The organism is Shewanella septentrionalis, assembly GCF_025370265.1.
In the GTDB taxonomy this organism is placed as follows: Bacteria; Pseudomonadota; Gammaproteobacteria; order Enterobacterales; family Shewanellaceae; genus Shewanella; species Shewanella hafniensis.
Map to the genome: position 1 here is coordinate 1 of NZ_JAMTCC010000010.1, position 115,343 is coordinate 115,343.

100 protein-coding genes (1 of these 100 running past the window's edge) are annotated in these 115,343 nt (G+C 46.5%); 43 read left to right on the top strand and 57 right to left on the bottom strand.

From position 1 onward, the window contains the following. Positions 1-366: 366 nt before the first annotated feature. The 6 genes from NE536_RS07290 (at position 367) to NE536_RS07315 (ending at position 5,544) form a co-directional block, all read left to right on the top strand. On the top strand, positions 367-1,902 hold the full coding sequence (locus NE536_RS07290; protein WP_261272284.1) for a phosphorylase family protein: 1,536 nt from the start codon (positions 367-369) through the stop codon (positions 1,900-1,902). A gap of 46 nt (positions 1,903-1,948) precedes the next feature. After that, positions 1,949-2,899 (top strand): CBASS oligonucleotide cyclase, encoded by a 951-nt coding sequence (locus NE536_RS07295; protein ID WP_261272285.1) that lies wholly within the window; start codon positions 1,949-1,951, stop codon positions 2,897-2,899. A gap of 2 nt (positions 2,900-2,901) precedes the next feature. Beyond that, complete coding sequence (locus tag NE536_RS07300) at positions 2,902-3,390, top strand: HORMA-1 domain-containing protein (RefSeq protein ID WP_261272286.1); 489 nt, start codon at positions 2,902-2,904, stop codon at positions 3,388-3,390. Beyond that, the gene (locus tag NE536_RS07305; RefSeq protein WP_261272287.1) at positions 3,387-4,283 is read left to right on the top strand and encodes an AAA family ATPase; all 897 of its coding nucleotides are present in this window, start codon (positions 3,387-3,389) and stop codon (positions 4,281-4,283) included. The genes NE536_RS07300 and NE536_RS07305 overlap by 4 nt, the downstream gene beginning before the upstream one ends. A gap of 27 nt (positions 4,284-4,310) precedes the next feature. Further along, a complete protein-coding gene (locus NE536_RS07310) occupies positions 4,311-4,871 on the top strand; it encodes a 3'-5' exonuclease (protein ID WP_261272288.1) in 561 nt (186 codons plus the stop codon). Between the two features lie 199 nt (positions 4,872-5,070). Continuing rightward, positions 5,071-5,544 (top strand): DUF4231 domain-containing protein, encoded by a 474-nt coding sequence (locus NE536_RS07315; protein WP_261272289.1) that lies wholly within the window; start codon positions 5,071-5,073, stop codon positions 5,542-5,544. A gap of 25 nt (positions 5,545-5,569) precedes the next feature. On the opposite strand, the gene NE536_RS07320 is transcribed toward NE536_RS07315, so the two are convergent. The 11 genes from NE536_RS07320 to NE536_RS07370 form a co-directional block, all read right to left on the bottom strand. Further along, positions 5,570-5,830, bottom strand: coding sequence for a hypothetical protein (locus NE536_RS07320; RefSeq protein WP_261272290.1), 261 nt, complete (start codon positions 5,828-5,830; stop codon positions 5,570-5,572). 114 nt (positions 5,831-5,944) lie between these two features. Beyond that, positions 5,945-6,385, bottom strand: coding sequence for a hypothetical protein (locus NE536_RS07325; protein ID WP_095470215.1), 441 nt, complete (start codon positions 6,383-6,385; stop codon positions 5,945-5,947). Then, positions 6,382-8,505 (bottom strand): hypothetical protein, encoded by a 2,124-nt coding sequence (locus tag NE536_RS07330; protein ID WP_261272291.1) that lies wholly within the window; start codon positions 8,503-8,505, stop codon positions 6,382-6,384. Before NE536_RS07330 ends, NE536_RS07325 begins: the two co-directional genes overlap by 4 nt. A gap of 7 nt (positions 8,506-8,512) precedes the next feature. Continuing rightward, complete coding sequence (locus tag NE536_RS07335; protein WP_142736675.1) at positions 8,513-10,252, bottom strand: hypothetical protein; 1,740 nt, start codon at positions 10,250-10,252, stop codon at positions 8,513-8,515. Then, a complete protein-coding gene (locus NE536_RS07340; protein ID WP_142736676.1) occupies positions 10,215-11,582 on the bottom strand; it encodes a site-specific integrase in 1,368 nt (455 codons plus the stop codon). Before NE536_RS07340 ends, NE536_RS07335 begins: the two co-directional genes overlap by 38 nt. A gap of 537 nt (positions 11,583-12,119) precedes the next feature. Beyond that, entirely contained in the window at positions 12,120-13,919 is a 1,800-nt protein-coding gene (locus NE536_RS07345; protein WP_261272292.1) for an SMC family protein, read from the bottom strand. A 17-nt stretch (positions 13,920-13,936) separates the two neighbouring features. Beyond that, on the bottom strand, positions 13,937-14,392 hold the full coding sequence (locus tag NE536_RS07350; RefSeq protein WP_014611803.1) for an ABC-three component system middle component 2: 456 nt from the start codon (positions 14,390-14,392) through the stop codon (positions 13,937-13,939). After that, positions 14,380-15,453: an ABC-three component system protein gene (locus tag NE536_RS07355; RefSeq protein WP_142736679.1), complete on the bottom strand. Its 1,074-nt coding sequence runs from the start codon at positions 15,451-15,453 to the stop codon at positions 14,380-14,382. Before NE536_RS07355 ends, NE536_RS07350 begins: the two co-directional genes overlap by 13 nt. 282 nt (positions 15,454-15,735) lie before the next feature. Next, positions 15,736-17,094 (bottom strand): glutathione-disulfide reductase, encoded by a 1,359-nt coding sequence (gene gorA / locus NE536_RS07360; protein ID WP_261272293.1) that lies wholly within the window; start codon positions 17,092-17,094, stop codon positions 15,736-15,738. Positions 17,095-17,273: 179 nt separating this feature from the next. After that, on the bottom strand, positions 17,274-17,837 hold the full coding sequence (locus tag NE536_RS07365) for a hypothetical protein (RefSeq protein ID WP_261272294.1): 564 nt from the start codon (positions 17,835-17,837) through the stop codon (positions 17,274-17,276). A 168-nt stretch (positions 17,838-18,005) separates the two neighbouring features. Further along, positions 18,006-18,797, bottom strand: coding sequence for a hypothetical protein (locus NE536_RS07370; RefSeq protein WP_261272295.1), 792 nt, complete (start codon positions 18,795-18,797; stop codon positions 18,006-18,008). Between the two features lie 268 nt (positions 18,798-19,065). Here NE536_RS07370 and prlC point away from each other — a divergent pair, with 268 nt between their 5' ends. Next, positions 19,066-21,105, top strand: a complete 2,040-nt coding sequence (gene prlC / locus NE536_RS07375; protein ID WP_261272296.1) for an oligopeptidase A — start codon at positions 19,066-19,068, stop codon at positions 21,103-21,105. A gap of 184 nt (positions 21,106-21,289) precedes the next feature. Then, positions 21,290-21,820 carry a thioesterase family protein gene (locus tag NE536_RS07380; protein WP_006079446.1) on the top strand — a complete coding sequence of 177 codons (531 nt, stop codon included), beginning with the start codon at positions 21,290-21,292 and terminating at the stop codon, positions 21,818-21,820. A gap of 25 nt (positions 21,821-21,845) precedes the next feature. On the opposite strand, the gene NE536_RS07385 is transcribed toward NE536_RS07380, so the two are convergent. Next, the gene (locus NE536_RS07385) at positions 21,846-22,493 is read right to left on the bottom strand and encodes a glutathione S-transferase family protein (RefSeq protein ID WP_261272297.1); all 648 of its coding nucleotides are present in this window, start codon (positions 22,491-22,493) and stop codon (positions 21,846-21,848) included. A 207-nt stretch (positions 22,494-22,700) separates the two neighbouring features. Between NE536_RS07385 and NE536_RS07390 the strand changes: the two genes are divergently transcribed. Beyond that, complete coding sequence (locus NE536_RS07390) at positions 22,701-23,390, top strand: DNA-3-methyladenine glycosylase I (RefSeq protein WP_006084667.1); 690 nt, start codon at positions 22,701-22,703, stop codon at positions 23,388-23,390. Positions 23,391-23,515: 125 nt separating this feature from the next. Here NE536_RS07390 and NE536_RS07395 read toward each other — a convergent pair whose 3' ends face one another. After that, on the bottom strand, positions 23,516-24,253 hold the full coding sequence (locus NE536_RS07395) for a TorF family putative porin (protein WP_261272298.1): 738 nt from the start codon (positions 24,251-24,253) through the stop codon (positions 23,516-23,518). Between the two features lie 914 nt (positions 24,254-25,167). Between NE536_RS07395 and NE536_RS07400 the strand changes: the two genes are divergently transcribed. From NE536_RS07400 to NE536_RS07415, 4 genes are all read left to right on the top strand, one after another. After that, complete coding sequence (locus NE536_RS07400) at positions 25,168-26,313, top strand: efflux RND transporter periplasmic adaptor subunit (protein WP_261272299.1); 1,146 nt, start codon at positions 25,168-25,170, stop codon at positions 26,311-26,313. Positions 26,314-26,322: 9 nt separating this feature from the next. Then, on the top strand, positions 26,323-29,457 hold the full coding sequence (locus NE536_RS07405) for an efflux RND transporter permease subunit (RefSeq protein ID WP_261272300.1): 3,135 nt from the start codon (positions 26,323-26,325) through the stop codon (positions 29,455-29,457). Between the two features lie 133 nt (positions 29,458-29,590). Next, positions 29,591-29,854 carry a hypothetical protein gene (locus tag NE536_RS07410; RefSeq protein WP_259505421.1) on the top strand — a complete coding sequence of 88 codons (264 nt, stop codon included), beginning with the start codon at positions 29,591-29,593 and terminating at the stop codon, positions 29,852-29,854. Positions 29,855-29,891: 37 nt separating this feature from the next. Further along, positions 29,892-30,215, top strand: a complete 324-nt coding sequence (locus tag NE536_RS07415) for a hypothetical protein (RefSeq protein ID WP_261272301.1) — start codon at positions 29,892-29,894, stop codon at positions 30,213-30,215. Positions 30,216-30,289: 74 nt separating this feature from the next. Here NE536_RS07415 and NE536_RS07420 read toward each other — a convergent pair whose 3' ends face one another. Beyond that, positions 30,290-31,912, bottom strand: coding sequence for an AbgT family transporter (locus NE536_RS07420; protein ID WP_106648966.1), 1,623 nt, complete (start codon positions 31,910-31,912; stop codon positions 30,290-30,292). Between the two features lie 563 nt (positions 31,913-32,475). Here NE536_RS07420 and NE536_RS07425 point away from each other — a divergent pair. Genes NE536_RS07425 through NE536_RS07435 form a run of 3 tightly spaced genes read left to right on the top strand, consistent with a single transcriptional unit; the run spans position 32,476 to position 34,884 of the window. Further along, positions 32,476-33,042, top strand: coding sequence for a LemA family protein (locus NE536_RS07425; protein ID WP_006084661.1), 567 nt, complete (start codon positions 32,476-32,478; stop codon positions 33,040-33,042). A gap of 49 nt (positions 33,043-33,091) precedes the next feature. Then, positions 33,092-34,129 carry a DUF3137 domain-containing protein gene (locus tag NE536_RS07430; RefSeq protein ID WP_261272302.1) on the top strand — a complete coding sequence of 346 codons (1,038 nt, stop codon included), beginning with the start codon at positions 33,092-33,094 and terminating at the stop codon, positions 34,127-34,129. Next, on the top strand, positions 34,129-34,884 hold the full coding sequence (locus NE536_RS07435; protein ID WP_261272303.1) for a lytic transglycosylase domain-containing protein: 756 nt from the start codon (positions 34,129-34,131) through the stop codon (positions 34,882-34,884). Before NE536_RS07430 ends, NE536_RS07435 begins: the two co-directional genes overlap by 1 nt. 68 nt (positions 34,885-34,952) lie before the next feature. Here the strand turns inward: NE536_RS07435 and NE536_RS07440 are convergent, their stop codons facing one another. After that, the gene (locus NE536_RS07440) at positions 34,953-35,798 is read right to left on the bottom strand and encodes a 23S rRNA (adenine(2030)-N(6))-methyltransferase RlmJ (protein WP_261272304.1); all 846 of its coding nucleotides are present in this window, start codon (positions 35,796-35,798) and stop codon (positions 34,953-34,955) included. Positions 35,799-35,890: 92 nt separating this feature from the next. Continuing rightward, positions 35,891-38,155: a bifunctional diguanylate cyclase/phosphodiesterase gene (locus NE536_RS07445; protein ID WP_261272305.1), complete on the bottom strand. Its 2,265-nt coding sequence runs from the start codon at positions 38,153-38,155 to the stop codon at positions 35,891-35,893. 266 nt (positions 38,156-38,421) lie between these two features. Here NE536_RS07445 and NE536_RS07450 point away from each other — a divergent pair, with 266 nt between their 5' ends. Next, positions 38,422-39,168, top strand: coding sequence for a class I SAM-dependent methyltransferase (locus NE536_RS07450; RefSeq protein ID WP_107949945.1), 747 nt, complete (start codon positions 38,422-38,424; stop codon positions 39,166-39,168). A 108-nt stretch (positions 39,169-39,276) separates the two neighbouring features. Here NE536_RS07450 and NE536_RS07455 read toward each other — a convergent pair whose 3' ends face one another. The 10 genes from NE536_RS07455 to NE536_RS07500 all read right to left on the bottom strand — a co-directional run bounded on the left by NE536_RS07455 (position 39,277) and on the right by NE536_RS07500 (position 48,302). Further along, positions 39,277-40,083, bottom strand: a complete 807-nt coding sequence (locus NE536_RS07455; protein WP_261272306.1) for an energy transducer TonB — start codon at positions 40,081-40,083, stop codon at positions 39,277-39,279. Beyond that, entirely contained in the window at positions 40,080-40,484 is a 405-nt protein-coding gene (locus tag NE536_RS07460) for an ExbD/TolR family protein (protein WP_012197834.1), read from the bottom strand. The genes NE536_RS07455 and NE536_RS07460 overlap by 4 nt, the downstream gene beginning before the upstream one ends. Next, a complete protein-coding gene (locus tag NE536_RS07465) occupies positions 40,484-40,954 on the bottom strand; it encodes an ExbD/TolR family protein (RefSeq protein WP_107949941.1) in 471 nt (156 codons plus the stop codon). Before NE536_RS07465 ends, NE536_RS07460 begins: the two co-directional genes overlap by 1 nt. Further along, entirely contained in the window at positions 40,938-41,864 is a 927-nt protein-coding gene (locus NE536_RS07470) for a MotA/TolQ/ExbB proton channel family protein (RefSeq protein ID WP_261272307.1), read from the bottom strand. Before NE536_RS07470 ends, NE536_RS07465 begins: the two co-directional genes overlap by 17 nt. Before the next feature lie 8 nt (positions 41,865-41,872). Beyond that, entirely contained in the window at positions 41,873-42,241 is a 369-nt protein-coding gene (locus NE536_RS07475) for a DUF3325 domain-containing protein (protein WP_107949937.1), read from the bottom strand. Positions 42,242-42,261: 20 nt separating this feature from the next. Then, complete coding sequence (locus NE536_RS07480; RefSeq protein ID WP_261272308.1) at positions 42,262-43,941, bottom strand: PepSY-associated TM helix domain-containing protein; 1,680 nt, start codon at positions 43,939-43,941, stop codon at positions 42,262-42,264. After that, entirely contained in the window at positions 43,938-44,300 is a 363-nt protein-coding gene (locus NE536_RS07485) for a hypothetical protein (RefSeq protein ID WP_234420979.1), read from the bottom strand. The genes NE536_RS07480 and NE536_RS07485 overlap by 4 nt, the downstream gene beginning before the upstream one ends. A 2-nt stretch (positions 44,301-44,302) precedes the next feature. Continuing rightward, the gene (locus tag NE536_RS07490) at positions 44,303-46,702 is read right to left on the bottom strand and encodes a TonB-dependent receptor (protein WP_261272309.1); all 2,400 of its coding nucleotides are present in this window, start codon (positions 46,700-46,702) and stop codon (positions 44,303-44,305) included. A gap of 101 nt (positions 46,703-46,803) precedes the next feature. Continuing rightward, positions 46,804-47,793 (bottom strand): FecR domain-containing protein, encoded by a 990-nt coding sequence (locus NE536_RS07495; protein WP_259582091.1) that lies wholly within the window; start codon positions 47,791-47,793, stop codon positions 46,804-46,806. 2 nt (positions 47,794-47,795) lie between these two features. Beyond that, positions 47,796-48,302 carry a sigma-70 family RNA polymerase sigma factor gene (locus tag NE536_RS07500; protein ID WP_012090589.1) on the bottom strand — a complete coding sequence of 169 codons (507 nt, stop codon included), beginning with the start codon at positions 48,300-48,302 and terminating at the stop codon, positions 47,796-47,798. A 358-nt stretch (positions 48,303-48,660) separates the two neighbouring features. Between NE536_RS07500 and NE536_RS07505 the strand changes: the two genes are divergently transcribed. Both NE536_RS07505 and NE536_RS07510 read left to right on the top strand, forming a co-directional pair. Further along, on the top strand, positions 48,661-49,404 hold the full coding sequence (locus NE536_RS07505; protein WP_261272310.1) for a substrate-binding periplasmic protein: 744 nt from the start codon (positions 48,661-48,663) through the stop codon (positions 49,402-49,404). Between the two features lie 323 nt (positions 49,405-49,727). Further along, positions 49,728-50,375 (top strand): CatB-related O-acetyltransferase, encoded by a 648-nt coding sequence (locus NE536_RS07510; RefSeq protein WP_261272311.1) that lies wholly within the window; start codon positions 49,728-49,730, stop codon positions 50,373-50,375. A 46-nt stretch (positions 50,376-50,421) separates the two neighbouring features. Here NE536_RS07510 and NE536_RS07515 read toward each other — a convergent pair whose 3' ends face one another. Further along, complete coding sequence (locus tag NE536_RS07515; protein ID WP_261272312.1) at positions 50,422-51,342, bottom strand: LysR family transcriptional regulator; 921 nt, start codon at positions 51,340-51,342, stop codon at positions 50,422-50,424. A gap of 184 nt (positions 51,343-51,526) precedes the next feature. Between NE536_RS07515 and NE536_RS07520 the strand changes: the two genes are divergently transcribed. The 5 genes from NE536_RS07520 (at position 51,527) to NE536_RS07540 (ending at position 56,860) form a co-directional block, all read left to right on the top strand. Next, complete coding sequence (locus NE536_RS07520; RefSeq protein ID WP_261272313.1) at positions 51,527-52,276, top strand: 3-oxoacyl-ACP reductase family protein; 750 nt, start codon at positions 51,527-51,529, stop codon at positions 52,274-52,276. Positions 52,277-52,472: 196 nt separating this feature from the next. Further along, entirely contained in the window at positions 52,473-52,901 is a 429-nt protein-coding gene (locus NE536_RS07525; RefSeq protein WP_311988177.1) for a hypothetical protein, read from the top strand. 277 nt (positions 52,902-53,178) lie between these two features. Continuing rightward, positions 53,179-55,290: a protein-disulfide reductase DsbD family protein gene (locus NE536_RS07530; protein WP_261272315.1), complete on the top strand. Its 2,112-nt coding sequence runs from the start codon at positions 53,179-53,181 to the stop codon at positions 55,288-55,290. Between the two features lie 135 nt (positions 55,291-55,425). Continuing rightward, the gene (locus NE536_RS07535; protein ID WP_261272316.1) at positions 55,426-56,310 is read left to right on the top strand and encodes a DsbA family protein; all 885 of its coding nucleotides are present in this window, start codon (positions 55,426-55,428) and stop codon (positions 56,308-56,310) included. Between the two features lie 25 nt (positions 56,311-56,335). Continuing rightward, positions 56,336-56,860, top strand: coding sequence for a protein disulfide oxidoreductase (locus tag NE536_RS07540; protein ID WP_261272317.1), 525 nt, complete (start codon positions 56,336-56,338; stop codon positions 56,858-56,860). Positions 56,861-56,972: 112 nt separating this feature from the next. On the opposite strand, the gene cyoE (NE536_RS07545) is transcribed toward NE536_RS07540, so the two are convergent. From cyoE (NE536_RS07545) to NE536_RS07570, 6 genes are all read right to left on the bottom strand, one after another. Further along, the gene (gene cyoE / locus NE536_RS07545; RefSeq protein ID WP_261272318.1) at positions 56,973-57,905 is read right to left on the bottom strand and encodes a heme o synthase; all 933 of its coding nucleotides are present in this window, start codon (positions 57,903-57,905) and stop codon (positions 56,973-56,975) included. 13 nt (positions 57,906-57,918) lie between these two features. After that, a complete protein-coding gene (gene cyoD / locus NE536_RS07550; protein WP_259566140.1) occupies positions 57,919-58,260 on the bottom strand; it encodes a cytochrome o ubiquinol oxidase subunit IV in 342 nt (113 codons plus the stop codon). Then, the gene (cyoC, locus tag NE536_RS07555) at positions 58,260-58,880 is read right to left on the bottom strand and encodes a cytochrome o ubiquinol oxidase subunit III (protein ID WP_006079490.1); all 621 of its coding nucleotides are present in this window, start codon (positions 58,878-58,880) and stop codon (positions 58,260-58,262) included. Before cyoC ends, cyoD begins: the two co-directional genes overlap by 1 nt. A gap of 1 nt (position 58,881) precedes the next feature. Next, positions 58,882-60,861 carry a cytochrome o ubiquinol oxidase subunit I gene (gene cyoB / locus NE536_RS07560; RefSeq protein WP_261272319.1) on the bottom strand — a complete coding sequence of 660 codons (1,980 nt, stop codon included), beginning with the start codon at positions 60,859-60,861 and terminating at the stop codon, positions 58,882-58,884. A gap of 2 nt (positions 60,862-60,863) precedes the next feature. Beyond that, positions 60,864-61,967 (bottom strand): ubiquinol oxidase subunit II, encoded by a 1,104-nt coding sequence (gene cyoA, locus NE536_RS07565; protein ID WP_261272320.1) that lies wholly within the window; start codon positions 61,965-61,967, stop codon positions 60,864-60,866. Positions 61,968-62,154: 187 nt separating this feature from the next. Continuing rightward, a complete protein-coding gene (locus NE536_RS07570) occupies positions 62,155-62,544 on the bottom strand; it encodes a hypothetical protein (RefSeq protein WP_006079495.1) in 390 nt (129 codons plus the stop codon). Between the two features lie 599 nt (positions 62,545-63,143). Here NE536_RS07570 and NE536_RS07575 point away from each other — a divergent pair. After that, on the top strand, positions 63,144-66,791 hold the full coding sequence (locus NE536_RS07575) for a bifunctional diguanylate cyclase/phosphodiesterase (protein WP_261272321.1): 3,648 nt from the start codon (positions 63,144-63,146) through the stop codon (positions 66,789-66,791). Between the two features lie 97 nt (positions 66,792-66,888). Further along, on the top strand, positions 66,889-67,365 hold the full coding sequence (locus NE536_RS07580) for a hypothetical protein (RefSeq protein ID WP_006084642.1): 477 nt from the start codon (positions 66,889-66,891) through the stop codon (positions 67,363-67,365). Positions 67,366-67,456: 91 nt separating this feature from the next. Here NE536_RS07580 and NE536_RS07585 read toward each other — a convergent pair whose 3' ends face one another. The 4 genes from NE536_RS07585 to NE536_RS07600 all read right to left on the bottom strand — a co-directional run bounded on the left by NE536_RS07585 (position 67,457) and on the right by NE536_RS07600 (position 71,453). Further along, the gene (locus NE536_RS07585; protein WP_261272322.1) at positions 67,457-68,959 is read right to left on the bottom strand and encodes a DUF3300 domain-containing protein; all 1,503 of its coding nucleotides are present in this window, start codon (positions 68,957-68,959) and stop codon (positions 67,457-67,459) included. A 148-nt stretch (positions 68,960-69,107) separates the two neighbouring features. After that, positions 69,108-70,472, bottom strand: a complete 1,365-nt coding sequence (locus tag NE536_RS07590; RefSeq protein ID WP_261272323.1) for an ATP-binding protein — start codon at positions 70,470-70,472, stop codon at positions 69,108-69,110. Then, positions 70,465-71,160 carry a response regulator transcription factor gene (locus NE536_RS07595; RefSeq protein ID WP_006079500.1) on the bottom strand — a complete coding sequence of 232 codons (696 nt, stop codon included), beginning with the start codon at positions 71,158-71,160 and terminating at the stop codon, positions 70,465-70,467. Before NE536_RS07595 ends, NE536_RS07590 begins: the two co-directional genes overlap by 8 nt. A gap of 2 nt (positions 71,161-71,162) precedes the next feature. Continuing rightward, positions 71,163-71,453 carry a PepSY domain-containing protein gene (locus tag NE536_RS07600; protein ID WP_012588852.1) on the bottom strand — a complete coding sequence of 97 codons (291 nt, stop codon included), beginning with the start codon at positions 71,451-71,453 and terminating at the stop codon, positions 71,163-71,165. A gap of 358 nt (positions 71,454-71,811) precedes the next feature. On the opposite strand from NE536_RS07600, the gene NE536_RS07605 reads away from it, so the two are divergent. Together NE536_RS07605 and NE536_RS07610 are read left to right on the top strand one after the other, a co-directional pair. After that, positions 71,812-72,768 carry a choice-of-anchor H family protein gene (locus NE536_RS07605; protein WP_261272324.1) on the top strand — a complete coding sequence of 319 codons (957 nt, stop codon included), beginning with the start codon at positions 71,812-71,814 and terminating at the stop codon, positions 72,766-72,768. 80 nt (positions 72,769-72,848) lie between these two features. After that, a complete protein-coding gene (locus tag NE536_RS07610) occupies positions 72,849-73,322 on the top strand; it encodes a peroxiredoxin (protein WP_006079504.1) in 474 nt (157 codons plus the stop codon). An 82-nt stretch (positions 73,323-73,404) separates the two neighbouring features. Here the strand turns inward: NE536_RS07610 and NE536_RS07615 are convergent, their stop codons facing one another. The 3 genes from NE536_RS07615 to ompR form a co-directional block, all read right to left on the bottom strand. Continuing rightward, positions 73,405-75,387 (bottom strand): methyl-accepting chemotaxis protein, encoded by a 1,983-nt coding sequence (locus tag NE536_RS07615; protein ID WP_261272325.1) that lies wholly within the window; start codon positions 75,385-75,387, stop codon positions 73,405-73,407. Between the two features lie 128 nt (positions 75,388-75,515). Further along, positions 75,516-76,832 (bottom strand): two-component system sensor histidine kinase EnvZ, encoded by a 1,317-nt coding sequence (envZ, locus tag NE536_RS07620; protein ID WP_261272326.1) that lies wholly within the window; start codon positions 76,830-76,832, stop codon positions 75,516-75,518. A 42-nt stretch (positions 76,833-76,874) separates the two neighbouring features. Beyond that, positions 76,875-77,600, bottom strand: coding sequence for an osmolarity response regulator transcription factor OmpR (ompR, locus tag NE536_RS07625; protein WP_006079507.1), 726 nt, complete (start codon positions 77,598-77,600; stop codon positions 76,875-76,877). 394 nt (positions 77,601-77,994) lie between these two features. On the opposite strand from ompR, the gene greB reads away from it, so the two are divergent. From greB to NE536_RS07640, 3 genes are all read left to right on the top strand, one after another. After that, a complete protein-coding gene (gene greB / locus NE536_RS07630; protein WP_006079584.1) occupies positions 77,995-78,498 on the top strand; it encodes a transcription elongation factor GreB in 504 nt (167 codons plus the stop codon). 163 nt (positions 78,499-78,661) lie between these two features. Continuing rightward, positions 78,662-81,025 carry a Tex family protein gene (locus NE536_RS07635; protein WP_261272327.1) on the top strand — a complete coding sequence of 788 codons (2,364 nt, stop codon included), beginning with the start codon at positions 78,662-78,664 and terminating at the stop codon, positions 81,023-81,025. Between the two features lie 217 nt (positions 81,026-81,242). Continuing rightward, positions 81,243-83,207 carry an LTA synthase family protein gene (locus NE536_RS07640; protein WP_261272328.1) on the top strand — a complete coding sequence of 655 codons (1,965 nt, stop codon included), beginning with the start codon at positions 81,243-81,245 and terminating at the stop codon, positions 83,205-83,207. Between the two features lie 99 nt (positions 83,208-83,306). Here the strand turns inward: NE536_RS07640 and NE536_RS07645 are convergent, their stop codons facing one another. Then, entirely contained in the window at positions 83,307-83,864 is a 558-nt protein-coding gene (locus NE536_RS07645; protein WP_011845432.1) for a hypothetical protein, read from the bottom strand. Between the two features lie 61 nt (positions 83,865-83,925). Further along, a complete protein-coding gene (gene bioH, locus NE536_RS07650; protein WP_261272329.1) occupies positions 83,926-84,720 on the bottom strand; it encodes a pimeloyl-ACP methyl ester esterase BioH in 795 nt (264 codons plus the stop codon). A gap of 32 nt (positions 84,721-84,752) precedes the next feature. Here bioH and NE536_RS07655 point away from each other — a divergent pair, with 32 nt between their 5' ends. The 7 genes from NE536_RS07655 to nfuA all read left to right on the top strand — a co-directional run bounded on the left by NE536_RS07655 (position 84,753) and on the right by nfuA (position 91,978). Next, positions 84,753-85,544, top strand: a complete 792-nt coding sequence (locus tag NE536_RS07655; protein ID WP_261272330.1) for a ComF family protein — start codon at positions 84,753-84,755, stop codon at positions 85,542-85,544. A 173-nt stretch (positions 85,545-85,717) separates the two neighbouring features. Beyond that, on the top strand, positions 85,718-86,464 hold the full coding sequence (locus NE536_RS07660) for a helix-turn-helix transcriptional regulator (RefSeq protein ID WP_006084629.1): 747 nt from the start codon (positions 85,718-85,720) through the stop codon (positions 86,462-86,464). 2 nt (positions 86,465-86,466) lie between these two features. Further along, on the top strand, positions 86,467-87,144 hold the full coding sequence (locus NE536_RS07665) for a response regulator transcription factor (RefSeq protein WP_006084628.1): 678 nt from the start codon (positions 86,467-86,469) through the stop codon (positions 87,142-87,144). Next, positions 87,131-88,381 carry a sensor histidine kinase gene (locus NE536_RS07670; RefSeq protein WP_261272331.1) on the top strand — a complete coding sequence of 417 codons (1,251 nt, stop codon included), beginning with the start codon at positions 87,131-87,133 and terminating at the stop codon, positions 88,379-88,381. The genes NE536_RS07665 and NE536_RS07670 overlap by 14 nt, the downstream gene beginning before the upstream one ends. A gap of 173 nt (positions 88,382-88,554) precedes the next feature. Then, a complete protein-coding gene (locus NE536_RS07675) occupies positions 88,555-89,319 on the top strand; it encodes a nucleoside-specific channel-forming Tsx family protein (RefSeq protein WP_261272332.1) in 765 nt (254 codons plus the stop codon). A 92-nt stretch (positions 89,320-89,411) separates the two neighbouring features. Then, on the top strand, positions 89,412-91,160 hold the full coding sequence (gene urdA, locus NE536_RS07680; protein WP_261272333.1) for a urocanate reductase: 1,749 nt from the start codon (positions 89,412-89,414) through the stop codon (positions 91,158-91,160). A gap of 239 nt (positions 91,161-91,399) precedes the next feature. Next, positions 91,400-91,978 (top strand): Fe-S biogenesis protein NfuA, encoded by a 579-nt coding sequence (gene nfuA, locus NE536_RS07685; RefSeq protein ID WP_006079591.1) that lies wholly within the window; start codon positions 91,400-91,402, stop codon positions 91,976-91,978. Between the two features lie 94 nt (positions 91,979-92,072). Here nfuA and NE536_RS07690 read toward each other — a convergent pair whose 3' ends face one another. Continuing rightward, entirely contained in the window at positions 92,073-93,443 is a 1,371-nt protein-coding gene (locus NE536_RS07690) for an MATE family efflux transporter (protein WP_261272334.1), read from the bottom strand. 22 nt (positions 93,444-93,465) lie between these two features. On the opposite strand from NE536_RS07690, the gene NE536_RS07695 reads away from it, so the two are divergent. Next, complete coding sequence (locus NE536_RS07695; RefSeq protein WP_261272335.1) at positions 93,466-94,512, top strand: polysaccharide deacetylase family protein; 1,047 nt, start codon at positions 93,466-93,468, stop codon at positions 94,510-94,512. Here NE536_RS07695 and NE536_RS07700 read toward each other — a convergent pair whose 3' ends face one another. The 5 genes from NE536_RS07700 to NE536_RS07720 form a co-directional block, all read right to left on the bottom strand. Further along, positions 94,513-95,145: an SCO family protein gene (locus tag NE536_RS07700; RefSeq protein ID WP_261272336.1), complete on the bottom strand. Its 633-nt coding sequence runs from the start codon at positions 95,143-95,145 to the stop codon at positions 94,513-94,515. 47 nt (positions 95,146-95,192) lie between these two features. Further along, the gene (gene cyoE, locus NE536_RS07705; protein WP_261272337.1) at positions 95,193-96,098 is read right to left on the bottom strand and encodes a heme o synthase; all 906 of its coding nucleotides are present in this window, start codon (positions 96,096-96,098) and stop codon (positions 95,193-95,195) included. A gap of 14 nt (positions 96,099-96,112) precedes the next feature. Beyond that, entirely contained in the window at positions 96,113-97,090 is a 978-nt protein-coding gene (locus NE536_RS07710; RefSeq protein ID WP_261272338.1) for a COX15/CtaA family protein, read from the bottom strand. Beyond that, on the bottom strand, positions 97,090-97,635 hold the full coding sequence (locus NE536_RS07715; RefSeq protein ID WP_261272339.1) for a hypothetical protein: 546 nt from the start codon (positions 97,633-97,635) through the stop codon (positions 97,090-97,092). Before NE536_RS07715 ends, NE536_RS07710 begins: the two co-directional genes overlap by 1 nt. A gap of 91 nt (positions 97,636-97,726) precedes the next feature. Next, complete coding sequence (locus NE536_RS07720) at positions 97,727-98,491, bottom strand: SURF1 family protein (RefSeq protein WP_261272367.1); 765 nt, start codon at positions 98,489-98,491, stop codon at positions 97,727-97,729. Here NE536_RS07720 and NE536_RS07725 point away from each other — a divergent pair. Further along, the gene (locus NE536_RS07725) at positions 98,490-98,708 is read left to right on the top strand and encodes a DUF2909 family protein (RefSeq protein WP_261272340.1); all 219 of its coding nucleotides are present in this window, start codon (positions 98,490-98,492) and stop codon (positions 98,706-98,708) included. The genes NE536_RS07720 and NE536_RS07725 overlap by 2 nt on opposite strands. Before the next feature lie 4 nt (positions 98,709-98,712). Here the strand turns inward: NE536_RS07725 and NE536_RS07730 are convergent, their stop codons facing one another. From NE536_RS07730 to lexA, 6 genes are all read right to left on the bottom strand, one after another. Then, positions 98,713-99,588 (bottom strand): cytochrome c oxidase subunit 3, encoded by an 876-nt coding sequence (locus NE536_RS07730; protein ID WP_261272341.1) that lies wholly within the window; start codon positions 99,586-99,588, stop codon positions 98,713-98,715. Beyond that, positions 99,585-100,166: a cytochrome c oxidase assembly protein gene (locus NE536_RS07735; RefSeq protein ID WP_261272342.1), complete on the bottom strand. Its 582-nt coding sequence runs from the start codon at positions 100,164-100,166 to the stop codon at positions 99,585-99,587. Before NE536_RS07735 ends, NE536_RS07730 begins: the two co-directional genes overlap by 4 nt. 1 nt (position 100,167) lies before the next feature. Then, entirely contained in the window at positions 100,168-101,760 is a 1,593-nt protein-coding gene (gene ctaD, locus NE536_RS07740) for a cytochrome c oxidase subunit I (protein WP_261272343.1), read from the bottom strand. Positions 101,761-101,769: 9 nt separating this feature from the next. Beyond that, complete coding sequence (coxB, locus tag NE536_RS07745) at positions 101,770-103,326, bottom strand: cytochrome c oxidase subunit II (protein WP_261272344.1); 1,557 nt, start codon at positions 103,324-103,326, stop codon at positions 101,770-101,772. Between the two features lie 402 nt (positions 103,327-103,728). Beyond that, the gene (locus NE536_RS07750) at positions 103,729-104,241 is read right to left on the bottom strand and encodes a cell division inhibitor SulA (RefSeq protein WP_261272345.1); all 513 of its coding nucleotides are present in this window, start codon (positions 104,239-104,241) and stop codon (positions 103,729-103,731) included. Further along, a complete protein-coding gene (gene lexA, locus NE536_RS07755) occupies positions 104,238-104,858 on the bottom strand; it encodes a transcriptional repressor LexA (RefSeq protein ID WP_006084613.1) in 621 nt (206 codons plus the stop codon). Before lexA ends, NE536_RS07750 begins: the two co-directional genes overlap by 4 nt. Before the next feature lie 160 nt (positions 104,859-105,018). Here lexA and plsB point away from each other — a divergent pair, with 160 nt between their 5' ends. From plsB to NE536_RS07770, 3 genes are all read left to right on the top strand, one after another. After that, on the top strand, positions 105,019-107,442 hold the full coding sequence (gene plsB, locus NE536_RS07760; RefSeq protein WP_006079610.1) for a glycerol-3-phosphate 1-O-acyltransferase PlsB: 2,424 nt from the start codon (positions 105,019-105,021) through the stop codon (positions 107,440-107,442). After that, positions 107,442-108,698, top strand: coding sequence for a tryptophan permease (gene mtr / locus NE536_RS07765; RefSeq protein WP_259506808.1), 1,257 nt, complete (start codon positions 107,442-107,444; stop codon positions 108,696-108,698). Before plsB ends, mtr begins: the two co-directional genes overlap by 1 nt. A gap of 149 nt (positions 108,699-108,847) precedes the next feature. Then, positions 108,848-109,621 carry a VOC family protein gene (locus NE536_RS07770; protein ID WP_261272368.1) on the top strand — a complete coding sequence of 258 codons (774 nt, stop codon included), beginning with the start codon at positions 108,848-108,850 and terminating at the stop codon, positions 109,619-109,621. A 219-nt stretch (positions 109,622-109,840) separates the two neighbouring features. Here NE536_RS07770 and NE536_RS07775 read toward each other — a convergent pair whose 3' ends face one another. The 3 genes from NE536_RS07775 to NE536_RS07785 form a co-directional block, all read right to left on the bottom strand. Further along, positions 109,841-111,802 carry a methyl-accepting chemotaxis protein gene (locus NE536_RS07775; RefSeq protein WP_261272346.1) on the bottom strand — a complete coding sequence of 654 codons (1,962 nt, stop codon included), beginning with the start codon at positions 111,800-111,802 and terminating at the stop codon, positions 109,841-109,843. Between the two features lie 353 nt (positions 111,803-112,155). Continuing rightward, on the bottom strand, positions 112,156-113,319 hold the full coding sequence (locus NE536_RS07780; RefSeq protein WP_261272347.1) for a ribonuclease T2: 1,164 nt from the start codon (positions 113,317-113,319) through the stop codon (positions 112,156-112,158). A gap of 208 nt (positions 113,320-113,527) precedes the next feature. Beyond that, positions 113,528-115,343 carry the 3' portion of an efflux RND transporter permease subunit gene (locus NE536_RS07785; RefSeq protein WP_261272348.1) on the bottom strand. It continues 1,334 nt past the right edge of the window, so 1,816 of the gene's 3,150 nt are visible here — the last part of the coding sequence; its start codon lies off the right edge, out of view — the gene reads right to left on this strand; its stop codon occupies positions 113,528-113,530.

Here is a 115,343-nt window from a genome sequence, read left to right on the forward strand (position 1 = left end):
GCATCGGCAACGCTATAACCTTGTTCTAGCACCATCAAGACGGCTTCATCTTTAAATGCCTGCGGATAACTCTTATGTGATTTCTTCAGACTCATATAGACCTCTTAATTTATTGACCATACTGTCTCAAAATTAAGTGTCCGATGGGATTAGACCAGAACATACTGTACTAACTAAGCAATACATCTGAGGTTATTCAATCATTTGTCACAAATACCATTATCTTGCTTGAAATATTGCGCTAGTGTTCCCATATAGCAGTACATGGCATGCTGGTTTATTGAACAACTTAGATGTTGAGATGATAGCGTTTGGAGCTCAAGTCGACGAAATGATGTGAGCACAAAATATCCAAGAGAGATAATCATGGAAAACGATTTGATGCTGGCATCGTGCCACATCCTACTTGCTGGTAGCGTATCAAACACTACTGAAAATGAGCTTATTGATCGAGCTCATACATTTGTTGAGGAGTTTGTTGGCGAAGTGATAAATGCTGGCGGCGGTTTTGTGATTTATGTGGCTGCTGAACCTGTCAATGCCGATAACAAACCACTTTTGTTTGATTGGACGGTGGCTAAAGCTATTGACAAGATGCTCCCTGGCGAGAGTTCTCTGGTTCGCTTAAAGATTGTAGCTTCACATGAGCGTCTCCAGTCCAAGGCTAATCCTGAGCAACGTAGGCTTTTAAACGGGATGATTGCGCGTGGTGTCGCCGAGCTCGTACCTCTTGAAGACGAAGTGCTGACTGGTGGCAATGTTGGCGATGAGCAAATAGAGCACGCCACTGCAATGGTGGCCTTGGGTGGAGGGAAGGGGGTTTTGGACCGCGCTCAAAAAATGGTCAAAAGGTCATTGCCTGTACTTCCACTTGATATACAACTAGGTGCAAATAGTGAAGACGGAGCTGGAGCACTAGGTGTTCTGAAACGTTTTCAATCCAATCCACTTACTTATATGCCGAATAGCGGTAATAAAGTCGTTAAAGTTTTACCTTCTCTGTCTTTGCAAGAGCCCGTGCTTTCGTTGCAAGAAATAAGTAAACGTATAGTCAAAGTCTTTTATGAGGAAGAAAAGGCTAGGATCGAGGCGTTACCCCCTGATGTACTTGTGCTCACCGCTTTAGACGTGGAGTTGGCTGCTGCTAAGCAAGCATTCGGTATCGCGGAAGATGCCGAGCACGTTACAACAAAGAAAGGTTTGCATGTCTGGAAGGCTCCCGTCTCCAAACGTGGCGGTAAGACGGCCAGTTGTGTGGTGGCATGCTTTGCGGGTGCAGGTAATGTGGACGCGGCTTCTGTGACCACTATGCTCTTGGGAGAATTGGAACCAGCTAACGTGATGATGATGGGTATAGCGGCTGGTCTTCGAGATAAATGTGCACTGGGAGAGGTCATCCTCGCAGAGCGAGTCGTCGCCTATGAAGGTGCCGCTTTTATTGAGGGAGGTAAGTCTGAAGCTAGACCAGAAATAACCAGGTTGAACATGCGTGTTCGTCAAGATGTCAGCGCCTATCTTTCTAACCGAACGACTCTCGAATCTCGCCTCTCGGATAGTTACAAGACGCTGGGTATTGAATTCCCCGACCAAGTCGAAGCTGGCCCAGTTGCTCAGGGAGTGATGCCAAAGACAGCTACCGTTGCTAGCGGAGAAAAACTCCTTCGCGACCCGGACAAGTTTCTTGGTATGCGTGAACTCCACGGCAAAATTGAGATCGCTGAAATGGAAGGCGCGGGTCTTTTTGCCGCATGTGAAAATTTCGGCAAGCCTGTACTAATGGTGCGTGGTATTAGCGATTTCGGCGATTCTAAGAAAGACAACAGATTCCACCTTTTGGCTGCGAAAGCGGCCGCAGCGGTAACTGTAGACTACATAACTTATGGTATGTCTCTGCAAGATTAACCTTTTAAATCGTTCGCTTTTTGATGTGTTCAAACATGGAGAAATAATGCCTTTATCAAATACAGAGCTTGAATATTTCGATCACAATGTGTTGCGCCTTAGCAGGAAGAAACGTTCGGAATATCACGCGCAGGTCGATAACCTTGTACTTGAACTGAAAAAGTGTATTACTGACAAAGCAAAGCTAAAAGTCACAAAGGTGGTGAAAGCTGGCTCATTCGCCAAATTTACGATTCTACGTAAAATAGATGGTTATCCAACAGATGTTGATGTTGTTTTCTACATTTCTGGCGTAGATGAGAACAGTAAGTCCTATGAGGAACTGTGCAATAAAATTTACGATTTTCTGATAGAGATCTACCCAACAAAAGAAGTCGAAGATTTCGAAATTCAGCGTCGCGCAGCAAAGGTTACATTTGTTAAAAGCGGCCTTGAAGTAGATGTAGTCCCTGTTTTACAACATAACTCAGCCCCTGAACATGGGTGGCAATTTGACATTCAGAGCGGAGAGAGAAACCTTACTTGTGCGCCTTGTCATATCAAGTTTATACAGGCTCGAAAAGATAAAGATAAACACTTCCGGACATTGGTACGCTTAGCGAAGCGTTGGAAGCACTTTCATGATATTCCAGGACTGAAGTCCTTTCATATTGAACTTATACTGGCTTACCTTGTTGACACCGATGGCCCAGCAGAATCTATAGAGAAGCGCTTCAGAGAGTTCTTGGTTTATATCGCTCGCACCAAGTTAAGTGAACGTATTGATTTCCCAGAAAATGCAGGCAAGCCTCAGACAAGTTTCAGTGATCCGGTTGTGATAATTGACCCTGTGAGCCCAGAAAATAATGTTGCATCTCGTATTTCTAAAGAAGAACAGGAATTGATCGCGAAAGCCGCTGAAGCGGCTTGGGAGAATGCCACCTATGCGTCTGTTGCAAATGATCTGGACGTATGGAAAGAGATTTTCGGCGGCCGTTTTAAGACCAAGGAAGAATAAGGATGAGTACGTATTCAAGTACTAGCACCTATACGGTAGCAGATGTTGAGAAGGTTATGCGTAGCGTCAAGGCAGATTTAATGATGATAGCTGGAGCTACAAAGGCCATGACGGAGGATGATGCTGAAAATTATGCCCATGACATTGAATTATTGGCGAAAAAGGATCATCTGAAATTTGTAGATGTGACTCTAATGAATGGTACCACCGAAGTAAGAGCCGTTCGGTATGAGTTCCAGTCAGAAAATGCCACTGGGACTGAAAGGCCCGGGGGAGTGTTGTGGCCGCTTATATCAAAAGACCATGGGGGATGGATCCGCTTCCATTTGCGTTACAAAGAAACGTCATCATCGGAAAAAAGAAAGGAACTTCCTTTGAGGATATCTTGGATACCCGCAACGACAGATATTAGTCATACTGCACTGACTTCTTCAACAGGTCGTGGTTATAGTAGCAATGGCTTTGGCACAAACAGAGAGGATTTTTCGTGAGCAATCCATCCGTATTCGAAATAAAAGCTAATCTTCCAGTTGCCCAGTTTGATACTCAAGAGAAAAAACTTTTGGGCTTCGAGGAACGCTATCTGCGTGTTAAGAAACGTCTTCAGCTTATTTTACAGGCGAATGAATTGGAACGTTGGAGCCTAATGCATCACAAAAAGAAAATCACGGTAATTGGGTTACTTAGTGATCAGTATCCCCTAGCGATTTTTCATGGAGATGTTGGCACAGGAAAAACGGCAAATGCTGAAGCAATCGCGAATCGCTTGGCACGTGATGCAAAAATTGAAGATGCCATTCTCTTCAAATTGAGCAATAAAGTCAGAGGAACTGGTAAAGTTGGAGAAATGGGAACCTTGATTACCCAAGCTTTCGAAGACATAACTAGATCTATCGGACCGGGTAAGGGACGCGCTTTTCTAATCATTGATGAGGGGGACTCTCTGGGAGCATCTCGAAGCCAGGACCATAGTCATCATGAAGACAAAGTAGGTGTAAACACTCTTATTCAATCCATAGATAGTATGCGTAAACATGGAGGGCGTATTTTTGCTATTCTCTGTACCAACCGCTTAGCTGCTCTTGATGCCGCAGTAATTCGCCGTGCTTCAATAGTTGAAGAATTCACACGCCCTTCCGATGACGAGAGAAATGAGCTTTTTTCAAGAGATTTGAGCGACATGGGTTTCTCTAGAGTCGAAATCAATAAATTGGTTGAAGCAACAGCAGCTACCGGGACTAAGCCAGCTTGGACATACTCTGATATTCGTACGCGTTTATATCCAGCAGCAGTATCTTTAGCTTTCCCTGATTCGCCACTAACTGTGGAGCATTTTTATCAGGCCGCTGCGGAATTAGAACCATCGCCGGTGATGATTGGATGACCCCACAATAAATACTGGAGCAATCAAATGGATAAAAGACGAGAAATTTTTATTTCTGTTGATGTTGAGACAACAGGCCCCATAGTAAGTGAACATAGCATGCTCACGTTAGGTGCTTGTTTTGTGTATCAACCAGAGATCTGTTTTTCTACGATGCTAAAACCAATTAGCGAGAAATCAATTGAAGAAGCTCTAGCTGTTACAGGTCTGACGTTAGAGAAGGCAGAAAAGGACGGACTAACTCCACCTGAAGCTATGAAGCAGTTTTATGATTGGATAGCCGATAACATACCTGAAGGTTGCACCCCTGTATTTGTAGGATTGAATGCCCCGTTTGACTGGGGGTTTGTCAATTACTACTTCTTGAAATACTTTGGGAGCAATCCATTCGGATTTTCAGCACTAGACATCAAAGCTCTCTTCATGGGGGCCACAGGATGTACATGGCATGATACCAAATCCAGTTCTATTGATAAGGTTGTAAATCCACGTCAAAAAGGGAACCACGATGCTCTTGACGATGCGAGATATCAAGCGGAACTATTCCGGTTAATTTACAGATTGTGCCAGAATTCGCAGAAGAACTAAGTCTATATATAGTTATTCTGATGAGGTGAGTTTACTAAGAAATTCTGCCTATCAGATGATGCTACACAGGCAATGAAGAGTGTTTCTTAAATGTTCTCTAAAGCGTTGAAGTTAAAAATTCTGATAATCTTTGAAGGCTAATCTTGCTAGTAAAAATGCTCTTTCTAAGACAATATAAATACAAATAAAGGAAGACGAAATGTCTGAAGATGAAAAGTCTCTAGCAGAAAAATATGCTATAGAACAGGTAAACCATTACAAAGAAAAAGCAAATCATAACAAGTTTGAAAGTATTTGGTGTTTTAAAAGTGCAATGGTGTGCTCGCTCTTATGCCCCCTATTTGTAAGCCTCGGAGAAGGTATCTGGCTATCAAAAGTTATTCCATCCTTATTGTCTGCGTTTGCAGCTTTTTCCACAGCATGGCTCCAATTAAGAAAACCACACGCACTCTGGGCAGTATATCGAACTGCACAACGAAAAATTGAGACTTCCTTAGCTCATTATCAATTTAGGGTGGGAAAATATTCTGGCATGTCGGATTCAATAAAGGAAGCAGATAAACTGCTTATTTCTGAAGTTACCAACTTTGCATCTGAAGCTCACAATACTTGGGCAAAGAATGTACCAGATGCATCAAGTCTCAATAAAACGGTTCTTACTGGTAAAGAGTAAGCTATTTTTAGCTCGGCAATTCTATTCACAACTTGAAACCGTGGCTTGAGTCATCTCGTAGGTCAATATGAAGACGGAGTTTTCCTCCGCTTGATTCAACAATTTGTTTCAACTGGTGTAGGCCATCGACCGTACAGCTATCAATTTGGAAACCTGCATCAGCACCGATACGCTTTAGTAGCTCCATCAGACGAAGCTGAATCAACTGCTTCGAGGCTATCTCTTCGGCGGTGTAAACGACCTCTTGAGACTGCTCTGCAATGATGTCTTCAAGTTTTCTACCCATCTTCTCTGCCTTTGAGGTTAAGCAGGAAAACTTTCACATGTGAAAGTTTTCCTGACCCTGTTTGTTTGGCTAGTTTAGCCAGCAAATGGCAGTAAAACTAGCTCAGGTATACAATCACTTGATTCTCACAATCTGGCTCTGTTTGAGCTCAACTATCTGAAGTTCAAGATCTTCAATACGTGAAAGAGCACTCCTTAGAGCATGACTTAGTTGATGATGTTCTGCGGCCATTGAAGTTAATCTTTGGGTCAATACAGCAACCTTTTCACGATACTGAATTTTTATCTTTCTTTCTTGGTTGCGCTTTTCTCTCAAAATCTCAACGTCGGATTGAACGGCGGCATCAAGCGTAAGGCACTTTAGTTTTTTTACTTCTGATTGAACTCTGAGCTTGAAATCTGGATAGTAATAACAACTGCCATTTCCTAATCCGGCTTCTTCCTCTACAGCTCGAACCGATAATTTACGGTGATCGGGTATTCGTTTGGTTTTTCGTTCGATGATTCGTTGCAAAGCGGCTTCAAGCTTGAGAAGTGTATTTTCTGACTTTTTCATAAATCGATAACCTGCAATGGGTGCTGATACTTTTCAAATTTCAGTCCAAAATCATTCAACACTTTCTCGGCAGCTCGAATCTGTGTAATACAGTGAGCATACTCTGCATGGCTGACATCGGATTGCTGCTTCAGATAGCTACTCAACGCTTGATGTTTCTTTTGCCACCACGACGCTTTTTTATCATCCACGACGCTACCTCCGCCACGGCAATCAACGCAGAATGCGGCATTTATTACCCCATCCATGTCACATTCATAGCCATTTTTACAATAGCTATGTAGGGTGCCATGTAAAGTTAATCGTTTTTCTTTAACCAATCGATACAAGCTATCCCAGTTGCTATAGATCACAGGTTTGTCGTCACGCATGGCGACAATAGCCTTACCAAAGCTTCCCGTTAGCTTCTCATCATTATTGAACCATTTATCAAAGTGCGCCGTTGTTTGTTCAAGTTTTACTTCGTTGAGCAAGTTAATTAGCTCACTGTCTACCTTTATATCCTGTAGGCGGGATTCGATTGCGCCATTCCCATACCATTCGCTCATGCGAACATGGATATGTTTGAATTGCTGCTTAATGGATATAGGGTGGCCCAGTCCATTGCGGATTGCAAAACAGGCAAAAGTGCGTCGAAATTGATGGGTGAGAAAAGGCCAAGGTTCTCCTAACTTAACTTTGTCCTCTATTGCTCCCCCATTTCTTGGATTAAGCTGACGACATTCAGATAATGCTTTTTCATCAACAATTGCACCAATACTTTTCGCGAAGTTTTTCAGCCGATCATTCCATTTAGCACGAGATATGAGAATTGGTAAGTTTTTCCTTTGCGCTTGGCTAAGCCACAAGTTACTGGATGTTTCCATTAGCTTATCTACTTGTCCAGGATCGTTACTATGTGCTGCTAGTTTTACCAATTGTTCACGGGCACATGCGCTCAATGAAATTGCGAGCGATATGGCTTTTTCTACTATAGGGCTGGTGAGCCACTCTTCTTTTTTTCTACCAGCTGCAAGCTTATGTGTTGCCGCTGATACAGAGTGAAATAATTGTCCGTTGATAGTGTAAGTGCGAAAGCTATCCTCATGGAGTTCAAACAGTTCGCTGACCCTCATTCCGCTGAATGCGCCGCAACATATAAAACAAGCGGCTTGAAGATTCGCTCGCCATGTAAATAACCAATTTCCGTCAACATTATGGTTGGGTAGTAAGCCTGTTCCTCTAAGATGTTGCGTGATGATCTCAGATTGAGAACGAGGAGTTGCTTTGTTGATTTCCTCAACGTATTTTTTGCTATTAAGCCTGCCTTCCACATCATAAAGCCACTTCCATCTACCGATGGCTAGCTTATAGTCTACGGCTGCACGGCCAATATCATAGTTTGATTGTAAATCACGTTCGAGTTGGGCGAGTTTTTCTCTATGTGGCCATGCTTTTTCCACGTAGCTGACAGCTTGCCCGTACAATACGTTAACCAATGCTTGTGGTATAGCAAGTGATTGCTTATGTTCTAATTTCTCTTGATCTGCAAGCTTTTTTGCCAACTGTCTATAGTTGATGCTCGGTAATGTTAATTGAAAAGGTAGCCACGGATTCAACCTTTCCACAGCTTGAAGAGCCGTGAAAGCGAGTTCAAGAGTGCGTTTGCTTAATGACTCATTTTGCAAATCTATTTCAAATTTTTGCCAGATATCATGGTTGTTTAATTCACTAAAACTATTGGCTCCGTTATTTTTTAAGCTGACTAACGCTCTTTTTAAACCAATATTAAATCTAGAGGTTAAAGTGGACAATTTGCATTTTTTCCCAAAGCAATGCCCTTGCTCGTATAGCCAGCCATAGGCTATAAGTTTTGCTTCAAGAAGCAAGTTAGGCGAGTCAACTAAATAAGAGAAATCAAATTCTCTTTGGTTTTTATCACTGCCTTTATCCGAGGCATATGGGCTACAATCCCAGCGATTTTGGCCGAAGTGTGCTCTTAATATTTGATGTTGATCTATGCATACAGGTACTTGGTTCAATTTGTCCCAGTTACGCTCTCTGACTAATTGTTCCACATCTTGGGTGTAAAGGTTGAGTGAACTAGGTGCTTCAATTGGCAAGTGTAATAGTGGTTTCATTTCGTCCTCAGCTCATACTCATACTATCTACATCTATCCATAAAGGATGACGACCTTCATCTGCTAATTTTCTTTTAGCTTGCTGTACAATTTTGGGGCTTAATTGTTTTAAGCGGAGGTCAATCTTTGCTAAGGCTTCGCCAAAATTTTTCTGATAATGAGCATTATCTATATGCAGGCATGCCGATTCTTCAATGCATTCGCGAAAACTAAGAGCACACCATAAATCAGTTACCGATTCGACAAGCACTTGATGTTCGCAGCTCCAACATTTGATTAAATCGGCACATGCTAGATTTTCACTTTCAGTTATGAGCCCATGTGCTCGTGCTCTTGATGTAAACTTCTCAGCCATTGCTCCCATCGGCTCTTTGCAATAACTGCCGTTAGCGCTACGAGTGGGAGGAGATGCTCGTCGGATGTATGCTTCATAGGCAAGTACTTCCACTTTTTGTGCTTCTCTAACCTTTTGTTTCGCTGACTCTACACTTTGTCTATCACGCACGATCTGTTCTAAAGTTTGGCTTGTATCTCGGTTCATCAAATCGTTTTCATACTTGTTTCCACTTGAGTATGCATGAGCAACCGTCTGGGGAGTGTTATCAAGAAGAATTGCAGCTTCCAGTGTACCTTTTAGTGCCAAAGTTAAATGACTGCCTGTGGCGCGGAAGCGTCTTGGTACAGGCCATAGTATTTCTCCTTGTTCATCGGTCATCGGAAAGTACCTAGCTAACCATTTAGCTTTGAAGTTATTAAGCAGACATCCGCTCATCATCTGAACTTTTCTTTTTCTGTAGCTGTAAGCTGGTAACAGCAAACCATCAGGTTTAGGATCGACTAGTTTTGAGACGGTCATTAATTGGTCAAAAAATTGGGTTGCATACTTAGGAATTTCTAGCTTGTTATGATCCCCTAGCTCTACAGTGATAGTTTTAAATGCTCTACGTTTAAATGCTGGCATTTGATACCAATTGCTTGATATGGCATGTGTGCTAGTTTGTGGGCGTCTTAAGCTATATAAGACGGTACTGTTACTCCACGTGTAATAACTTAGGAGAAATGTTGCGACATAAAAAATTTTTGATGCACCACCGGCTACTGGATAATCTTTCCCCTTCCAAGAAAAAACCATTGTATGAGCGTTAGAACTAGCTTGAATATGAAACTCAGGATCGATAATGAATTGCTGATACAACTGCTTAAAAATACTTCTTAGCAACGGAAGCAATTGCTTTAAGTCAGCGTCACTATAGCCGCGTGTTGGCTCTGTTTGCGTGCGTCCTGACCGGACCCCTTGTGGATAAATGTGTCGCACGGGAAGATCTAGCCACTGGTATAAAGATGATAAATCACCCCGTAGCTTGCTTTCTGTACTATCTTTGATCTCCCCAAGCCGCTGACGGATGGAGTTATGTTCTAATTCTTTAACAAATGCCATTTCAGATAGCGGTTGAAGCGGTGGAGTTTGCACATCACAAAACGCAAAATGTCTTCTAGCTGCGGTGAATGCATTACCTTTGGTTGCTGGTGAAGCATCTTCCCTGCTCGTAATTGTGATAAACAGTTTCTGTGCTATATCATCCCGGTCTAATAGCTGAACATTTCCCAGCTTTATTTCATGTGTTTTAGGAACCCCGCGATACCTGAATCGATTAAAGTCCAAGAGTGTGTGTGCGTTTGCTCCGTTTCGTATGGGAATACAAAGATGTTCAACCCAGGGAGCTATTAATTTCAATGTCTTGCTCATTAGCGTCCTCTAATGCTTGATGCATAATGCTGTCTAGTACAGATATCTTCTCTTTTAATGCTTCTTTTCTTTTGAGGTACTGCAAGTACTTCCATGTTGTGGATTCATTCTTATGTCCCATCCACCCCATCAGTAAGCTCAGTGCATTCGCAGGCTCAAAACCTGCTTCGAGTAGGCTATGTAGTCGGTAGGTTGCATAGCTACATCTAAGATCATGAAATTTATGCTCAAATTGTATTCCTGACTTAATTATTGAGCGGCGAACTTCTCCAAAGCGAGAGCCTATCGTGTTTGGGTCGTATGGATTACCTTGTTGGCTAATAAATAAGGGTTCGTATCGCTGGGCTGTGGTCAGGGCGTCGAGTTTTTCCTTTGAGACATGAACATCGTGGGATTTTTTTATGTCATGGATGCCTTTGTGGAACTCAATTTTGCTAAGAAGTTTGTCAAGTCGGCGCATTCGCCGCTCACTTATGGCATAAGTTTTCAAGTCTGATAAAAGGCGACTTGTTATCTCAATAGTTCGAGTTTTATTGTATTTTGTAGGTACACCATTACCTGGTCCTATTGTTAACTCGAAATGAGTTATAGAACCTGAGCGTTGAACCGATTGCTCTAGTGCGGCCAAAGTCAATCCTGACGCTTCTTGGATACGTAAGCCGGATTGAGCTGCGAGTAAACAGATCAGCCTAAATTCGCAAGGCACATTACGTAAATGTAGAGCCAAATGAGTGAGTGAAATTTGAGTTAAGGGCTTTAGCCCCCGAATATTCTTACTGGTTGCATCCCTCGGCGTTCTGATGCGCAAGTCTGTAGTTTGGACCAGAAATTTAGGCATCATATGAGCCAGCATGTCGCTTCTCTGTATTCTTACAAATTCGATTTCGAAAGGTTTGTGTTTCTCGCTGATGTGGTAATAACGTTCATGTGCTGCCCATAAATAAAACTGGACAACATGTGTCATATACGTGTTGGCAGTTGAGTATGCGAGCTCACCAGCTTTAACACTCTTGAGAAGTTTGTCATTCCTATATCGATATGTAGGCTTTAAACCCTTTGCTAAGGGGAAGGCGTCCCAGGTTAACTTTTCTGATTCAAGAAAATTCCAATAATGCAAAAGCGCTCGTGCGTAGGAACTTAGATTTTCAAGTCGTTTGCTCGCTTTAAGATGAATGAACCAGTGATTTACTGGTGCAACATATCCCCAGTTTTGGTCATAAATAGTAGGCAATGACCCTAGATTTCGGCCATACAGAAACTCTATAGGGTCCGTTTCAGTGATGATTTCACCACCAATATGCACGTCGTCTGATTTGATCAAGTAAGCCACGGGATGAACTTTGTAATAACTGTTGGTTCATCCAGTATCTGCTACTGCTATCGAGATCCTAAGGCCTGTAATGTACCAATTTGGGCAGTTTGAGTGCTTTCATTGAATGGTAAAAGTTGCTAGCACTTTCACATGTGAAAGTTTTTGGGGATATTCGTAGGAAAGAGATATAGGTTCACACTAGCAGTGGACATCCTATCTTAGCCTGGCCACAGCTGAGTACTAAAGTATCATTCTAGCCGTAGCTCAGGTTTGGACATAAATGAGTCGGCGGATTTGCTTGATTAGAGTTTGAATGATTACTTTCTATATAGCAAAACTCCTAACCTCGTGCCAAATTCACTCATCCTGTACATTATTGGCCTTAATAAACCCAGTCGGATCTGTGCCAGCCATCGGATTATTGGTATGAATACGGGTTAGCAGTCTAGCTGCTCTCGGGGAACAGCAAGAAGGGAGCGGCACTCAGGAAACGTCTAACGTTAAAATCGTAGTTCCGACCGTTCATATGGAAACAGCGGATTTACGATCCTTAAATTAAGCTACTGGAAAAAATCCATATCGACCAATATCCTTGTTCTTAGAAAAGTGGTAGTAAGTCATTTTTGGTTTCAAAGCCTCATCTGGCTCTTGGTTCTCAAATACGATTATTTGCTTATCATTGAACGAATCGCAAAGATCAATGTAGAAAGCAAAAATCATATCTTTTTTTAATTGAACCTCATCATCATTCTCATCATTGTCACCCGCTCGATAAGTGGTCAAAGGAGAATCCAGAATTACAAATTTTGGATGACGTTCAAACTTAGACAAGTATTCCATAAAGCCTAGTGAAAAAGCTGCATAAGAAATTGCTCGGTATCCTTTACCAAAATGGGATCTTGGCTTGCCACCAATTACCAAATCCCTAGTTTTCATATCAAAAGTAACGTCTTCATGTCCGGGAAATGACCAACGCTGTAAGATTGCGCTAATGTTCTTACACAAGGCGGTTAACTCAGCACTAAAATCAGGAAAAACATATTTTTCAGTTCTGTCTTCAAGCTGAACACGCAATTCTCCTATTTCTTTTAATAAGCTTTCACGAGAGTCTACTATGGCTCTTTGTTTCAAAAATTCATTCTTTTTACTATTTAATAGTCGAATAGCTACATTATAGTCCTTAAACTTCGAAGATATATTCCCTTCTATGATTTCCGATATCTCTTTAACTGCTATTTCTTTTTGAATTATCTCATTTTCAAGTGCTTGATACTCTTGCTTTAGATCCTCAATTGAATCAGTTAACCCTTTAACTCGATATCTATTTTTATTGATTTCCGCCTCGGTGCTTTGCACCAATTGCTTTAGCTCTTCTACATCTTTTTCTTGTTCAAACTCATGTCCGCAAGTAGGGCAATTAGCTAACTCGTATAGCTCAATAAAAGAAGCCGCTTCAGCTCCTGCCTCTAACCTTTCTAAATCTGAATTATATTTCTCAATTAAAAGGCTGAATCTCCCCTGTAGTAAAAGGTTCTCTTTTTCTGCTTCACGTAACTTACTTAGCTCACCCCTAAATTTATTTCTTTTAGAATCAAGTTCACTACTGGCTTCAACCAGAGCGGTTAGTTCGTTTTGAGCCTTAGATAGAGATTCCTCTAACTCATTCAATTCTGAGTCTAACTTTTCTGTTGTGGACTTTACTTCTTCATGGTTAGAAAATTTCTTGGCAACATACTCTTCCAAAGCTTTAACACGCGATTCTACAGCTCCTTCTGTATCTTGTTGTTGTTTCAAATCTTTAACCACTGAATCATCTGCACCAGTAAGCAAAGTTTTAAGTAATGACGTTTCTTGAGTATACTCTCGCTGGCCTTCACCCAGAGGTGATGATTCGGTAATCATCCGTCCTTCATCGACTAAGAATAATTTACTCAGTACGCGCAAAGTCAAAGAAGAGGTTTTTAAACTCTGTACACCGTTTACTAATACTTTTCCGTTTAAGCCCAGTTTTCCGAGAATATGTGCCGATAGGTTATTTTTTCCTTTGTGGCTTGGGTTTAAAACAATAGTTTCTGATTCTGTACCATCTGGCTCAAGTTCAATTAGAGTAACTTGAGGTCTGGTAGCTGATATCTCCCTTCGAAGAATAAAGCTTTCTTTTTCATCAACTTTAATTTCTGCTTCAACTGTATTGTAGCCTTTAGCTTCGTCAATATTTTTAGGAGGCTCTTCACCACCAAAAATATATTGAAAACATTTAATGACATATGACTTACCAGTATCAGATGCACCAGCGACAACATTGAGTCCTTTATCAAAGCAAAGTTCAGCCTTCGGCTTGCCTTTTCCTATCACGGATATTCTTTTAATAATCATGTCGAACTAGACACTCCTTTTCTTAATTCCATTATTGGTATCTGGATAATCCGATCGTAATTCTCAGACAACCAACTTAATCTTTCCCAAATCTTGATGAAATAACTTGAGTTTAAGCAACTAACGAAGCTATTTGTATTTTCATTCGCACAAAATGATTTTCCCTTTTCATCATAGCGAACATCAATTAGCCCTTTTTTAATAAAAAACAAAAGCGAATTAGGTAACAACTCTCTCCGTTGTGCAATTTCTGCTAAATGATTTGGGACTGCAGGATGAAGGTTTGATGGCCCATTGAATTCGCTCGAATACAATAGCGCGTAATCTAATAACACCAGTTCATCTATGTCGAATTTCTCACCTTCCATACTCGACAGTATTAGTGCGACTCTAGTTGCCAATTCGACATCACTATTAAATATCTGAGGGACTTTAAGTTTTACTTGTTCCATTTTAAAGATCCTTTATTCACCAATTGGTGGCAAGCGCCTTTCTTGTCTCGAATACTCATGTATAGATTTAATGGATGCGATGAAAATGAAACTTGTGTTACGTGGTTCGAGATAGCCAAATATTTATCCCAGCCATTGTTGTGAACCATCAGAACGAGGCTAGAAATTGCTTCATAACAATCTTCAAGCAAATTTTCATATGTATCAGGAGGCATTGAGTCTCTGGAAAATTTTTCTAAGCTTTCTGCTGAATAGAAGTTTTTACGCGCACTTTTTAATTCCGTCAAAAACTCAGGAAAGGCTTCTAAATCATCAGCAGAACTCACCTGAGATTCTATAGATTCTATTGCCTTTAGTAACTCTGAAATATATTTCAATTCATTGCTTTGAATATCATTTGGAGGTGTTGCAGGGGCTGGTCGATCAAACTCTAATGCTCCAAATCTTCTTATGTAATAAGGAGTATGATTTTTATGTAATTCGATAAGCTTCAACTGTGGGATTTGATCAAATATTGTAAAATCAACATCATGCTCAACGAACTTAAGAAAATCGCCTTCTAGGCTTACACTCTTTTTCTTGGTGATTTTGTCTTTGCACTTTTTATCCCAACCAGAAATGAGTTCTGCTTTCAGCTTATTAGAATCTTTAAGGGCGTTAAGGCTAACACCATTTAAGCCACTCTTTACAACAAAGTAATATTTTGTAGGCATAGAAAAATGCCCTTGATGTGAGTGGTAACAAAGCTTACCTATTTCTAATAGAACATCTGCCAAATTCAATGGTGAGCTGTAATATTTGCACTGAAAATTCTCCCAACTTCCATCAGGGGTGTAAGCAATAACGTCACGCCCCATATCACCTGCCCCCCCAACACGATTGACTCGTAAATACTGTGTTTTCCAATAAGTTGCAAGTTCACAAGTAAATTCTTCCCAATCGTCCGCGTCCATTTGCTGCAAACGCCTTAATGGCGATATGATTTCGCCAGTTAAAGCTGATACTGCCGACAAAGGAGCATGGGTGTTTTTGGGGGAGGGGATTTCCTTTTCTAGTTCCATCTATATAAGTCATCCAAATTTAAAATTATTATTCTGCTTATTATCTTCCTATATTTTACTTAAAAAATATACCGTGGCGAGCTCCCAGAACACTAGACTGATTAGAAAAAATATGTCAAGTACTTAGCTGATAATCTGACGGATAAGTGTGCTAGTTTGGAATGGGCATAAACGTGTTAGAAGAGGCCGTGAATCGATGAGTCGATAAATGAAGGCCAGAGAACGATGCTCTGGCCTCTCAGTATTTCTACAGTACGAACGTGTGTAGGTGGGTTTTCTACATTAACCCCTCATAGTAACGAACTCTTCAGCGCCCGTCGGGTGGATAGCAACGACCGCATCGAAATCGGCCTTAGTTGCGCCCATTTTCATAGCGACGCCGAAACCTTGAAGGATTTCGTCCATACCAAAACCAATACCATGAATACCGACGACTTTTTCGTCCTTGCCAGCGCAGACTAACTTCATCTTACAGGCTTGGCGATGGGCAGTTACGGCGGTGTACATTGAGGTAAACGTCGAGGTATACACTTTAACGTTATCATCGCCGTATTGAGTGCGCGCTTCTGGTTCGGTCAAACCCATAGTGCCGATTGGTGGATGGCTGAACACGACCGTTGGGATCAGGCTGTAATCCATTTTGGCATCTGTCATGCCGTTAAATAAACGCTCGGATAACAAACGGCCCGCTTTAACCGCAACTGGGGTGAGCTCTACACCGCCCGCCATAATGTCGCCGACACAGTAAATTCCTTTGTGAGTCGTATTTTGTTGCTCGTCAGTGATGACATAGCCTTTGCTATCTAATTGCACTTCGGTGTTTTCTAAGCCGATATTGCCCGTCGCAGGTGAACGGCCAATTGCCCAAATCAAGCAATCGACTGTGATGCTTTCACCGTTTTCTAAGCTCAGTGTTAGGCTGTCATCGGAATTTTTAACCACAGCCTTGGGTACGCTATGGGTGTGCAATGTTGGTCCTTCGGTCGCCATGGCTTCAACGAGGGCATCGACTAAGATGGGGTCAAAGTTACGCAGCGGCGCATGTTTACGCACTAATAAGTGAGTTTCACTGCCTAGAGCGTGTAACACGCCAGCGACTTCAACGGCGATATAGCCCGCGCCAACAACGGCAACGCGCTTTGGTTGCTCGCGTAGGGCGAAGAAACCATCGGAATCGATACCGTATTCGGCACCAGGAATGTTCGGAATAGTCGGCGCGCCGCCAGTGGCGATGAGGATGTTATCGGCAGTGTAATGTTCGCCGTCCACTTCAATAGTGTTGCCATCGACAAAACGGCCGTAGCCATTTAACAGGGTCACTTTGTTGTTGGCAAAACCACGGCCGTAGGCATCATGAATACGGCCAATGTAGGCTTCGCGGTTTTCGACCAAGGTATTCCAATCGAATTTATTAACAGTGACGTCGAAACCATAATCTTTGGCGTAAAGGTTCATCGCTTCGGCAACATGGGCGCCATACCACATGACTTTTTTCGGCACACAGCCTACGTTTACACAGGTGCCACCTACGTGTTTGGCTTCGATGAGTAGAACCTTAGCGCCACGCATTGCTGCTCGGTTTGCTGAGGCGATACCGCCGCTGCCTGCGCCTAGGCAGATATAGTCAAAATGTTGAGCCATGAGTTTCTCCGTCTTACTTCAAGGATGAGATGCTTTACAGCAGAAGGTCATTGTAGGGGTGTTTGCGATAACAGACCAGCCCATTGCATGACTAACGCATAAGACCGTACTTTGACTGAAAAAGATCCTGAACTTTACACTTACCCGAACTGGGCATCAGCTGTTCATCGGGTCGCCGTCTAGCGGCGATATTGGCAATTAGAGTGATCGTTTTGAGCGGGACCTTCTGCGCCACATTTCAAACATTGCCATTCCTTTTGGCGGGCGCTGAGTTCGTCGGCTTGATGCGTAGCGGCATTATCTTGTTTGCCGCCGAGTTGCGCTTCTAACTGATCCATACGTTTATCGAGCCAGCGGCAGTTGGGATCATTGGCTACGTGTTCACGGCTGGCAAGTTGTTGCTTGCGGCTGAGTTTTTTACTCTTAGTGGCTTTGGTCGATTGCGTGTCTTTAGTTGATTTAGTGGCTTTGGATGGCTCTGCTGGCGTGAGAGTGGGAGCCGAATACTCGAAACTGCTTTGCACTTGGTTAGGCAGATTAATCGGTTTGCCATCACTGTCGAGCAAGGTGCCTAGGGGCAAAGGTGCGGTTTGTGTCGATTGTGATAAGGACTCCAGACTCGGTTCAGATTCAGGCTCAAGTTCAAGTAATTGCTGTGCGTCAGCCGAGTGTATGACTGGGAGAAAAAACAGAAGTAAGGCAATAACGGCGGTGCGGATGAGATAAAAGTGCTGGGCTAACATTCCCTGTTCCTCGGCAAAATCGATATGAATGGTGAGTCGTTCCGTCGACGTTTTGAGTGTAGTTAGTGAGCGTTATTTTGCCAAATGGAGCGGGATAAATTGACAGAGGAAGGTTGTAATACGACGCTACAAAACACTGAGCTAAAAACCACGGCGCTAAGAATGGAGTTAAAACGTCATCGCAAAGTGGATGCCGGCATAGGTCTCATCTTGCGAACTCATATCGCCATTCGCAGTCGCTTCTTGCTCAATATCTCCTTGGGCAATGCTGTGGCTGATGTGACCATCGATACTCAGGTAGGATGACAGCTGATAACTGGCTTCGAGGCCAAATTGCAAGTTATTGCGGCCATCGTGTTCTTCTGTGCGGTATTTAAAATCAAACCCTTGAGTGATGTATGGCGTGAGGCTGAGCTGATCTGTGACATGCCAATAGCTGTGTAAACTCACTTCAACAAAGTAACCCGCAGCCTCGGTGGAATAGACATAACTTGCCGATGGTACTAGCCAAGGTTCAGCTGTGTAAGCGAGTTCGGCAAATAGCTCGTTATCGTGGCAACGGCTATTGCTGTAGCCTTCAATGCGTTGATATCCCACATTAGCCTCTAGGTTTTCGGCCACGTCGAATCCATATTCAAAGCCGATATTCCACTCAGTGTAGGCTTGGCTATCGCCGCGGCCAACTAAAGCGTAGGCGGTGATATTGTCTTGCTGGACTGCGGCATTCAGCCAATAGATGCCGCCATCTTGCAGATTATTACGACCCTGTGAGACGTATTGACTGTCCCAACCTAAATCCAGTGTTACTGCTAAGGCTTGGCTATTCTGGCTGGACAATCCGGCGCTTGAAATGCTCTCGATGCTTTCTAGGCTCTCATTGGCGAATGCGTTGTAGCTAAGGCCGTTGATGCCTAAAGTGCAGAGGATGCTCGCCATCAGTTTTACTGAGTGTGTTGCCATATTTTTGCTGATTTAGGTAGAAATGCGTTTGTTAGGGCGAGAATACCTTCCCCATAGATAAGTGTTAATGCGAATTGATTCGATTTGCGATCAAGCCGACAATAATGCTTAGGTACATTAAGCGTAAATGCTAAATGCGAACGAGTTCACTTTTTTTAAGTAGAAATAGCGTTAGCAAGGCGTTCGAAGGGGGCAATCGGTTTTCTCGCCTTGATAAATAGCCTGTTAGCCCTTATCTATAAGTGATACAGATTGTTGAGGAGTCAATATGAGCAACCCTTTGCTTAGCGGCGCAAAATTACCGCTTTTTTCACAGATTAAACCGGAACATATTCAAGTCGCCGTTGAGCATGCCATTGCTCAGTGCCGCACTAAGATTGATCAAGTGCTGCAGAATCAAGGTCCTTACACTTGGGACAACTTGGTCGCGCCACTAGAACAGGTTGACGATGAACTGAGCCAAATTTGGTCGCCCGTTTCTCACATGAATTCAGTGACCAGTACCGATGAATGGCGCGCTGCTCATGATGCTTGTTTGCCATTATTGTCGGAATACGGCACCTATGTTGGTCAACACCAAGGTTTGTATCAAGCCTATAAAGCCCTGCGTGCATCGAATGAATTTGCACAATTGAGCCAAGCCCAGCAGAGGGTGATTGAACACAGCCTGCGCGATTTTGAACTATCGGGTATTGGCTTAGATGACGCGCAAAAAGTGCGTTATGGCGAAATGGTCAAACGTCTTTCTGAACTCACCAGTGGCTTTTCGAATCAATTACTGGATGCGACTCAAGCTTGGACTAAGTTGATCACAGATGAGGCTGAGCTTGCTGGCTTGCCTGAGTCTGCCAAAGCCGCCGCTAAGGCAATGGCCGATGCGCGTGAGTTAGACGGTTGGTTATTCACCTTAGATTTCCCTTCTTATTTACCTGTCATGACTTACAGCGAAAACCGCAGTCTTCGCGAAGAGTGTTACCGCGCCTTCGTTACGCGCGCCTCGGATCAAGGTCCCAATGCTGGCGAGTTTGATAACAGCCCGCTGATGGACGAAATCCTTGCTTTGCGCCACGAACTCGCATTGTTACTCGGTTTTGACAGTTTTGCCGACAAATCCCTAGCGACGAAAATGGCTGAAACGCCGGCGCAGGTGATGGCATTTTTAAATGAGCTAGCGCTGCGCTCAAAGGATCAGGCTAAAGCTGAATTGGCCGAGCTGAGAGCGTTTGCCGAGACGGAATACGGCGTGAGCGAAATGGCATCTTGGGACTTAAGTTTCTATGCCGAGAAGTTGCAGCAGCATAAGTATGAGATTTCACAGGAAATCCTGCGTCCATACTTCCCCGAAGATAAAGTGCTCTCGGGTTTGTTCTACACAGTATCGCGTTTATTCGGTCTTAAGATTGTCGAGCAAAAAGACTTTGACCGTTGGCATAAGGACGTGCGTTTCTTCGATATTCATGACGAAACCGGCGAACACAGAGGCAGTTTTTACCTCGACTTATATGCCCGCACGGGTAAGCGTGGTGGCGCTTGGATGGATGACTGCCGCGTACGCCGTCAAACCGCCGATGGATTACAAAAGCCAGTGGCCTATTTGACCTGTAACTTTAATGGCCCGGTCGATGGCAAACCTGCGCTGTTCACCCACGATGAAGTGACAACCCTGTTCCACGAATTTGGCCATGGTATTCACCATATGCTGACCAAAATCGATGTTGCAGGCGTGTCGGGTATCAATGGTGTGCCTTGGGATGCGGTCGAGTTACCGAGCCAATTTATGGAAAACTGGTGCTGGCAGGAAGAAGCCTTGGCCGAAATTTCTGGTCACTTCGAAACGGGTGAGCCATTACCTAAAGCCTTGTTAGATAAGATGCTGGCGGCGAAAAACTTCCAATCTAGCATGATGATGCTGCGTCAACTTGAGTTCTCGTTGTTCGATTTTAGAATGCACCACGAATACGACCCCGCTAAAGGCGCGCGCATTCAAGAAACCTTAGACGAAGTGCGTCGTCAGGTAGCCGTATTAACGCCGCCAGACTTTAACCGTTTCCAACATGGTTTTGCCCACATTTTTGCGGGCGGCTATGCTGCGGGTTATTACAGCTATAAATGGGCAGAAGTGCTGTCGGCGGATGCGTTTTCCCGCTTCGAAGAGGAAGGGATTTTCAACCCTGAAACGGGTCGTCGCTTCCTGCACAATATCCTCGAAATGGGTGGCTCAGCCGAACCTATGGACTTGTTCAAACAGTTTATGGGACGTGAGCCGAATATCGATGCCCTGTTAAGACATTCAGGCATTGCTGCATAAGCTAGATAAGCAATTGTTCACCTTGATAAATCAGCCCATTATAACGGGCTGATTTTCTCTGAGCATTTAGTTTTGCTAAACGATAAAAAGGCGTCATCTGACGCCTTTTTTGTGACATAGATCCCGCTTGCCCTGTGGTATGACCTCTGTTAGCCTGTGGCTCTTATTCCAAGGGCGACTCGTTATGAATCTGTATTTTCGTTTGTTTTGGTTGTTATTTTGGCGCACGCGTCACTGCCGTAAGATCGATTTTTTAGGGACAAGCCGTATCACGTATCGTGCTTTACCGAGCGACTGCGATATCAATTTCCATCTGACTAATTCCCGCTATCCCGCGTTTATGGATCTGGCGCGGACTTATATGCTGGCCGAGATGGGTCTATTGAAACGTTTCTTAAAGTTGAAGTGGATGCCGATAGTTAACGCCGCCGAGTTTACCTATATTCGCGATATCAAGCCGCTAAAAACCTTTGAAATTGAAACTAAAGTTGTCGGTTGGGATGAGAAGTATTTCTATATTGAACAACGCTTTGTGAGCGAACGTGGCCTACATTGTATCGTCCATGTGCGCGGTGTATTTGTGTGCAAAGGTAAGCAAGTGCCGCTCGATGTGTTAGTGAAAGAGGCGGGTTATACTGATGCCGCACCTGAATTACCGCCAGAAGTCGTGAAGTGGAAAGCATTTTTGCAGTTGAAGAAAGAACGCAATATGTGATCTTGTTGAGGCATGACTTACCCCGCTAAGGTATGCCTCTTATTCCCGCCGTTTCCTCCATTTCAGCCAGCAACACCTCTTCTTGTACTAACATCCAAGCGCCGCGCAATTGTGCCTGTTGCCAATAGCGCACGATTTCATCCAAATCCAATAGATTTAAGTGTTGAAAGCTATAACTTAAACAAGGGATTAGGGCGCAGTCGGCTAAGGTAAAACTGTCGCCACAAACCCAATGGTGTTGCGTGAGTTGCGTGTCTAAGCGTTGAAACTGGGCCAGTAGTTGTTTCTCTAATTGTTTGATTTCGAACTCGTTGCTGTCCTCGGTATGCTTCAACTTTTCTAATTGAAATAATGGGTTATTAATATCATTGTCTATGATGCGATCGAACAAACGCACCTGTAAGTTGCGTTGCGGTTCTTGGGGGAGCAACTGGGTACTGTTATTAAAATGCCTATCTAGGTATTCGATAATAATGCTGGACTCGGGGATCAACTGATCATCCTGGGTTTTGAGTAGCGGAACTCTTGCCTGTGGATAGGTTTGGTGAAATTCCTTGCGAGACAAAGGGTCGCGTAGATCTATGATTCTGGGGTAGAAGTTGGCCTGCTTTTCATAAAGTGCGATGAGCACTTTCTGTGAATAGCGTGATAACGGGTGATAAAAAAGCTCCATAGGCACTAACTCCAAACCCTGAATTTTACTGACTTTACGCCTTAACTTTAGTCGTAATTAAGGTGCTTGCTGTAAGAGTTTTTCTAAAAAATGCAGGGGTAAACACAATTTTTAGCTGCACAGCCAAATGATCCATCAAGGATAAAAATCGGTATTATTAACGACATATCAAAAGTGTCGGGATTTAATCATTTTAAAGGTAATAATATGAGCCAGTTAGAGCGTTTTTCATCTATTTATGCCAGAGCCAGTGAGCGCAAAGGCGGGGCTGCGGGACTCGAAGCCTTGTTGTCTGGTTGCCTGTCCGATGATGAAATTCGCCAGTATCGTGATGCTGAATTATTGTCAGCGATGAGCCGTCAGGTGTTTCAAAGTGGTTTTGTATGGCGGGTGGTTGTTAATAAATGGCCTGAATATGAGAAGTCATTCTTCGGATTTGAACCGCATAAAGTGTTGATGTTATCCCCTGAACAAATTCAAGCGCGGGCGAGTGATGCGACGCTGATCCGCCATCTAAAAAAGACCCAAGCTATTTATGACAACGCCTTAATGATCCACGATGTTGCTCGCGAACATGGCAGCTTGGCGCAGCTGATCGCCGCTTGGCCGACGCAGGATATTATCGGTTTATGGGCACTGTTGAAGAAACGTGGTACTCGACTTGGCGGCAACACAGGTCCTTATTTTCTGCGCGGTATTGGTAAAGATACCTTTTTGTTAACCGATGATGTGCAAGGCTATTTTAAAGCGCACAAATTGGTCGATGCGGGTTTTACGTCGCAGACAGCGCTTAAACAAGTACAAGCTGTATTTAATCAGTGGCAACAGGAATCAGGGCGTTGTTTGGCCGACATCAGCCGTATTTTGGCCTGTAGTGTAGGGGATAATCGAATTTAGGATATTTAGATTTAGCACTTGTAAGCGCAACATAAAAAAGACCAGCCGCGGGGGCTGGTCAAGGCTCTATTTATCAAGCCACTGGAGTGCCGCAGGGAAGCAGCGGATAACGCGACTAACTAAACTTAAAAACTTTTGCTGATGCCAACCACAAATCTGTCATCGAAGATTTCAGTCTGAGTACCATAGACTTTATGGTCGGTATCGACTGTGCTGCCGTGGTAACGGACATCAAAATTAAGCCCGTAGAACATTTTGCTTAGACCTAAGTTCCAGTGTCCCCAACCTTCGGCACCTTCACCGCTCAAGTCTTGATAACCGACAGAGCCTGAGATTTTTACGCCATTATTGAAGTTGTAGCTTGGGTGCAAGGCGTAGTTCACGCCGTGCCAGCCATCGACACCAAACCAGTCATCGACTGTGGGCGTGACTTCTAATTGCAGGTTGGCACGGCCAAACTGTTTGCCCACTTTGAGCCAGAGTTCTGTGTAATTTGAATAGGATGCACCCGGGTAGAGGTATGAAAATAGCATTACATCATAGGTAAATCCTGAGTCGCCAAATTCACCAGCTTTGCCGATAAAAGGCGCGGTAACTATCTCTAAATTAGGATCGGCAAACTTGATGTTGGAGCTAAATACCCCTGCATACCAACCTTCATTATGATTCCAGCTTAAGGTGCCTTGCACTACGGGGATATCACCATCTAAGGTTTCAGATTCACCGCGGAATACATAATCGGAGGCAAAGTTAACATTGGCATTAATCGTACCGCCTAAGAGCTGGTTGTCATCGGCCGCTTGGACAGTCATAGCAAGGGAAAGTAACGCCCCGCTAAGCAAAAATGTAGTGCGAGTCTTCATAATCATTATCTCAAAATTATTTCAAAATATTGGGAGTTGTTAGCGCAACATTATCGTAAAAATAAGTTGTGAATAGCCGTGATGCTTGGAATGAACCAATCACGAAAATATGTGAATGAATATGAACAAATGCGTTTTAAAGCGAGGAGTTTTTAGCTTTGTAAGCAATATTCGTCATTAAAGAAGTGTTATTTGTGGGAGTCTGAGTTTCATTTAATGGGGTATTAAACTGGATTTCGGGTTTGCTCCGCCTATGGGGAATCACTAAAATAACCCGCTCAGTATGATTTGAGACGGTTAATTTTATTGTTGTGGGTTTGACTTAAACCATTGGCACCGCATTTCGACCATATTAAGCGGTTTGAGGTAACAAATTGCACATTAATCCGCTAAATGATGTTTTTTACGCGCTGGCAGTCTGAAGCCAATTCTTTGCTTACTCTCTTTCGGTATTATCAGTTTTAATAGGGTCGTTTTTAACGGCTAGATGCTGAGAGTGGCCTGAGTAAAAACAGCAGCGCTGTGTTTTCGTCTCTATGTACAAATTATTGCAACAAGTGGCGGTTAAGCTAACGCCGTTGAGCTGTGTGCCTTGGCCTGCGCTAAGTGTAGAATATGAACAGATTTGCAACATATTCAATATGGAGTAGGCTTATTGGGTGTTTTACGGCATATCCCTCTAACAATGTTGCTCAAAGTTAACGGGATTCTTAAATCGAATAACAATTCGATGAATATAGTAATGCCGAATGAGTGAAAATTTTCATTAGTTTACAATTTAGTTTCGTTATCTTCCTTGTTGATTCATATAGGCTATGAGATAAATAACGGATTTGATTTTAGTTACAATTACGGCTCGTGTCAGCGCAATAAGTGTACTGGTATGTGGGCAGTTAATATTTGAAGGAGTTCTCATGCGGCAGACAATTAAACTTGCCTCAGTTATAAGCGTGGCGTTATGGATGGCAGCTTGCAGCCCTCAAGAAGAGAAAGCTCAGGCGGGCGCTGGCCCACGTAGTATGGAAGTGGGAATCCTTAATGTTGTTGCCCAGCCACAAGTGATTCAGGTGGAATTACCTGGACGCAGTAAAGCTTTCCTCGAGGCTGAAGTTCGTCCACAGGTTAACGGTATTATCACTAAGCGTAGTTTTGTTGAAGGCGGCAATGTGAAACAGGGTGAATCCTTGTATCAGATTGACTCTTCAACTTACAAAGCTGCGTTAGTCAGTGCCAATGCCGATTTAGCCAGAGCCAATGCGGGTTTAGCCTCAGCAAAAGCTAAGGCGGCACGTTATCAGCAACTGGTGAAAACCAACGCCATCAGTAAGCAAGAATTTGATGAAGCTGAAGCGGCTTACAAAGAAGCATTAGCGAATGTCACAGTGGCAGAAGCTGCGATCAACACAGCTAAAATCAACCTGCAATACACTGAAGTATTAGCGCCTATTTCTGGTCGTATCGGTAAATCGAGTGTGACTGCGGGTGCATTAGTGACTGCCAACCAAAGCCAAACATTGGCGACGATTCAACAACTTGATCCTATCAATGTGGATATCGCGCAATCGAGTGCGCAGTTGTTACGTCTTAAGGCTAAGTTGAAGCAAGGTAAGCTACAAGCGTCAGAAAATGCAGACGTGCAATTGTTGCTCGAAGATGGCACACAATACAGCCATCCAGGTAAGTTACAGTTCGCCGAAGTGAGTGTGGACCCAAACACTGGTTCAGTCATTCTGCGCGCTGAATTCCCTAACCCTGAAGGTATCTTGTTACCTGGTATGTATGTTCGCGCTATGTTGAATGCGGGTACTGATCCACAGGCTATCTTAATTCCACAAAAAGCCATCACGCGTAACTCTAAAGGTGAAGCTGTGGCTATGGTGGTGAATGACCAAGGTTTAGTCGAAGCGAAAACTGTGACGACCGCTGAAGTGATTAACAACCAATGGCGAGTCACTTCTGGTTTAGCTGTGGGCGATAAGTTGATTGTGGAAGGATTACAGAAAGTTCGTCCCGGCGCTCCAGTAACCACCAAAGTTATTTCTGAAACGCAAGCACAATAGGGCATAGCTATGGCACGTTTTTTTATTGATCGCCCCATCTTTGCGTGGGTGATCGCCTTGATTATCATGCTGGCAGGGGTCCTCTCGCTCCGCTCGCTGCCAGTGTCTCAATATCCTAACATTGCACCACCGACCGTGGTGATCAGTGCTAACTATCCTGGCGCTTCCGCTAAGATTGTTGAAGATTCTGTGACTCAGGTGATTGAGCAACGTATGACGGGTATCGATCACCTCCGTTATATCTCCTCAACCAGTGACAGTTTTGGTAATGCGTCTATTACCTTAACCTTCAACGCCGAAGCCGATCCGGATATTGCACAGGTTCAAGTTCAGAACAAGTTACAGGGCGCTATGACCCTGTTACCGCAAGAAGTACAGTCGCAAGGGGTTAACGTTAACAAGTCGAGTTCAGGCTTCTTAATGGTATTAGGCTTCGTATCGACCGACGGTTCGTTAGATAAAGGCGATATTGCCGACTACGTGGGTGCGAACATTCAAGATCCTATGAGCCGTGTTCCGGGCGTAGGTGAAATTCAGCTGTTCGGTGCCCAATATGCGATGCGTATATGGCTAGATCCGTTGAAGCTGACTCAATACAGCTTAACCAGCTTAGATGTTGTTGCGGCGATTCGTTCTCAAAACGCTCAAGTCTCCGCTGGACAGTTAGGTGGCGCGCCATCTGTGGCTGGCCAAGAGCTGAACGCGACGGTATCGGCTCAAAGCCGCTTACAAACGGCGGAAGAGTTTCGCAAGATTATCCTTAAATCGGATATTTCAGGCGCAAATGTCTTCCTCGGTGATGTGGCGCGAGTTGAGTTAGGTTCTGAAAGTTATGCCGTGGTGTCACTGTATAATGGTCAACCTGCAACAGGGTTAGCAATTAAGCTGGCAACGGGTGCTAACGCTCTGGATACCGCATCAGCGGTTCGTGAAAAAATTGCTGAGATGAAGCCTTTCTTCCCGCAGGGGTTAGAAGTGGTTTATCCATACGATACAACACCTTTCGTAGAGCAATCTATCGAAGGTGTGGTGCATACCTTGCTTGAAGCTATCGTACTTGTGTTCGTCATCATGTACCTCTTCCTGCAAAACTTCCGTGCAACCTTGATCCCGACCATTGCGGTACCTGTGGTATTGCTGGGTACCTTTGCGATTCTATCGATGGCAGGGTTCTCGATTAATACCCTAACCATGTTCGCTATGGTGCTCGCCATCGGTTTGCTGGTGGACGATGCGATTGTGGTGGTGGAAAACGTCGAGCGGGTGATGTCCGAAGAGGGCTTAAGTCCACTCGAAGCGACGCGTAAGTCGATGGACCAAATTACCGGTGCCTTAGTCGGTATTGGTCTGACCCTATCTGCTGTGTTTGTACCTATGGCATTTATGTCAGGTTCAACGGGTGTGATCTACCGTCAGTTCTCGATCACTATCGTCTCTGCGATGGCGCTGTCTGTACTGGTGGCGTTGATTTTAACGCCAGCACTGTGTGCGACTATGCTCAAGCCGGTCAAGAAGGGCCATGGTCACATAGAAACAGGCTTCTTCGGTTGGTTTAACCGTACTTTCGATAAGCTGACTAATCGTTATGAATCGAGCGTAGCCGGTATCATCAAACGCAGCTTCAGAGTGATGACGATTTATGTTGTGCTGGTGATTGCAGTGGGTTGGATCTTCATCCGTATGCCTACCGCCTTCTTGCCAGACGAAGACCAAGGTATTTTGTTTACCCAAGCGATTTTGCCGACTAACTCAACCCAAGAAAGCACCCTAAAAGTATTGGAGAAAGTGTCTGATCACTTTATGGCTGAAGAAGGCGTGAGATCGGTATTTAGCGTGGCGGGCTTCAGTTTTGCGGGTCAAGGGCAAAACATGGGTATCGCTTTCGTTGGCTTGAAGGATTGGTCTGAGCGTGAAGCGCCAGGCATGGATGTTAAGTCTATTGCGGGTCGTGCCATGGGTGTGTTCGGCCAGATGAAAGATGCCTTAGTTTTCGCCTTCGTACCGCCTGCGGTTATCGAGTTGGGTACGGCGAACGGTTTCGACATGTACTTGCAGGATAAGAACGGCCAAGGTCACGAGAAGTTAGTGGCGGCACGTAACCAACTACTGGGCATGGCGGCACAGAATCCAAATCTGGTGGGCGTGCGTCCTAATGGCCAAGAAGATGCGCCGATTTATCAATTACATGTAGATCACGCTAAGTTAAGCGCGTTAGGCATTGAAATCACCAATGTGAACAGCGTGCTTGCGACGGCTTGGGGTGGTTCTTATGTGAACGACTTTATCGACCGCGGCCGCGTGAAGAAAGTGTATGTGCAAGGTGATGCCCAGTATCGTATGCAACCAGGAGACTTAGACACTTGGTATGTGCGCAATAACAAGGGCGACATGGTGCCATTCTCAGCCTTTGCGACGGGTACATGGGAATACGGTTCCCCACGTCTAGAGCGCTTTAACGGCTTACCGTCTATGAACATTCAGGGTGCTACGGCTCCTGGGTTCAGTACCGGCGCGGCGATGGAAATCATGGAAGACCTTGCTAAGCAGCTTCCTCCTGGTTTTGGTGTTGAGTGGAACGGCTTATCGTACGAAGAGCGTCTATCGGGTAACCAAGCGCCTGCGCTGTATGCCTTGTCGATCTTAGTGGTATTCCTCGTACTCGCTGCACTCTATGAGAGCTGGTCGGTGCCGTTTGCCGTTGTGCTTGTGGTGCCACTCGGGATCATCGGTGCCTTGATTGCAATGAACGGTCGCGGCTTGCCAAACGACGTATTCTTCCAAGTAGGACTGTTAACCACAGTAGGTTTGGCAACTAAGAATGCCATCTTGATTGTGGAATTCGCGAAAGAGTTCTACGAGAAAGGTTCTGGCTTAGTCGAGGCGACCCTGCATGCGGTACGTGTACGTTTGCGCCCTATTTTGATGACGTCTCTTGCCTTTGGTTTAGGTGTTGTGCCGTTAGCCATTAGCTCGGGTGTGGGTTCTGGTAGCCAAAACGCCATTGGTACTGCGGTACTTGGCGGTATGATGAGCTCGACCTTCCTAGGTATTTTCTTCGTACCATTATTCTTCGTGATAGTGGAGCGCATCTTCAGTAAGCGTGAGAAGAAAGCTAAAGAAGAGAAGCCAAGCTCAGCTGAATAAGCTCAGTCGTTTCTAAACTAAAGCCCTGCAATTGCGGGGCTTTTTGTTATTTTAATGCTGTTAGTTATAAAGATGGATAGGCACTGTGCGCGAGTTCTGGCATATTGCGCTTAGGCCGTTAAGAGGACGAAACATGGATGATGCAGCATTGGAATTGCAAAAACTAGATGCACTACTTGCAAAGGGGAAGATGTACGTCATTTTAGTCTTTGGCGTATTTTTCTGGGGTATGTTGGTGTCCCTTATGGTCGCCTTAATCCATTATTTTATCTTGGGCGATCCATTCTGGGCGGAACTGCAAAGAGCACTCTATATTTATCCCATTAGCGGCATTTTATTTGGTTGGTTTACGTGGGTGCAGATTCATCGTAAGCGAGATAAACTGCGCGCCCAATAGCATCAATAGTTCTGGTTAAGCTGAGTGTAGGGGTGACATGGTGTTTTCGTGGGGTAATCTTGCAACTAAGCAACTTATCGTGGGAATGATATGCTATACCATAGCGCTGGCGTTTTTGGCCTATGGCGTTTATGCGTTTTATTTAGAGTCGCTTGCAGTGCCCGAGTTAACCCGCTGCGTCGGTGCTGCCGTGTTATTTGTGGGAATGGGATTAGCACCGCAATTCTTTTTTATGCCAGTAAGCCAAATCGTGTCGCAAGCCAAAGACACGCCAGAAAAATCCACACTGCAAACCTATGTGTTTAATCTCGGTATTTTTTTGATGATCTGCAGTCTGTTAATGGAATGGCTATACGACTAAATCTACGGGTTTTAGTGGATCAACCCGATAAAGTAAGGGCGTCGACTTGATCATCGACGCCCTTTTTATTGCGATTAAGGCGTGTAGTAAGTTGCAGCGCCCGGCCCGACGGGCAGACCAAAACCAAATACCCACAGGAAGAAGAACGCTGTCCAACCCACGAAAAACACCAGGGTGTACGGCAGCATCGTGGCGATCAGCGTGCCTATACCGAGGTTTTTCTGGTAACGACAGGCGACCGCTAATATCAAACCAAAGTAGCTCATCATAGGTGTGACTAAGTTAGTCACTGAGTCCCCAATACGGTATGCCGCTTGAATTGTTTCGGGCGCATAGCCGACCAGCATCAGCATAGGCACAAAAATCGGAGCGGTAATGGCCCACTGTGCCGAGGCGCTGCCGAGCATCAAGTTGATAAAGCCGCAAAGCATAATAAAGAACAGGAACACAATAGGGCCAGTCAGACCTATGGATTGCAGCCCATCAGCCCCTAACACTGCGAGTACCGCACCTAAATTACTCCAGTTGAAGAAGGCGACAAACTGCGCGGCGAAGAAGACGAGTACGATGTACATGCCCATAGTGCTCATGCTGTGGGACATGGCATTGATGACATCTTTATCATTTTTGATGCTGCCCACGACTTTGCCGTAAATAAAGCCCGGTATGGCAAAACAAATAAAGATGAAGGCGACTATACCCTTGAGGAAGGGCGAACCTGAGATAAGGCCAGTTTCTGGATGACGCAGCGGTGCACCTTCGGGGACGACTGAAAGCGCTAGGATAACGGCGAGCACTAACATAGATAACCCTGCCCATTTTAAGCCACGCTTTTCAATCGCACTAACGCTCTCCATTGATTGCAGTACGGTTTCATCCGCATCTTCACCTTGGTATTTGCCTAACTTAGGCTCGACGATTTTCTCGGTAACAAAGGCGCCGAGGAAAGTGATCACAAAGGTGGAAACAAACATGAAGTACCAGTTCACTTCTGGGCCGACGTTGTACTCAGGATCTATCATGCGCGCAGCTGCTTCGGTTATGCCAGATAATAAGGGATCGACAGTACCCAGTAACAAGTTAGCACTATAGCCTCCTGAAACCCCTGCAAAAGCTGCAGCCAAACCCGCCAGAGGATGGCGACCTAGGGAATGGAAAATCATCGCTGCCATAGGGATAAGCACCACATAGCCAAGCTCGGCGGCTGTGTTAGACATAATGCCGGCAAAGACTATGGTCACAGTAACCAATCGCTTTGAGGCGCCCATGACTAATGCACGCATAGCGGCGGATAATAAGCCAGAACGCTCAGCAATCCCGACGCCAAGAAGTGCGACGAGCACAGTGCCAAGCGGTGTAAATCCGGTAAAGTTAGTCACCAAATGCGACACTATCATTCGCAAGCCTTCGGCGTTCATTAGGCTAACCACATGAATTAACCCGTCTGCACTGCGGCCATGGGAGCCAACGGGCCTTGGGTCGACAACGGTTAAACCAAAGTAACCTGCGATGCCTGAAATAATGACCACAGCAACACAAAACAGTGCGAAAAGGGTGATTGGGTGGGGAAGAAGATTACCTAAGCGTTCAACAATATTGAGAAAACGCACAAACCAACCACTGGTGCTGATATCGCCATGTTGTGGATTTGGCTCAGGAGCCTTTTTTGGGGGGATATCACCGGAATTAAAACTCATCGTACTTCCTTTATGTCGACCTTTGCGCAGCGCACTATCTTTTACCCTAGAACTGGCGCGAGGCGTTGCCGACGGCCGATGACGTGGCTGAGGGAGATTACTCTGGCTGCAAATACTCTGGGTGAAAGCTAAGGTAAAAGTTAAAAAATTAGCCGGAAAGTATGATTGTTAAGTTTTAATTGAAACTTAAATGTTGCGATGGGCGATGTTGAAGCGGTTAGGAAAAAATAGGATAAAAAAATGGACTCTCGAGGAGTCCAGTATTCACGAGCAAAATTGGATGCTCTAATGTTGTGCCATAACACTATAGACCTTGTTTGCTGTATCGGAGCTGAATATTGTTAAATTTCTATTTTTATAGTGCTTTTTAATTCACATGAACAAAGATTATGGCCTAAAGTGGGATTTTGCTGGTGGTCGAAGCTCTAGATAACTGCTTCTACTGTCGCCAGCTCTGACCAGCGAATAATTTCATCGACTTAATCTGTGCCATAGGTGAAATTTCCACTCATTTATGATTAGCTGTATCCTGTTAACAAGAATAAGAAACCTAAGGATGGAAGATGGAAAAATTGTTATTGGGATTAACGCTGATTTTTATCGTGACCTATCTTTGGTACGTCAGCTTAGTCAAAAAGCGCAATACCGCACTCGAGGCCCTGTCGGGTATTGATGTACAACTTACTAAGCGTGCCGATCTTGTGCCTAATATTCTAAAAATCGCTAAACGATTTATGGATCATGAAAAGTCGTTGCTCACTGAAATCACCGAATTACGTACTCAGCTTAGCCGTAATTATAACAAGGCTGATCCGAGTGCCGTTAAAGAGCATTTAGTTCAGGCTGAGCAGTTGAACGACAAAATGGGCGCCTTGATGGTGAATGTGGAGAACTATCCTGAGCTCAAGTCCGACAACACTATGCTGCAGGCGATGCAGACCTATAACGAAGTCGAAGCGCATATCTCCGCTGCGAGACGTTTCTATAATTCGGCAGTGTCAGAGCTGAATACTGCTGTTGAAATCTTCCCTGGCTCGATTATCGCTTCAATGGCGAGTATTAAAGTTATGCCTTTTTATGAAGGGAGCGAAGCGGCAAAAGCGCCCATAGATGCGGCCGAATACTTGTAAGCCTAGCTGTGCAGGGTGAGCTATCACCCTGCAATACTATGATATCAATATGAATATTTTAACCTTCATTTTAGGTAGCCCGATTCAAACTTATCGGGGTCATGTTGGTTTGTCTGCGGATTTGGATGAACTTCCTCAACTCGAAGCGTATTACGAAGAACACCTCGCCCCCATTAGTCGTAAATATGAAAATAAGCGTGTGGCCTGTCTTAAGGCGGCGCGTAAACGTTTATATTTGAGTTTAATGATAGTGCTTGGGCTGAGCTTGCTCACCGTTATTGGCTACTACAGTGGTCGCGCGTATTTCCCGCCTTTACCTTTGCTTGCCTTAGTTGGCTTGAGCTGGTGGAGCTTTGCACCGACTCGAGATTTTAAACATTTGGTTCAGCGGGATATTTATCCACTGATGTTTAAATATTTCGGTGATGATTTTGTTTATAGCCGTGAAATGCGCCTCGATATGAATCGACTTGTTGCGGCTAAAGTGTTGCCGCAATACGATAAAGTCAGTTTCGGTGACTATATTCAAGGCCGCTATAAAGGCGTTGAGCTAACTGTAAATGAACTCACCTTGACCAAGAATGTGCAAGTCGAAGAACTGGATGCCAGCACCAATAGGCGCAGAACCGTTACCCGCACCGAAACCCAGTTTAGTGGCTTAGTGGTTGAGCTGAGTAGCCATAAAGCGTTTATCGGCCACACTGTGGTGCTGAGGGATCGCGGTGGTTTAGCGAATTTCTTGTCCGACAGCCATGCCGGACTAGTGCGAGTGAAACTTGAAGATCCGCAATTCGAAAAAGAGTTTGATGTATTTTCAACGGATCAAGTAGAGTCTCGCTATTTGCTCAATAAGGCATTTATGGAGCGCTTACAGGAACTTGCCAAGCATTTTGGTGGAAATATTCAATGCGCTTTCTTTCGCAACAAGTTGATTATGTCCCTGCCAAATCGCAGAACGCGTTTTCAAATGCAGTCCATTTTTAATGGCGCGACCTTTTCAGTAGAATTTAGTCAGATAAACCGAGAGATGAAGCAACTCTTTGCTATTATTGAAGTACTTAAACTTAATCAGCACACGGGACTTTGATGTTGCTCACTCGCTCAGCACCGACTCGTATACAAATGGCAGCTGCCTTTTTATCGCCTCGCAGCCTTGCCGTGTTGGGTCTGTGTTTATGGCTGATATCGAGTCTGATGGTGAGTGTAAAAGCGGAGGAGGCAAGCGTAAAACCTAAGCCGCGTATCGTTGCCAGATATTCAGAGAGCGGCATAGTCAGCCGTGAAGGCTTAGAAAAACTCAAGATTTATCAATACCAACAAGCCAATGGCGTCACTGTATTTACCGACAAAGCCCCTGCCAATAACCCATATCAAATTCTGTTGTATGACTGTTTCGCCTGTCGCCCCGACTCGACCATAGATTGGAATGGTATTCGTTTATTTACCGCCAATTATGATGCCCTGATCACCCGTGCTGCCCATAAACATCAACTTGACCCCGCCTTGATCCGCGCCGTGATCCACGCAGAATCAGCCTTTAATGCGAGTGCATTGTCGCGTACTGGCGCTATGGGATTGATGCAATTAATGCCTGAAACGGCCAAAGAAATGGGTGTAGCAAATGCGTTTTTACCCGAAGAAAATATCTTAGGTGGCAGTAAGTATCTGGCGCAAATGCTAAAACAGTTTAACGGGGATGTGGCCTTGGCTTGCGCGGCCTACAATGCGGGGCCGACAACTGTGGTGCAGTACAATGGCATTCCGCCCTATCCTGAAACTCAAGCTTATGTTGAGCGTGTGAAAATTCTATTGAAGCGTTATCGCGAGCAGAAGGGCGTTTAGCTGTAGACTTTGTGAACTTAAATCAAGCGGCGAAAACCTGAGATCATCGCCGCCATTTGAGTAGAAGGTTATTCGCCGACTTCCCATTTTACTGTGATATTACCGTCCGCTTGTCCGAGCGTCTTACCTAAGTAATCCATTAATTCGGTAGCGATTTCATCTAACTTCCAAGGCGGATTGATGATCCATAACCCTGCCGCTGTCATGCCAAACTCATCCGAATCGGGTTTAATTGCTTGCTCAATTCTTAGCTGACGTTTAATACCACTGCTGGCGAGGCGCGATAACATGCCTTCGGTCTGAGCGCGATTTACCACTGGATACCAAAGCATAAACACGCCCGTAGCAAAACGTTTATGCGCTTTGATCAGGGTTTCGGCCACATCTTGATAGTCGGTTTTTATCTCGTAGCTAGGATCGACGAGCACCAGAGCGCGGCGCTCTAATGGTGGCACTGCGGCGATAAGGCCTTTTAAGCCATCACCTTTGATCACTTTTACTTGCCTGTCTTCGCAGAAATAATCGTCCAGCAACACATAATCAGTACTGTGCAGCTCGTGCAGCACCATGCGATCTTTAGGCCCCAGTTCCATGTCTATAATGGCAGGCGAACCTGGGTAGAAGTTGAGTTCGTCAGGATTTTCTTCATTAAAATGACGCACGGCGGCGACATAGTCCTGCAGCGACTGCGGCAGATCAGTTTTATCCCAAAGCTTAGCTACACCTTCGAGGTACTCACCGGTTTTTTGTGCAAATTCATCGCTTAAAGCATAACCACCCGCACCCGCATGGGTATCGATATACACGAGTGGTTTGTCTTTCTTGTGCATCAGCTGCAATGTTTGAAGCAAGATGGCGTGTTTCAACACATCGGCATAATTGCCAGCGTGATAACCATGGCGGTAACTTAACATGGGGGATCCTAGTAATTTGCAAACAAAGCAAAGAGAGGCAAATGCCTGACGCCAATTATACCTGCGATGCTTGTAGGCGTAAATTTAATGCCTCAGTTGGCGCTCTGTTTATTAGCAAACCAGTGTGTGGGGGTTTGCATTTGAAAGGTTTTCAGCCATAGATTCGCAGGTGCGGGTTTGCCAAATAGATAGCCTTGAAATTGTTCACATCCTAACGCTGTGAGTTGCAATAACTGGGCTTCGGTTTCGATACCTTCGGCAATGACGTTGAGTTTTAAGCTCTTAGCTAACAGGATGGCGGCATTCACAATTTGGGTATGGCGTTCACTAATGCCCATTTGACTGACAAAGCAGCGGTCGATTTTAATCGTGTCGGCACTGATATCGATGAGTTGGCTTAATGAGGCATGGCCAGTACCAAAATCGTCAATGGCGATAGACACTCCCATACGAGCCAAGGTGTTTAAGCGTCGGCCCGTTTCTTTATGGGTTGAAAATACTGAGGTTTCAGTAATCTCAATTTCTAATAATGGGATGAGTTCGGGGTGATTCATATAGGTTTGGATCAACACCTTAAAGAAGCGATCCGACAAAATATCTTGCCCAGATAAGTTGAAGGCAATCCTGACCAGAGGCACATTTTTCGGCCAAGAACGGATCAGTTGTAGTAATTGCCTAAAGACTTTTATCGCAAAAATCGCCTGCAATTGGGATGACTCTATGATGGGGATAAACGTGTTTGGCATAATCATAGTGCCGTCTTCATCGAACATTCGTGCCAGTGCTTCAAAGCTAATAATGTGGCCATCGGCCATCACTTTAGGCTGGAGCCACATTTCAAGGCGATTATGTTTTAATGCATCACGAATTCTGGCTTTCTGTGATGAGGCTTCAAGAAGATTATTAATTAAACCAATGTAATACACCATTACTGGGCTAGCTTGGGTGGTTTGTTTTATGGCAATTAAACATTGCTCTGCGGCTTGCTGCGGTGAGGCCTTATTGCCCGAACTGCAACCGACTCGGCACTCGAGATGATATTCAATCTGTTGTTCTTGCTTAAGCAGCAGGTGTGTTGGAATACGCTCGCGTAATTGCTGCGCGAGGTTTTCGGGGGAGATCAGCGGCAGGCTGGTAAACTCAAGCGCAAATGAGGCTCCCCTAAACCGGTATATTTTTGCGTGATGCCCAAAGCGATTTTTGAGTTCAGTTGCAAAGGCTTTTAGGATGGCATCCCCGACGCTGATACCGAATGCCGCATTGATTTGACTCAGATTATCAATTTTGACTAAGGCGACTGTCATATCCAAATGGATCGTACTTGGGGCTGGGTTATACCAGTGATTCTCGTTGGGTAATCCGGTCACTAAATCATAGAAATGTGTGCTGATATGATGCTTTTTAAGTCGGCTTAGTTCAATCGCATGGTTTGCCTGTTCTGTGACATCGTGGCAGTGAAACAACAAAGTGTCATGGTGCTCTAATGAGGCTTTCTGCAGCAGATATTTAGCGTCGTTGTTGTTCTTTAAATGGGTCGGAAACGCGGCCGCCAGTAAATTTGTGCTGGTATCTTCGGTAAGTTCAAAAATGTCACATAGGCGAGTGCGGTTTAGTGTGACCTCTCCGGCGATTTCTTTGGCCGCATTATTCAGGTTGAGAATCACGCCTTCCTCATTACAGAAGAAGGAAGCGGTACCATTATTTTCAAAGATTTCAGCATATTGATCTAAGGTACGTTGCAGATCATTTTGATGCTGGATCATTTGCTGCGCATGGACTTTCTGGGTTTTTAGCAGGCGCATCGCCGACAAGGGAATACAGATATTAAAAAAGACAAACAGCAAGCCATTCAGATAAGCGTGGGTCGCAGGCAGACTGATATCAATATCAATAATCGGGGGAATATTTTGGTTACGCAGCAGCAGTAAAAAAGGCAATACATTAAAAAACATCATGATAACGGCCACTTTTCTACCAAATAGAAAAAGCGCCATTAAGGGCAAGGTATATAAGAAGGTAATCCCTGCCTGGGATAAGTTAAAGTCTGGGACAAACAAGAGTATAGAAATACAGGCGGCAATGACCATAGCCAGCAGGCTAATTGAGCTGGCGAGTAAATATTTGCGGGTAAACCATAAAGTTAAGAAGAGTACGGTTAAAAAACTGACCGTAATGCTGATAATGAAAGCGAGGTTTAACTGATACGCAATTAAAGAGCTATGCAGCACTATGCTAGCGGTCAACATCGCGCCACTGAGCAGAATAATCCGCAATAAGCTGGTTTTTAATATTGTTCTATCAGGATTTAAAAAGTCTTGATCCCTAATAAACAAAAAACCTTTCAGCCATTGAAGCAAAAAGAGTCCTTATCCCATACGGAAGTCACGCAGGTTGACTGGGGATATAACATATAACATAAATCACTTAATTGTTATACAAATAGATTACTATCTTTATAAATCAGTGTATTACAGTGTGATGCTTGTTTGAATCTTTAAGGGTGCACTGCGACAAATTGACTAAGACAGTGATGAGTTTGCTGATGTGATTTGCTGACTGGCATATTCATAAACGAGATTTTTAGGCATAATGGCCATCATTTTCGTTGGTTAGAAGACAGCCTGTGACCCCGATTTTTTTCAATCAGCAATACCCAACACTTGTGGATATTTGTGCACGTTGGCAACTCGTCTACGATGCGAATGCGACCTTCGAATTGCGTTTTGAATCAGATACTTTATCACTGCATAAACGCGATGAGCCTAAGCTCGACGGTATAGTGGTGGACTTTGTGACTGGCGCCGTCGCCCATAGACGTAAGTTCGGTGGTGGTCGCGGCCAATCCATCGCTAAAGCCGTGGGATTAAAGCAAGGGGTTACACCGAGTGTGGTTGATGGCACTGCGGGTTTAGGGCGCGATGCCTTTGTGCTTGCAAGCCTTGGTTGCACTGTGACTATGGTTGAGCGTCATCCTGTGGTTGCGGCATTGCTTGAAGACGGCCTGCGTCGCGCCTATCAGGATGCTGAAATCGGCGATTGGATGCGTGAGCGGATGCGTCTGTTCCACGGTTCGAGCCTTGAAGCTCTATCTAAATTGGCACAAGAGGTGGATGTGGTGTACCTCGACCCTATGTATCCCCACCGCGATAAATCGGCCCTCGTTAAAAAGGAAATGCGGGTATTCCAATCCTTAGTCGGTGCCGATTTAGATGCCGATGGTTTACTCGCCCCCGCTTTAGCTTTAGCAACGAAACGTGTCGTCGTTAAGCGCCCAGACTACGCCGAAGATTTGGACGGGGTTAAGCCAAATACGGTTATCGAAACTAAGAAAAACCGTTTTGATGTCTACGTAAAAGCCGCGATGAAGTAGGGTTTATACCTATTTATATGATTGCTCAGACAAACAAGCAAGGCACTCATTAAATATGATGACCATGTAGACAACTTGTCCGCTGGATCTTCCATTTCACGGTGCAGCTTAACGTAAGAAAAACTGCACTGGCACAACAAGTTCTAACGTCTCGTTTGGCATTGCATCGGGTATGGCAGGTAAGGGCTGGGCTCGCTGCAACATTTTTAGTGCTTCTGCATCTAATGTTTGATAGCCCGAACTTTGCTCAATTCGACTCGCGCTGACTCTGCCTTGGCGGTCCAACACAAAATACAGCATAACTGTGCCTTGCTGGCGTCGATTACGTGCCGTACGCGGATATTCCTTATGTTGCTCTAACCAAGCTAATAAAGTCGCAGTGTAGTCCTGGGTATCGCCAAGCAAACCTCCTCCAGTCATGTTATCGCCGCTAGCCGCTTTATTCTGTTCTGCGGAATGGCCTTCACCACTTTGACCTACTTCGTTGGCCGACGCTGCTAATGCTGTCGGCGATGGGGTTTCGGTTGGGCTGCTATGCTGCTCATTTACCTCGGACTGAGTTGTTAGCTCATCTTGAGGCGTTGGCGTTATGGGTTTAGGTTTGGGGCGTGGTGTGGGAGTGACTTTCTTTGCCACGGGTGGCAATGGTTCTGGTTTATCGAGTTGCTCTGTAATTGGCTCAGATTTTTGCTCAGCAACTGGCGCCGCCGTTTGTGGCAGAGCACTCGCTGCGCTACCTGCAGGCCCTAAGGAAATTTCAATCCCTCCGTTGCCAACCGCTTTAGTCTGACCCGTGGGCGTTATTACTGCTGGTGACCAAAACACTGCAGCCGTTAAGGCGATGTGCAAAAAAGCCGCTAACAGCAAAGCTATACCGCACTGCGCTATGCTCGGCGCTAACTCTTGGTCTGTCATTTGGCCCCCAGCTCAGTTAATAAACGCAGCTTTTTAACGCCTACGCCATACAAGGCTTGGGTAAAATGCACGAGCTGGTTTCCCGATAACTCACCATCAACTTTTAGCGTGACTTGGGTTTCTGGCTCGGCGGACAGCAGCATATTGATGCGTGCTAACAGTTCTGCTTCCGTAATCGGTTCATTATCGAGTGCGAGCTTGTTTTCACGGCTTATTAGGATGAGCACGGCATCCGGTTCATCTACGCCATCACTTTGCGAGACCGGTGGAGTGACATCAAACGGTGCTGTCACGGAAAGGCTACCTGCGATCATAAAAAAGATTAACAGCAAGAACACCACATTAATCAGCGGCAAAATACGTTCTTCTGTTTGGTCCGGCCGACGTTCAGGAAAATGCATTAGTGGCTGTTCTCCATGTTATTGCCGTCCGCTTTCGTCGCAGGTGCGGGTTGCCAATTGGAGTCTTCTACCAGTGTTAGCGGCGCAATCCCTGCTGCATTAAGTGCATCTAATACCTGCACTAACCTTTGTACTGGAGTATCCGCCTGCGGCTGTAGGCTCACCATTTGGCTTGCAGGCTGGCGCCCTTGTGCTTTTTGCTGTAATGCTTCCAGTGTGATCGTTTCGCCGTTTAGTTGCAGTTGGTCTACGCTAATTTGTACTAAAAATGGCGCTTGCTCAGCGGGATCGGGGCTACCTGCCGTGCTGGTATCGAGCGCCACAGTGCGCCAGTCTAGAAAACTGGAAGACAGCATAAAAAACACCAATAGGATAAACACCACATCAATGAGTGGCGTTAAGCTAATCACAGCTTTACGTTTTGAAGGATGAGCCGTGAGTCTTGGTCGTTGACTAAAGGGCGCTTGCATGGCGTGCCTGTTTGTTACTGGCTGTGAGTGGTGTAACCACTGTGCTTGGTGCTTGATAAGTGCTGGCCGCCGATAACTCTGGGGTAAACAGTTGCGTCACTAAGTTATCCATTTCATGAGCGAGGTGATCGACGCGCCGTTCTAGATAGTTCAGCAATGCCACCACTGGGATTGCGACACACAAGCCGACCGCTGTGGTGAGCAAGGCTTCCCAGATCCCGCCCGATAGAATCGCCGGATTCACTTTATTACCCGCCGCTTGGAGTTGTTGGAAGGCGGCGATCATACCCATTACCGTGCCCAGTAATCCCAGTAGTGGTGACAATGAACCTATGACCTCTAGTGGGCGCAATCCGCGTCTTAACTGAAATAGCGCATTACAGCCATAACGCAGCACTTCTTCACGCACCAAAGGTTCAGGCAGTTGGCGTGTGATGCCACGAATCGCTTGTGCCATTGCCTGTGCAGTGGGATTACGGCTTACCGCAGCAAGCTGTAATGCTTCTTCCTGCTTGCCTTGTTGCCATAGCGCTAATCCCTGCCTTGCGGGTTTACGTTGCCACAGTCCGGCTCGCTGAAACTGGATAAGTTTCATCAGCACAATCGTCATCGCAACCAATGACATCAGCAGCAATATCACCACTACTGTGCCGCCCGTCTCTAGCAGCGCGAGGGCATCGTTCCACCAAGTCGATGTTGCTAACACATCTGTAGCGGAAGCTTCCTCCGTTGGCTGTTGCACACCCGAAACTACCGTTTCAGGTACTGAAGACAATTGCTCAATGGCATGAGTCTCAGTGTTGAGCGGTAACGTGGCTTGGCTGTTATCGGCACTGGCATTTTCCTGCGCCCAACCGGTGAGTGGTACAGCAAGTAGCGTCAATGAGAGTAAAACGGCTTTCAACATCATCAATTTTATCAACCTTTAACTTGATTCATTTTATGGTTAACTCGCCCTGTATCTGGGTAAGTGAAGGAGAATAATTTACCTGCAGGCCGTAACCAGCGAGGTCGCCAAGCTAAGGTTAAAGCAACGGCAAGTGCAGCTATGCCAATCATTGTTATCCAGAGCAGGCTGCCAAAGCTGGCACCGTCGCGCACCAGCGACAGTGCTAAAGATATGCTTAGCATCAAGATGCCTAGGCTGCGTAGGAGCAACACCTCCCTTTGCGTGGGTAGCGCCTTATCGAAAACAACGCGCCAATGCCGTACTTGGCTCAGGGCGAACAAAGCAAAACTAAGGTAGGCCGCGCTAAATATGGCGACTAACAGCAGGTCTTTAGGCATTAATCCTCTCCTTTTAACATCTAACTCTCACGGATAACGGATAGTTTCCGCGCTGCGTAAATGGCCATCACTGCACTAGTAACAAGCACTAAATCTAGGGTCGCAACGGGCCAATAGGTATGGGTGAATAGGGTCTTAAGCAGATGGTCGCCTGTGGTTATCCAGTTCAGTCCCACAGCTGAGATAGCAATCAGAGCAATCGCCCAGCATTGTTCTGCCCAAGCCTTTCGGTAACCATGCTGTTTGTTCAAAAACACTCTGATCAACGCATGAAGTAAGCAAGCTAGCCATACACCAAAGAAGGCATATACCTCTAAATCGCGGCTGGAGATACCTGCAAATTGTTCTCTATTATTGAGCAAGCGATTGACCACTAAAAAAGCCCCGGTCGCAGAAATAATGCCAGTGATCGCAGCGATGTTATGTGCATTCATAAAAGACACATTGAAGCCAGTGCTGCCTTGCTTTTGGTTACGTGCCTGAGTCCAATGCAGTAGGCCAGTGGCGATTAACGCGCAAGCACCCAGCCCTGCGATAAAATAAAGCCAGCGCAGTGGCCAGTGTTTAAATTTGATGTAATGCATACCAGCAATAAAGTTAAATACATTGGTCGTCGAGGATGAGTTGAAATGTGCTAGTTCCTCTCCAGTGGCGGTAGAAAATCTCCTATTATCAATATTCTGAGATACGCTGTTATCGCCATTTAGCCTGAGTGCGACGACACCACCTGCATCTCCAGGATTGCTAACCCGAATCATATAGACAGCCCCTTGACCTAGCTCGCTTTCGGTCACCGCAATCATAGGAGCAATTGCGGCAACATTGGCGGGTTGGCCTATTGCTTGTGGTCTAACACGCCCCTGTGATTCGGCGATAAAACGGCTCCGTGCAGGACTATTGCGTGAACCTTCTCTGGCATCGGTAATTTCGTCTTCATTTTCACTGCTAACATCTTGCTCACGTTTGCGTGAAGCTTCTCTTACTTTGGATTTGGGTCGTTCCTGCGTCACGGATGGTGGGTTGAGCTGTGCGAAAACGGCATCGGGCGCCTTGGGGAAATAGATCAAGTGCGCAATCATTAGCCCAGACAAGGTGATGACGATAGTGAAAGGCAGCAGCACAACGCCTGTGAGGTTATGAATATCGAGATTGGCTCTGCCAAAGCCACGAAGCAGCCTAAGGGTAAAGAAATCGGCAAATATTCTACGGTGTATGACTATGCCGGAAATTAACAGGCAAAGCATACCCATGCTCGCAATACCAACCATTAGGGCGCCAATGTTGTTTTGGCGTAAGGTTAAATTGTGATGGAAGGGGTAAATAAAGTTACTCGCTCCTCGGGTGTTTGGAGCCGGAAGCGGTTCGAGCGTGATCGGGTGGAAACTATTTCGCTGTGCTATGTGTGACTTTGCAGAATCATAAGCCAATGTCAAAAAAGGTCTGCGCTCAGCGGGTAACACTATAGTCCAAGCTTTTGCCCCCTCAGCTCGCTCTGCCAGTAAAGGTATGATCTCGCGGTCTACCGATAATGGCCTTGCAGTATCCATGTGTATTCGAGTGTGTGGCATCATCCAGCGATCGATTTCTTTATCGAATACTGACAGCGTGCCGGTCCAGAAAATGGCGAACAGCAAGCCGCTTAATATCAATCCTGCCCAAGTGTGCAGGAGACTCATCCGAGTACGGAATCCATCTTTCATGCTAATGCTCCAATTATCCAAGCCATGAAGATACTAAAACCTGTCAGGCTGCTTACGTTCAGCCAAGTTCGCAGGACGCCGTTACGGGAAAATGCCCACAATAGAATGAGCACTAAGTAGATAAACCCCAGCATACTGGTGACGACCACGGCATCCGTCCATGGCATACCCATGTGGTAAAGCAGAGCTCCTGTTGTATTAACAAGTTGGCCACTGGATAAATAGCACAATAAACAGATGGCGATTGAGTGTGTCACCATCCCAGTGGTGAACAGCCATTTGCTAACGGCGCTTTGATTGCTGCGCTTCGATTGATGGGATAATCGTGAGTCTTTTTCGAGCATGATATGTAGGCCCATATTCAGAATTGCGTCTTAACGCTAACGAAATAGCTACGTCCGCGCTCTGAATAGCGGTAGGCCCCAGTATCGTTATTCACTTTAAATCGCGTAGCGTCGGTGATGTTGTCTATCCCGACGTTGAAGCTAATAAAGCGGTTCAGCGAATAATTCAGACCTGCGTCCAGCGTGATCAAATCCTTGTCGCTCTTATCGACCGTGTTGCGCTCGAAGCTGACTCGGGTAATTTCGCCCTCATAATTACCTCTCAGGAATGCCGAGAGTGCCTCTGTAGGTTGGTAGTCGAGCGTTATTGAGCCGTTATGATTTGGAATGCCGACGAGCGAATTTCCATCCAGCAATGCCAAGGTGTCACCGAAAGGGCGTGGACCCGCGGGGGTATTGATGATCACGTTGTCTGCGTCAATTCGTGAATCGGTATAGGTGTAACTCGCTTTGAGCGCCAAGGTATCAGCTATGTCCCAGTGGCCTTCAAGTTCGACACCGCGGATCTGTGCTCCCTTGGCATTTAGCCAAGTGGCCCAGGCTGGGCAGTCTTTGGTGCCAACGTCACCTGAAATGCAATAGGCTGGAATATATCCACCGTTACCATCGTCGAAATAGAAGGTGTTGGTGTTGAGGATTTTGTTGGAAAAGTCATTGAAAAATAGCGTTGCGCCGATATTTAGCGTGTCATCTTGAGTGTAAAGCGCGCCGATTTCATAATTCGTGCTTTGTTCTGGCTCTAAGTCCGGATTACCAACAATGACAAACTGACTCGTACCGCCGCCGCGTTGAGAGCCTGTGGTGTTATCAATCTGGTCAATCTTCGGGCTCTTGTAGCCAGTGGCGATGCCGCCTTTGAAAGTCCAGTGATCGTTATGATTGAAAACAAGATATGCTCTAGGTGAGACATGATGACCAAAAAATTCGTTGTCCGTTAGTCGCGCACCAAGGGTGAGATAAAGTTTATCTGCGAGCAGCTCCCATTCGTCTTCTGCAAAAATACTGAAATCGCTGACAGAGCGGGTGCCAAAGCTTCGGGGAGAGCCATTGCCTAAATCACCGTTAGTTAGTTTGTCGTTAGTCCATTGACCACCGAAAGTCAGAGTATGGCTATCCACACCTGTAATGAAGCGTGCATCGCTGACTTTGTTTGTTGATCCTGTAGTGAAATCAGCTGCAGCAGGATAAGTCAGTCTTTCATAATCTTCTTCATAGTATTTCAGTTCTAGTTCGCCAAGATCGAACAAGGCATTGTAGGCAATGCTCCATGCATCTCGGGTCCATTCGCGGTCAATGCTACCTCTGGCATTAGGCAGTAGCACGCCGCCAGGATTGCCAATGTAGCGCTGACTCGCCTTTGAGTAGTCAAGGATGACTTCGTGGTCACGATGAGGCGTGATCCGTAACTTACTGCCAAGCGTTTTCTTAGTCGACTCCTGATATCCACCGTAATATTTGTCTTCGTCCTGTACGGCTTGATTTCCCCAAATGGAAGCACCAAGTAGATCTTTAACCAGCGGCCCCGAAATATAGATATCCTGTTGGTTTTGATTCCCCATAGCGCTGCTGTCTGGCACGCGCAAACTATAGCCCGCGCTAGCACTCCAATGTTCGGGTGTTTTTTTGGTAATGATATTGATGATGCCGCCCATTGCATCGCTACCGTAGAGAGAACTCATAGGTCCACGAACCACTTCGACGCGCTCAATCGACGCAACGGGAGGGATAAAATTGCTATCGAGATCTTCGTTGTTCAATCCTCGCGGATTTCCCGTGTCCGAGCGTACCCGCTTGCCGTCAACGAGCACTAACGTATAACCCTTCTCCATACCGCGTATGGATATTCCGCTCTGTGCGCCAGAGCCAATAACATTGACTCCGGGAATTTCCCGCGCGATATCTTGTAGTGAATTAAATTTGCGTTGCTCTAGATCCTTGCCTGAAAGCACACTAATGCTCGCTGGCGCATTTTTGATATCCTGTTCATAACCCGCAGCGCTGATAACAGTTATGGGTGCCAACACTATTGCCGCGGTCGCCTTGCCGAGAATATATTGCCCTTCAAGGCGCGATGTGACCTGTAAACCCGTCCCCGCCAGTATCTTTTGCAAGCCTGCTTCAATCGAGTATTGTCCCTCTAGCCCTAAGCTGGTTTTACCCCGAGTGAGTGCTGAAGATATCGACAGATCAATATTCGCGGCCAGAGCAAAGCTGTTGAGTACAGCATCGAGCGTGCCCGCCTTAATCTGATAATGTTGTAGCTTGTTGATTTGTCTAGCATCAACATCGACAGTTTGAGCCAGTGATGGCTGTGGTGCTGTAATGCTTAAGATGACGGTGAAACTCAGGCCCATAAGGGACAAGTAGTTAGCGCGGTATTTTTTTGGTCGCGAACGGCCAAATTCAACGGAATGCATAGAGAGTCCCAAGGGGGAAAGTTAATAGGTTCTATCTACTATTCCGAACGAGATCGCAAAACCCGTAAAAATTTTTGAAAATAATTTTCAGCGTTAAGGTTTTAGCGGGCTGGGATCACTTTGACCCAGTAAGCGGTGCGATATTGCAGTTCTACTGACAGGCTGCTTGCAAGGCTTTGTAGGGCAAGGTCGGTATCTTGCAGAGAAAATACGCCGCTGATGGTCAAATTGGCCACAGCACTATCGTATAGCGTGAAGCCGGGTCGATAGCGGCCGATCTCCTCGATAAAATCTGCTACCCGCATCCCTTCTGCCACTAGCTTGCCATGGCGCCAACTTATCGCTGCGTTTTGTAGCGGTTCAGGAGGCGCAATCATTGTCTTATCAAACCGAGTTTGTTGGCCTGCATCTACTCGTTGTGGCTTAACACCACTGGCAGCATAAGCTTCTACTGCGCCGTCGATTACGGCTACACGAGCATAGTGTTCGTATTGGCGGATGCAGAACTCAGTACCTAACGCGATTAGTTGGCCGAAGTGGGTGGTGACTAAGAATTGGCGACGGGGAGATTCATGACCCGTTTTGATCAAGATCTCTCCTTGATGGAGTTGTATTTGCCGCTTCTCTGCGGAGAAATCCACATCCACCGCAGTATCTATGTTCAGTGTTAAGCGGGTGCCATCTTCAAGAGTAAAGGTGCGAGTTTCGTCTGCGCCGGTGCGGTATTGAGCCTGCAGACTCCGGCCAAGTCGAGTCTGTGACGCGCCAAGCCAAGTCGCGGTGACGCCAATCCCTGCCAGCGCTAAAACATTGAGGAAACGCCGACGTGATACGACGGACTGGCTAACTTTTTCAAGTACTTGGATGCCTGTACCCTTAGGTAAGGAGGCGAACTTGCCAGTGATCTGGCACATGCGTTGCCATGCTTGTTCGTGAAGTGAACTTTGGTCACGCCATTGTTGGCAGTTAATACTATCCTGCTCGGTAGCGTCATCCGCCAACAGACGTGCCATCCAGCCAGCCGCCGCTTCAATGGCATCGCAGTTGTTTTCCTGCCCGATATTTTCGGCCCCAGATTGATTTGCAGGCATGACTAATAGGATTCCAGCGCTAAGCAGCAGGCCGCTAAGCCTCGCGCAACGTACTTTTCTACCGATGAAACAGAGACTGATAGCTGCTTAGCAATGTCGGCATAGCTTAAACCCTCTATCTGGCGCAGTAACAGCGTCAAGCGCACATTATCCGGCAAGTTATCGAGCATAACGGCAATTTCAGCGAGTGTTTCAATGATGACATGATGGATCTCTGGCCCAGGAATGAATGTTTCTGGCATCAAGCTCAAACTTTCTAGGTAGGCTTCTTCAATCTTCTGCCGACGATAAGCGTCAATCATCAATCCTTTGGCAATGCGGGTTAAAAAACGCCGAGATTCGCCTGAAGGCGGTAAATTTCCGGTTTTTAACAAACGTAGAAATGTATCTTGGGCTAGGTCGGCCGCTGTTTCTGAACAACCCACGCGTGAGTATAGCCAGCCGCGTAGCCAAAACTGGTTATCTCTATATAGGTTATTGATAGGAGAAGAAATATTGACCGACGTCATACGGTATAGGCAAGAATATTAATAATGCTGTAATGATATTGATTATCATTTGATAGGTCAAGTTTTGTGTCATTACGCCCATGAGATTACCTGCTTATGCATAGCGATAATCATGGTGGAAATAAGCTGTAATCCTGTTTTATGCGACTTTCGAGCAAAAGGATTCGCCTATCTTTTTGTGTTTTTGACTGGCTCAACTAAACTTGAGCCTTATCTCTATAGGACTACCGATTATCTTTTTGAAAAATATGGTGATTCATTAATGATATAAAAACATCTTGTTAGGTTTAGCTTGCTGGTGGTTTGACTTAGTTTCTAAGTGAATAAAAAGAAAGTTGGAATATTTTAGGAGAAATTGATGAGTAAGTTTCTGCTGTTCCTGATTTTAACTATGAGTGCCTTTGTTTCGGCTGCAAACCAAGATGTTCTTATCGGTAGCGGAGAATGGTCTCCGTATGCTGGCGCTAAATTGAAAGGATTGGGTTTTTTAAACGATGTGGTCACAATCGCTTTTGAGCAGGAAGGAATTACCGCAAAATTCGAGTTCAAACCTTGGGCTCGTATTGAAGTCGAAACCGGTAATGGATATTTTCTCGCGTCACCCGGTTGGTCCATTCAAGAAGATCGTAAAGCCCAATATCTGTTCAGTAAGAAACCGATAATCGTTTCTCGCAGCGTATTTATTGAACGAACTGATAGTCAGTTTGACTGGAAGATTATGAGTGATCTTAAACAATTTACTATCGGGAGCAACCGAGCCGATTACTATGTTAAAGCATTGACTGAGATAGGAGTTAAAGTTCAAGAATTAAACGAATACCCACAAGGAATCAAGATGCTAATTGCCAAACGCTTTGACGCGTTCATTGTAAATGAAGCCGTGGGGCGAAAACTGATGCGTGATTTATCCGCTGAAGAACAAGCTAAAATTCAAATTCACCCTTTAGCGTATGATGAAAATTTCTCCTTCCTCATGTTTTCTAAAAATTACCCTAATGTCGAAGCTTTTGTCGAAAAGTATGATTCTGGCTTTGATAAAATGCAGAAATCAGGGCTATATCAAACAATGGTTCAAGATTTATATAAAGGTAAATATGATTGATTAGATTTTATTGCGCGGCAAAAAAGTGGGATATTTTTACGATTAAAATGTTTTTCACCCTCAAGTCATTGTCTAAACGTGTGACTTAACTAACCATCATAGCTTTGCAGCGGCGGGCTATGGTGGTTAACATGTCGGCAGGCTTAGCTCATGTCGATATTTCAGTTTTATGGGCTATTTTCTTTTTTATACCCACTTGTGATTTTTTATATGAAACTCATTCCTCTGCTAAAACAACCGCGAATTCACTGACTATTCTAATGTGAAACTTCTCATAACATGATGTCTTATATTTATTATTTTGTTTATAAAGAGGATTTACAATGCAGAACAAGCATTGGTCAAAAGTTCAGTTATTGCATGAGGTGGTCACCAATCCCAATATAATAGTCAAAGGCCTACATAGCTATTACAGTGATTGCTGGGATGCTGGCTTTGAGGGATCCGCAGTGAGATATCTTCATGGTGATGAAGTGAGCCGTGAGTGGGAGCCTAAGTGGCCTATCGATAAACTTTATATCGGGAACTATGTGTGTATCGCCGCCGATGTTGTGATCTTAATGGGCGGAAATCATACGCATAGAGCGGATTGGTTTTGTTTATATCCCTTTATGGATTTCATCGAGGAGGCCTATGTAGGCAAAGGCGATACTCATATTGGTGATGGGGCTTGGTTAGGTATGAGATGTATGCTGATGCCTGGGGTGACGATAGGTGAAGGTGCGGTTGTTGCCGCAAATAGTGTCGTCACTCAAAATATCGAACCCTACAGTATTGTGGCGGGATCACCTGCGAAATTAATCAAGTATCGGTTTGATAAAGACGTCATTACTGAGTTACTGGCGTTAAAAATCTACGATTGGCCTGCCGAAAAATTTGAAAGCTTAAAGCGGCATTTGTGTTCGGCGGATTTTGACGCGCTCAGCAAAGCGAGCACTCTCTATGACCAATCCATACATCAAAGCAAATAACCGTTAGTCCCAAAGTGAAAGGTCGCGCTCAGTCGAGTCCTTTCACTTATTCTGCCTTAAATCTGCTTTTTGGCGTTTTGGCTAATTCGGCCAGTGCTTCGATGATCACCCGTAGCTTGGGTTGGAGGTAAGGGGTTTTAAGCCAAATAAGGTGGATAGGTGTGTCGTCACTGGCGAGTTCGTCCAGTACCGAGATAAGTTCACCGGTTTTAAGATAGTCCTCAACCAACCATATCGGCACTTGCGCTAAACCCACTCCCGCCAGTGTGGCTGCTAAAATGGCTTCGCAATCAGCGATTTCGTGGCGCACTGGAATGTCATAGGCCTCGATGATCCCATCCTCATTTTTAAGTAACCAGCGATGTTGCTGCCCAAGCGGCCAGCCAACAATGCATTGGTGCTGGCTGAGATCTGCTTTGTCTTTTGGTGTGCCAAGTCGAGCGAAATAGGCAGGAGATGCGCAGATCACTCGGCGTTGTTCTCCTAATCTACGGGCGACTAAATCCACAGTGTCGCCGAGTTGTCCGACACGCACCGCCAAATCAATACCATCATTGAATAGATCTGTCGCCCTATCGTTAAAGGTAATGGATAACTCCAGCTTGGGATATTTTTGCGATAGTGATAATAGGGTTGGCAGTATATATCGCCGCCCAAACGTGACGGGTAAATCCACTCGCACTCGACCTGAGGGAATTTGCTGTTCGCTGCCGAGTCGGCTTTGTGCATTGTCTAGGATTGCCATAGCATTTTGGCAGTCTTTGAGGTACGAATCGCCATCATTGGTTAAGCTCACACGCCTTGTGGTGCGGTGCAGCAGCTTAGTACCTAAGCGGGTTTCTAGTCGTACTATGCTTTTACTGAGCGCCGAACCTGTCATGCCTAACGCCTGCGCCGCTAAGGTAAAACTGCCGAGCTGGGCAACTGTGACGAAATGGCGTATCTCAACAAATTGATTATTTATCACGGCAATTAATTCCTTGAAGGACTCAGTGATGGTCATTTTAGTGACTTAATCATGGGAAGTGAATCGCGTAAGCTACTACCACAGTATGAAAAAGAGCGTTAACTAACGGGCGATCGCCATTTTGTGATTGATTAACAACGCTTTTTTATACCATAGATTTTTATCCCTATTGAGTGAGCTAACTATGAAATCGTCGAATAATCTGCAAGGTAAAGTAGCTTTTGTACAAGGTGGTAGCCGTGGTATCGGTGCCGCCATCGTTAAGCGTTTAGCGAGTGACGGCGCAGCGGTTGCCTTCACTTATGTGTCATCTGAGGTGCAGTCGCAACTATTGGTGGATGAAGTTATATCGCAGGGTGGTCAAGCCATTGCCATTAAGGCTGACAGTACTGATCCAGAGGCGATCCGACGTGCGATTCGCGAGACCAAAGCGCATTTCGGTGGCTTAGATATAGTGGTTAATAATGCGGGCACGCTGATTTGGGATAGCATCGAAAATCTGACGCTAGAAGACTGGGAACGAACAATTAACACTAATGTGCGCAGTGTGTTTGTGGCGAGCCAAGAAGCCGCGCTGCACATGAATGACGGCGGCCGCATCATCAATATCGGTAGCACCAACGCTGAACGTATTCCGTTTGTAGGTGGTGCGATTTACGGCATGAGTAAATCGGCATTAGTCGGTTTGGCCAAAGGATTAGCACGGGATTTAGGCCCACGTGCGATTACGGTGAACAACATTCAGCCAGGCCCTGTGGATACCGATATGAACCCTGATAACGGTGATTCATCAGAGCCCGTTAAGGCGATAGGTGCACTGGGTCGTTATGGTAAAGCCGAAGAGATTGCCAGTTTTGTCGCCTTTATCGCGGGTCCAGAAGCTGGTTACATCACTGGTGCGAGTTTGATGATTGATGGTGGGTTTTCTGCATAAGCTTTGTCTGTATCTATTTTTCAGGCAAGCCAAATTAATTTGCTTGTTGATGAACTATTGTTACAATCCGCCGGTCTTATCTTCAGCTATCTGTTGAAAGACACTCATTTTTTATCTTTATTATCAAAGAATAAGACGAAGAGAAATCCAAATTTTTACGTTATTGACTAAGAAAACAGGCAACTTATGGGGCGTGATGGTGTTTACCATTCTGACCTTGTTCTGTTTGACTCAAAACAGTGGAATACTTAACTTGTTGCTCAAAGAGTCGAGCGCGCAAGCGATGTCGGCTACGTCTTTTTCTGGAGCTGGTTTTAGCGCCAACTCAGTTTTAAACTCAAGTTCAGCTTTAAACAGCAGCCCAGCTTCAAGCAATATGGCGAGTCACGTCGATGCCCAAGTGGCGGGTACTGAGCTGGTCAAAAGCGAGCCTAAAAAATGTGAATTGTCTGAGAAATCGATCCGAACCTGTATCGATGCTCCGAGTTCCATTCCATTTCTTATCCTGTTGTTCCTACTGCCGTTACTTCCCCGCGTCTCCCGCGTGATAACACTGTTACCCATACAAGGTTATCAAGCGAAGCCTAGGCGAATACACCTCACACTCTGCCGCTTTCAAGAATAGAAATAACCTATTTATCAAATTGATAGGTGAGTTTATTCTGGCGCCCATTCTCTAGCTCGATAGTTGGCTTTCTTACCCGTTTACCGGTTGAAAGGATCATTACCCAGCTGCAGAACGTCCGCTTTACACATCCTATCTCAGATCAAATTTCTTGAATTAAGCCTGCTATCACACTGATTTTTCTTTAGCCATCACGCCCTTTGTAATGGGGGCAGAGTTAAGCAGTAAAGCAAGCATTTACAGGGCATAACGAACGGTTCATGCCAATGGGGACAAAATGAGTACATTAAAATCCATGTTAACCAGATTCTGGATACTCGCCTTGATAGTGACGAGCCCGTCGCTATTGGCGGCATCGACAGGATGGTTAGTTAACGATAATCACCCGCCAGCCAAAGTACGTTTTATGCTGACGGGCGAAGTTGATCCCGCAACGAATACTTTGCCCGCTGTGCTTGAAGTACAACTTGAGGGCGATTGGAAAACCTATTGGCGAAGTCCTGGGGAAGGCGGTATCGCGCCGAGTATCAAGTGGGATGACTCACGCAATCTACGGCAAGTGGATTGGAGGTGGCCTGCGCCAGAGGAATTCTCATTATTGGGATTACAAACCTTTGGTTACAAAGGTAATACCACCTTTCCATTAACCTTGAAAGTCGATGATATCTCTACCCCAACTCAGTTGCGTGGCAAAGTGACCTTGTCGACTTGTACCACTATCTGTGTACTAACGGATTATCAGATTAGTCTCGACTTCACGCCCAATGCGCTGCAAGCAGATACCGATGCCATGTTGGCTTACAACAAGGCCGTGTCACTTGTGCCACAAAAAGTGTTGACCCAAGAGGGCCAGAATCCTGCCATGACAATGGGTTGGGATGCCGCCAAAGGTCAACTTGAAGTCAGACTCAATGATGCCAACTGGCAGAGTCCAACCGTGATTATCGATGGTGAGCCAGATACCACATTCAAGCTAGTGAGCTTAAAACCAAACGAAAGTGATGCTAACGGCAAGCAATTGGTCGGTATTTTTAGCGGTAAAAGTTGGCTGGGTGAGCCTGAAGTTTTGGGTAAATCGCTGAACATGACTGTCGCCGATAGCGAGCGGGCGTTGGAATACAGCGCCGAAGTGAAGCCTGTGGTGATTTCCCAAGCAAGTACCTCGATATTTGGCATGATTTTGTTAGCGCTTATCGGTGGTTTGATCTTAAACGTCATGCCCTGCGTGTTACCCGTTCTCGGTATGAAGCTCAGTTCAGTGGTTGCTGCGCCAGATCTTAAGCGTAATCAAATCCGCCAGCAGTTCATCGCATCAGCGCTGGGGATATTGGCCTCATTCTGGTTACTGGCTGGCTTTATCTTAATGCTTAAGCTCACGGGTCAAGCGATTGGTTGGGGTGTGCAGTTCCAAAACCCTTGGTTTATCGGCTTTATGGCGCTGGTGACCACAGTGTTTGCCTTCAATATGTTAGGTGTGTTTGAGATCAACTTACCCTCTAACGTGCAAACCAAGTTGGCGACAACGGGCGGCAATAATAACAGCGGCCATTTTTTACAGGGCATGTTCGCCACGCTGCTGGCGACACCGTGCAGTGCACCATTTTTGGGTACCGCGGTCGCCTTCGCTTTGGGCGCCGATGTACTGAGCCTGTTTGCCATCTTTACCGCGTTGGCCGTGGGTATGGCGTTCCCTTGGTTGATTGTGGCGGCATTCCCGCAAGTGGCGGGTTATTTCCCTAAACCCGGTCGCTGGATGAACACAGTCAAAGTGTTTTTCTCCGGCATGTTGCTCATCACCAGTTTGTGGCTCATTAGCCTGTTGGCTAGCTTTATTGATGTGCTCTATCTGTGGCCGTTAGCGGGTGTCATTACACTGATATTTATGGTGTTTATGGCTAAAAAATATGGCGCGATTGCCATCGTGAGCTGCTTAGGTATCGGCATTTTACTGTCGGCGGTTATTGCATTTATGACGGCGAACCAGTGGGCTAAACCTTTACCTGCGGATCTTGCTTGGACGCCATTGGACCAAGCATTGATTAATCAGCAGGTGGCCCAAGGAAAAATTGTGTTTGTCGATGTCACTGCTGATTGGTGTATCACCTGTAAGGCCAATAAAGTTGGCGTGATCTTGCAAGATCCAGTCTATAGCCTGTTGCAACAGCCGCATATTTTGCCGATGAAGGGCGATTGGACCACGCCTTCTGAGCCCATTACTCATTACCTGCAAAGCCATAATCGTTTTGGAGTGCCATTCAACGTGGTTTACGGCCCGGGTGCGCCGCAAGGGATTGAGTTACCGGAAATTCTATCGACTGACCTTGTGCTTGCTGCGATTGAGCAGGCCTCTGCGTCCCCTGAAAAGTCATCCATAGCGGCAGGGAAATAACGCTAACGACCAGCCGTTCACTCGGAGATGTCACTCGGCGATATCACTGGCGAGTCTCATTCAATAGCGAGTCGAGTGGCCCTCAACAAATACTCAGGTCAGGAAGCCCCTGACCTGAAACAATGGAAATCGATTATGAAACAGACAATTGAAGCACAAAACATCACTGAATCAATGCAGAATACTCAAGTCATCGGAGGCACCAAAATGTCGAAATTTAGCTCTTTATTCAAACATCGCAAGTTGCAGATGTTTGCTGTCTCGGGTGTCGCCATGGCCATGCTGGTGGTTTCCTTGCCTTCGGTGAGCACAATGGCCTATGCCAAGGACAGCAGTTTATCGGCGGCGCAGCAGCAAGAGGTGCGAGCGATTCTTAAAGATGCCTTGATCAATGATCCTGACCTAATGAGAGAGGCGATTATTGCGTGGCAAGCAAGGGAGCAAGAGGGGGCAAATACAGCCATGCAAACCAGTCTTGTGACTCATCATAAAGCTATGTATGAGACCAAAAGCGATCCGTGGAAGGGCGCTGCGACACCTGAGATTGAGATGGTGTACTTCACCGATTTTAACTGCCCATACTGCAAGAAAATCGAGCCTTCGCTGAACCAGCTGATTGAAGAATTTCCGCAGTTAAAAATCATAGTCAAAATGGTGCCACTGCAGGGCGAAGGCTCCAAAATAGCGGTCGATTTTGCCCAAACGGTTTGGTTAAACGAGCCTGAAAAGTATCTCAAGGTGAAGGATATGTTGATGTCGAGCCCGCGTGGACTCGATGCCGCCGCCATCGCTAAGGTCGCTAAACTGACGGCAACCGAGCGCTGGGTCGGCAACACAGATGAGCGCGTCGCTAAAATGGTCGATGACAATGTGAGATTAATGAATGAGTTAGGCATAGGTGGCACGCCAAGTATGATAGTGGCCGATACGCTTATTCCCGGATTAGTGCCTTACGAAGTGTTAAAAGAGCAGCTTGAAGCCGCGATTGCCGCTAAAGATAAGACGCAGAAGAGCAGTTAAGATGCAGCCAAAGGAAACTGAAAATATGAGCGCCGAACAAGTTTCGATATCTTTACCTAAACGCATATTGGGCTGGATTAAGCAGCTGACACTTTTGCTGCTCATTGTCATTATCGTGACCAGCGTGATGGACATCTGGCGCGGCAAAGATATTCCGCGGGATAATTTGCCGCAGCTCCAAGGGACGACCTTGGCTGGGGAGATGCTTGATATTGCCACGCTCAGCCAAGATCAGGCGGTATTGGTGTACTTTTGGGGTACTTGGTGCCCTGTGTGTAATTTTGTCAGTCCGGCGGTCAATCAAATGTCGGCCTATTACCCCGTGGTGACGGTTGCCATGAATTCGGGGGAGGATGAGAAACTGAGAAAATATCTTCAGCATCAAGGCTATGGCTTTGACACTATTAACGATAGTGACAGCAAGATTGCCCGTGATTGGTCATTGCAGGCGACGCCAACCATTATGATCTTTAAAGATGGCGAGTTAAAACACTACACCACTGGCTTTACTAGTCTGCCTGGTATGTGGTGGCGAATGATGTTCACTTAGAAGTGATACATCAGGGGGCTGTTTTAAGGGAGAAAAAAAGCGCTAATCTAGGTTAGCGCTTTTGTATTATCAACTTATTTCAGGACTAGACCATTAGCTGAAAGCTTAGGATTTACTTCACTAAGGTGAGCAGTGGTGCCTGACTCACGACTTGGAAGTCGAGCGCCATAGTCACACTGAGCGCCGTAATAGTGATGATTGAAAAACCAAACACTTGGCGAGCCCAGCGTTGCATGTCGACGCCGTGGCGATAACCTTTTAATGCCATGGCAAGCCACCACAGGCTGGTGGCGCAGGTGACCGCCATAAAGGCGATACCTGTGTAACCCGCGAGTGGCAACAGTGCACTGATTAAGGCGAACACGGCAATATAAAGCACGATATGCAGTTTTGCTTTGGTCATGCCTTCTGCCACTGGCAGCACAGGAATATTGGCGGCCGCATAGTCATTAAAACGGAAAATCGCGATGGCGTAAGAATGTGGCATCTGCCATAAACTGAACATCAACAGCAAAATAGCCGCGCCCATGTCCATTTGCCCTGTCACACTGCAATAGCCAACCACGGGCGGTACTGCGCCCGAGAAGCTGCCAACCAAAGTGCCATACACTGAGTTACGTTTCATGTAGAGGCTATAAACCCCCACATATACTATGTAACCAATAACGGCAAATAGCAGGGCTAATGCATTGGTAAACAAGGCTAAGATGCTAAAGCCCAACACGCCTAAGGCGAGTCCAAACGCGAGGACGTTGCCCACGGCAATTTCGCCCGTGACGGTTACGCGTTTGCAGGTTCGCTGCATCTTGGCGTCGATATCACGGTCAATACAGTTATTGATTGCGCAGCCCGAGGCTACGACCAAGGACAATCCTACTAAGCTCGCTAGCATCAAGACCAGATTTACGTCGCCTTTGGCGGCTAATAAAAAACCGCCAGCAACGGAAATCAGATTCCCGAAAATGATGCCAGGCTTAGTCACCTGTACATACCCTTTGAAGCGTGCTTTCCATTGCGGTGACATAAATCTGTCTTGTATTTGCATAGACTGTTTCTCGTTACATCATCAAAGCGTTGGCTTCGAGTATGATCCACACCGACAGGCCGACTACCATGACAATAATCAGGGCAGTAAACAGGAAGGAGAAGGTGTTTACTTTGCCTTCTTTCGAGAAATCTAAGTGTAAGAAGTACTTAAGATGTACCACTATCTGCACTATCGCCATCACTAGCACTAAGCTAAGGGTGGTCGCTTTCTCGAAGTGATGGGTCATTACGGCCCAAAACGGAATGGCGGTTAATACCACTGACAGCACAAAGCCCATTAGATATGACTTAATGCTCGCGGCCAGATCGTCAGTGCCATGGTTAGGCTTATCAGTATGACTATGTGCGCTCATTAAAGTGCTCCCAATAAATACACGACCGTGAATACACAAATCCACACTATGTCGAGGAAATGCCAGAACAAGCTTAAGCAGCTCAGGCGGGTGATGCTGCGATTACCTAAACCGGTTTTCGCCACTTCAATCATCATGATCGCCATCCAAATCAGACCTGCGGTCACGTGCAAGCCGTGCATACCGACAAGGGTGAAGAAGGACGACAGGAAAGCGCTACGCTGTGGGCCATTGCCGTGTTCAATCAGGTGATGGAATTCATAGACTTCCATCCCGATAAACACACAACCGAGGGCGAAGGTGACGAGTAACCAAGCCAAGGTCGCGGCTTTGTTGTGGCGCTTAGCAAAAATCAACGCCATGCCATAGGTAATACTACTAACGAGCAGGGCGGCAGTTTCAATCAGCACAAAGTCCAATTCGAAAATGTCTTTACCCGAAACGCCACCGTCCGTGTTCATGTAGAGCACGGCATAGGTTGCGAAAACCGAGGCAAACAAAATGCAGTCGGTCATCAGGTAAATCCAAAAACCAAACAGAGTGTTGCCACTGGTGTCATGGTGTTCGTGGTGATCTTCTGCGTGAGCTACTTCTAAATCTGCTGGGATTGCAATACTCATATCAGCCCCTTACTACATTGTTTAAGTGGGCATTTTCAATGCGAGCCACTTCATCGGGTTGCACGTAATAGTCGACGTCATTGTTATAAGCACGGAACAGGAACACCACGAAAGCGCCCACTAAACCCACAATGGCTAACCACAGGATGTGCCAAATAGCGGCAAAACCAGCGGCAGTGATCCCCAGCGCCATTAAGATACCGCTTGGGGTATTTTTCGGCATATGGATAGCTTGGTAGTGTTTTTGACGTTGATAAGCCACGCCTTTTTCTTTCGCATCGGTAAAGGCATCGATATCATCAACCTGTGGCAGCTTAGCGAAGTTATAGAACTGCGGTGGTGAAGCGGTTGACCACTCTAAAGTATGGCCATTCCATGGATCGCCCGTAGTATCGCGGTTTTGGTCGCGGTCACGGATACTCACGTACAGTTGGATAAACTGCAGAATGATACCGACCATGATGATGCAAGCACCCACGGCGGCTAAGTAGATCCATACGTTCCACGCTGGGTTATCAATGTGGTTGATACGGCGTGTCATACCCATAAAGCCCAGTACGTACAGCGGCATAAAGGCTACATAGAAACCGATTTGCCAGCACCAGAATGACGCTTTACCTAAACGCTCATTTAAGTGGAAACCTGTCGCTTTCGGGAACCAGTAAGCAAAGCCTGCTAAGTAACCAAATACCGCACCACCAATAATAGTGTTATGGAAATGTGCGATTAAAAACAAACTGTTATGTAGAACGTAGTCGGCACCCGGTAAGGCTAATAACACACCTGTCATACCGCCTATGGTGAAAGTCACCATAAAGCCTAGTGTCCACAACACAGGTACCGTTAAACGTAGGCGGCCACGGTAGATAGTGAACAACCAGTTAAACAGTTTTACCCCGGTTGGAACCGCAATCACCATAGTCATCACCCCGAAGAAAGCGTTGACGTTGGCACTTGAGCCCATGGTGAAGAAGTGGTGTAACCAAACGATGAAACCTAGAATTGAAATCGCACCACTCGCCCACACCATAGAGGTGTAACCGAACAGACGCTTAGCCGTAAAGGTTGAGATCACATCGGAGAAAATACCAAAAGCAGGCAAAATCAGGATGTAAACTTCAGGATGTCCCCACGCCCAAAACAGGTTGATATACATCATGGCGTTACCGCCACCGTCATTGGTGAAGAAGTGGAAATCCATGTAACGGTCGAGTGTCAGCAGGGCTAACACAGCGGTTAAGATTGGGAATGACGCGACGATCAATATGTTCGCCCACGTACAAGTCCAAGTGAAGATTGGCATTTGCATCAGCTTCATGCCAGGGGCACGCATCTTCAGTACGGTGGCGATAAAGTTCACCCCGGTTAAGGTCGTCCCTATGCCCGAAATCTGCAGTGCCCAGATATAGTAATCGACCCCAACTCCCGGACTGTAAGCCAGCTCTGAGAGGGGTGGATACGCCACCCAACCTGTCTTAGCAAATTCACCTAAACCCAATGAAATATTGATCAACACAGCGCCAGAGGCGGTAAGCCAGAAGCTGAGGTTGTTCAAGAATGGGAAGGCAACGTCGCGGGCACCAATTTGCAGCGGCAACACTAAGTTCATCAGACCTATCATAAATGGCATCGCCATAAAGATAATCATGATCACGCCGTGGGCGGTGAAGATTTGGTCGTAATGTTCAGGCGGCAGATAACCTGCGGCGCCGTTGGTGGCGAGTGCTTGCTGGGTACGCATCATAATGGCATCGGAGAAGCCACGAATGAGCATCACCAAAGCTAACACTATGTACATGATACCTAGGCGTTTATGGTCAACTGAGGTTAACCAGTCGTTCCAAAGTACGCTCCATTTTTTGTGTTTAGTGATTAAGGCTGCAATATACAAACCTACCACTGCGACGACCGCTAAGGTCACCATGATGATAGGCTCGTGATACGGAATCGCATCTAAGCTTAATTTACCGAGAAATGACATGATTACTCCGCCTCCACTTTTTGAGTGGATGAGTGCTCTAAGGATAAAGGTTCTGTGGATGAGTCCTGTGCTGATGACGGTACAGAAGGTGTTGAGCTATCCATGTCGGCCATGTTCTGTGTATTTTCCATCGCGTGCTCGCCTGCCATATGTGCCATGTCGTGCATACCTTTCATGTCTGCCATGTCAGATGTGTGTTCAGTGCCCATGTGTTCCATGCCTGCGTGCATGTCCATTCCTTCGTGACCTTTCATGCCGTCATGTGAGTCCATGTGCATGTACTGCATCACGATTTGGTCAAACATCCCTTTGCTCACTGAGCCAAAGTATTCAACCGGATTGTATTCACTCGGTTTAGCCAGTGTGGCGTAGGCCGCTGAGTCCAATGTCTTGCCCTGTTGTTTTAACTTGGCAACCCATGCATCGAAGTCGGCAGGTGTCTGAGTGGCAATCGCTTTAAACTTCATGCCCGCAAATCCTGCGCCGCTGTAGTTAGCCGAGATACCATCGAAGGTGCCTGGCTCGTTAGCGATCAAATGCAATTTAGTAGTCATGCCCGCCATAGAGTAAATCTGGCTGCCTAACTGCGGGATGAAGAAGGAGTTCATCGCAGTATCAGAGGTGATCTTAAAGTTCACCGGCACATTGGCTGGAAACGCCAACTCATTGACCGATGCCACGCCTTGTTCTGGATAAATGAATAACCATTTCCAGTCCAGCGACACCACTTCAACCGTGACGGGTTTAGCTTCGTGCACTAAAGGCTTATATGGATCAAGATCATGGGTCGAACCCCAAGTGATCACACCGAGCACTATTACGATCACAATCGGCACTATCCACACGACGGTTTCAATCGCTGTTGAGTGTGCCCATTTAGGCGCATAGATTTCTTGATCACGGCCATCGCGATATTTCCACGCGAAGTACAATGTCATGGCAATCACAGGGATAACAACAATCAGCATGAGTAGGGTGGCGACGATAATCAGGTGTTTTTCATCGATACCGATTTGGCCCTTAGGGTCCAACACACCGCCATCACAACCCGCGAGCGTGAATGCTACTGCCGCGATTGCCGCTTTACTTAATTTTCGAATTAACAAAGGAAGATTCCTCTAACCCTAAGGTTTACAACTCTGCCAAGCGTGAACCGGCAGTCGCACTAAGCGGCGTTATCTGAGCGCAAATCCTGAAACCCAAGAGGAATGACACAAAATGTGCCGCCATCCCGACGAAATCGAAGAGCAGCTTTCAGCGCTTAATGCTTAATTTGAATTTAAAAACAGAGGGTTAAAATGGCGGGGCGCGACAACCGTGGGCGGTATGTTCGAGTGATTTTAGCCTTGGGGGTGCTAAAAAAAGTGAAGCGTTAGTTAAATCGAGATTATTGAAAAATTTGAAGCAGCAGTCGATTAAATGCCATAACTGCAGAATAACGAGGGGGTTGAGCAATAACAGGCTGAGCAGACTGGCGCCGATAAACTCGACTAAAAAGCCATTGCTGAGGCTGATGAGTTCACTAATATCGACACAACCGCCGATCAATACGTACAAAACGTCAGCTACAGGCAGCACAAACAATAACCCGAAAAACAGGGTTAGGTTTGTCATGCTAAAGGTTGAAAACCGAATAATCAGGTTCAATCTTTCAGCAATGAATTGGCTAAGAGCTAATTTCAATTAACGGGTCCGGTTGAACGGGAAAGGGAGTCAGTTGGCAGAACAAAAAATATTCAGCATGCAACTTTTTTATGCGGCAGGAGGATACCAAGAAGCGGCTATTGAATGAAAGCGGATCCCCGCGGTAAAAGGGCTTAAGCGTTAAAAAAACCTTAATTAAAACTAAATTAAATCAATAAATTTACAAAATTAACCGAAATTTAACTGATTTGGTTCTCATAAAATAAAAATGTGTGAGGCGCTTCATTTATTCGTTTTGGCTAAAGTTGATGTATTGGCGACGGTATGGCGTGGATTAATGCCCCCATAAGCATGTGGGTTTTAGCCAACAGTCGCTTTTATCGCATACGAATGACGCTGTTATTTACCCTTGCTTGCCGCACATTTTTGCATGCTGATTTTTGATGCGAGTTAAGTGTCGTGGAATGGATTTTAGCTGGGCATCTCAAATAAAAACATCAAGTTAAAACAGCGGAAATGTCAGTCATTTACGCTATTTACATTAGATAAAGCGATTATTAAACTGTGATTTCATCACAACCTTGATATCTGCTTGAGATTGATCGAGTGACTAGTGCATGATACTTGTTAACATTTAGATGTGCCAGCTTGAAGGACTACACATAAAGTCATTTATTCCATACCTTAAGGTAAATATTTTCATCGCCTTAGCTTACATTGTTGTAGGTAAATTAGGCTTGATGATTGCTTTGCCGCCTGGATATTCTGCGGCGATTTGGCCTGCCGCAGGGATTGCTATTGCCGCATGTATCCTATGGAAAGAATATGTCCCTTGGGTTGGCGTGTTTATTGGTTCGCTGCTGATTAACATCAATATTGGCGGGCATATCCATTGGGGCTGGTTACCCTTTGCTATCTCGATTGGATCTTGTATACAGGCTGTGCTTTCAGCCCATGTTCTTGGGCGAGTCGATCATTTATTCACCTTAGATAATCCTAATACCGTCATTAAATCCTGTTTGAGCTTAGCCTTAACTTGTATTGTGGCGACCGTTTTTGGCAACAGTGCCTTAGTGATCAACGGTACGATTCCACCATCCGATTTACTGGGTAGTTTAGTGAATTGGTGGACGGGGGATTTGCTCGGCGCCGTGATCTTTATCCCTTTGACTATGTTGCTATTTGATAAGCGGACTATCTGGCGTGCTCGCCGCATTCAGACGGGTGTTCCCCTGCTGGTGGGCTTTTTATTCTGCGTGGGAATTTATTACTACTCGGATATGAACCAGCGCCAACAGTTGCAGGATAAGTTTCAGATCCAATCCAATGCCGTGATTAGCAATATTGAAAGTTTTCAAGAGGCTAACCTGCAGCAAATCGTCGCCCTAGCGAGCTTGTTCGATAATAGCGAGCAGGTTTCAGAGGATGAGTTTGTGCAATTTGGCAAACGTAACATGCTGCAGCAAGATGGCTTTAGAGCTTGGTCTTGGTCGCCGTTAGTGGCGGCCGCCGATCTGCCCAGTTTTGAGGCATCGACCCGCTCAGCCATTGGCGGCCCTTACAAAGTCACGCGGCCTCAAGGCTGGCAAACTAATACCGATGGCTGGTTAGTGCCTGTGATGTACATTCAGCCAATCATAGGCAATGAGGCGGCGCTGGGATTAGATCTCAATAGCGAGCCGACACGAGCCGCTGCCATTGCCAAAGTGCGCGCGACCCTAGCGCCTGTGATGACGGCGAAGATTCAATTAGCTCAAGATCCCAATGGCCCTGGTGGTACTTTACTCATTGCGCCCGCGTTCGACCGACTAGGTAGAATCTCAGGATTTTGTTCAGCTGTGATTGATTTGCAAAGCATTATTAATGATGTTGAGAGCGTAAAGGGATTGCAGTGGAAACTCTCCGACATGAGTGCGGGCGGTGCATTACTTTATAACAATACCCAGAAGTCGTTTCCCGCGTTTAGCAGCAAGCTATTTAGCGATAAAACCGGCCAGTATTTTCAAGCAAACCTGATGCTAGCGGATCGGCATTGGCACATAGTGATTTATCAATCCTATGCCGTGCTGATGGGCGATACTTTTAGCTTATCACTACTTATGCTGCTCCTCGCCTTTATCACTTGTGCTGTTGTGGGTGGTATGACGCTGATTTCCTCCGGCGAACGCCAACGTATTGCCGAGAAAGTGACTGAAAAAACCATGGCCTTGTCGAAGGAAATTGCCCGCCGTCAGGCTTTTCAGGCTACCTTGGTACAAAGCGAGCAAAGATATCGTAATTTGTTTGATAAGGCGCCTGTAGGGCATGTGCTTAAACGTTTAGATGATAGTCAGTTTGTGGCGATTAACCCCGCATTCGAAGCGATGACGGGTTACTCACTCGCTGAGTTAAATCAGCTCGACCCTTGGGAGCTAACGCCAAAGCGTTATCAATCAAGTGAAACTGAGCAATTAGAGCGCTTAAAGCAAACGCGTCGTTATGGCCCCTATCAGAAGCATTATGTTCATAAGAATGGCCAGTTAGTGGCGGTGCGCCTCAACGGTGCGTTAGTCACAGGTGCCGATAGTGAACAGCTTATTCTCTTTATCGTTGAAGATATTACCGAGCAGGAGCGCACCGTTGCGCGGGTAAATCTATTAGCGCAGGTGTTCCAGCAGAGTGGTGAAGGCATCACTATCATGGATGCCAACGACATTATTGTGGATGTGAATAGTGCGTTTTCTCAGATCACCGGTTATTCCCGAGAAGAAATCATTGGTAAAAACTGTCGCTTTTTAGAGGCCGAGCGTACCGACAAAGGTATCGATCCTCAAGTGCGTGCTGCCCTAGAACAAACAGGTTTCTGGCAAGGTGAAGTTTGGGACAGGCATAAGCATGGTTACGATTTCCCTAAATGGTTGATGATGTCTGTGGTGCGCGATGACGCAGGTGCGGTGAGCCATTACATCGGCAGCTTTACCGATATCAGCGAGCGTAAAGTCAGTGAGGAACGGATTCATTTCCTCGCCCACCACGATTCTTTGACGCTACTGCCTAATCGACTCAGCTTGCAGTCGCGCCTCGAAGTGGTCTTTAGGGAGGCGCTGGCATCCGACAGCCAAATTGCGGTGATGTTTATCGACATGGACCACTTTAAAAATATCAACGACACCTTGGGGCATCATGTGGGCGATCAACTGTTGTTAGAAGTTGCGCGTCGTTTGAAAAACATCGTTGGTGATACTGACACTGTGGCGCGTCTGGGTGGCGATGAGTTTGTGGTCGCATTATCTGATACGAACCATGATGAGGTGGCCAGTTTAGCCGAAGCGCTGCGCAGTGGTTTGAGTCAAACCTATATCATTAATAATCAAGCATTACATTCATCGCCGAGTATCGGCATCAGTTTGTTCCCGACCGATGGCGACAGTGTTGAAGCCCTGATGAAAAACGCCGATATGGCCATGTACCGCGCCAAATCGGCGGGGCGCAATAACTATCAATTCTTTACTGCGGCGATGAATACCTTGATCACTGAGCGCCAGCAAATTGAAACTGGCCTCAGGCAAGTGCTCGCCAACGATGAATTGCGGCTGCATTATCAGCCACAAATTGATATCCGTACTGGGCAAGTGGTCAGTGTCGAAGCCTTAGTGCGCTGGCAACATCCCGAATTTGGCATGGTAGCGCCAGACCGCTTTATCCCCATTGCTGAAGAGATCGACATGATCATTCCTATCGGCCAATGGGTGTTAGAAACCGCGATGGCGCAGCTTGCCGCATGGCGCGCTGCGGGTGCGACCGAGCTGCGAATGGCGGTGAATCTGTCGGCGCATCAACTCCGCAAAGATAGCATTGTCGCCGATATCACCAATGTGCTTTTAAAGCATAAGTTGGGCAAAGGGGCATTGGAGCTCGAAATCACCGAGAGTGTGGCAATGCAATATCCGGAGCAGAATGCGCGCCTATTGGCTGAATTGCGTCAGCATGGTATCGAACTTGCGATTGATGATTTCGGCACGGGTTATTCCTCGTTATCCTATTTGAAACTCTTGCCCTTAGATAGATTGAAGCTCGACCGCTCTTTTGTGAAGGATATTGAGAGCGACCCGAACGATGCCGCTATCAGTGCTGCGACCATTTCTATGTCCCATGAGTTGGGGTTAACTGTGGTGGCCGAAGGGGTTGAAAACGAGGCGCAGTTGGTATTATTGTCGAGGATGGGGTGCGACTTAGTGCAAGGGTTTTATTTTAGTAAACCCTTAGCGGCAGAAGAGTGTTTCCGCTTTATCCAGCGTAATTTATAACGGCAGAGTGTTGCTGTTTTTCTAATGCTGGCGCAGAGTTGGACTATACTTGAGTTCGCATTATGTATGCGTTAATCGAAATACTAAGGATGGTTTTATGCAAGTCATCTTCACCAAAGGAACCCAGCGTTATGGTCAGTTGCGCTGCGTGCGCATGGACGGTAGTGCGACTCAAACCCAAATGCCGGAACAGGGCATTGCTCCCCACGATATGATCCATTATGTGGTTGAAAAACGTCTGCATATTCAAGGGGCTTTCTTCTCGCAGGTCAGAGCTGGCGCCGATATCAGCTTCGCCTTGGAACATAATGAAACCTCCCGTGCCATCGCAGATAAAACGGAAGTGTGGCAAACCGAATCCATAGTCGAGACCTTGCAGTCGCTACTCTGGTCGGGTGAAACGCCAACCTATGACGGCTTTATTTATCTGTTAGAGCAAGCCTGCAACAGCCGAGACCTAGCCGTTCCAACCGTTAGCCAATCGGACTTTGAACATATTCTTAATGAGATTATGGATCTGAGCATCGAGTGGCAAGGAATGGGTGAAGGTCAGTCCCTGACCTTGAAGTTTTAAGCGGTTTAAAACTAAGTGATTTAAAAACAACTGATTTAAAAAAAAGAGCGCAGTTAACTGCGCTCTTTGTGTTACTGCGGCCATAGCGCGATCATTCCCTATGACGACGTTCTTGGCTTTGAGTTGAGCGACCTTGGTTATGTTCTACCGAGCGAGCGGTTTGCGCATTTTGGCGTGGCTCACTTTGTCTCACTCTCACGTCTTCGCGTTGCCTTGGCGCTGCTTGTCTTGGTTGTTCAATACGTTGCGGTTCTGCGCGTCTTGTCTCAGGTCGTGGCGTTTCAACTCTTGGGGTCACAGTTCTTGGATTTTCTTGTCTTTGTGGCGGCGTCCTTTGTTGATCGATATTACGCTGCTGTGACTCCCGAGTTTGATATTGCCTTTGCTGAGACTCCTTCGATGGCATTGGCTTTGACTGCACGGGTCTCGATTGCGCGTCATTACGCTCCTTGTGAGTCGGCGTTTGTACCATAGTCGCGGATCGACGTTCCTTTAACTCGGCCTGTGTTTTTTGATAACTCGGTACGCGGTTATCACGTTCACGACTGGCGTTGTGATAGTCCTTATTGTCACGACTCTTATTCCCCTGATTACTCATATTGCCCTGATTGCTATGGGGATCTTGGCGTTCTTTTGATTTCGAGTATTGGCTATTAAAGTGCTGCTTGCTGCCGCTAGAGTGTGAATCTCTGCCGCGATACTTGTCTTCGTTGTAATAGCGTTGCTTCACGACGGGGTTGTGGTAACTCACGCCACGTCTATGTTCGGGTTTATGTTTCCAAGGCTGGGCACCATAACTGACCGTGTATCTTTCACGTGGGCGATAACGATGTGAATGGCGATAGTCGATCACGACCACTTTATGGTTGTGCCAGTGGAATGAACTGAAGAAGTAGTTAAAGGAAATATGGATGCCAGGTGACCAGTAGAAATGGTTATGACTCGGACGATAGGGATAGCCAGCATAGCCGCCAAATTCCCAATACACGGGTGGATAAGCCACACCCCAGCGCCATGTGCCATAAACCACGCGCGGATCGTAATAGGGCACGTAGACGATTTCTCGCTTAGCGGGTTCTATGATGATCTGATTGTTGGCACGGGTGATCGCCATGTTATCCATGTTTGCTAAGCTGTTCGCTTTATCAGCCTGTTGTCTTAGGGATTGAATGCTGTTCATCACTTGGCCTTCATCTTCTAAGAAGGCTTCACCGAGTCTTTGAGTCCAGTCGAGATCTTCACTCATTTTTTGCAGCAGCGTCGGAAAAGCCAGCAAAGCTTTGACGCTCGGGTCCCAATCTTGATCTTCGGCCTTCGACATCAGTTGATCGACCGATGATTTGGGGCGCTGGGTTAACCAACGTTGTGCCTGCACGATTTCGAGTGGATAAGTTGAGGCAATAAGTATGTGGGTCAATAAGCTATCGGGATACAGGGCAATAGGCGCCAGCATTTGTTCGAGTTCGGCTTGGCTTGCCGCAGCGCTCGAGCCTTGGCTCACAGATACGCCCGCAGCTTGGGCTGTGGTAGTGAAAGGCAAGGCCACTAATGCCGCCGTTAACACTAGCCAATTCCATCGATGTTGTCTGTTCATGGTTTGCTCCAATAATCCTGTTCGAGGATGTTATGGGCATCATAGGCGCTTGAATATGAACATAAGCTGAAAGCATTTTGCGGTTAAAAAGTAATTTTTAACCGCAATTTAGGTGGGAATTTAAATCTATGGTATTGAAACTAAATCATTAAATTGAGTGTACAAAGCTGATGCTGAACTTGGCGCCGCCCAAGGTTTCTGAACGTGAGACTGAAATTCTGCCGTTATAGCTGTCGACTAAATCGCGCACGATCGCAAGCCCAATACCATTACCTTGATGATAGGAATCAGCGCGAATACCGCGTTCAAAGATTTGATTTTGCAGTGCTTCACTGATCCCAGAACCATCATCTTCGATGCAGATCAGCAATTGATAGGCATCGCCGGTCACAGTTAATTTAACTGTGGACTTTGCCGCTTTGCAGGCGTTGTCGAGTACATTACCGAGAATTTCCGTGAGATCCGCTTCATCACCTTTGAATACTGCTTCGTCAGCCATCTCGCCGCTGAGATTGATTTGCGGCTCACGATAAATTTTAGCTAAGGTGCGTAATAACTTAGCGGCGACGTCATCGACGCGAATCCCTAAATGCCACGAGGCTGCCGCTGCCGTTTGGGCGCGTTTCAGCTGGTGGCCAATAATGCGGCTGATCACCGACACTTGCTCGCTGGAGGCTTCGCTTAAGTCGGCCTGACTCTTGATCACCGCCAGCGGTGTTTTGAGGCTGTGGGCAAGATCGGCCAAGGCATTACGATAGCGTTTGCGCTGGGTTTGTTCGGTATTGAGCAAAATATTGAGCTGCCGAGCAACGGCTTGTAATTCAGTGGGGTACTGACTACTTAGCTGCATCGACTTTCCTTGTTCGACGGAATGTAATTCTTGGGTAAAGCGCGCCAATGGCCGCAGTGTCCACACTAGCCAACTCAGTTGGAACACCAGCATGACGAACATTAAGATCAGCAGCCAAGTCCAAAGCTGTTGATTAAATTGATCGATTTGCTGCTGAAATTCGCGTTCGTCCTTAATGATATGAATCGTCACAGGCACGTTTTGATTTTGACTGGCGAAACTGACGCTAAAGCTATAAATCAAATGGGGTTGTTCGGCGAGCTCGATTTGCTCAAAGGCACTTTGACCGGTTGCTGGGATGGTAAAATGCGGCGGTGGCACCATGCCCATAAAAGATTGCGAGTGCCACACGATCGTTTGTTTGCCGCTGGCATCTTCAGTGGTCGCAATGGCATACAGCCCAGATTGAATGAGGTTAAAACGATTTTCGAGTACTAATTCTGGGATAGAGATTTGTTTATTCTCGACTTCAGTCACCGCGAGTATCGAATAGACATAGGCGCTGAGTTCATTTTTGGTCGCGCTTTTAACTTGCTCGGTAAAGGCATCGTTTAAGGCGACGCCGATTAAAGGTAATAACACTAAGATAAACAATAGCGCGCTAATCACTAAGCGCGCTTTAAGGGAGTTCAAGACTTGCCACACAATGGCACGTTTACTCATCAGCAGTTGGCTCGGGCGTTAACGCTTTTAGGCGATAACCTTGGCCGCGCAGGGTTTCAATCAGGTTGTATTGATTATCAGGGTCGAGTTTTTTACGTAACCGGCGGATAAAGACTTCGATGACGTTAGAATCTAAATCAAAATCCTGATCGTAGATGTGCTCTGTGAGGACGGTTTTGGATTTCACTTCACCCTGATGCAGCATAAAAAATTCGAATAACTTGTATTCAGAGCCGCTGAGGTTAACCAGTTCTTCGCCTTTACGCACTTCTAAGCTGCTGGTATTTAGGCTAAAGGGACCGTTATAAATCAAAGGGCTGGCCTTGCCGGCAGAGCGACGGATCAGGGCTTTGAGCCGCGCGACCAGTTCTTGGGGATGGAAAGGTTTCGTCAGGTAGTCGTCGGCACCGGCGTCGAGCCCTTCCACCTTGTCTTGCCAACTGTCTCTCGCGGTTAAAATTAGGATTGGGAAGTCGCGTTCCTGTTCGCGTACGCTGCGGATAAGCGCGATACCATCGAGCTTAGGCAAACCGACATCGATTATCGCCGCATCATAGTTGTATTCGAGTGCTTGAAATAAGCCTTCTTCACCATCGCTCGCCACATCGATACTGTAATGGGCATCGAGCAGATGTTGTTTTAAGTTAGCCTGCAGTTCTAAATCATCTTCAACCAATAACAATCGCATAGTTAATTCCTCGACACTCGGCCAGTTGCGGCATCCACTGAGACTGAAAACACTTGGCCGTCATTATTGAGGAGCTTAACCCGATACCCTGAGCCGCTGGATTGCACGCTCAGTACCTTGCCTTGATATTGGCGTTGCACCATAGCTACAGCTTGATCTGGGCTATTGACCGCCAGACGGCGCTGCTCATTCTTCGCACCTTGGTTGCGATCATTCTGTCTATCATTGCCTGCCATGCTGCCAAAGGAGGCCAATAAGCAAGCGATTAGGGCCAATGTCAAACCAAGTTTCATATCTGGTACCCGCAATGTTCGGCGATCTTAAGTTAATGGGTGAGATGGATAACTTATCGAGTCGACTAAGAATACCTCATCACCTTAACAAACACATAGAGATCAGCCAATTGGTTGGCACAATTCCATCAAAATTAACTTTGGTAGTCATTTTGTTATTCGTGACAGAACTGAAGCTCTGTCAGCGAGTCTATTCCTATGCTCGCATTCAATATGCCCTAGTGTCGGCTAATCCAGATGAACTAAGGCTGAACGTATTGTCGCGCTAAGAACAGTAAATGTTGATGTTCAGCTTATGTTCACCTTCATTGCACTTTAATGGCTCCAATTTGAACGGATTATCCATGGGGTATTCAAGATGAACACACTCAATAAACAAGGTATGGCAGCCACAGTTAACAGTCAGGTTAACACCCATTTCGTTAAAGCGACGGCCATTGCCGCGCTGTTTTTAGCGTCCACTGTGGTCAGCGCTCAGCCCCGCGAACTGGAGTCATCGCAAAGCTTAACGCCATTTACTGTGGCCAGTGTCGGCATTGCCAAAAAAGCTGAAAACAGCGAGCAAGCAGCCGAGCAGGAACAGCAAGCTTTAGCCCTGTTACAACAAGCTGCGCCCGCAAAAAATGTCACTGAAGCCGCTGCTGCAGCCGTTAAATCCTTGGCGCCCGCGTTATCCTCTAAAGCGCCGACGGCAAACCGCGTGCAACTAATGGGCGCATCGCCGATGACGCGTGAGCAAGTGACTGCGAAACATGCGAGCCAAGGCATGCCGAGTTCGAGCGCGACCAGTGAAGATCCCTACCGCGCACCTGTGTATCACAGTTTTTCGATTTTTGATGCCAGCAGTCGTTTGTTTGAAGACTTTGACTACGATGGTTTTTATCAAACGTTTAGCGTGACCTTCGACGTTGATGTCAATGGTTCATATCTTAATGAAAGAGCTGATTTATTTGCCGAGCTTTATCTCAGTCGTGATGGTGGCCCTTGGGTGCATTACTACACCACAGACGTATTTACCATTTACGGCGATTCGACACAGGACGATTACGAAGTGTTGACCACGCTCTACACGGGTTATGCGACGGATCACTATGATGTGTTGATTGATGTGTATGAAGTGGGTTACAGCGATATTGTTGCGACCATTAGCGCCGATGAGACCGATAGTTTGTATGCGCTGCCATTGGAGAGTAGCGATCGAGACAGAGAGCCCGACATTATCGTTGTTGAGGAAAGTGGCGGCGCCTTCTCAGTATTAGGTTTGTTATGTCTTAGTTTGTGTGCGGGGCTGCGGTTGAATCGAACTCGAGCCTAATCGCCCTTATTTCTCTCGGTGTTTATCTGCGGTAAATAGGGCTAGTATGGATGAGTTATTTTAACTAAATGGAGAAAGACATGATTGCTCAAGGTCAAACATTACCTGCTGCCACATTAGGTCAACTGACTAAAGATGGCATGGTGAATCACCAAGTTACCGAATTGTTCGCGGGTAAAAAAGTCGTATTGTTTGCAGTGCCAGGTGCTTTTACTCCGACCTGTTCTGAAGCGCATTTACCTGGCTATGTGGTATTAGCCGATCAATTTAAAGCGAAAGGCGTGGATTTGATTGCCTGTGTTGCTGTGAACGATGCCTTTGTGATGAAAGCGTGGGGCGAAGCACAAAATGCCTCTGAATTAATGATGTTAGCCGATGGCGATGCCAGCTTTACTAAAGCCTTAGGTTTAGAGATGGATACTGCCGGTTTTGGTGGCGTGCGTTCACAACGTTACGCCATGATCATCGATAATGGTGTAGTGACGCTACTGAATGTAGAAGAGCCAAAGGCTTTTGAAGCCAGTAAAGCTGAAGTGGTTTTAGCAGCTCTTTAATGATTCAGCTCCGAATTTAATCGGACATCAAAATAGATGGGAGCCTAGCCTAGGCTCCCATTTTTATTGGTATTTTAGTGGGTTAAGCGGCCCGCGACTGTGGTGCTAAGTTACCAACCTCGGCAATGCCTAAACTGGTCTCAATATCCTCGACGCTCTGCTGTACTTCTTGGGCGATGACTTCACTCTGTTGTGAACTGGTTTGCGCTTGTTCTTTTAAACTATCCATAGTGCGAACAAATTCATCGAGATAATCGACTTGCTCTTTGGCATTGAGCGAGCCTTGTTTGGCGGTATTGGCCATGTCGCTCGCTTGATTTTGCACCGTTTGCGCCACTTGCCATAGGCTTTGAGCGCGAAGTTTTTGGCTGCTGGTGGCCTCTGCTATGCCATCGACACTCTCGCTGAGGGCATGATTCGATTGGGTCAGTTGCTGCAGAATCTTCACGATTTCATTTAAAGACACTTGGGTGCGCTGACTTAAATTTCGCACTTCATCGGCGACCACGGCAAAGCCGCGACCTTGCTCTCCCGCCCGCGCAGCTTCAATGGCGGCATTGAGGGCGAGTAAGTTAGTTTGTTCGGCGATATTGCCAATTACATCAATGATTTTCGACACATCCGTCACTGAGTTATTCAGACTTTCAAGGGAAGCATGGCAAAGGCCAACGGCGGTTTGCGTCTGCTCAGTTGCGCTCAGCACTGCTTCTGCTTCGGTTTGGCTCGACTGCATTTGGCGCATGGTTTCGGCGGCGCTGTCTTCCACTAGTGCCGAAGTGTGGCTCACCTCATTGGCGAGGCTGCGGATATGCTCGGTCTGTGTTTGCGTATCGGCCACAATCGTCTGAGTGTGCTCTGTGTGCTGCGACAGCTGAGTAATTCGCGCAACCAGTTGGCTTAATGATTGAGAAACCTTAGTGATTTGCTGGCGTTGTGCCTCGTCTTCCTGTTCAAACCTTTGCAGCAACTGGTTGAAATGACCTGCGATTTGGCCCGTCTCGCAGCGACGATTAATATCTAAACGCTCGCGGCTATTCGATTCGCTTAATTTCATAAAGGCTTGGTTGAGACGTTTTAATGGTTTGACGACGCGATTTTGCTGCAGAATTAAATAACCTATGGCAAACAAGGCCATGACCGAAACCATAGTGTAGAGGATCAGTTGTAGCTCATATTTCAGCTGTTGATTCTTCGCCGCCTGAGCCTCACCTAAGCCAATAAGCTGTTGTTCCACATTGCTAATCGCTTGAATGAGTTGATCTTGCATCTCTTGGTTGGCTTGCAGCAATTGGTGAGTATTGGCGACTTCTTTGTTGTATCGATTGGCGAGACTGAGCAGTTCACTGCGGTCACTTTCGCCGACTTCAATCTGTTCCGGTTCGCTGGAACCGAGGGCAAACTCATCGGCTTCTTGCTGCTCATATACACCGATTAACGGCAGTGCGCTGAGGGCGTCGTGCCACGTATTTAGCTCTTTGCTGGTGCTGTCTAAAATACCCTTGAGCTGCTGATTTTTGCCGATGAGGTAGCCATCGGTTAGCTGGGAAAGTTGGTAGACGATGGAAGGTAAATCGCGGCTCAATTGCAGATATTGTTCGGCGACCGCAGCATTTGTGGTTAAGCCTTTATCGGCATAACTGCCCAGACGACGGTTATAGTCGAGCATTTCAGATTCGGCGTGGGCCAGCAGTTGCCTAGGGTTGCCAGCGAGTTTACCCGCGGCGCGGTACTTGGTATCTAAATCTTGAATGAAGCTGCTGAGACTTGCTTGCAAGTCATTATCGGTAGCGCCCATGGTGGCGAGATTAAGCTCTGTAAGCTGGTTCTTAATGGCGCTGAGTTTGGTTTTCGCTTGTTCCAGTTGGCTAGCGTTGCCGCTGGCGAGGTAGCCGTCGAGATCGCGGCGTACGCCGACGAGAAAATCCTGCTGAATAGCTTGTAATGTAAGTGTTTGCTGCTCAATTTGTTGCCGCTGATCACTGCTCCACAGCACTACGGCTGCTAGCAATCCCGCGAGCAATAACAACAGGGCAGAAGCAGAAAGCGACAGCGTTGAAATTTTCATTTTGCAATCTTCATAATGGTCAGAGCCAGTAACTGTGCTGAGTTTATGAATTTAAGGTGACATTAATATGACAAGTGCTCACTTGGATGTCAGCGTTGTCATTTGATTTGCAAATATGTGATCTCGCGTTATTCCAGCGGCAGCCACACTTGGGCTTTTAAACCGCCTTCGGCGCGGTTGGAGAGTGTAATTTGCCCTTGGTGTCTATCGATAATCCGTTTGATGATGGCGAGGCCTAGGCCCGAACCAACACTACCACGGGCGATATCACCTTGGGTAAAAGGTTGAAATAGTTTGGTCATTTGTGACTCATCGATCCCTGGGCCATTATCTTCAACACTAAAACCGATACGTTTGCCATCGAACTGCGAGCTAATGCGGATCCAGCCAGAACCATAGCGAAAAGCATTTTCGACTAAGTTACTCAGTACCCGCTTTATGGCAATCGCTTGGAATTGAGCTTCTGGGCAGTCAGTTAACAGCACTTCAATTTCGCCGGCGCGATTGGCCTCTGCTTGAGCGACATCTTGAATGAGTTTATTGATTTGGCCTAGCTCACGGCTGGTTTCCTGATCTTGGCGAATATACGCAATAAACTGGCTGATGATGGCGTCCATATCTTCGATATCGTTGACTATGCCATCTTTAAGATATTGATCTTCCTCAACCATCATCTCAGAAGCGAGCCGAATACGGGTGAGCGGCGTGCGCAAGTCGTGGGAAATCCCCGCCATCAATAGCGCTCTGTCCTGCTCCAGTTGTTTCATGCTGTGCGCCATCTGGTTGAAGGCGTTAGTTACTTCGACAATTTCACTCGAACCATTCAGCGGCAAGGGATCGGGGAATTCACCGCGGGAAACGGCAATCGCGGCTTTTTGTAGTCGTCTAAGTGGGCGGTTTTGTTGGCGGGCAAACCACCAACCCCCGGCGACGCTGAGGGCGCCTATGACCATTAAATAAAGGGTGAGCGGCGAAAGGTCTGAAACATTTTGGCCGATAAGCGGCACTTTTATCCAAATCGAGGGCGCCTGTGGTGGACGGATCCAAATCTGCAATACACTGCCGTGGGTGACGCGCACTTCGGCGTCGCCGCCGAGATATTCCGACATCTGCGCCGACCAGAAACCATAGTAGGTCGCTTGCTCAATCCCAGCTTCGCGCGCTTGCTGTTGATTGTAGATCTTCATGCCATCGTCGTGGACTTTGGCATTGAGGGCATCGACTATGGTTAAGTGTTCGCGGCCAATATCTATGCCATCGACAAACAGCAATTTAACTTGGCGAGCGATTAATTGATTGATTTGTTGGTAGCTTGGCTTAAGCACATAGACGGCAACTGTGACGTAAGACACCAGCTGATTGATCAGTAGTAGACAACCAATCAGCATCACGGTTTGACTAAACGCGCTGCGAGGGACAAACCGCCACCAAAACTTAGCTTTCATCGGGGGCTCAATAACCGCAGCAGATTAAGATGGCAGCGCGGCTCATCGACGCGCGGCGCCATCGGGCACAAACACATAACCTAATCCCCACACAGTTTGAATGTAGCGCGGATTCGCAGGGTCTTTTTCGATTAAACGCCGCAGACGTGACACTTGCACGTCGATGGAGCGTTCTAGCGCCGAATAATCGCGGCCACGGGCGAGGTTCATCAATTTATCCCGAGACAAGGGCTCGCGTGGATGGGTAACTAGCACTTTAAGCACGGCAAACTCACCGCTGGTGAGCGCAATCGATTCGTCGCCGTGGTACATCTCACGGGTGGCTAAATCCAGCGAAAACTCACCGAAGCTGATCTGCGCTTCCTGCTGGGCTGGCGCACCGGGCACATCTTGGGTTTGGCGACGCATCACGGCTTTGATCCGTGCGAGTAATTCCCGTGGATTGAAAGGTTTTGGCAGATAATCGTCGGCGCCTAACTCTAGGCCAATAATACGGTCGACTTCATCGCCCTTGGCCGTCAGCATCACGATCGGAATAGGATTACCTTGCTGGCGCAAACGGCGGCAGATAGACAGGCCATCTTCACCGGGCAACATTAAGTCGAGCACGAGTAAATGGAAGTTTTCGCGTTCTAATAGGCGGTCCATCTGCTCGGCATTGGCCGCGCTGCGTACCTGATAACCTTGCTCCATCAGGTAACGCTCGAGTAACGCTCGCAGGCGCATATCATCATCGACGACGAGGATTTTCGAGGTTTCTTGTCCCATGGGATGTCCTTTAATTGCTCAGATTGGTGCTTATTCTACTGACGAGAAACAGTTAAGATTAACCAACTGGCTGAAATTGAAAACGAATCTGCCTAATATAGCCGCATTCAACCTAGGCGACTAGCTCACCTTAGTGGCTTGAATGCGATAAATGCTGACATTTATTGCCCAATGTTAATACTAAGCAAATGAAATTGCATGGGAATACTCGCGTTTATTCACGCCAAGGGTGAAATTGTAACTAAATTGGCATCAGCAAAAGCGGTGATTTCAAAGCCATTATGCACAGAGATGATTTAGTGAGTTAACTTTAGCGTCCAGTCTGAGTATCATCAGTCCAATATATTATCCCGCATCAATTGTGGTCGTTTAATCCAACGATTGAGTAATGAGTATGAAAGCGCATTTGATCACCCGGCAGGGTTGGCAAACTTTAGATAAAGAATTGAAGTATTTGTGGAAAGAATATCGGCCGCAAATCACCCTTAAAGTCCAAGAGGCTGCGGCGCAAGGCGACCGTAGTGAGAACGCTGATTACACTTACAACAAGCGTTTGTTAAGACAAATTGACGGCCGAGTCAGGTACTTAGTTAAGCGGCTGGAAGAGTTAAAAATCGTCGATTACTCACCGCAGCAGGAAGGTAAAATATTCTTCGGCGCTTGGTTTGAGCTTGAAAATGAAGCGGGAGATCGCGTGCGTTACCGGATCGTCGGTAAAGATGAACTCGATACCAAATTGGGCTACATCACCATCGACTCGCCCATGGCGCGTGCCTTAATCGGCAAGCAAGTGGACGATGAGGTGGTAGTGCAAACGCCATCGGGTCCAAAAGAGTGGTATATCAATCAGATCCGTTACACTCCTTTTGAAACCACTCTCGCCAGCGAGGCAGATTAGCGACAGAGTTGCCGCCGTGACAACCGCTGCGGTCACCATGGCATGACGGGGAAAGATCAAAGACTCTGCTTTGACCTAGGCTTTAGCATGAAACATACGGGGCGCCTGTGGTATCTTTGGCGCAATAACGACTTACTTTACAGTTAGGCACGACACTTTATTTATGCAAACTAATGCACATAACATCGCTCAGATTATCGCTCAAGAACTGAATGTTCGTGAGCAACAAGTTGCCGCAACCATCACTCTGCTTGACGATGGTGCGACGGTTCCCTTCGTTGCCCGCTACCGTAAAGAAGCCACGGGCGGATTAGACGATACGCAACTGCGTACCTTGTACACACGTTTAGGTTACCTGCGTGAGCTGAACGACAGACGCCAAGTGATCCTGTCTAGCATCCAAGCTCAGGGTAAGTTAACGCCAGAATTACAAAGGGCTATTGATGACGCAGACAGCAAGACACGTCTCGAAGATTTATATCTGCCCTTCAAACCTAAGCGCCGCACTAAGGGCCAAATCGCTATCGAAGCTGGGCTTGAACCATTAGCCGATGCCTTACTGGCTGACCGTAGCGCCGATGTTGAAACCAAAGCGGCGGGTTATATCAATAGCGAAGCGGGTTTTGTCGATGTGAAAGCAGTGCTTGAAGGCGCGCGTTATATCCTGATGGAGCGCTATGCCGAAGACGCGGAATTACTGCGTAAAGTGCGTGAACATTTAAGCCAAAACAGTGTGTTAGAAAGCCGTTTAATTGCCGGTAAAGAGAAAGAAGGCGCGAAATTCCGAGATTATTTTGAGCATACCGAACAGTTAGCTAAGATCCCATCACACCGTGCGCTGGCTATGCTGCGTGGCCGTAATGAAGGTTTCTTAACCTTATCTATGAATGCCGACCCCGCCGCCGAAGCGGGCCAAGGTAGTTACTGCGAAGTGATTATCTGTGATCACTTAGGGCTGAAATTAGGCGATAGCAGCGTTGATCAATGGTTGAAAACCGTGGTGACGGCGACATGGCGCATTAAGATTGCGTTGCAGATGGAAACCGAGTTTATTTCGCAAATGCGCGAACGCGCCGAAGCCGAAGCGATTAAAGTTTTCGCCCGTAACTTAGGCGATTTATTGATGGCTGCTCCAGCGGGCGCGAAAGCCACCATGGGACTCGATCCAGGTTTACGTACCGGCGTGAAAGTGGCTGTGGTCGATAACACGGGTAAGATGTTGTGCCATGCGACGATTTTCCCGCATGCACCGCAAAATCTGTGGGAAAAGTCGATCCGTACTTTGGCTAACTTAGTCAAAATGCACAAAGTTGAATTAATTGCGATTGGTAACGGCACGGCATCACGGGAAACCGACAAGCTAGCCGCTGAACTGATTGCCGCCGTGAAAGATACCCATCCACACTTGACCAAAGTAATGGTCAGCGAAGCGGGTGCGTCTGTGTATTCTGCATCGGAATTGGCGGCGTTGGAGTTTCCTGATCTTGATGTGTCGATTCGTGGTGCCGTGTCTATCGCCCGCCGCTTGCAAGATCCATTAGCCGAATTGGTGAAGATTGAACCTAAGTCTATCGGTGTCGGTCAATACCAACACGACGTGAGTCAAAGCCAATTATCGGGTTCGCTGGAAGCCGTGGTGGAAGATTGTGTAAACGGCGTGGGTGTAGATCTCAACATGGCCTCAGTGCCGTTATTGTCACAAGTGGCTGGTTTAAATAAAACGTTAGCGAAAAACGTGGTCGATTATCGCGATGCCAATGGTCAGTTTAAGAATCGTAAAGAGCTGCTGAAAGTACCGCGTTTAGGGCCTAAAGCCTATGAGCAAGCGGCGGGCTTTTTGCGTATTCGTGAAGGTGATAATCCACTCGATGCCTCGTCTGTGCATCCAGAGGCTTATTCACTCGTCGAAACTATCGCTAAGGCTAAACAAGTGGAACTGGCGAGCCTGATGGGTAACTCTGATTTGCTGCGTAGCATCAAGCCTGAAGAGTTTATTACGGCGGAATTTGGTTTGCCGACCGTGACGGACATTTTGGCCGAACTGGATAAACCGGGTCGCGATCCCCGTGGTGAGTTTAAAACCGCTAAGTTTAAAGATGGCGTCGAAGAGCTTAAACATTTGAAACCAGAAATGATGCTCGAAGGCGTAGTGACCAACGTGACTAACTTTGGTGCCTTCGTTGATATTGGCGTGCATCAAGATGGATTGGTGCATATCTCTTCACTGACCGACAAGTTTATCAGCGATCCGCATACTGTGGTGAAAGCGGGTGATGTGGTCAAAGTTAAAGTGATGGAAGTGGACGTTGAGCGTCGCCGTATCGGTTTGAGCATGCGTTTGGACGAAGCTATCGACCAGAGTAAGTCGCAGCAAAGACCGCACAACTCTGCCAAAACTCATAATGGCAAGGCGCCTCAGTCGGCAAAACCTGCCGCACGTCCGGCGCAAAAACAAGCACCTAAAGCGCCGGCAAATGCGGCTATGGGCAATGCCTTTGCCGATGCCTTCGCTAAGCTGAAAAAGTAAGCGTTAACTGTTAAGACTCGGACTTAAACCTTGTCCGAGTCGACTTTTTTACATGTTACTCACAAAATTGTTGCATCAATATCGCCTTAGAGAATATAAAGTCGGCATTTAATGCAACGTTAAGCAAAATCGGTTGTCATAGCACAGCTTATTCACCGATTTTTTTCAAATTGACACTCCAACGCTGAGTGGCTCTTTATACGTTTTGGGGTAACACATGCAATCTGGTTTATCACCTCGCGGGCATCACAATGCCCATGGGCCTTTCCGTGCCATCTTTATTTTCTCACTATTAGTGCTTTTTATTGCCACCGCGAGCCGTATCGCTTTAGGGCTGTGGCAAGCCGATCGCGTGGCCGCTGTGGAGGGTTGGTCGCATCTATTAATCCAAGGTTTGCGTGTCGATATCGCTACCCTGTGTTGGTTATGGGGTATTGCCGCCCTAGGAACCGCATTATTTTCGGGTGATCATTTTATTGGCCGTCTGTGGCAGCCGATTCTACGGATGTGGTTAACCGTCGGTCTGTGGATCATGTTGTTTTTAGAAGCATCGACCCCTGCATTTATCGAAGAATACGGTATTCGCCCGAATCGTTTGTATGTGGAATATTTGATCTACCCAAAAGAAGTGCTTTCTATGCTGTGGGCGGGTCGCAAACTTGAGCTGATCTTCTCCGTGCTATTAACTATAGGTACACTATGGGGCGGTTGGATATTAAGCGGTAAGCTCACTAAAAATTTACGCTTTCCACGCTGGTATTGGCGTCCAGTATTAGCATTAATTGTTATCGCTATCACTATATTAGGTGCCCGTTCAACCTTAGGCCATAGACCGATTAACCCTGCTATGGTGGCGTTTGCCGACGATCCATTAGTGAACTCTTTAGTCATCAACTCAGCCTATTCATTAGTGTTTGCCATCAAGCAGATGGGCAGTGAAGAAGATGCCTCTAAAGTGTATGGCAAGTTAGATAACGCTGAGATTATTGCGACCATAAGACAGGAAAGTGGTCGTCCTGAAAGTGCATTTACCTCAACAGATATCCCATCGCTGAGTTTTAACCAAGCCAGTTATACCGGAAAGCCAAAGAACTTAGTGATCCTACTGCAAGAGAGTTTAGGCGCACGTTTTGTGGGGAGTTTAGGCGGTTTACCGCTGACTCCGAATATCGATGCCTTATCCAAAGAAGGTTGGTATTTCGATAATTTGTACGCCACTGGTACTCGTTCAGTGCGCGGGATAGAAGCCGTAACGACAGGTTTTACCCCGACGCCAGCTCGTGCTGTGGTGAAACTGGGTAAGAGCCAAGTTGGCTTCTTCAGCATAGCTGAATTACTTAAAAATCATGGTTATACCACGCAGTTTATCTATGGTGGTGAGAGCCATTTCGACAATATGCGTAGCTTCTTTTTGGGCAACGGCTTTAGTGACATCATAGATCAGAAAGATTATAAATCTCCGGCTTTTGTGGGCTCGTGGGGCGCCTCTGACGAAGACTTAATGCGCAAAGCGAATAGTGAGTTTGAGCGTCTGCACAGCGAAGGTAAGCCTTTCTTTAGTTTAGTGTTTAGCTCGAGTAACCACGATCCATTCGAATTCCCAGATGATCGTATCGAGCTGTACGAGCAACCTAAGCAAACCCGTAATAATGCGGCGAAATATGCCGACTATGCGATTGGTGAGTTTTTCAAACTGGCGAAAAATGCGGACTACTGGAAAGACACGATTTTTATCGTGGTTGCCGACCATGACAGCCGAGTGGGTGGCGCGGATCTGGTGCCAGTGTCACGTTTTCGTATTCCGGGTTTAATCCTTGGGGATAATTTAGCGCCAAAACGCGATCATCGTATTGTGAGCCAGATTGATTTACCGCCAACACTTCTATCATTGATTGGTATTTCAGACTCTTATCCTATGCTGGGCCGAGATTTGACTCAGGTAAGTGATGATTGGCCTGGACGCGCGTTAATGCAATACGATAAAAACTTTGCCCTGATGGAAGGTAAAGATGTAGTGATCCTGCAGCCAGAAAAAGCGGCTCAAGGTTTCGAATACAATGAAAAAACTGAGCAGTTAACGCCTTATGCGCCAGCTGCGGCAGCGTTAGAGAAGAAAGCCTTAAGTTGGGCATTATGGGGCAGCTTAGCCTATCAGCAAGAGCTGTATCGTTTGCCTAAGTAAGCGTTAAACAGCATAAAAAATGCCGCTATTTTTAGCGGCATTTTTGTTTATTATTTTTGTTCATCTTGTGCGGGAAAAGATTAATCCCATTGGAATAAGTTAAATCCACGTCGACATGATAGATTCTTGCTCTGGCTGAGTCTGTTGTTGATAGAACTGACCAATGCGTTGCCCAAGCTGTTGATAAAATTGAGTCGGTTCTCCTTGGAGCGATTGACGCGCCGCACTACTGGTATTCGCTTTGGCGTTACTGCTGGCATAATTTGCCGCACCTTGACTGACCTTTAAGCGGATATCCTTACGTTGCAGCGCCGCTTGACCGCGTGCAGCAACTTTAAGCGTCTTAGGTAACACCCGCTCGGCCACCACAAGGGGGGCTTTTTTCTCTTGCTGTTGTTGGCTTTGTTGCTGCGAGGATTGCTGTTGCTGCTGTTTTTCTTGAACTTGTTGCTGATTATTCTCGAGCGTTTTGGTTTGTTGCTGAGTTTGATCTGCTGTGCGTTCATTCTGCGGATTAAAGGCGCGTTCTTCATGGCCTTTAGTGGCAGCTTGTGGGGGAATGACCACTGGTTTCAGTTGGTTGTCGACCCGAGCCGAGTCCGTCGCGACATTACTGGTCGCTAGTGGGACTTGGGGGTAGTTACTGACAACTAACATGGAAAATTCCTTGGCACATTAATGGTTAAATACTAGTCATTAATCGCTCAAAGATAAAGCGTTAACGTGTCTGTAACGTTAACCAAGGCATAAATACTTGCAAAAACTCCTGTTGATGGGAAATAAACGGCGCATGGGAGGCTTTGGCAAGCATCATATCTTCAATTTGCGGCGTGATCGGCATCTTAGGTGGTACGCGTTTGGGCACTAGCCCGTCGAGTCGGCCCCAGATCCTTAGCCAAGGTTGCTGTAATTCTGTCAGTTGCGGTCTTAAGTCGATGTCAGTCAGCATGCTTAAACCTTGAGTTAAGGCTCTGGCATCGGGTAATGGGCGCGCAAGAACAAGATCGCGCAGCCGTTTGATATCTTCTTTGGCGGTTTCGCTGCCCATGGCCTGAATCGCTAGAAATCTCTCTATAGTTTTAGGTAAATTTTGCTCGAGTTGTTCTCTAAATTGATTAAGGACTTGGGGTGGAATGCCCGGCCATGCTTCGTCTTCCCTTGCCATAAAGCAGGGGGATGAGGCGATAGTGATCAAGCCTTTGATTTTTTGTGGGTAACTCAGTGCTGCCTGAGTCGCCACGAGTCCACCGAGTGACCAGCCGGCCCAAATAGCGTGTTCTGGTAATGCGGCGACTAAGGCATCGACCCAAGCTAATAGATCACCTTCCACCATCTGACTATGGCCGAAGCCCGGCAAGTCGACATAGTGCACCCTATACTGAGACAGTGACTCATGTAATGGCGTAAACACAGCGCTATTGACTCCCCAACCGTGAAGCATCACCAGATCTGGCCCTTGGCCTCTGATTTCAATATGCAAATTTTCGTGGTTTGTGGATGTCACTTGGCTCACTTGAGTGCCTCAAAAATGGATTAGGTGAATGTATGCCGCGCTTTGTCAAAAGGATTTGGCCGCCATCCGCTTGGCGGATAATGTGTTTAGGCTATCAACTCGGCACAAGCTGGTTGGCGGGCAGTTTACCTAACCGTTGCCTGCTGTGCCACCAATCCATACCTATCCCCGAGACGGGCATTTGCATCGTTTGTCTTCAATCTGGCTTATATCATGGACCTATTTGCTTAGGCTGCGGTAAGTCGATGCAAATCGAGGTTGATTATTGCGGGGAATGCCAAAAGCGTCAGCCGCGTAAAGTCGTTGCCCCCTGCAGTTACCATCAAGGTTTAGGTGCTTGGGTTGGCGCGATTAAATATCAAGGGCAACTTGCCGCTTTACCTGTGCTATGCCGTGCCTTAGTGGCACGAATTAAGCTATTAGAACTGCAAGGATTAATCACGCTGCCCCAAGCGATAGTGCCAGTCCCATTGCATCCAAAACGTTTACAACAACGGGGGTTTAATCAGGCGTGGTTAATTGCCCATGAGCTTTCACAGCTCTTGCAACTGCCATTAGTGAGCGAGGGATTAACGCGCCAGCAAGACACTCGGCCGCAGGCCGGACTTTCAGGTGCACAACGACGACGCAACTTACACGATGCCTTTATGTTAGCGGATGATTTTGCGTTCCAGCGTATTGCATTGGTGGATGATGTGGTCACGACAGGCACCACAGTCTCTGAAATTGCCCGCTTATTCGAAGCGCGATACGTACATGTGCAGGTATGGTGTCTGGCAAGGGCAGAGGCGCCAGGCTTGTTGGATGATGTTGACGCTGTTTAAAACATAGCGGTCACATCATTATATCTATGTGTATGTCAAAATTATGTCAAAAATACTGAGTGAAAATGAGTAAGTTTTAATTCTGAGACAAGGTGTAAGTATCTGTATCAATAAGTTTTATTTATTAATTTTATTGATGTACCTTCCTATGTTATTTCGTTTGGAGGGTATTTATGGACGCTAAACAGGCGCTATCAAATGCAAATGCGGCATCTACGCTGAAAGATGTTATTCAGGCGATAAGCTATTCTTTGAAGCTGCATGGTATCTGTGGTTTCTGGTTTCAGGGAGTTCCACATTGTGCGTATGAAAATTACCACTTTCCAAAAGATACCAATCTGTTCTCTCCTACGGCGTTACGAAAACCTATCGCCAGTATAGCTTCTTCCCCTGTTGTCGCTGAATTACAGCGTTTTTATTTAAATCAGGTTGCAGCCAATGATTTCAATTTTGGATTTTCATTAGATACTTCAAAATCTTATATGTATAGATTCACGAGTGAAAAAAATGATAAGACCAGCCTACTGTTTAGTAAGCACAATATTCAAAGTGTTTTGAGCTGGCCCATCTCATGCCACACTAATCGTCATTGGGCAGGCCGCTTCATACTACTCAGCCATCTTAGCGACTCAGAGATAGCATTAGAGGGATTGGCTGATACTTTAAAGGAAGCCCAAAACAAGCTGTTTGAATGTAATAAACAATTGTTCAATCCATTTCTACAAAGCTCGCTACTTAAAGATAATGCGAGAGATATCCTGCTCATGGTCGCAAACGGCCTTCAGAATGACGAAATTTCAACTCAGCTCCCGATAAGTGTCAGAGGAGTTGAATATCATATGGAAGCTATGCGCAAGAAATTTGGGGCTACAAATAGAGCAAACTTAATCCATTTAGCCCATCAATATGAGTTGATCTAAATATGTTGATATTACTGGTTGAAGATAATCGACTTCTCTCTAACAACATCATTCAATATCTTGAATTGAGTGGCATAGAGTGCGATTACGCTTTCAACCTAGCTCAGGCTGATATGCTAATTAGCCAGCAGCAATTTGACGCTATTATTCTCGACCTAAATTTGCCTGATGGTGATGGGATTGAAGCATGTGAACGCTGGAAAGCACAGTGCATTACTTCGCCCATAATAATGTTAACCGCACGTAGCAGTCTGAATGAGCGCTTGAATGGGTTTGCTGTTGGCGCGGATGATTATTTAGTAAAACCATTTGCAATGGAGGAACTCGTCGCGCGATTGAAGGTGGTTGCTCAGCGTCGTCCGGCGCCTCAAAGGCTAGTCATTGGGGAGCTAGAAATTGATTTTGGAAACCATAGGGTATATCGCCAAGGACAGCTTCTTGCTTTACCTAAAACAGGCTGGCAGATCCTTGTTTTATTAGCTCGGCGTAGCCCAGAAACAGTGAGTAGAGAAGAGATTGAGCGAACGATTTGGCCCAATAGTGCTCCTGATAGTGATAGTTTACGCAGCCATATTCATCTGTTACGAAGGGTGATAGATCGACCCTTTGAACGACAAATATTGCATACGATTCGTGGAGTCGGTCTAAGCCTTAGGGATGATATCAATGCAAGCTCCTAAGCTTAGCCTCAAGCGGAGCTACCAAGTATGGGGTGTTATTTTTCTATTAATAACATTAGGTATTAATAGCTTTATACCACTGTGCATGATGTGTGCAGGTATGATTTCTATGCATGAGGTCACCATACATAATGCAGGGCAAGCTGCTGAGTCATTACTGACTATGGCGGAACATGCTCAACCGCAAAAACAATTACTTAATCAGCCGATTCTAAAAACTGATAACTTAACCGTCTATCTTAATTGGTCAGATATCCCTCCGCTGATTCGACAATTAAGTAATGATGAAGTCTTAACTGATGCGAATACAATTCTGTATGAGCATGCAGAAGGTCCCTTTGTTGATGCTTTGAGTGTGTACTACACACAGAGTGGCCAGCCACTCTATGTTTGGCTGCAGTACAGCGTTACCCATGACTTGCAATTTGCACCTAAAAACATGACTGCAATCTTGCTTCTAGTATTGATAACCTTCTGTGCAAGCGCAGGCCTTGCGTTTTATATGCAAAGTAAAGTGATTACACCTGTCCATCAAATTAGCCATGCGATTAAGCAGCATGATTGGGAGGGAGGAGGGAAACTTAGCTTACCGAAACAAGAATATGCTGAATTAAAGGCTATTGTTGATGCTTTAGATAACTCAATTTTACAACTTCAAGAGGCTCAGCAGCGGGAGCTAAATTTTCTGCGATTTGCTAGCCATGAATTACGTACGCCTGTTGCAATATGCCAGTCTTCATTCGAAATCCTCGCTTTACAACAAGGTGAGCTTACAGGGCCAACGCTGTATGCTTCCCAAGCGACCAATCAAATGAAGTCACTTATTGAAACCTTACTGTGGTTGACTAATAAAGAGTGTTCCAGCTTAGAAAAGGAAAACGTCGCGTTATCGCCTTTACTTGCCAGTATTATCGATGAGCAGCAACGGGTTCATGGTCATGAGCAAAAAATTCAATTATTTTCTGACGATACTTGTTTGCCCGTTCAACTTCATCCGCTAAAAATAATATTAAGCAATTTATTAAGGAATAGTATTGAACATGGTGGGATGGATATTAGCATTACTCAAGATGGTTATTATGTAGAAATAACTAATTCCTATAATAGTAATGGTCGCCATGGATTTGGTTTAGGGCTTTTACTGGTGAAGCGCCTCGCAAATCAACTGGGTTGGATTTTTACTAGCTCATCTAAAAATAATTTATTTACCGCTAGATTAGAAATGTCTAACAATTAAATAATTGGAGTTGTAATTTTACTGCATAAAACCACACACTTTTAAAATGCAAAAGCACTGTCGTGCTTAGATCACATAGTCATCATATTATTCGTAGTAACGTTATTATATAAGGTTTACTGGTTGGCAGGTATTTAAAAATACTTCCTAGAATACATGGTTGAGAGGGTTCTATGTGTAAAAAAAGTGTGGCATCTATTTTAGTTAGTACAATAGTATTTAGTGGTTCAGTATGTGCTGATGTGAATAAAACTAGCGTGGATTTAGGTTATAAGTTTTATACCAGTGACGCCAAACATGATAACCCAGGTGTTTTTAATCAGCCTTTTGTAAAGTTGAATCATTTGGGAATTGCTGATTGGGGGACTTACTTTGCTAATCTTAAGCTCGAAAATCCTGCTGAAATCGCGGAAAATCAGAAGCACCTTGATGGCAAAACTACCATTAAGTCATTATTGATACTTGAAAATAAGCTCGGAGAATCGCAGTTCAACTTTTGGACTCAGAACTTTATCTCTGCGAGTGAAACGCTAGTGGAAGATAATCTTTATTTAGGTGTTACCCATAATGCAAAAATTCAAAATCTATCACTCAACTATGGGGTCGGTTTAAATTATACCATTGGTAGCTTTTCCCCTACCTCTGAGAAGTTTAACGACCTGTCAGGTTATGCAGTAGTTTTAAATGCAAAGTATCCGTTTGAATTACTAGGGTTTAAACATAGCTTAAGTTTGAATTATGAGGCGCAAATTGATAGAGATAAAGCGCATCAAGCATTATTTTCATATGACAGCTATGGCCATCAGATAATCACAACATTACAAACAAGCCTCACTGATTCAATTTTTTCAAAAATATATGTCACTCATTATGATAGCTGGGGATCACAATATAATGATGGGATTGAATACGGTGTATCTGTTGGTTATCAGTTTTAACGGTTTTTCAAATAGATTGAATTTTTAATAAGTAGAATCTCATTTAATTTGGTGTTGTTCTATTTTTCATCAAAAATAATAAGGGAATTGTAATGCAATATAAAAAATCCATTATTGGTATTGCTGTCACTGCAACAGTAATTATTGCTGGCTGTCAAGTGACCCATCAAATAGTAAAAAGCCAGGGAACAGCTCAAGGTAAGCATGGCGAAGTGCAGGTCGAAACCACATTTAAAGACGGACACATTGTGGCGATTGATGTACTCAAGCAAAAGGAAAATAAAGTCCTTGCAGGTGCCGTATTTAAAGATGTGAAACAGGCAATTATTGATAACAACTCTATCGAGGTTGATGGTATCACTGGTGCAACAGTGACGTCTAAAGCGCTAAAAGAAGCCGTGGGCAAGAGTATTGAAGCCGCAGGGGTAACACTAGTTGCTGTCGCTTCTGCTAAAAAAAGTGAAGCATTAACTCCTGCAGAATATACCTATGATGTCGTGGTCATTGGCTCTGGTGGTGCAGGCTTTAGTGCAGGCTTAGAAGCAATGGCCGCAGGCCGAACAGCCGTTATTATTGAAAAAATGCCAATTATTGGTGGTAACTCATTGATCTCGGGTGCTGAGATGAATGTTGCTGGTAGTTGGGTACAGAAAAATATGGGTGTGACTGATAGCAAAGACCTGTTTATTAGCGATACGTTAAAAGGTGGCGATTTTAAAGGTGATCCTGAAATGGTTAAGACCATGGTCGATAATTCTGTAGGGGCTGCAGAGTGGTTAAGGGATTACGTCAAAGTAGAATTTTATCCCGATCAGTTATTTCAGTTTGGTGGGCATAGCGTTAAACGGGCCTTAATCCCTAAAGGTCACACTGGCGCTGAGGTGATTAGTAAGTTTTCCATTAAAGCTGAAGAAGTGGGCTTACCGATCCATACTAATACTAAGGCTGAAAAGTTAATCCAAGATCAAACGGGTCGAATTGTTGGTGTAGAAGCGACTCATAATGGAAAAACGATTACATACCATGCTAAACGCGGTGTTGTGATTGCTACGGGTGGATTCTCATCTAACATGAAAATGCGCAAAAAATACAATCCAGAGTTAGATGAACGTTATGGTAGCACTGGTCATTCAGGTGGTACTGGTGACGGTATTGTGATGGCAGAAAAAATACATGCAGCAGCTAAAAATATGGGATATATCCAGTCATATCCTATTTGTAGCCCAACCTCTGGTGCTATTGCCTTGATTGCAGACTCTCGCTTCTTTGGTGCAGTGTTAATCAACCAGAAGGGCGAGCGCTTTGTTGAGGAATTAGAGCGCCGCGATGTTATCTCACAAGCCATTTTAGCCCAACCTGGCCGTTATACTTATGTGTTATGGAACCAAGCTATTGAAGATGTTGCCCATACCGTTGCTATGCACCAAGGAGAGCTAAAAGAGTTCACTAAAGATGGCCTGATGCATAAAGTTGATACATTGGAAGAAGCGGCGAAGGTTTTCGATATTCCAGTGGAAAAACTAGCATCGACTATTAAAGATGTTAATCATTATGCTGCTATTGGTAAGGATGAGGCTTTTAATCATCGCTCAGGATTGGTTGATTTAAGTAAAGGACCTTATTGGATTTTAAAGGCTACACCTTCTGTGCACCATACAATGGGTGGACTCGTGGTTGATACTCATACTCGTGTATTGGATGAGCAAGGAAATGCTATTCCCGGCTTATTTGCCGCAGGTGAAGTGACAGGCTTAACACATGGTACTAATCGTCTTGGTGGCAATGCCTACACTGATATTATTGTTTTTGGTCGTATAGCAGGACAAGAAGCGGCTAAATAAGTAGTGTTTTATGCCTAGCTTAAGCGACCTAATTGGGTCGCTTTTGTTTGTAAAGAATGCTTGTTTATTCGTGCATAATACGGTGTTTATAGTCTTATTTATGATGAGTAAATCGTGATCGCTATGGCAAAAATCCACAAACTTGCTACCCAAGGGACTACAAAGCAAAGGTGAGTCGGAGTATCATACGGCTAATTCTTACTAAAACACTCAGGTATACCCTGACGGAGCAGGTTTTCATGATTACCATTTCCGATGCGGCTCAAGCCCATTTTGTTAAGTTGTTAGCAGATCAACCTGAAGGCACTCATATTCGCGTATTTGTGATCAGTCCAGGAACCTCGCAAGCCGAGTGTGGTGTGTCTTATTGTCCACCGGATGCAGTAGAAAGTGATGATATTGAAATCGAGTTCACTGGCTTCAATGCTATGGTCGATGAGAAGAGTGCACCTTTCCTTGAAGATGCCACTATCGATTTTGTGACTGACCAATTAGGTTCACAACTCACGCTCAAAGCTCCTAACGCAAAAATGCGTAAAGTGTCTGGCGATGCACCTTTAGTCGAGCGTATCGAATACGTGATCCAATCTGAAATCAACCCTCAGTTAGCCGGCCATGGTGGTAATATCATGCTGGTTGAAATCACTAAAGAAGGCGTAGCTGTACTGCAGTTCGGCGGTGGTTGTAACGGTTGTTCTCAAGTTGATATCACCCTGAAGGATGGTATCGAGAAACAACTGTTAGACATGTTCCCAGGTGAGTTGACTGGCGTACGTGACGTGACAGATCACCAACATGGTGAGCATTCTTACGCTTAATCTTGTTTGTTGAGCTGAATAAAAAACGCGATCTTAGAGTCGCGTTTTTAGTTTTTACCCAAATAAAAATCTAAGGTTAATCAGCTGCTAGTTATCAATCTGACTTCAAAAAGTCTTTGCTGAAATAATAGTGCCCCGCAAGCGTTAGGCTTCTGGCGATCATAAAGACACTCATGGCGGCCCAAAGGGCGTGGTTACCTTGCTCAGGCAATAATAGTTGCTGCAGCAAATACCATGTCGGGAAAAATGCACCGAAGGTGGCGAGTATCATGCTATTGCGCATCACTTTTCCTTTAGCTGCACCGATATAAACCCCGTCGAATAAATACGAGCTAAAAGACCATAAAGGCAAAAATATCAGCCAGATAAGATAGGTCTGTGCTGTGGCTCTGACCTCATTAATGCTGGTCAATAACGCGATAATATTGCTACCAAAAAGACTGAATACAGCGCAGAACCCTAACGCAGTAATGGCCGACCAGCTCCAGGCTAAGATCACTGCTTCCCGTAATTGCTCCGCCTGTTTTTGGCCATAGGCTCGGCCGACTTCTGCCTCGGCATAATAGGCAATGCCATCGAGCGCATAGGAGATTAACAGCAGTAAATTCAGTAACACGGCATTGGCGGCAACGGTATTATCACCCAGACCCGCACCATGGAAAGTCATAAAGGCAAAGGCCGCTTGCAGGCAGAGGCTGCGGATAAAAATATCTGTGTTGAGCCTTAGTAATTTGCCGTACCCCGTCAGGGTGACATGGGGTAATAGCTGGGATAAGTGAAAATCGGCTTCGCGCTTGAGTTGCTGCAACACCATAGTGAGTGCGACTGCGAAAGCGGTGATATCGGCAAAGACTGAGGCGAGGGCGGCGCCTTTAACGCCCCAGCCTAAGCCGAGGACAAACACCACATCGAGAATAATATTGGCAAGGTTCGCTAATATCAGCTGCCACATGGCGGCTTTAGGTTGTTGTCGTCCTAAGAGCCAACCTAACATCACTAGGTTGAGTAGGGCGAAGGGCGTTGACCAAATCCGTACCTGAAAATATTCGCGGCAATAACGTTCGACTTCGCTACTCGCTTCGGATAATCCTAAGGCTAAATTCAATATCGGGACTTGCAGCGCGATAACGCCAGCGCCCAATAACATCGCTAGCATAGCGCCTTGGACTAAGAGTTTGTGCTGGGCATGAAGATCGTCAGCACCAAAGGCCTGCGCGACTAAGCCTGTGGTCGCCATACGCAAAAATCCCAATAACCAAATGATTAATGTGATAATCGTTGACCCGACGGCGACTCCCCCTAAATAATAGGCTTCACTCAGATGACCTATGACAGCCGTATCGACTAAGCCCAACAGTGGGACAGTGATATTGGAGAGTATCATCGGCAGGGCGAGGATGAGTAATTGACGATTTTTCGCGCCGTTGAGCATCAGGTCGAGCCAAGTTGATTTAGCTGTATTCATTAATTTCAGAGGTGTTCACATTATGGTTAAACGTGTGCTGTTGGCACTCATAGGGCTAATGACGTTTTCTGCCCATGCCGTGGTCATTCTGCAATATCACCATGTATCAGAGACTACTCCGGCGGCCACAAGCGTGACGCCCGCGCAATTTCGTGAGCAAATGCAGTTTCTAGCCGATGATGGCTTTAAGGTGATCCCGCTTTCTCAGGTGGTTGAAGCGATAAAGCAAAAACAAGATTTACCGGCCAAAACAGTCGCGATTACCTTCGATGATGGTTATCGCAGCATAGCCACGACGGCGCATCCTATCCTAAAGGAATTTGGCTTTCCCTACACCTTGTTTGTGGCAATTGAGCCGATTAAACAAAAGTTTACCGAGATGATGACCTGGGATGAGCTGATAACGCTATCCAAGGAAGGCGCCGATATTGCTAACCACAGTTGGGCGCACGAACATTTGATCCGCGCCTTAGAAAATGAATCACAGGCGCAATGGTTAACGCGGATAAAAGCCAATATCTTAGATACAGAAAAGGCGATTGCAGATGCCACTGGGCACAATTTTAAAATGCTGGCTTATCCCTACGGTGAGTACAATCAAGCCTTGCAGGATATGTTAACCGAGAACGGCTTTGTCGCTTTAGGGCAGCAATCGGGAGCCGCTGGGCCCTATTCGCCGTTAACGGCACTGCCGCGTTTTCCTGTTGCGGGACAATATGCGGACTTAAAAAGCCTTAAGGCCAAGCTATACAGTTTAAACATGCCTGTAATTGCACAGAGTCCTAGCGATCCTGAGTTAAAGGGCGGCCACTGGCGCCCAGAGCTTAAAGTGACCCTCGATATGAGCGATATCTCCGCTAAGCAGGTGATGTGTTATATCCAAGGCCAAGGTTCAAAACAGCCGACTTGGCTCAGTGAAACCGAGTTTAGTGTTCAAGCGGATTTAGCCTTACCTGCGGGGCGTTCGCGTTACAACTGCACTGCGCCGAGTAAGGCGCGCAATGGCTACTATTGGTTTTCTCAGCCTTGGGTGAGGCCAAAGGATGATGGTTCTTGGGTCAGAGAGTGATCAACGGTTAGGTTTGTATTGCGCCACTATTTTTCTAAAATCGCTAATCATTTCATCATTTAACACCTGCGGCGGCTTGCCTAGCGCAGCCGTAGGTTTGAACACTGCAACGCGCGTACCCTGCGGTGACACCAACACATAACCCGCACTATGGTCGACTAGGTAGTTTTCCCCTTCACCGACCATGGCGTAGGTGAGCCCGAGACTGCGGGTGAGCGGGAAGATTTGTGTCTGCTCGCCCGTGACCGCTTTAAATTCTGGATTGAAAAAATTCACATAGGTCAGGAGTTTATCCGGTGTGTCCCGTTTGGGGTCGACGGATAGAAACACCACCTGTAATGGCGCAATTTTGTTTAGATCGGGATAAGCCGCCGCGAGTTTATTTAAGGTCGTAGGGCAAACATCGGGGCAAAATGTAAAACCGATAAAGAATAAGCTCCACTTCCCCTGCAAACTGGCGTTGGTAAAAGCCTGCTTATGTTGATCGACCAATTCAAAGGGCGCTAATTCATAGGCCTGTGGATACAGAAATCCGCTCTCTAGCTCGATAGGTTTAGGGGAATTAAATTTCACCGCAAATAGGCCGCCAAGACCGAACAATAAAATGGCGATGATTAAAATTCTTTTCTGCATTATTGGCTCCATAACGACAGGTTAGCGCGACAAATGAGTTGCATACACTAGTTCCACAAATAGTGGTCGAGTAGTAATGCCATAAATAACAACATCAAATGATAGATAGAGAAGCGGAACACTTGCATCGCCAAGCCATCATGATCTCGATATTTAAGTTGCCACGCTTTATAGATAAATCCCGCGCTGAGTAAACTCGAGCAGACGAAATACACGGGCCCACACATACCAACCAGTACAGGTAATAGGCAAGCAATTGCCAGCAATACTGTGTAGAGCAGAATACAGGTTTTAGTAAACTCGACACCGTGGGTAACCGGCAGCATGGGAATATCCACTTTGGCATATTCGGCGCGTCTGTGAATGGCCAGAGCCCAAAAATGTGGCGGCGTCCACGTAAAGATGATGATCACTAACAACAGCGCATGGCCGTGAAATTCGTTCGTCACTGCAGTCCATCCCAGCAAGGGTGGCATGGCTCCCGCAAGGCCGCCAATCACAATGTTTTGTGATGTCGCGCGCTTCAAATAGGCAGTATAAACCAAGGCATAACCAATCAAGCTGGCAAAGGTGAGCCAAGCCGTGAGTGGATTTACTAAGGAACATAAGACGATAAAGCCAAGGCTACCTAAGCTAGCGGCGAAAATTAACGCGCGGGTTGCCGAAATACGCCCTTTGGGTAGTGGGCGATTGTAGGTGCGTGCCATTAAGCCATCAATACGACGATCGATCAGATGATTGAGCGCCGCCGCCGAGCCCGCCATCATGGCAATGCCCAGCATACCCGCGAGTAAAGGTTGAACGGGCACCGCATGGGGCACGGCCAGACACATGCCGACTAAGACAGTGAGCAGCATGAGTGCGACCACTTTAGGTTTAGTCATTTCAAAATAGGCGCGCCATGTCACGCTGAACGTGGGTAGGCTACTGGTGATTGAGAGTGGTTTTGCCATCTTGGAGCCCTCGCTTAGGCTTTGCGCCATAAGAAATAGTTGATTGCGACTAAGGTCAGCAGCAGTAGTGCCGCCCCGCCGTTGTGAGACACGGCAATACCCAGTGGTAAATGCATCACTACGTTAGAAATACCTAAGCTCACTTGCAGGATCACTAACCCTGCCAATAAGAGGCTTATGGCCCTCATCCCTGCAGCGCCAACAAATAATCGATAGGCGAGCACGAGTAATAAACTCGCGGTAACGATAGCGCCAATTCGGTGGGCGATGTGAATAGTCATGCGGGCTGGGTAATCGAGTACCCCAAATTCGAAACTGTGGTGTTGGCCTTGGAATGGTGAAAAGGCCTCCGCTATTGCCAAGTTATCCATCCAGTTGCCTTCGCAAATGGGTAATGCGGTGCAGGCTAGCGCCGCATAGTTAGATGAGGTCCAAGCGCCCAGCATAATCTGACCCACAAGCACGAACAGGCTCACCAGCGCCAACGGTGCCAGATTACGGGCATGGGATTCGCTATTAAAGATCCGCCGCGGCCGCGTTCGTAGATAGAGAAGTAACAACAGTGAAATTAGGCTGAAACCACCAATAAGATGCGACATCACAATTATTGGCATGAGTTTCATCGTCACAGTCCACATGCCTAGCGCTCCTTGAAAGAGGATCAGCAGCACTATGATGAGCGGTAACTTTTTCGGTGCTTCTGGCGTTTTCAGGCACAAAACTAAGATTAACAACACCAGTAAGCCAAGTCCGCCTGCGATATATCTGTGGATCATCTCCAGCCAGGCTTTTTCTGGGTGGATATCATGATCGGGGAAGATGGTTTGGGCATGGGCGATTTCATGGTCTTGGGTAGGCACCTTGATATGGCCGTAGCAACCCGGCCAATCGGGGCAGCCTAGACCTGCATCCGATAGGCGAGTGTAAGCACCCATTAAAATCACTAATAGGGTAAAGACTAAGGTTAAGCGTAGAACCCAAGTTAGCTGCATCAATCTACCCTCGACAGTTTTAACAACTTACGCAGATCCGCAATCAAGGCTTTGCCTTGAGCTAAATGCGCTTCTCTACCCTGCACTTGGGGATAGCGCAGCACTAAGCTGCCTAAGGGATCGACTATGATCAGCTGCTGTTCATCTAGCCAATGGCTTAAGCCTGCATTGGCGGGACGAGTGTTGAAGTGAAAGGCGCTTAAAGCGTTAAGATCGCTGTCGGGATGGGTGAGAATGAGTGGTTCGACTCGCGCCTGATCTGGCCCTAGCGCAGTGTGGCTTTGGCGTAAAATATACAGGCGTTCGCGGCAAGCATCGCCGCATTGGGCGGGCAGTAAATATAGCAGTTGCCATTCTTTAGGATTGGGATTTTCAACCCCAAGGCTGGCATAACTGGTCTCAGGATTGATCAGCTCGCCATGATTAGTGGCGCCGCCGTGGTATAAATTCAGGCTCAGCACTAGCTTGGCTATCACCACGGGCGCGATAAACGCCAGCAACAACAAGCCCAATGCCTTGTGTTTCGATTTATTCTGGGAGTTCATGCTTGCTCCTCTCATTCAAATTATCCCTAATTTATTGTTTTATATTTATTTAGTTTTTATTTGTGTCTTGCTAAGTATGGGTCGAATTTGCCTATTCGCTCCTTGAGTTTGCGATTGTTTCGGCACTCTGGCGTTTTACATATTTAATCCCTTGCCACAACATGAGCCCAGCAAACACGGCCGCCATCGAAAACCACTGCAACGCATAACCCCAATGTTTTTGCGCCGACAGTGGGAAAGGTTGCCAAGGATGGGGCAATGTGAGGGAAGGTAATTGCTCTGGTTGCAACACGACAGGTAACACTGGGTGCCCTAATACCTTAGCCATTTCGGGCATATTTAAATTTTGAAAGCGAATACTTGTCCCTGTTTCTGCCATTAAAGCTTGGCTCAAGGGATTGATTTGCTTTTGATAAAGCCTGCCTTCGATATTTAATGCCCCGCTTAGGGGAGTGATGTGGGGTAACTCATCCCGATGGGATCCAGCGGCAACAAAGCCTAACTCGACCAGCAACCAAGGTGTTCCAGCTTCCACTTGCAGGGGCTGAAAGGCTAAATAGCCCACTTGACCTTGATAGATTTGATTATCCTGTAGCCAGATTTGTGAGCTCGCGGGCGTCGCCTGTATTTGTAGACGATAACCTGTGACGCTTTCCTTATTTACCTTAAGCTGGAGCTGCTCAAAACTGAGTGGCAATAAGGATTGCCTCGCCTCCATTTGCGCTTGTAGGACGGTTTTTTCTTCACCTCGGGCTAATTGCCATAGACCCAGCTTGACCAAAATCCCGAATACAGCCACAGTCAGTATCAGCAAAAAAACCGTTAATTTATTCAGCAGGACATAAGGATATTGTATGAATACCCTGTTTATTTTTAAGTTGGCCTTAGTTCTGCTGTTGCTGTTTATCATTTTTAATTTAGGTAGAGCCTTGTTTATTATGGTGAAAGGCGGCAACAAAATGCCTATGAGTCGCTATCTTGGTCGCCGGGTGCTCTTCTCTGTGCTCGTTATCCTGCTATTGCTGGTGGCATTAGGGACTGGATTAATCAGCCCCAATCCTACGCCTTACTAAAGCCTTAGAGTACGTAGACGAAAATAAACAAACACAGCCAGACCACGTCCACAAAGTGCCAATACCAACTCCCCGCTTGGAAGGCGAAATGCTTATCTGCGCTAAAGTGCCCCTTCAACACTCTGAAAAACAACACTAATAAGAATACCGTTCCTAGGGTCACGTGCATGCCGTGAAAACCCGTTAGCAGGAAGAAGGTATTGCCATAAATCCCAGAGGTTAAGGTGAGTCCCATTTCCTGATAGGCGTGGATATACTCTTCGGCCTGTAAGGCAAGGAAACCCATCCCTAAGAGTATGGTGATCCCGAGCCAGAGGGTAATGGCGGAACGTTTGCCTTTTTCTAAGCTGACATGGGCAAAATGTAAGGTGACAGAAGAGGTTAGCAGCACAATAGTGTTGATTAATGGCAGACCAGTCCATGGCATAGCCTCGGTTTTTGTCCCATCAGGCGTGGTGATCAATGGCCAAACGGCTTCGAACTGTGGCCAGAGCACTGCGTGGGTCATGGCATTATTCGAGGCGCCGCCGAGCCAAGGCACTGCGACCATGCGGGCGTAGAATAATGCACCGAAAAATGCCGCGAAAAACATCACTTCGGAGAAAATAAACCAGCTCATGCCTTGGCGAAAGGATCTATCCATTTGGTGGGAATAGAGTCCTGTCATGGATTCGTTGATCACGGTTCTAAACCAACCCACTAGCATAAAGAGGATTACGGCGATGCCTGCGAGCAGTATATAGCCGCCACCTGAGGCACCCGATTTGAGTTGTTGTACAAAGCTTCCTGCACCAAAGGCGATTAAAAACAGCCCTATAGCACCAATGATGGGCCAAGCGCTTTGGGCGGGGACATAGTAAGGTTCATGTTTTGTAGTCATTTTGCAGCTCCTTGCTCTAGGGCAGACGCTAACTGCTTGTCGGTAATGTCGTAGAGGGTGTAAGAGAGGGTCAGTGTGTGGATGGACTCAGGTAACTGAGGATCCACAAAGAAAATGAGTGGCAACTCTGCGCTGGTCGAAGCCGCTAAGTGCTGTTGATTAAAGCAAAAACATTCAGTTTTATTAAAATAGGCAGCGCCTTGGCCTGGGGATACCGAAGGTATCGCCTGACCGACCGTGGCTCTGTCTGACACATTGCGTGCCAAAAATGCTGTGTGTATCAGCTCGCCGGGGTGGACTTCGAGCCGCTTGGTTTGCGGCTCAAATTTCCACGGCATACCTGTTTGTACTTGGGAGATAAATTCCACGGTGACAATACGGCTAGTATCGACGGTTATCGCTTGATAACTACTGGCAGTATTGGAGGTTTTACCGTTAATCCCTAGCTTCTCACACAGCACATCGTATAGCGGCACCAGCGCAAACCCAAAGCCAAACATACCGATACAACCCATGACTAATAGGCTGATGAGTTTACGATTTGACTTAGGTTTTTCTGGCTGGCTATGTTTGGTCATTTCATTTCACCTCGGGTGGTGTCGTGAAGGAGTGGTAGGGTGCTGGGCTTGGCAATGTCCACTCTAAACCCTCACTGCCTTCCCAAGGTTTAGCGGGGGCTTTTTCGCCGCCACGGATGCACTTGATCACTAGTACTAAGAAAATCAATTGCGATAAACCGAAGGCAAACCCACCAATAGAGACGATTTGATTAATATCGGCAAATTGAATCGAGTAGTCGGGAATACGCCTTGGCATACCCGCCAGCCCAAGGAAATGCATTGGGAAAAACAGTACGTTGACCGAAATCACCGAACACCAGAAGTGCCATTGTCCCAGTCGTTCGTTGTACATATGCCCCGTCCACTTAGGTAGCCAGTAATAGGCCGCCGCCATGATGGAGAAAATCGCCCCAGTTACGAGCACATAATGGAAATGCGCCACCACAAAATAGGTGTCGTGGTATTGGAAGTCGGCGGGCGTAATGGCGAGCATTAACCCCGAAAAACCGCCAATGGTGAAGAGTATGATAAAGGCCACGGCGAACAACATAGGGGTTTCGAAGCTGAGCGAGCCGCGCCACATAGTCGCCACCCAGTTAAATACTTTCACCCCCGTTGGCACCGCAATCAACATAGTGCAATACATGAAAAACAGCTCGGCAAACACTGGCATACCTGTAGTGAACATATGATGTGCCCACACGAGGAACGACAGAATTGCAATACTCGCAGTTGCATAAACCATTGATGCATAGCCAAATAAGGGTTTGCGACTGAAGGCGGGCACTATGGCTGAGATGATACCAAAGGACGGCAAGATCATGATGTAAACTTCGGGGTGGCCGAAGAACCAGAAGATATGCTGGAACATCACAGGATCGCCACCCCCCGCGGCGTCGAAGAAGCTAGTGCCGAAAAACTTATCGGTCAGCACCATAGTTACAGCGCCCGCAAGTACGGGCATCACAGCGATCAGCAGGAATGCAGTGATAAGCCAAGTCCACACAAACAGCGGCAACTTCATCCATGTCATGCCGGGCGCACGTAAATTCACTATGGTTACAATCACGTTGATTGCGCCCATGATCGAACTTATCCCCATGATATGAATAGAGAACACGAAGAGTGCCGTGCTGTCAGGACTATAAGTGGTAGACAGTGGCGCGTAGAAGGTCCAACCAAAGTTAGGTCCGCCGCCTTCCATAAACAGCGAACTGAGTAGGATGGTAAAGGCGAAGGGTAAGATCCAAAAACTCCAGTTATTCATCCGTGGCAGCGCCATATCGGGCGCACCAATCATCATAGGGATCAGCCAGTTTGCTAGCCCAGTAAAGGCGGGCATTACCGCGCCGAATACCATGATCAGCCCATGGACTGTGGTCATTTGGTTAAAGAAGTTGGGCTCGACCAATTGTAATCCGGGCTGAAACAGTTCAGCGCGGATCACCATGGCCATAGCGCCACCGGTTAAAAACATAATGAAGCTGAACCATAAATACAAAGTACCAATGTCTTTATGGTTGGTGGTTAGCACCCAGCGCATGATGCCCTTTGGCGCACCATGATGATGGTCATCATGGGCTGCGGTTTGATCTTGAGTCGTTGTGCTCATCATAATCCCCTACTGTCCATGGCTTGCGATATCAGCAGGTTGCACTGTATCGCCGGTATTGTTGCCCCAAGCATTGCGCTCATAGGTAATGACTGCTGCGAGTTGCTGTGGGCTGAGTTGTTTGCCAAATGCTTGCATAGCCGTGCCTGTTTTGCCGTGCATCACAATATCGAGATGATTGGCGACGGGCCCAGTGGCGATAGCACTGCCAGCGAGGGCGGGGAAGGCGGGTGGTATGCCAGTTCCCGTCAACTGATGGCAGGCCGCACAAGTGGTGGTGTAGACAGTTTCACCTTCGGCCATCAGTGCCTCATGGGTGAGAGTGGGGAGGCTCGCCGGATCCACTATGGTTGCGGAGTCGACAACTGCTGCGGGCTCAGTTGTAGGTGCGGGAGTTGGGGTCGTATTGGCTGGTGCGGTAGCAGGTGCCTGTGTGCCTGCACTACCGTTCATGTGCTCGTTGACGTCTTTGGCCTGTACAGCATCGCCAGTATTATTGCCCCAAGCATTACGCTCATAGGTAATCACAGCGGCAATTTCTTGTGCAGTCAATTGCTTACTAAAGGCTTGCATAGCCGTACCCGTTTTACCGTTGAGCACAATTTCAAGGTGGCCGCTGAGCGGTCCCGTTGCTATCGGACTGCCTTTGAGGTGTGGGAATACGCCTTGTAACCCCTCGCCATTGGGCTGGTGGCAGGCTGCGCAGTGCCCGAGGTAAACTTGCTCACCTTGGGTCATCAGATCATCTTTGCTAAGGGTCTGTGATAAAGCGGCTTGAGCGGCTTCTGCCGCCGCGCCTGCGGCTTGTTTCTGCTCCGTCACCCAAGCTTCAAACTCGGCTTCGGGTATGGCTTGCACTACGATCGGCATAAAACCATGGTCTTTACCGCAAAGTTCGGCGCATTGACCACGGTAAATACCGGGTTTGTCGATGCGAGTCCAAGCCTCATTGATAAATCCTGGGTTGGCATCTTTCTTCACGGCAAAAGCAGGTACCCACCATGAATGGATGACATCTTCAGAGGTCATCAAAAAGCGGATTTTGCGATTTATCGGCAGAACGAGCGGCTTATCGACCTCCAATAGGTAGTGTTCACCCTTGGTTTCGGTACCGTCGATTTGTGCTCTAGGGGTTGCGAGTATGCTGTAAAAATCAATGTCTTGATCGAAATAGCTGTAATGCCATTTCCATTGGGAACCCGTGACTTTAACGGTCAGATCGGCGTCGCTGGGATCTTCCATCGCAATTAAGGTTTTTGTCGCAGGAATCGCCATTAAGATCAAAATGATAAATGGCAGAATCGTCCAAGCGATTTCAACTTTAGTGCTTTCGTGAAAGTGGGACGCGACAGCGCCTTTGGATTTTCTGTGGTTGATCATGGCGTAAATCATCACGCCAAAGACCACAAGGCCAATGGCGCAGCAGATATACAAGATGGTCATGTGCAAGTGATAAACCTTGCCACTGATCTCGGTTACGCCAGGGGTCATGTTGAACCGCATGTCCGCGGCGGCCAACGGTGGTGCGAATAACACCACGAGTAAACAATACAACAATTGCTTCACAAGACTTCTCCTCTGCCAATTGCGAATAGCAACTACAAAGAAGAGCAACACAGTAAGTCTCAACTCTATGCAAACTCTTCAGTTCCCAAAAAAGCGTTTTTGACTTCAACGTGCGTTGGCGGCTGTTACTTTTAATTAAGTATTGTTACTGCTGGTATTAGCCACGCTGGCACATACGACTGAAATAAATCTGTTCTCTATTTTTAGTGGCATTTTGAACTCGATTACGGCTCGATTTATTTGCCACGGGCGGCGATATATTATCGCCGACTAAATCAACCATACTTGCTGTTTAAATATTGATCAAGATCACTTATTTATCTAATTGTCTGAAAAATTGCCAAAAAAAAGCCTCACATTCATAGGCGAGGCGGCTTTCAAGGTAGAAAAATAAATGAATATTTAATGTACAGCGCTAAAAAAAGATTGTTGGCCGAAGAGATTGCCTTGCTCAATGTGTACGTCGCCATGTAAGTGACTGTTTACGTCTTCAAGCACTATGCCCATGGCGCGGGCACTTTTAGCCACGATTTGCAGGCGACGATTATCGCGTGCATCCAGTGATTGGGTCCAAGTAATAACTGCACTGGACGTACCACTTGTTAAGGCTTTTTCCATCGCCCACAGGGTTTCGACTTCATCTTTAGCGTGCACCAGCAAGACTCTGTCCATACGCACGCCAGCGTTGGCGAGCATTTGTTTGTAGCCAATACTCGGTGGGTTGATGAGCACTAACCAACGACCCTGTTGGCTTAACTGGGCGAGTTGCGCACTCAAATGGATTAACTCTTGGCGGCCTTGAGTCTTAGTTGGCATGCAGGCGATAGGTGCATGGTGCCAGTCATAGTCGGCATCACGGACTTCATCGAGCCACAAGCCCGGATGGCGGGGTGCATTGCCAAGTAGTTTGTTCATAGCCAATCTCCATTACGGATCACACCGACGGCGAGTCCTTCAATTGTTAAACTTTGATAGCCTAAATCCACTTTTATCGGGGAATAGTCTTCATTTTCGGCGTGTAGATAGACCACATTGCCTTTTTTTTCGAAACGTTTAACAGTGACATCGTCGTCGACTCTAGCGACAACCACTTGACCATTTCTAGCTTGTTGTACTTTATGAACTGCCAGCAAATCTCCCTCGAGAATGCCGATATTCTTCATGCTGTCGCCTTTAACCCGCAGTAAAAAATCGGCGGCGGGATGAAACATGCTTGGGTCGACTTGGTAGTACTGTTCAACATGTTCTTGGGCGAGAATAGGTTCGCCAGCAGCTACTTGACCGATAAGCGGTAAACCTGTTTCAGTTACTTCTTCGACTTCCGCAGTCAGACGAATGCCCCGCGATGTGCCTGGCATGATCTCAATGCAGCCCTTTTTCGCCAACGCTTTAAGATGCTCTTCAGCCGCATTGGCGCTCTTAAAACCTAAACGGGTCGCGATTTCTGCCCGAGTGGGTGGCATGCCAGTATCGGCAATATTTCGTTTAATTAGCTCTAAAATTTCAGCTTGGCGTGGCGTCAAAGGTCTCATGGTGTTTCCTGTTTTTCTATACAGTTACTGTTAGTATATACAGTATTATTTGCAGCGCAAGTATTAACCACTTTTTAGCTATGTTGGAGAGAATTAGCGAATATTACCCATAGTCTGGTATTCTACCGGGCTAGTAAACGTACTTAATTGCATAAGAATAATGCCTAAACACGACTCTCTTTGGTTGAAATCATTACGCTGGATCCAAAAACACTTAGTGCACACTATTGTTGTGCCTCAGGATCCCTTTGCCGATCTGAATCTGGATGCCTCCAGACCCCTTGCTTATGTGATGAAAACGGAATCGCTGAGTGACATCGCTGCCTTGAGCGAAATAACGGCTAAGTTAGGACTACCGAGCCCCTATGAGCCTTTAGTGGCAAATGGTGTGATTGCGCCTCGGGTTGTCTGCCTTCAAGGGCGTAAGCCGCTGTTTGGTGAGCGTGCCGGTAACGAGCCTTTCCTCGAATGCTTTATGCGTTTGTTGGCCGTGCATAAGGAGCGCCCTGAATTAGACATTCAACTGGTGCCCGTGAGCCTGTATTGGGGCCGCACGCCAGGAAAAGAAGATGACACTATGAAGGCGGCTGTGTTTGAGCGGGAAAACCCGACTTGGCTGCGCAAATGCTTGATGATTCTATTCTTAGGTCGACATAACTTCGTACAGTTTTCAAATGCGGTATCTCTGCGATACATGGCCGACGAACACGGCACTGACATGGGGATCGCCCATAAGTTAGCGCGGGTCGCGCGGGTGCATTTCCGTCGTCAACGTAAGGTGATGACTGGACCTGTGCTGCCAAATCGCCAAGCACTGTTTCATTCGTTGCTCAAATCCGAGTCGTTGCGTAAAGCGATTCAAGAAGAAGCGGCCAACAAAAAGATTTCTGAGACCCAAGCGCGCGAGACGGCTATTGAGTATCTCGATGAAATCGCTGCAGATTACTCAGATAGCTTAGTGCGTATTGCTGAGCGTTTCTTAACTTGGTTGTGGAACAAGCTTTACAGCGGGATCAACATTAAAGGCGCCGAGCAAGTTCGCCAGTTGCACCATGATGGCCACGAGATTGTCTATGTACCTTGTCATCGCAGCCACATGGATTACCTGCTGTTATCGTATATTTTGTATTATCAAGGCATGGTTCCGCCGCACATTGCTGCCGGTATTAACCTCAATTTCTGGCCCGCTGGACCTATGTTCCGTCGCGGTGGTGCCTTCTTTATCCGCCGTAGTTTTAATGGCAACAAGCTGTATACCGCAGTATTCCGTGAATATTTAGATCAACTGTTTGCTAAAGGTTATTCGGTGGAATATTTCTCCGAAGGCGGCCGCTCACGTACCGGTCGGCTATTGGCGCCAAAAACCGGCATGATCGCTATGACGATGAACAGCGTGCTGCGCGGTATCGAGCGTCCAGTCACGCTAGTGCCTGTGTATTTAGGCTATGACCATGTGATGGAAGTGGCGACGTACCATAAAGAGTTAAGTGGTAAGAAAAAGAAAAAAGAATCTGTGTGGCAGGTGTTTGGTGCGATTCGCAAACTTGGTAATTTCGGTCAAGGTTATGTGAACTTTGGCGAGCCTATAACCCTGCAAAACTTCTTAAATGAGCGTGCGCCAAACTGGCGTACTGAGTTGGCCGATGATCCTGAGCAAAAACCAAGCTGGTTAACACCAGCGGTAAACGTGCTGGCGAATCGAGTGATGACGAATATCAACGATGCGGCGGCGGCGAGTTCGGTGACCTTGACGAGTTTAGTGTTGCTGGCCACAGATCAAAATGCCTTAGAGCGCAGTCTGTTGGAGCGTCAGCTTGATCTGTATCTGACCCTACTCAAAAAAGTGCCTTACACTACTTATACTTCGGTTGCCGAAGGTGATGGTAAGCATTTAGTGCAGCAAGGTTTAGAGCTGAATAAGTTTGTTGTTTGTGCCGATCCTTTAGGTGAAATCGTGTCTATCGAGGCGAGTCAGGCTGTGTCTATGACTTACTATCGTAACAATATTATTCACTTATTTATTGTACCGTCATTAATTGCGAGCTGCTTAACGCATAATGAGCAGATCCCGCGTCAGCAAGTTGTGTCAATCGTTGCCGATTTTTATCCACTGCTGAAAGCCGAACTCTTTATGGGCATTAAAGATGTACCTGCCTATGTCAATCAAGTGCTGGATTTCTTCATTGAGCAAGGGTTAGTGGTTGAGACTGATACCTTAACTGTCGTGCCTGAACACACTAGCCAACTATTATTGTTAGCCAGTTCAGTAAGCGAGACTCTGCAACGCTATGCCATTATCTTCAATCTGTTAGCGAACAGACCTAAGATGGAGCGCTCAGAACTTGAGTCTGAGAGTCATCTACTCGCCCAGCGTTTAGGCGCTTTGCATGGCATTACCGCGCCAGAGTTCTACGATAAGAAACTTTACGGCACCTTGAGCGTTAAGCTCAAAGAATTAGGATATCTAGCGGATAACCAAGATAAGTCCAATATCAATCGCATACGAGATCAAGCCAATAGCTTATTACGTCCGTCAGTGAAACAAACGATAGTGGCGAGTGTCACCGCGGAGCATACAGTTTAATGGCAAATCATATGAATGCGGCTAAGCATAAGCCCGCAGGTAAGTCCTTGCTCGGCGGCGCCATGATTATTGCTGGCACGACCGTAGGTGCTGGGATGTTTTCTCTGCCCGTGGTCGGTGCAGGTATGTGGTTTGGCTATTCGATTTTAATGTTATTGGGCATTTGGTTTTGCATGTTGATGTCGGGCTTATTGCTACTCGAAACCAATTTGCATTTCGAACCGGGTGCTAGCTTCGATACTTTAAGCAAGCAAACCTTAGGGCAGTTTTGGCGGATAGTGAACGGCGTTTCTATCGCTTTCGTGCTGTATATTTTGACTTATGCCTATATCAGCGGCGGTGGCTCGATTGTGAATCACAGCTTGCAGGGCATGGGAATTGAGTTACCGCAAAGTGTAGCAGGGCTGGTGTTTGCCATAGTGTTGGCGAGCATCGTATTGATTAGCACTAAGGCCGTGGATCGCATTACCACGATTATGCTCGGCGGTATGATCATTACCTTCTTCCTTGCAATCGGCAATTTACTGATCGAAATCGATGTGACTAAGTTGCTCGAACCCGATGGTAATAATAGCTTTTCACCTTATCTGTGGGCGGCGCTACCCTTTGGTCTTGCCAGCTTTGGCTACCATGGTAACGTTCCCAGCTTAGTGAAGTATTACGGCAAAGATTCCACCACCATTATCAAGGCGATTTTCGTCGGCACCTTTATCGCGCTGGTGATTTATGCATGTTGGTTAGTGGCGACTATGGGCAATATTCCCCGCAGCCAGTTTATCGATATTATTGCCCAAGGCGGCAATATGGGCGTCTTGGTGGGCGCTTTGTCCGAGGTGATGGCGAGTAGCTGGTTGAACAGTATGTTAACGCTGTTTGCTAACTTGGCCGTGGCTTCATCTTTCTTAGGGGTGACCTTAGGTCTGTTCGATTATCTCGCCGACTTGTTTGGTTTTGACGATTCGCGCTCGGGCCGGATGAAAACCGCGTTAGTGACCTTTGTGCCGCCGACGATTTTAGGATTACTGTTCCCCGACGGCTTCTTGGTGGCGATTGGCTTTGCGGCATTAGCGGCGACAGTGTGGGCGGTAATCGTCCCGGCGCTGATGGCCTATAAATCACGGCAGTTATTCCCCGACAGCACAGGTTTTAGAGTGATAGGCGGTACGCCGCTGATTATTCTTGTTGTGTTATTTGGCATAGTCACGGGTGCTTGTCATCTGCTCGCGATGGCAAATTTACTGCCGCAATATTCCTAATTTTTTTCGATGATTTAAGCCCTCTGCGTGAGGGCTTTTTTGTATTTGGCGATTGAGTTTTAATTCTGCAGATCTTTTTTATCCCGACACTGGACAGAAGTACGAACTCAGACTTAACTCGAATGATTGTAAAAACGAAGGAGCAAATGATGAAAATTACTCAGTACGCACAAGGACATGCATGTTGGGTTGAACTCGCAAGCCACGATTGGCAAGCTGCTAAGACATTCTACCAAGCGTTATTTGGTTGGGATTCAGTTGACATGCCAATCCCAGAAGGTCATTTTTCGCTATTCAATTTAGCGGGAGATGATTTAGGTGCCATGTACCAAATCCCCGAGTCAGAGTCGCAGATCCCTAGCCATTGGCGTGTCTACTTTGCCGTTGATGATATGGATGCCAGCATTGCAGCGATTCAAGCGGCGGGCGGCCAAGTGCACATGGGGCCGCATATTGTGGCTGACGCGGGCGTGATGGCGCAGGTGAGCGATCCACAAGGCGCACGTTTTGCGCTGTGGCAAGCGAAGAATCATATCGGTGCTCGCCGTCAGGGTGAACTCAATACCCTTTGCTGGGTTGAGCTGGCATGTAAAGAACCACGCGCTGAAGAAGCCTTTTACTGCAAAATATTCCCTTGGACTAACTCGCCCAGCGACATGCCGGACATCGAATACTCTGAGTGGCAAGTTGATGGTCAATCCATCGGCGGCATGATGACCATCATGCCCGAATGGGGCGACATCTCTCCCCATTGGCTGCTTTATTTTGCAGTAGCCGATTGCGATGTATTTGCAGAAAAAGCCCAAGTGTTAGGCGCGCAAGTGTGTATTCCGCCCAGTGATATCCCCGATGTGGGCAGATTCTCTGTAATAGCCGACGCCCAAGGCGCCACCTTTGCGGTGATCAAGCTTAATCAGATGTAAGGTCTAGTTATCATTATCCGCAGCAGTGAATTTAATGCTGACGATCTAAAGCGATAGGTTTAGAGGCTAAGTTTAAAGAGGCTAGGTTTAAAGAGGCTAGGTTTAAAGATATGGGGTCTACAACAACTAGGTACACCAGAGCGCACCTAGTTGTTAACTTGCCGCTGAGCTTATTATGTTCTCTGTTCAGCCTTCATTAAACTCCTCATCAAACTTCTATTACACTCTGAATTCACTGACTAAATTATCTAGTTGATGACCTAGCTTGAGTAAGTCGTTCGCCGAGCTCGCTGTTTGATTAACGCCGCCTAAGGTGCGATTTGCACTTTCACTCACGCTGTTAATCGAAATATTGATCTCTTCGACAACCGTCGACTGTTGTTCGGCGGCGTGGGCCATTTGTGAGACTGAGTGGCTGATTGACATGACCATATCCGTTATCGTCGATAGCGCGGCCTCAACCTTAGTCACTTGGATCACGGTTGTACTTGTGGCTTCGCGGCTTTGTCCCATCATAGTGGCCGCCGAGCTTGATCTGTTTTGCAGCGTTTGAATAATCTGCTGAATTTGCTTGGTCGATTCCTGTGTCCGGCTGGCAAGTGAACGCACTTCATCGGCAACCACGGCAAAACCGCGTCCTTGCTCGCCCGCCCGCGCAGCCTCGATGGCGGCATTGAGCGCGAGTAAATTGGTTTGTTCGGCAATCGCACGAATTACATCGAGCACTTCACCTATCTTGTCGCTGTCATTCCTTAACAGTTCTATGGTGTTTGCTGAAGCTTCTACTTTTTCCGCTAATTCCTTCATCGAATGGGTGGCATTAGCGACAATTTCACGGCCGGAGAGAGATTGTTCCCGCGCTTCTTCGGACAGCTTGTTGGCAGTATCAGCACTGGCGGCAACTTCTATGGCGCTTGCCGCCATTTCGGTTATTGCGGAGGCAACCTGTTGAGTCTCATTTTGTTGTGAGCTCATATCTTTGGTCGCGCTATGGGTGACACTGCTGAGTTGAGTCGACGCGCTAACCAGTTGCACTGTGGTGTTTTTTACTTGAGAGACTAACACTTGGATACGCACCACGAAGCGATTGAAATTTTTGGCTAATTGAGCCAATTCATCATGGCCATTTTCAGGTAATCTTTGAGTTAAGTCGGCCTCTCCATCAGCAATTTCATTGAGTAGTGTGACAACTTCACGAATGCTGCTCAGCAGGCTTTGCGTCACAATGAAGGTTATCAGGGCGGCCATAAGGATGGCGATAATCAGGATAATACTGATGAAAGTGATTTTTTGACTGACTTCCTGAGCTGCTTTATCGCCCGCATCAGACAGTGATTTCATCGTGCTATCTTGCAAGTCGGAGGTCATTTCAGCCATTTCAATACCAATCTTATCAAGCTCTACGATAGCGGTATTGCGATTATTTATGGCTTCGACAACGGACTGAGCCGCTTGCTCATATTCTTTAAGGAGTTGATTTGCCTGTTTGACTTGGGATTGATATTCGAGATTTTCGAGTGACGCTGCAAGCTCGTCTATCGCCAGGTGGGTTTTGTTGAGTTCATCTGTGAATCTTTTGGCTTGTTCAGGTTGATTATCGACTAAAAATTTCACCACATAGAGCCTTACTAACAGCAGTTCCCTCAAGGTTTTACCGGCATAAAATGCGCCCCTGACATCCCCGTCATTAAAGGAAGATTGCATGATTTGTGACAGTGTCTTTTCAACATCAGGCCCTTTAATATCGAGTGTTCCTGAAACTAATCGTTCTCTATTTTGCTGATTAACAATTATTTTTCGATTAAAAATGTCAACATATTCGACTTGGTGCTCGCCGATTTGATTGATGAGTTTGATTCTTTCAGGGAAGGAAATGTGCGCTTTAGCTTTTGCAATCATCTCGTGGGCTTTACTACTCTGATTGCTAAAATCTGTGGCGGCTTCTGCTGATCCCGTTTTGACATAGGTCTTTACTGCTAAACGAAGTCGATAAATTTCCTGTAATAAGTTGCTGGTGATCGCACTCTCAGGAGCAAGATCTTCAGTGACTAGTCGCATTCTATTATCGATATCAGTTAGTGCGAAATAACTCGTGAGTCCAAGGGTGATAAGCATTGCCACGAGTAACACTGGCACTATGGCGAGTTTTTTAGTTAATGCGAGTTGGTTTATGGAGAACATGATTGCCCCGAGCTAAAAATGTCTTCCATGGCATTGGTGGATACGATAGAGCCTCTCTATCGCGAGATCTATTTGAGTATAGGTGAGTTATTTCAATGACAAGCCAATGCGGCCGAACATAAACTTTGTTTAATGTAAGTTCGTTGCAACCTTAGGGTGTGAATGGGGTGAAGCGAAATATCTTGTTGGGGTTGTATTTATGGTATTGAATTTAAAATAAATTTATCAGTTTACCTTTTGGGCTGTGGACATGGTCTAAAACCGAGTTGCTGCGGCGAGCTATCCGTTGGTGATTGAATTTGACGGCCGAATTGGGCCGTCATCACTCTTAAGCATTTGCGGGTTTAGAATATTTAATTAGCATTATCAATCATGATTGTCTCAGGGCAGGAGCCTCTGCCTGCCTTGTTAGCTTTGGCGAGTAGGCTAGGCAAGGAGTCTGAGGCTTTAATGACCTCGGGCAAGTTAATGCGGATTTCACTCAGTAATCCCTTGCCACATTCTAGGCTCATTTTAGCGTGAGCACCTTGACCGAAACTGCTATCAAAACTTTGGTTTAACTCACTTTTACTGACACTCTTACCTATGTTGTCATGAATAAATTTTTGTACCCATGCCGAGGCATTGACCGCTTGGGTCAGCTGGGTTGCCAATAAAAAGTACTCGTTAGGGTCTTGGCTACGGCAAGTGCCGTGTTTCCACCATTCGTGGCGTTCTAAACAGGTGCCATATTGGGCGCTTGGCATGACTTCCTCTAAATTTTTGCGCACCGATGGATTCAGTTCAAACTCAGGATAAGTACAGAAATCATTCGGCTGCAGTTTGACTGTGCTGCAATAGCCATAACGTGTGCCGCATTGTTGTTTATTCGGCCACAGCCCGTGCAGGCTGAAGTGTTGCCACTGGCTCGATTCTGGCGTTTGGCTGAGGGCGCGGCATTCGGCTTTGCGGCGGCCATAGAGTTCACAAAAGGTGCTTTGCCAGCTTAATGCCAGCACGTTGGCGTCAAATTCACCGCCGATTCGGCATTGATCTCCTTGACGTTTTTCTGGTGTGCCATGCTCTTTAAGGCCGTCTCGGCTTTTGGCTTTGATATCCGATGCTGTAGTGGTTTGCGCGGGTTCTACCGCCGTTGCAGGTGTCGATACATTACTGCCGGCAACATTGGAAAGATACTGACCACAAGCGCCACTGATCCAACGCATGGGAGACTTCACTGCGTTGGTGCGCACTCGCAGCCAATCAGGTTTGGCGCTGTTGCCGAGGATTTCGAGTACCGGATAGCGCTCACCAATATTGCTCTGCCATTGATCTGGATTCGTCTGCTTATTTTTCGATTGAAATAGCTCACAGCGTTTATCGGCAACGAACTCACCGGGCGCGGCAAAGGCAGGTGCTGCTGAAATGATTAACGCAGCGCATAAACCGAACGCCGCAAGTAACGTACGCGATAGACTTTTAAGGGAAAGTGCTTGCGGCCATATCCGGCTGATGGTTAAACAAAATGACTTGGTCATGTGATGGGATCCTTCCTACGGCAGTGAATTGAGTCAATTCTGTGTGGCACTGAGTCAATGGTACACATAAGCGTTATAAACTAAGAAGCTTATTTTACTCAGAGTATTGTGTGGCACGGTTGCTAAATTAGATTTTTAATCTGATTGAATGAAAAATCCCCTCAAACCTTAATAGCTTGAGGGGATTTTTATGGGTGTTCTCTTGCTGTTAACTTACGTGCGCAGCATCTTTCTTTAATTTACGCGAGTAAATCAGTAGATAGAGTGCGGGCAGGACAAATAGCGACAGTATGGGTGCTGTGACCATGCCGCCGACCATAGGTGCGGCGATTTTTTGCATCACATCGTTACCCGAACCCGCGCCCCACATAATGGGCAGCAGGCCGAAGAAGATGGTTGCGACTGTCATCGCTTTGGGGCGGATCCGCATGACAGCGCCTTCAATTAAGGCTTCTTTCAAGTCATTGACGCTGTAGTAATTATCTTGTTCTTGCCTGTGCCTGATGGCGTTATTGAGATACACCAACATCACCACCCCAAACTCGGCGGCGACGCCCGCTAAGGCAATCATACCGACGGCGACGGCCACTGATATGTTGTAATCCAGCAGATACAACAACCAAGTGCTGCCGACCAATGCGAAGGGTAGGCTGAGCATAATAATGCTGGCCTGAATGGTGGAGCCGAAGGTCAGCATCAGCAGGATGAAGATCACGGCTAACGCCATAGGGATTACTTGCTTAAGTTTGGCATCGACCCTTTGCATATATTCGTACTGGCCCGCAAAGCTATAACTGTAACGCGGTGGGACGACGAGTTCGGTATCTAAGGCGGTTTTCGCGGTGGCGATATACTCACCGATAGAGGTGCCCTCGATATCGATAAACACCCAAGAGATTAAACGGCCATTTTCACTCTTTAACATAGGCGCGCCATCGTTAATTTCGATGTCGGCCAAGTTACGCAGCGGCAGATAATGCCCCGACTTAGTGATCACGGGCAGCTCGCGCAGCTTCTCAATATTGTCGCGCAGCTCACGGGGATAACGCAGGTTGATTGGATAACGTTCGGCGCCTTGTACCGACTCACCAATATCCATACCGCCAATGGCATAACGCACCACATCTTGAATATCTTGCAACGTCATACCGTAACGTGCGGCCACATCCAGTTTCGGACTGATATCGATATAACGGCCGCCGCCACTGCGTTCGGCGTAGGCCGATTTGGTGTGTGGCACTTTGCTTAAAATAGCCTCAATCTTAGTGCCTATGCTTTGCAGTTCGTTGACATCGGCCCCGGTGATCTTAATGCCGACTGGGGTTTTGATCCCCGTCGAGAGCATGTCGATACGGGTTTTGATGGGTTGCACCCAAGCATTGGTGAGTCCCGGTACTTTTACGGTTTGCTGTAGCTGGGCAATGATGCCGTCCAGCGTCATGCCTTCACGCCATTCGTCATGGGGTTTAAGCATGATAGTGGTTTCAAGCATGGTCAGCGGCGCCGGATCGGTCGCGGTTTCGGCGCGGCCTACCTTGCCAAACACGCGGGCCACTTCGGGCACGGTTTTGATTAAACGGTCGGTTTGCTGCAGCACCTCGGCGGCCTTGCTGGCACTGATGCCGGGTAATGCCGTTGGCATGTAGAGCAAATCGCCTTCTTCGAGTGCGGGCATAAACTCGCTGCCCATGCGGGTCATAGGATACCAAGCGCTGGCCAGCGCGATTAACGCTAACATCAGGGTGACTTTAGGGAATTTCAGCACCAGTTTTAGTGAAGGTTGATAAATCGCGATCAAGAAACGGCTGATGGGATTGCTACGTTCGCTGGGGATTTTGCCGCGAATAAAGTAACCCATCAAAATCGGCACTAAGGTGATCGATAAAAAGGCCGCCGCTGCCATGGCGAAGGTTTTAGTGTAGGCCAATGGCGCGAATAATCGACCTTCCTGCGCCTCGAGCGCAAACACAGGTACAAAGCTTAAGGTAATAATAATTAATGAGAAAAATAACGCAGGGCCGACT

Excerpts from the sequence above, each read along its gene's own strand:
- NE536_RS07420 (WP_106648966.1), bottom strand. The coding sequence starts at position 31,912 with ATGAGTTTTAATTCCGGTGATATCCCCCCAAAAAAGGCTCCTGAGCCA.
- NE536_RS07600 (WP_012588852.1), bottom strand. The coding sequence starts at position 71,453 with ATGAAACTTGGTTTGACATTGGCCCTAATCGCTTGCTTATTGGCCTCC.
- lexA (WP_006084613.1), bottom strand. The coding sequence starts at position 104,858 with ATGAGACCTTTGACGCCACGCCAAGCTGAAATTTTAGAGCTAATTAAA.
- NE536_RS07690 (WP_261272334.1), bottom strand. The coding sequence starts at position 93,443 with ATGAATACAGCTAAATCAACTTGGCTCGACCTGATGCTCAACGGCGCG.
- NE536_RS07580 (WP_006084642.1), top strand. The coding sequence starts at position 66,889 with ATGCAAGTCATCTTCACCAAAGGAACCCAGCGTTATGGTCAGTTGCGC.
- NE536_RS07435 (WP_261272303.1), top strand. The coding sequence starts at position 34,129 with ATGTTGCTCACTCGCTCAGCACCGACTCGTATACAAATGGCAGCTGCC.
- cyoB (WP_261272319.1), bottom strand. The coding sequence starts at position 60,861 with ATGTCATTTCTCGGTAAATTAAGCTTAGATGCGATTCCGTATCACGAG.
- NE536_RS07525 (WP_311988177.1), top strand. The coding sequence starts at position 52,473 with ATGGTGTTTACCATTCTGACCTTGTTCTGTTTGACTCAAAACAGTGGA.
- NE536_RS07735 (WP_261272342.1), bottom strand. The coding sequence starts at position 100,166 with ATGACCAAACATAGCCAGCCAGAAAAACCTAAGTCAAATCGTAAACTC.
- NE536_RS07390 (WP_006084667.1), top strand. The coding sequence starts at position 22,701 with ATGAGCCAGTTAGAGCGTTTTTCATCTATTTATGCCAGAGCCAGTGAG.
- NE536_RS07490 (WP_261272309.1), bottom strand. The coding sequence starts at position 46,702 with ATGCATTCCGTTGAATTTGGCCGTTCGCGACCAAAAAAATACCGCGCT.
- NE536_RS07400 (WP_261272299.1), top strand. The coding sequence starts at position 25,168 with ATGCGGCAGACAATTAAACTTGCCTCAGTTATAAGCGTGGCGTTATGG.
- ompR (WP_006079507.1), bottom strand. The coding sequence starts at position 77,600 with ATGGGACAAGAAACCTCGAAAATCCTCGTCGTCGATGATGATATGCGC.
- NE536_RS07590 (WP_261272323.1), bottom strand. The coding sequence starts at position 70,472 with ATGAGTAAACGTGCCATTGTGTGGCAAGTCTTGAACTCCCTTAAAGCG.
- NE536_RS07725 (WP_261272340.1), top strand. The coding sequence starts at position 98,490 with ATGAATACCCTGTTTATTTTTAAGTTGGCCTTAGTTCTGCTGTTGCTG.
- plsB (WP_006079610.1), top strand. The coding sequence starts at position 105,019 with ATGCCTAAACACGACTCTCTTTGGTTGAAATCATTACGCTGGATCCAA.
- NE536_RS07295 (WP_261272285.1), top strand. The coding sequence starts at position 1,949 with ATGCCTTTATCAAATACAGAGCTTGAATATTTCGATCACAATGTGTTG.
- mtr (WP_259506808.1), top strand. The coding sequence starts at position 107,442 with ATGGCAAATCATATGAATGCGGCTAAGCATAAGCCCGCAGGTAAGTCC.
- NE536_RS07710 (WP_261272338.1), bottom strand. The coding sequence starts at position 97,090 with ATGCAGCTAACTTGGGTTCTACGCTTAACCTTAGTCTTTACCCTATTA.
- NE536_RS07460 (WP_012197834.1), bottom strand. The coding sequence starts at position 40,484 with ATGCATTTTCCTGAACGTCGGCCGGACCAAACAGAAGAACGTATTTTG.
- NE536_RS07595 (WP_006079500.1), bottom strand. The coding sequence starts at position 71,160 with ATGCGATTGTTATTGGTTGAAGATGATTTAGAACTGCAGGCTAACTTA.
- NE536_RS07475 (WP_107949937.1), bottom strand. The coding sequence starts at position 42,241 with ATGCCTAAAGACCTGCTGTTAGTCGCCATATTTAGCGCGGCCTACCTT.
- NE536_RS07530 (WP_261272315.1), top strand. The coding sequence starts at position 53,179 with ATGAGTACATTAAAATCCATGTTAACCAGATTCTGGATACTCGCCTTG.
- NE536_RS07480 (WP_261272308.1), bottom strand. The coding sequence starts at position 43,941 with ATGAAAGATGGATTCCGTACTCGGATGAGTCTCCTGCACACTTGGGCA.
- NE536_RS07465 (WP_107949941.1), bottom strand. The coding sequence starts at position 40,954 with ATGCAAGCGCCCTTTAGTCAACGACCAAGACTCACGGCTCATCCTTCA.
- NE536_RS07440 (WP_261272304.1), bottom strand. The coding sequence starts at position 35,798 with ATGTTAAGTTACCGCCATGGTTATCACGCTGGCAATTATGCCGATGTG.
- NE536_RS07510 (WP_261272311.1), top strand. The coding sequence starts at position 49,728 with ATGCAGAACAAGCATTGGTCAAAAGTTCAGTTATTGCATGAGGTGGTC.
- NE536_RS07365 (WP_261272294.1), bottom strand. The coding sequence starts at position 17,837 with ATGTTAGCCCAGCACTTTTATCTCATCCGCACCGCCGTTATTGCCTTA.
- prlC (WP_261272296.1), top strand. The coding sequence starts at position 19,066 with ATGAGCAACCCTTTGCTTAGCGGCGCAAAATTACCGCTTTTTTCACAG.
- NE536_RS07290 (WP_261272284.1), top strand. The coding sequence starts at position 367 with ATGGAAAACGATTTGATGCTGGCATCGTGCCACATCCTACTTGCTGGT.
- NE536_RS07415 (WP_261272301.1), top strand. The coding sequence starts at position 29,892 with ATGGTGTTTTCGTGGGGTAATCTTGCAACTAAGCAACTTATCGTGGGA.
- cyoE (WP_261272337.1), bottom strand. The coding sequence starts at position 96,098 with ATGGCAAAACCACTCTCAATCACCAGTAGCCTACCCACGTTCAGCGTG.
- NE536_RS07635 (WP_261272327.1), top strand. The coding sequence starts at position 78,662 with ATGCAAACTAATGCACATAACATCGCTCAGATTATCGCTCAAGAACTG.
- NE536_RS07325 (WP_095470215.1), bottom strand. The coding sequence starts at position 6,385 with ATGAAAAAGTCAGAAAATACACTTCTCAAGCTTGAAGCCGCTTTGCAA.
- NE536_RS07750 (WP_261272345.1), bottom strand. The coding sequence starts at position 104,241 with ATGAACAAACTACTTGGCAATGCACCCCGCCATCCGGGCTTGTGGCTC.
- NE536_RS07370 (WP_261272295.1), bottom strand. The coding sequence starts at position 18,797 with ATGGCAACACACTCAGTAAAACTGATGGCGAGCATCCTCTGCACTTTA.
- NE536_RS07605 (WP_261272324.1), top strand. The coding sequence starts at position 71,812 with ATGAACACACTCAATAAACAAGGTATGGCAGCCACAGTTAACAGTCAG.
- NE536_RS07770 (WP_261272368.1), top strand. The coding sequence starts at position 108,848 with ATGAAAATTACTCAGTACGCACAAGGACATGCATGTTGGGTTGAACTC.
- gorA (WP_261272293.1), bottom strand. The coding sequence starts at position 17,094 with ATGGCTCAACATTTTGACTATATCTGCCTAGGCGCAGGCAGCGGCGGT.
- NE536_RS07535 (WP_261272316.1), top strand. The coding sequence starts at position 55,426 with ATGAAACAGACAATTGAAGCACAAAACATCACTGAATCAATGCAGAAT.
- NE536_RS07700 (WP_261272336.1), bottom strand. The coding sequence starts at position 95,145 with ATGCAGAAAAGAATTTTAATCATCGCCATTTTATTGTTCGGTCTTGGC.
- NE536_RS07485 (WP_234420979.1), bottom strand. The coding sequence starts at position 44,300 with ATGGGCCTACATATCATGCTCGAAAAAGACTCACGATTATCCCATCAA.
- NE536_RS07350 (WP_014611803.1), bottom strand. The coding sequence starts at position 14,392 with ATGGAACAAGTAAAACTTAAAGTCCCTCAGATATTTAATAGTGATGTC.
- cyoD (WP_259566140.1), bottom strand. The coding sequence starts at position 58,260 with ATGAGCGCACATAGTCATACTGATAAGCCTAACCATGGCACTGACGAT.
- NE536_RS07665 (WP_006084628.1), top strand. The coding sequence starts at position 86,467 with ATGTTGATATTACTGGTTGAAGATAATCGACTTCTCTCTAACAACATC.
- NE536_RS07380 (WP_006079446.1), top strand. The coding sequence starts at position 21,290 with ATGAATCTGTATTTTCGTTTGTTTTGGTTGTTATTTTGGCGCACGCGT.
- NE536_RS07540 (WP_261272317.1), top strand. The coding sequence starts at position 56,336 with ATGAGCGCCGAACAAGTTTCGATATCTTTACCTAAACGCATATTGGGC.
- NE536_RS07675 (WP_261272332.1), top strand. The coding sequence starts at position 88,555 with ATGTGTAAAAAAAGTGTGGCATCTATTTTAGTTAGTACAATAGTATTT.
- NE536_RS07715 (WP_261272339.1), bottom strand. The coding sequence starts at position 97,635 with ATGAACTCCCAGAATAAATCGAAACACAAGGCATTGGGCTTGTTGTTG.
- NE536_RS07500 (WP_012090589.1), bottom strand. The coding sequence starts at position 48,302 with ATGACGTCGGTCAATATTTCTTCTCCTATCAATAACCTATATAGAGAT.
- NE536_RS07640 (WP_261272328.1), top strand. The coding sequence starts at position 81,243 with ATGCAATCTGGTTTATCACCTCGCGGGCATCACAATGCCCATGGGCCT.
- NE536_RS07410 (WP_259505421.1), top strand. The coding sequence starts at position 29,591 with ATGGATGATGCAGCATTGGAATTGCAAAAACTAGATGCACTACTTGCA.
- nfuA (WP_006079591.1), top strand. The coding sequence starts at position 91,400 with ATGATTACCATTTCCGATGCGGCTCAAGCCCATTTTGTTAAGTTGTTA.
- NE536_RS07585 (WP_261272322.1), bottom strand. The coding sequence starts at position 68,959 with ATGAACAGACAACATCGATGGAATTGGCTAGTGTTAACGGCGGCATTA.
- NE536_RS07405 (WP_261272300.1), top strand. The coding sequence starts at position 26,323 with ATGGCACGTTTTTTTATTGATCGCCCCATCTTTGCGTGGGTGATCGCC.
- NE536_RS07310 (WP_261272288.1), top strand. The coding sequence starts at position 4,311 with ATGGATAAAAGACGAGAAATTTTTATTTCTGTTGATGTTGAGACAACA.
- NE536_RS07670 (WP_261272331.1), top strand. The coding sequence starts at position 87,131 with ATGCAAGCTCCTAAGCTTAGCCTCAAGCGGAGCTACCAAGTATGGGGT.
- NE536_RS07395 (WP_261272298.1), bottom strand. The coding sequence starts at position 24,253 with ATGAAGACTCGCACTACATTTTTGCTTAGCGGGGCGTTACTTTCCCTT.
- NE536_RS07660 (WP_006084629.1), top strand. The coding sequence starts at position 85,718 with ATGGACGCTAAACAGGCGCTATCAAATGCAAATGCGGCATCTACGCTG.
- NE536_RS07455 (WP_261272306.1), bottom strand. The coding sequence starts at position 40,083 with ATGACAGACCAAGAGTTAGCGCCGAGCATAGCGCAGTGCGGTATAGCT.
- urdA (WP_261272333.1), top strand. The coding sequence starts at position 89,412 with ATGCAATATAAAAAATCCATTATTGGTATTGCTGTCACTGCAACAGTA.
- cyoE (WP_261272318.1), bottom strand. The coding sequence starts at position 57,905 with ATGCAAATACAAGACAGATTTATGTCACCGCAATGGAAAGCACGCTTC.
- NE536_RS07520 (WP_261272313.1), top strand. The coding sequence starts at position 51,527 with ATGAAATCGTCGAATAATCTGCAAGGTAAAGTAGCTTTTGTACAAGGT.
- NE536_RS07385 (WP_261272297.1), bottom strand. The coding sequence starts at position 22,493 with ATGGAGCTTTTTTATCACCCGTTATCACGCTATTCACAGAAAGTGCTC.
- cyoC (WP_006079490.1), bottom strand. The coding sequence starts at position 58,880 with ATGAGTATTGCAATCCCAGCAGATTTAGAAGTAGCTCACGCAGAAGAT.
- NE536_RS07780 (WP_261272347.1), bottom strand. The coding sequence starts at position 113,319 with ATGACCAAGTCATTTTGTTTAACCATCAGCCGGATATGGCCGCAAGCA.
- NE536_RS07730 (WP_261272341.1), bottom strand. The coding sequence starts at position 99,588 with ATGACTACAAAACATGAACCTTACTATGTCCCCGCCCAAAGCGCTTGG.
- NE536_RS07315 (WP_261272289.1), top strand. The coding sequence starts at position 5,071 with ATGTCTGAAGATGAAAAGTCTCTAGCAGAAAAATATGCTATAGAACAG.
- NE536_RS07505 (WP_261272310.1), top strand. The coding sequence starts at position 48,661 with ATGAGTAAGTTTCTGCTGTTCCTGATTTTAACTATGAGTGCCTTTGTT.
- NE536_RS07610 (WP_006079504.1), top strand. The coding sequence starts at position 72,849 with ATGATTGCTCAAGGTCAAACATTACCTGCTGCCACATTAGGTCAACTG.
- NE536_RS07495 (WP_259582091.1), bottom strand. The coding sequence starts at position 47,793 with ATGCCTGCAAATCAATCTGGGGCCGAAAATATCGGGCAGGAAAACAAC.
- NE536_RS07300 (WP_261272286.1), top strand. The coding sequence starts at position 2,902 with ATGAGTACGTATTCAAGTACTAGCACCTATACGGTAGCAGATGTTGAG.
- NE536_RS07645 (WP_011845432.1), bottom strand. The coding sequence starts at position 83,864 with ATGTTAGTTGTCAGTAACTACCCCCAAGTCCCACTAGCGACCAGTAAT.
- NE536_RS07425 (WP_006084661.1), top strand. The coding sequence starts at position 32,476 with ATGGAAAAATTGTTATTGGGATTAACGCTGATTTTTATCGTGACCTAT.
- NE536_RS07320 (WP_261272290.1), bottom strand. The coding sequence starts at position 5,830 with ATGGGTAGAAAACTTGAAGACATCATTGCAGAGCAGTCTCAAGAGGTC.
- NE536_RS07775 (WP_261272346.1), bottom strand. The coding sequence starts at position 111,802 with ATGTTCTCCATAAACCAACTCGCATTAACTAAAAAACTCGCCATAGTG.
- envZ (WP_261272326.1), bottom strand. The coding sequence starts at position 76,832 with ATGAAAGCTAAGTTTTGGTGGCGGTTTGTCCCTCGCAGCGCGTTTAGT.
- NE536_RS07335 (WP_142736675.1), bottom strand. The coding sequence starts at position 10,252 with ATGAGCAAGACATTGAAATTAATAGCTCCCTGGGTTGAACATCTTTGT.
- NE536_RS07575 (WP_261272321.1), top strand. The coding sequence starts at position 63,144 with ATGTGCCAGCTTGAAGGACTACACATAAAGTCATTTATTCCATACCTT.
- NE536_RS07355 (WP_142736679.1), bottom strand. The coding sequence starts at position 15,453 with ATGGAACTAGAAAAGGAAATCCCCTCCCCCAAAAACACCCATGCTCCT.
- NE536_RS07330 (WP_261272291.1), bottom strand. The coding sequence starts at position 8,505 with ATGAAACCACTATTACACTTGCCAATTGAAGCACCTAGTTCACTCAAC.
- greB (WP_006079584.1), top strand. The coding sequence starts at position 77,995 with ATGAAAGCGCATTTGATCACCCGGCAGGGTTGGCAAACTTTAGATAAA.
- NE536_RS07615 (WP_261272325.1), bottom strand. The coding sequence starts at position 75,387 with ATGAAAATTTCAACGCTGTCGCTTTCTGCTTCTGCCCTGTTGTTATTG.
- ctaD (WP_261272343.1), bottom strand. The coding sequence starts at position 101,760 with ATGAGCACAACGACTCAAGATCAAACCGCAGCCCATGATGACCATCAT.
- NE536_RS07470 (WP_261272307.1), bottom strand. The coding sequence starts at position 41,864 with ATGATGTTGAAAGCCGTTTTACTCTCATTGACGCTACTTGCTGTACCA.
- NE536_RS07655 (WP_261272330.1), top strand. The coding sequence starts at position 84,753 with ATGCCGCGCTTTGTCAAAAGGATTTGGCCGCCATCCGCTTGGCGGATA.
- NE536_RS07430 (WP_261272302.1), top strand. The coding sequence starts at position 33,092 with ATGAATATTTTAACCTTCATTTTAGGTAGCCCGATTCAAACTTATCGG.
- NE536_RS07695 (WP_261272335.1), top strand. The coding sequence starts at position 93,466 with ATGGTTAAACGTGTGCTGTTGGCACTCATAGGGCTAATGACGTTTTCT.